The organism is Geobacillus sp. JS12, assembly GCF_001592395.1.
In the GTDB taxonomy this organism is placed as follows: domain Bacteria; phylum Bacillota; class Bacilli; order Bacillales; family Anoxybacillaceae; genus Geobacillus; species Geobacillus zalihae.
On sequence record NZ_CP014749.1, the window covers coordinates 1,036,068 to 1,150,021 of the forward strand.

The following is a 113,954-nucleotide window of genomic DNA, read 5'->3' on the forward strand; positions in this document are numbered from 1 at the left end:
TTGACATATCGAATGAAAGAGACGACGCTTGAGACGTTGCTGACACGTCTTCTTGAAAACGACATCCGTGAAGAGCTCGCCTATTTAATTGAGGAGACGCTGGAGACGAGCACGCGCTTTTTTGATGAGCTGAAAGCGTGCGCGAAAGACGTTCCGGGTTCGAACCGGAAAGAAATTTTGCCGTCGCCGCGTCTTGAACAGTGGGCGAAGCGGCTCCGCGGCCAAATGGTCGAAATCGGCAACGAGCTTGTGTTTGAAAGTGAGACGTATACGATCGATCATTACCAGCTGAACATTGTGGATGAATATTTGGATCAAATCCAGTATTCACTCGATTTGTTTTTGAAAAACGCCGACGCCATTACGTGGCTTGAGTCGTCGCGTCAAGAGGCGACGTTTGTCGTCATGCCGCGCACCGTTCAAGAAGTGTTGCGCGAAAAAGTGTTCGCGAAACGCATGCCGTTTATCTTTTCGTCAGCGACGCTATCGAGCGGAAAATCGTTTGCCTATATCGCCCAAAGCTTAGGCATTGATGACTATTTATCGTTCAGCGTGCCGTCGCCGTTTGATTACGACGAACAGATGACGATTTTTATGCCGACGTTCCGCGCGGATGAGACGCTGTTTGCCAAAAAATACGCATATGCGCTTGAAAAATTGCGCGAAACCGGAGGCCGGGCGCTCATCTTGTTCCCGACGCGTGAGGAGCTTCTTCAGTTTAAAGAGGCGGCAGCCGGCGAACCATTTTCGTTTTTGTTTGAAGGCGACCGCGAAATCAGCGATTTGGTCGCTGAATTTCAGCGCGAGGAAGAGACGGTGCTTTGTTCTGAACATTTATGGGAGGGGCTGGACATCCCGGGGCCGTCGCTTTCGAACGTCATGATTTGGTCGCTGCCGTATCCGCCGAATGATCCGGTGTTTCAGGCGAAGCGAAAAGCGTATCGCAACCCGTTTTGGGACGTCGATGTGCCGTATATGCTTCTTCGCCTTCGCCAAGGAGTCGGACGGCTCATCCGCACACGCGATGACCGCGGCATTGTTTCCATTTTCGTCACCGACAGGGAAGATGAACGGGTCATTGCGGCGATCAAAGACGTGTTGCCGACAGCGGTGAGGGAAGAATGATATTCTTCCCTTTTTCATTTTCCACAAAAATAGCATTTTCTCGCTGGCAAGCAGGAAAATGGCACCTTGTTATGGAAATGATGATACGGCCATGAAATACATAGGGGGACTGAGTATAGTGAAACCAATCGAAGCGCAGTTTTTGCAATACGTGAAAAAAATGACGGGCTACCGCGAAGCGATTGGCCTCATGTATTGGGATTTGCGGACTGGCGCCCCGAAAAAAGGGGTCGAGCAGCGATCAGAAGTGATCGGCATGCTGTCAGAAGAAGTGTTTCGCATGTCGACATCCGAGGAGATGGCAGCCTTTATCGCCAAGCTGTCGCCCAAAGCCGTCTATGAAGAGCTCGATGATGTGACAAAGAAAACGCTTGATGAATGCAAAAAAGAATACGAGCGCAATAAAAAAATTCCAGCGGATGAATACAAAGAGTTTGTCGTGCTTTGTTCCAAAGCGGAAAGCGTTTGGGAAGAAGCGAAAGCGGCTGCTGATTTCGCCCGGTTTCGCCCGTATTTGGAGCAAATCATCGAGTTTCAGCGCCGCTTTATCCGTTATTGGGGGTATGAAGGACACCCGTATAATACGCTGCTCGATCAATACGAGCCGGGCATGACCGTCGATTTGCTTGACGAACTGTTCAGCCGCCTGCGCGAACGCATCGTCCCGCTTGTGCACGCCATTTCCGCCGCGTCCGACAAGCCGGATGTGTCCTTTTTGTTCGCGCCGTTTCCAAAAGAAAAGCAGCGCGCTTTTCTGCTTGAGTTGCTTAAAGAGCTCGGCTATGATTTTGGCAAGGGGAGGCTTGATGAGACGGTCCATCCATTTGCGATCGGGCTCAACCCGAACGATGTGCGCATTACGACGCGCTACGACGAGCGCGACTTCCGCACCGCGGTGTTTGGCACGATCCATGAATGCGGCCATGCGCTGTATGAACAACACATTTCCGAGTCGCTTGTCGGCACTCCGCTTGCAAGCGGGGCGTCGATGGGCATTCATGAATCGCAGTCGCTCTTTTTTGAAAATATGATCGGACGCCACTATGCGTTTTGGAAGCGGCATTACCCGCGCCTTTTGCAATACGCGCCCACGCAGTTCGCCGACGTTTCGCTTGATGCGTTTTACCGGGCGATCAATGAAGCGAAGCCGTCGCTCATTCGTATTGAAGCGGACGAACTGACGTATCCGCTCCATATTATCATCCGCTATGAAATCGAAAAGCAGCTGTTTGCTGGGGAGCTGGAAGCGATCGACTTGCCGGATGTATGGAATGAGAAATATGAACAATACCTTGGCATCCGCCCGCACAACGATGCGGTCGGCGTGTTGCAGGACGTCCATTGGTCCGGCGGCAGCTTCGGCTATTTCCCATCGTATGCGCTTGGCTATATGTATGCGGCGCAATTCAAGCAAGCGATGGAAAAAGAGTTGGATGTAGCTGGGCTGCTTGAAGAGGGGAACATCGCACCGATCCGTGAATGGCTGACCGTTCATATCCACCAGTTTGGAAAAATGAAAAAGCCGCTCGAACTTGTGCGCGATGCGACGGGCGAAACGCTGAAAGCCGATTATCTTATTCAATATTTAGAAGAAAAATATAAGGCGCTTTATCGATTATAGAACAGGCGCGTCAGTGCAAACATCGTTCTTACGCTGTTCGTTTCGTTTTTCTGTCGACAAAGTCCTATTATGTCTCGGTTTTATGCACATAAAGAGGAAGGTGTCCCGATCGCTTGGGGACACCTTCTTGTTTCACCATAATTTGTATCCTTTCGACCCCGGCGGAGCGTTTTGAATGATGTCGATGATCGGCACCGTATAGGCGATCAAAATGAGCGCAACGACGAGGCCGATCCAAAGCTTCCAGTTTTCAAGCGCCAGTGCAGCCCGTTCATACGGAGCAGCTGCCTCGGCGACCGGAAACTCCGTTTCGCCTTTCGGGGCGAAAAAGGCCAAGTTGATCACGATGACGAGAATCAAAATAATGCCGATGAACAAGATGGTGCCGCCGACCGCTTGCGCGATTTGGTACGGAATCCATTCAAGCGCTTGCGGCGAATTGCCGTACGTTGAGAACGCCGAGCGCCGCGGTGCGCCGAGCAGACCGGCAAAATGCATCGAGCCGGACATGAACGTCATCCCAACCGCCCAAACGATCGTTTGAATGATGGCGAGCCGGTTCATCGCTTTCGTCATCACCCGGCCGGTCAAATGCGGAATGAGCCAGTATGACGCACCAAAAAATGTTAGGACGACAGTCGTTGCCACCGTTAAATGGAAGTGGCCGGTCACCCAAATCGTATTATGGACGACTTGGTTGAGTTGGTGCGAGGCGTTAATAATCCCGCCGGTGCCGGCCGGAATGAAAAACAGCATCCCGACAAACGGAGCGAAAAAGCGGGCGTCGCTCCACGGGAGTTTCCGCAGCCAGCCGAACAAGCCGGTCGCTCCCTGCGAGCGGCCGTACGATTCAAACGTCGCAAACATGGCGAACGCGGTCATGAGCGACGGAATGATGACCATGAACGTCAAGACGACTTGCACGTATTTCCAAAACGGCGAAATCCCCGGCTCAAGCAATTGGTGATGGAAGCCGACCGGAATCGAAAACAGCAAAAACAAGATAAACGCCAGCCGCGCGAGTGAATCGGAGAACATTTTGCCGCCGATCACTTTCGGAATGACGGCGTACCAAACCATATACGCCGGCAATAGCCAGAAGTAGACGAGCGGATGCCCGAAATACCAAAACAGCGTCCGGCTCAAGAGCACGTTCACCCGATCCGTGAGCCCAAGCGACCACGGAATGAGCTGGAAGACGACGGTGGCGGCGACGCCAAGCGAACAGACGAGCCATAGCACCATATTCGTCACTGACATGAACGCCAGCAGCGGGCTCACTTGACCGCGGTGCGTTTTCCGCCAGCGGGCATAATGAGCGAACATCGCAAAGCCGCTCACCCAGCTGCCGACGACGACAAGCGCCAAGCCGATGTAAAAGCCGGCATGCGCCTGAAGCGGCGCGTAAAACGTATATAAGACAGATGCCTTACCGGTTAAGATGAAAAACGCACTCATGGCTGTTCCGATTGTCATCAGCCAAAAACCGATCCAACCGGTCCGGCGCGAACCGTCTGAGAGCGCCCCGGTTGTACGGCTGACCGCGGCGAACTGAAAGCCGATAATGAAAAACGTCGTCAGCACGAGTCCAAGCAAGACGCCGTGCGTCGTCAAAATCGTGTAATAGCTGATCCCAGCCGGGAGCTCAAACTTGCCGGAACGGACTAATGTTTGCAATAGGCCGGCGAACCCCCGAGCGCGAGGGCGGTAAAGGCGACGAACAAATGGGCAAGCGCCAGTTTCGCATCGCGGCGATCGACTTTTTCCAACGGTTGTGCCATGTTACTCCACCACCTTAATGCGCGCCGTCATCATATGGTGGCCGGCGCCGCAATATTCGTTGCAAAGAATTGTATACTCGCCCGGTTTGTCAAACGTGGTTGTTAAGCTGTTCACATAACCGGGTTCGACCATCATGTTCACGTTCGTTCCCGGGATTTCAAATCCGTGGATGACGTCTTTCGAAGTGACGTTGATCGTCACTTTCGCTCCTTTTGGAATTTCGATCGCATTCGGTGTAAAAGAAAACGCGGCGACGACGATGTTCAACTCGTATTCCTTGTCTCCTTTTTTGACGAGCCCCGGATGATCAAACGGCGGGGTCGAATCGACTTTTTCTGGATCGATCGTTGTCAGGCAGCTCGGCGGCTGCTGTCCGGCGGCGAATGCACTTACGCCGACGACCGTCAAAAAAACGATCAAACAGCCGATGCCAAACGCAAGCCAAATTTTTTCATACTTATGGATGTGCATACCGATTCCCTCCTTTGCCGCTTACAGGCGGTGCAAAAATAAAAAGTAGACGCTGACCCAAGAAAAAATGACGAAAAAGCCGAGCAGAAACACAGAGGCCAGCGTGCCTTTGAGCGCCGGCTCTTTTTCCTTTTTCGTTTGCCGGGCCGCTGTGATCAGTTTTGCCATGCCGTATCCCTCCTCTTTGTTGGATTCATCCCCATAACAGCAATTCGGCAGGTGCGCCAAACGGCCAATTTCCCTGCTTTGACACTATCATAACTGTACAAAACTGGGGCAACAGTGACTTTTCTCACAAAAACGATGCTGGAAGTGTGAACAAATGGTGACGTTTGTGAAAAAATGATGAAGACGTCATTTTCTCTCGCGGCAGCAGAGCCCGCCAATGTTCTTTTTGCTGGCATGTAACTCACATTTCGCACCCTAACAAGGTCAAAACGAAGGATTTTTTATTTAGTTTTTCAGAATAACTTTTTGACCAACACAACGAGCGATGGCAATCCTTTTTTTACCATCGCTGGTCGTTCCGTATCACGTTACACGTAGATGCTCTCATCCATGCCCAATCCCTGCAGAATCCTTCGCTGGTCCGGGTTGAGGGGGCGATCGAGTGCGCGTTGGATGCGCCCGTCTGGCAGCTCCAGCAGGATGACGTTCACATATTGAAACAGCTGAAAAATCGCCTGTCCCGTTGGCCGTGTCAACTTGCGGCCTCCCGCACCCTTTAACGGACGTTCGGGTGTGATGAACTGGCGCACCCGGCGCTGAAAAACGCGGTAAATCGCTAGGGCCAACAGAAACAAATAGCCCAATACGGCGACCCGTTCCGGTTTTTTGACGTAAATCTCATCGGTGAAAAACGGATCTTTCAAAAACGCGAAGTTCATTTCCACCGAGATTTGCCCTTTATACAGCTTCAAGATCTCTTGGGCATCCATTTGTTGGCCCTTCCATTCCTTCGGAACGGTCGTGACGAGGACAAACCGGGACGCTTTCCGTCTTGCCTGTTCCCATGCCGGTTGGTCGAATTCGACGTTTAGGCGAAGGGTGTACAGCGTCTCCGTCTCGGGCTCCGCCCCTTTTTTCGGCCGTCCGCGCCGTTTTTTCGGACGCACGATCTCTTCGACCGCGGCCTCCACTCGATGAAACCGAGGGCGAAGGGACGCCTTGAGGGACGTCAAGGCTTGTTCGGCGTCTTCGCGGCAGGAGAAGGGGTGGCGCTCCCAACGGACTTGTTCCTCACAAAGAAGCTCCGCTTCTTTGACCCGCTCTTTTTCGAGCGTCTTTCCTTTGCGCTGGTCGAGGGCGCTCGATTCGACGACGATCAGCCGAACCGAGTGGCCTTCATAGGTCGAGGCCGTTTCCCATACCCGATACGTAGCGCCGTTTCTCTCCGCTAGGGTAAAGGGTTTGCTCCACGGGATGTGAGGCGAATCGGCCTCCGCGAGCGCCTGTTTCACGATCCGGAGCGATGAAGGGCCTCTGGTGATCAAAAAGGCACGGGCGGCTTTGGTCTGCGCCAAGGTGTCTTTTGTCATCGCGGCGGAATCGGCCACGTAAATCCACTCATCGTCGATCTTGGCTTGTTTAAACTGTTCGTGGATCCGCGACAGCACCTCAGGATTCCACGCCTTATCCGATCGATTGCCGTCGTGCACATCGCCGTAAAACGGGATGCCGTCCTCGTTGCCGACCAGTCCAAAGCCGATCTGTTTTTGCCAACGATGATGGCGGTTGTAGCCATGTGTGATCTGCAGAGCCTCCAACGAGGCCGATTCATAGGCTCCGTAAACCGTCTTGTCCGTCGTATCGGCATGAAAGACTCGGAGGGAAAGGCCTTCTTTGCGATAAATATGAATCAAGCAAGTGCTGATGACCTTGTGAATATCGGCCTCATACAAGCGATCGAGATGACGAGCCAAGGCATCGTCGTTCAACCAGGAAGGTTGGAGACCGGGACGGATGAGTTTCTCTAAATCGATCTCCTGAGCCCATCGTTCTAAGTGAACCAGGGCTTGCCGGCCGTCAAATAGATTGTAAAGGATGGCCTGAACGGCATCGCTGACTCGTGTTTGGCACTGTGGATCGACGGGGACAAGATGGTCAATCAAGCGGGGGATGTCCAGCTTTTTGACTAGAACACTTATTATATTCAAATAATCATTACGACAGATCCCTTTGACTTTCACATTCATGAGAGAAAAACTCCTTTACATTCCTTGTGTGTCAAGGATTCATTCGACATCGGAACAAAAAATCCTCCCGATTTTCGTCGGAAGGGTGCGAAATGTGAGATGTAAAGCGCCGGCGATTGAACAGGCAATGCGATGCAGCAAAGAGATTAAGCCTATCATAAAGACGCTGTTTGCCACCCGTTAAAGCAACAGCTTCTGTCAAGGCGAATATCGAAACAAACGAATGATTGAAAGTTTTTTTTGTTTAATGTTCGTGTTTTTTTAAAAACCCGCTTTTCAAACACGCCCCCTCATGGTATACTGCTAATAACTGAATCACACTGACTCACTCATATAATCGCAAGAATATGGCTTGCGAGTCTCTACCAGCCGACCGTAAATCGGCTGACTATGAGTGGCAATGTCAAGGGAAGGCGGCAATGGATGTTTTGCGCCTTTCTTTTGCCTTGGCTTAAAAGACATTGCCTGACTCATGGAATGAGTGAGGCCGGTGTTTTTTAAGCTTTTTTTATTGGGGGGAACCAAATATGCGTGAGTTGCTTGAGAAAATCGCCGCTGAAGGGGAGGTCGCGGCGGACGGGGTGCTGAAAGTCGACCGGTTTTTAAACCATCAAGTGGATCCTCAGCTGATGAAGCGGATTGGCGAGGCATTTGCTGTCCGGTTTCGTGACGAGCGGCCGACGAAAGTGTTGACGCTCGAGTCGTCCGGCATCAGCCCGGCGCTTATGGCCGCCTATGAACTCGGCATTCCGCTTGTCGTTGCCCGCAAGCGGCGGCCGTTGACGATGACCGGCGACGTGTACTGCACGGAAGTATACTCCTTTACAAAGCAAGAAGCGAATGAAATCATCGTTTCTCGCTCGCTGCTTGGCCGCGGCGACCGGGTGCTGATCATTGATGATTTTTTAGCCAACGGCCAAGCGGCGCTCGGAATGGTGGAGATCATCGAGCAAGCGGGGGCTGATATGGTCGGCATCGGCATTGTCATTGAAAAAGCGTTTCAAGACGGCGGCCGGCTGCTTCGTTCGCGCGGCTTCCGCGTTGTGTCGCTCGCCCGCATTGCATCGCTTGATGGTGGCGCCATTCAATTTGCTGACGAGGTGATGAGTCGATGAAGATGAAATGGTGGCAAGTCGGATCGCTCGGCATCCAACATGTATTGGCCATGTACGCCGGGGCGATCGTCGTTCCGCTCATCGTCGGCGGGGCGCTGCATTTAACGAGCGAGCAGCTGACGTATTTAGTGGCCATTGACTTATTGACGTGCGGCATTGCGACGTTTTTGCAAGCGTGGAAAAACAAGTGGTTTGGCATCGGCTTGCCGGTTATGCTTGGCTGCACATTTACGGCGGTCGGGCCGATGATCGCTATTGGGGGACAGTACGGGATGCCGGCGGTGTATGGGGCGATCCTCTGCGCCGGAGCGGTTGTGGTGCTCATCAGTCCGTATTTCGGCAAGTTGCGGACGTTGTTTCCGCCAGTTGTCACCGGTTCGGTTGTGACCGTCATTGGCTTGACGCTCATCCCGGCAGCGGTGAACAATATGGCCGGCGGACAAGGGGCGAAGGACTTTGGTGATCCGGCTAACTTGGCGTTGTCGTTTGGCGTGCTTGCGCTCATTATCGTGTTGTACCGTTGCTTCAAAGGGTTCATTCGCTCCATTGCCATTTTGCTCGGCATGGCAGCTGGCACGGCGGCAGCGGCCATGATGGGGAAAGTGGACTGGACAGCGGTCGCTGAGGCATCGTGGGTTCATTGGCCGCAGCCGTTTTACTTCGGCGCTCCGTCGTTTCATGGCCCCGCTGTTTTCACAATGGTGCTCGTCGCAATCGTCAGCCTTGTTGAATCGACCGGCGTCTACTTCGCTTTATCCGACATTTGCCGCCGCCGGCTGACGGATGAGGATTTGGCGGGCGGCTACCGCGCCGAGGGATTGGCTATCATCATCGGCGGGCTGTTGAACGCATTTCCGTACACGACGTACTCGCAGAACGTCGGCCTTGTCCAATTATCGGGCGTGAAAACGCGCAGCGTCATTTACGCCGCGGCGGCCTTCCTCGTCTTGCTTGGGTTCGTGCCGAAAATCGCCGCGGTGGCGACGATCATACCAGCACCGGTTTTAGGCGGGGCGATGCTCGCGATGTTCGGCATGGTCATTGCCTACGGTGTGAAAATGTTAGGCCAAGTTGACCTAACTGTGCAAGAGAACTTGCTGATCATCGCCTGTTCGGTCGGCGTGGGGCTTGGGGTGACGGCGGTGCCGAACTTGTTTGCCGAGCTGCCGACCGGCTTGCGCATTTTAACCGACAGCGGCATCGTCGCCGGCAGCATGACCGCCATCCTCTTAAACGCCGTCTTCCATCTAGGCAAAGCGAGAAAATCAGTTGCCCTGCCGCTGCAGGAACAAAAAATTTCATAATGGTGTTGATCGCTTTTATAGCCATCTTCGTTTTCCGGCCACTGCTCGGGAAATGGGGGTGGCTTTTTTATTGGCGTGTCGATTGACAGAGAAAATGATAGAAACTGGTGGAGGGATGATGGTATAATGGAAAGCGAATAGGAAAGGGGGTGAAACAATGGATGAATGGGTGGAGCGCCTTTTCGATGAGCTGCGGCAAATACGGAATCAGATGGCGACCAAACAGGATGTTGTACGGGTGAATGATCGCATCGATCGGCTTGAACAAACGGTGAGCGCGACGAAAGAGGATGTTGCGCGGTTAAACGGACGCGTCGGGCAACTCGAAGAGACCGTGGCAGCGACGAGAGAAGACGTCGCAGTGCTGGATGAGCGCATCGGGACCATCGAGCGGACAATGGCAACGAAAGAGGATGTCACAGCGCTGGATGGGCGCATCGGGCAGCTCGAAGAGACCGTGGCGGCCAACAGAGACGACATTGCGGCGCTCGACAGCCGGATTGGGCGCATGGAACAAACGATGGCGACGAAAGAGGACGTTGCCGAATTGCCGTTTATTCGGCAAGCTGTCGTGGAAACGTTAGAAACGCTCCATGAAATTTCGGCGATGAAACAAACCCTCACAGAAATGCAACAAAAAGTCAATGAAGTCATTGCCGGACAAGCGCGGCAAGAGCTCGTACTTCAATCCCTCGCTTTGCACTTGCTCGAGCATGAAAGTGAAATCCGCGCGCTAAAAGCGAGATAAATAACGAACCTCTCCTATTGTACATCCTCGCTGATGATCATGTTCCCTCCAAAACAGGCCGGTTTTGTCCGCGCCTGTTTTTTGATTGCAGCAACTTTTTTGGGCTGCGAAAACTAATATAGATGCAACGAAGAAGTTTAACATATCCTTGACGGAAAAGCGGTTGGCCTCTTTTCGGCTGTCGGAGGAAAGCCACAGGCTTCTCTGTCACGCCAAGGCGTGACAGAGGACCGAACAACCGCCTGCTTCACAGACCCATATATGGGTCTTTAAGCGGCGTTGTTCGGTCGCCCGACAGTCGATCAAATACTGGGTAAAAGTTGCAAATGGTAAAGCTTCAAATTGCATCTATATAGAGATCCATCCGCTGTTCCTGAAAAAACGGGTGTACAAACATATTTTCCATTGCATATAGTTTGGCTTGTTGCGCATCCTAATAGAATAAAGAGAAACAGACCGAGGTGTTTGTATGCCGGTTCTTTTATCCGTCGGCACAGCAAGGATGCCGTATACAGCCTCCCAAAACGAGGTGAAGCAGCATGTCGCCAGGCTGTTCGCCGGTCGAATGGCGCGTGCGGAGCGGCTGCTGCAGGCGTTTGACAACAGCGGCATTCATACGCGCACGTTTGTCCAACCGCTTGCCTGGTACAGCGCGCCGCGCGGTTTCGGTGAAAAAAATCGGGTGTACATCGACCGTGCCGTCCGCTACAGCCGAGAGGCGGTCAATGACTGTTTGCGCAAGGCTTCGTCCGGCCCTGTTTTGCATGAGGAGATCGATGCGCTGTTTTACATCTCAACGACAGGGCTGTCGACGCCGAGCATCGAGGCGCGGCTGATGAACATATTGCCGTTCTCCCCTCATGCCGTAAGAGTGCCGATTTGGGGGCTCGGTTGTGCGGGAGGGGCGGCTGGGCTCGCCCGGGCAACCGACTATTGCCGGGCGTTTCCGAATGCCAAGGCGCTTGTGATCGCCGTTGAGTTTTGCAGTTTGACGTTTCAACTCAATGATTGGTCCAAAAGCAATGTGATCGGTACGTCGCTTTTTTCCGACGGCGTGGCGTGCTTGCTTGTGGCCGGCGACGGAGCGGCGCCGACAGCTGGCGCGCCGCGTGTCATCGCCGCCCGCTCGGTGCTCATGCCCGGCTCGGAAGACGTGATGGGCTGGGATGTTCGTGACGAAGGTTTGTTTGTCATCTTTTCAAAAGACATTCCGGCGATTGTTCGCTCTTGGCTGCGCCCGCAAGTCGAGTCGTTTTTGCAGGAACATGGGTTAGGACTTGGGGATCTTCATTATTTCATCGCCCACCCGGGCGGGAGGAAAGTCATTGAAGCGTACGAGGAGGCGTTCGGATTCGGTCCGGAACAGACAAAAGCCGCTAGAGACGTGCTCGCCCGCTACGGCAACATGTCGTCGGCCACCGTGTATTTTGTGCTCGAACAGATGATGCGGCAGCCGCTTTCGCCCGGGCACGGCCTGCTTATCGCTCTCGGCCCGGGCTTTAGTGCGGAAATGGTGCTGCTTCAATGGGGGGGATGATCGTGCGGTTTTGGTTCGTGTTTTTGGCGGTTGCCGGCATGCGCGTCATTGAGCTTCGGCTTGCAAAACGGAACGAACAGTATGTGAAAGCGCTCGGGGCGTGGGAGTTCGGCGCTCGCCATTACCCGTTGATCGTATTGATGCATGTCGGTTTCTTTTTGTCGTTGGCTGTTGAGGCGCTTCGAAAAGGCGCGCGCCCGTCGCGCCGCTGGCCGCTTTTGTTTCCGCTTTTTCTTGTCGTGCAAGGGCTGCGCGTATGGACAATTGGGTCGCTTGGTCGTTTTTGGAATACGAAAATTTTGATCGTGCCAAACGGCCAAGTAGTGAAAAAAGGGCCGTACCGATGGCTTCGCCATCCGAACTATGTGGTTGTCGCCTTAGAGATCGCGCTGTTGCCGCTTTTGTTTCAAGCGCCGATCACCGCGCTTGTCTTTTCGCTTTTGAACGCATTTTTGCTGTCGATTCGCATCGCGGTTGAGGAAAGAGCGCTGGCGGCGCTCACCGACTACCGGGAGGCGTTTCGGGAGCGGCCGCGTTTTTTGCCCCGGTTAAGGGGGGAGGCTGCCATCCGCAAGATGCGGCAAGCTGAAAGCAGCGGACAAATGAAAAACAGCCCTTGAGCCGTCTATGATGGCATCTGTTCGCTGTTCGCCTGCGGGCGGCGGCAGGGAGTTGCCTCTTTCTCTATGTCATCCTGTCGGGTTACGGCGGGATTTTTCTTTTTTTCTATTGGGAAACGGGGCGAAATGCAGTAAAATGAATGTAAATGACATTGACGGAAACAAAGGGGTTTTGGTCATGGGGCATATTGCGATTGAGCGGCCGTCATTGCGGCTGTGGCTTTCGAAAATGATCGACATGCACGATCAGCTTCAGTCCGCGGATGACCAGGAGCATGCGGGCAAAGTGAAGCAGCTCATCGAAAAAGCGGCATCCGGTGAGCTCATTGTCGCATTTTGCGGCCATTTTTCCGCCGGCAAATCGAGTTTGATCAACGCGTTGCTCGGCGAGCCGATGCTGCCGTCCAGCCCGATTCCGACGAGCGCCAATCTCGTCAAAGTGAAAGCCGGTCCGGACTATGTGCGCGTCTTTTTCCACGGCGATGAGCCGGTCGAGTATGAACCGCCGTACGACCCGGACTTGATTCGCTCCCAATGCCGGGACGGGGAGACGATCGAATGGATTGAAATCAGCCGAACGACGGACGCCATCCCGCCGGGGTTGCGATCCTCGATACGCCGGGCATCGATTCGACCGATGACGCCCACCGGCTGGCGACGGAGTCAGCGCTTCATTTGGCGGATGTCGTCTTTTACGTCATGGATTATAACCATGTGCAGGCGGAATTAAACTTCCAATTTACAAAACAATTAACAGATGAAGGAAAGACCGTTTATTTGATCATCAACCAAATCGATAAACATCGCGACGACGAGCTGCCGTTCGCTGAATTTCGCGCCTCGGCCGCCGAGGCGTTCCGGCGTTGGGGGGTTGAGGCGGCCCGTTTGTTTTTCTTGTCGCTGAAAGGCCCGTCACATCCGCACAACGAATGGCATGAGCTTGTCGCTTGTTTGCGCCGGTTGTTTGCCGACAAGGAGGAATGGCTCGTCCGCGGCGCCGAGTCGGCGTTAAAACGGATCGCCGACGGCCATCTTGAGCATCTCCGCGCGCGGCACGAGCCGCTTGAGCAAAAAATTGAGGCGCGCCTCGAGGCGCTTGGCGGCGCCGATGACGAGGGGGCTGCCATCGCGGAGCTCGATCGCCTTGAGGCGGAGCTTGCCGATTGGCAAACAGCGCCGTCGCGGGCGGAGGAGGCGTTCCGTTCGGAGCTTGAGCGCGTGCTGCAAAACGCGTACGTGATGCCGTTTGAGACGAGGGAGCGGGCTGAGGCGTACTTGCAGGCGATGCAGCCGAATTTCAAAGTGGGCTTGTTGTTCGCGAAGACAAAAACGGAGCAAGAGCGCAAGCGGCGGCTTGAGGCGTTTTATGAAAGCGTCAAAGCGCAAGCGGCGGCGCAAATCGAATGGCACGTCCGCCAGCTCCTTGTTCAGTTTGGGAAAGAATGGCATGCTGATGACGCTTGGTTCAGCGAGTGCCAGCAATGGACGGCGGAGTGGGATGAGACGATGCTTGCCGGCCTCGTCAAACAAGGGGCGGAATCAAGCGGCGCCGCGCTATTAAATTATACGGATGAGGTGGCGGTGGCGCTGAAAAAACGCTACCGCGACTCGGCGCTCGCCTTGTTTGCCGAACTGAAGGAACAAATCGCCAAACGGGCGGCCGCCCAAACAGAAACATTGAACGGACAGCTTTCGGCGGCGCGCGAAAAAGTGGAGCTCGCCGCCCGCCTCGCCCGCCTCAGAGCCGAGCGGGACGAGCGCCGGCGTGCGTTCGAGCAGCTGATCGCTGCTCCATGCGAGTCTGCATCGCTTGATGAAAACCGTCTCGCCGCGTTGACGGCGCCGCCGGTCTTCCGGAAAGCGCGTCATGCCGAGGCGGCAAAACCGCAAGCAGCATCCAAGCCAGCGGAAACAAGCCGTCTTTCCGTCAAAGAGCAAGCGCTCGGTCAGGAAGCGGCCGGCCTCGGAGTGAGCGAAAGAGCGGACGAAGCTCGGACGCTTTCAAGCGGCGGAAAACAGCGGAGCGAAGAGGCGGCCGATCGGCTTGAGGAGGCGGCGGCTTGGCTTGAACGGTCCGAAATGCTTGGCCGCTTCGCTGGACCGTTGCGCGACAAGGCGCGTCGGCTTCGCGAGCGATCGTTTACCGTCGCCTTGTTTGGCGCCTTCAGCGCCGGCAAATCGTCGCTGGCGAACGCCTTGCTCGGCGCCCCGCTTCTGCCATCGTCGCCCAACCCGACAACCGCCGCCATCAGCAAAATCGCCCCGCCTGATCACAAGCATCCGCACGGCACGGCGGTGGTCAAGGTGAAAAGCGAACCGAAAATTTGGACGGATGTGCAATCGTCGCTTCGGCAGTGCGGCCATGAGGCGGATACATGGGATGAAGCGCTCCGCCTTTGCGCCCGCCTGGCCGAATCGGGAGCCGAACATCCGGCGCAAAAGCCGCATGTGGCTTTTTTGGCAGCTGCCGCGGCCGGCTATGAGCGGATGAACGGTCGATTCGGGGAGATCGTCTCCATCGGTTGGGAAGAACTCGAGACGTATGTCGCTGACGAAGCGGTGTCATGTTTCTTAGATGAGGTCGTGTTGTACGCCGACTGTCCGCTCACCCGCCAAGGGGTGACGCTTGTGGATACTCCGGGGGTGGATTCACTTAACGCCCGCCATACGGGAGTGGCGTTTCATTACATGAAGCATGCTGATGCGTTGTTGTTTGTGACGTATTATAACCATGCGTTCTCGAAAGCAGACCGCGAGTTTTTGCTTCAGCTTGGGCGCGTGAAAGACACGTTTGCGCTTGATAAAATGTTTTTCGTCATCAATGCGGCTGATTTGGCCCAGTCGAAAGAGGAGCTTGAGGCCGTCATTTCCTATATGAACGGAGAGCTGGCGCGCTTTGGCATCCGCTTTCCGCGCCTTTATGCGCTCTCAAGCCGCTTGGCGCTGGCGGAAAAAACGGGGGCCGAGCCCGGTCCGCGCGGCGTCTTGGCGGACTCCGGCTTGTCTGCCTTTGAAACCGACTTCTTCCGCTTCTTAACGGAAGAACTGGCGGAAGTCGCCGTCGAGAGCGCATATGCCGAGCTTGAGCGGGCGCGGCGGACGGCAGAGGAATTCGCGCGCGCCGCCGGGCAAAGCGAAGCGGAAAAAGCGGAGAAACGGCAGGCGCTTGAGGCGGTGAAAACGAAGATGCACGCCGTGCTTGTTGGCATTGATGATGCCTACGGCCGGCAGGCGCTTCGCCAGGAAGTCGACGAATTGCTCTATTACGTCAAGCAGCGCGTCTTTTTCCGCCTCAACGATGTGTTTAAGGAGGCGTTCAACCCGGCGGTGCTCCGCGACGACCAAGGCCCGGCGCGTCGGGCGCTTGAGCGTTGCCTCGACGAGTTGCTCGCATCGGTTGGCTTTGATTTGGCCCAAGAGTTGCGGGCGACGAGCTTGCGTGTTGAGTCGTTTTTGCACAAACAGCTGGCCGAGCAGTTCTCGCGCCTATTCCATGAGCTTCGTCGTTTCGATGATGCGCTCGCGCTCACGCCGCCTGAGCCGTTTGCCTTTTCGGCGCCGGAGTTTGCCAACGCCCTTGGGGATGTAGACCGGGTGCGGTTTACCAAGGCGCTTTCGCTGTATAAAAACGCCAAATCATTTTTTGAGCGCGACGAAAAGCGGCGGATGAAAGAGGAAATTGAGGCAGCGCTTGTCGAGCCGATCGACGCCTATTTGGCTGAGCAAAAAGAGCGGCTTGTGGCGACGTACGCAGAACAATACAAGGCTGCCGTCGCCGCACTTTCGGCCGCTCTCGCGGAACAAGTCGACAGCTATATGGAGGGCTTGCTTGCCGTGCTCTCCGCAACGGCGGATCATGAGGCGCTCGCCCGCATCGAAGCGGCGCTTCGCGGCCTTCTTTCGGGCCGCGGCGGGGAGGCGCGTTGATGAACCGGTTTCACGCTTGCGCTACATGCATCCACTACCGTATAGAAAAGCGAGCCGACGGGCTGTACACGTATTGCCGCCGGCTCGGCTATGCGACGAAACCGAACTATCGGTTCAACTGTTGGACGCCGAAACCGAACGTCCGGCGTTTGATGGAAAAAGAAGCAGGAAAGGACGAGGACCATTGAGCGAAGTGCATCACGCGATCACTGCCCATGTGCAAAAACAGCATACCATCTTGAAGCAATTTGCTATGCTCGACGCCGAGCGCGAGCGGCTCATCGACGAAGCGGTCGAGCGGTGCCGCCGCGGCGAGCCGTTTACGGTTGATGGGATCAATGAAGTGACGAAGCGGATGAACGAACTGGCCAAAAGCGGCCTCGTGCCGGCGCGCCGGTGCGTGACGCCGGAGATGGTGCGCGAGTACGTGAGCCGGCTTGAAGGGAAAGAGCGGTCGTGACGATGGCGAGCGCTGGCTGAGCGTGTCGGCGCCGCCGGCGTCCTGTTGATGATTGGCTGCTTTCCGTTCCGATCAAGAAACAACGTTTGGCGTCAGCAAAAACAAAAAGGGGGAGGACATATGGCGTCGCTTGTTTCCCATGAATGGCTCCTTCGCCATTTGCACGACGAAAACACGCGCATTCTTGATTGTCGGTTTTGGCTTGGCGATCCTGCGAAAGGAGCGGCCGTTTACCAGGAAGATCATATTCCCGGTGCCGTGTATATGGACTTGGAACGCGACTTGTCGGGCCCAGTCGGAGAGCACGGCGGCCGCCACCCGCTTCCGTCGGCCGAGCAAGCGGCGGACGTGTTTGGCCGGGTCGGCATCGATGAAACGGTGACCGTTGTCGCTTACGACGACCAAGACGGGGCGATGGCGGCGCGTTGCTGGTGGTTGCTTCGCTATTTCGGCCATGCCCACGCATACGTATTGGACGGCAATTATCGTGAATGGAAGAAGAAAGGGCATCCGGTGACGAACGTCGTCCCTGCTGTGGCGTCCCGCCCGTTTCGGCCGCGTCCGGATCGGTCATGGCTGGCGACGGTTGAGGATGTGCGCGCCGCCGTCCGCGATCGCTCGGCTGTGCTCATTGATTCGCGTGAATGGAAGCGATATGCCGGCCTGGAAGAACCGATCGACCGCCGAGCCGGCCGCATCCCAGGAGCGGTGCACCGGTTTTGGAAAGACGGAATGACGGAAGGCGGCTACTGGAAAAGCGCTGTCGAGCAGGCGGCTCGGTTTGCCGATTTTGACCGTGGGCAGCCGCTGATCGTTTACTGTGGTTCCGGCGTCACCGCCTGCCCGAACGTGTTGGCGCTCCACGAAGCTGGTTATCACAACGTTCGGCTGTACGTCGGCAGTTTCAGCGACTGGATTTCCTATCCGGACAACCCGATTGAAACGGGTGACCCGTCATCCGATGCTTAGTTTTCTCCGATTCGGGCTGAAACATCATTCGACGCCTCAGTGTTGTCGGATGGAACCGTTGTTTCCTTTTCGTTTTCTTTTTTCGGTCCGCATGAGGGTCGAAGCGTTGTTGATTTTCAACGATTTTCACCTAGTGTTTGTTTCGCTTTTCTTCCATTGTTTCGGCCGTCGGTTGAAGCCGCTGTATGCATAGTTTTTTGGCCGCCGGCGGATACTATAGGTGAACCGACGGAAGCAGAGGAGGAGACGCATGGGCCGGACAAAGCTTGGCAATGCCAATGCCCAACGAAACAACAACGCGAAGAAGAAAAACGGCTTTAACGAATGGAGGAGCGAATTCGCTTCGTACGCAGAAGTCGAAGCGGAGAAAATGAAAAACGATCATCAAAACATCCGATCATGATGAGGGCGCGCCCCTCTTTTTTTCGTTTTAAGCACGATGGTTGGCAAATGGCAAACGTATGTGCTATAATCGTGGACAGAGCGGCGGGAGGCGCCGGTAGGGAGGGGACAACGTGCGGAAATGGCTAGTCATTCTTTTGTTCTTGGCTGTCGCCGGCTATGGCCTTTGGAATGTGATGGCAGCTGACAAACCGAATGAAGCAAACGGAGCCGGTCCGGAAGTGGGTCAGACGGCTCCCGACTTGACCTTGCCGGCGCTTGGGGGCCAGTCGGTTAAGTTGTCGGCGCTGCGCGGCAAAGCGGTCGTCCTCAACTTTTGGACGTCGTGGTGCCCGCCGTGCAAAAAGGAAATGCCGGAGCTTGCCAAGTTTTACGAGCGGCATGGCCGCGAAGTTGCGCTCCTTGCCGTTCATTTGACGACGCAAGATACGTTGGACAACGCTGAGCGGTTTGCGAAAGCGAACAGGCTCATATTTCCAGTCGGCCTCGATGTGCGCGGCGAAGCGCTTCGTCAATATCGAATCCAAACGATTCCAACGACGTATATTATCGATCCAAACGGCGTCATTCGGCGAAAAATTGTCGGCCCGGTGACGGCGAAGCGGCTCGAGCAGGAAACAGCGCTTTTTCGTTGAGCAGATGGCTGCAGCGAAAGGCGCTTTCTTCGTGGTTCGTTATTTTTCAAAAAGTTGTCATAATTTTTATCTTTTTTGGGCATGAATAAGATTACAATAAAAGTGAGGGGAGGTTGAAGCGATGAGACGATCCCGCAAAATGACTCTCCAAGAACTGATCAGCGAGAACAAACGGCAATTGTTGAACGATCGGGAAGCGCTCGAAAAAATCGAGAAAAAGCTGGAAGAGCGGATGCTCAAAAAAGCAGAATGACCCATGCATAGCGGTTCTCCGGGCGGACAGACTAGATGGCGAGGAGGCGAAGACAATGAGCAATCCGAAAGGAAGCCGCAAGCATTTCGTGCCGAACCATATCGGCACACAGCCTCGCGCCGCAGGAGGAAACAAGGGCAAACAAATGCAAGACCAGTCCGGCCAGCACGCCCAAGTCATCCAAACGAAGGGCGAATAGCCGGAAACTCGCGCAAAGGAGGAAGCATTCATGCCGCGTCCGAAACCGGATGACCGCAGCGACAATGTGGAAAAGCTGCAAGAAATGGTGCAAAACACCATTGAGAACATAGAAAAAGCCGAAGAAACGATGCAGTTTGCGTCGCCGGAGGAGCAGGAGAAGATCCGGGCGAAAAACCGCCGCCGCGAAGAAGCGATCGCGGCCATGCGCGCGGAAATTAAAGACGAAGCCGCTGCACGGGAGCACGGCTACCAGTAAACGAAGCAGCCCTCATGCGGGGGCGGCTTCGTTTTTTTGTCTACCGCTTGAGCGAGCCGACGGGCGAATGGTAACATAGAAGAGGAGGCCCGGTAAAAAATGGAGGGAGAACGAACGTGAAAGTGGCAGAAAAACAAATTGAAGTGCGTTATGCGGAAACAGACCAAATGGGCGTCGTCTACCACGCGAACTATTTAGTTTGGATGGAAGTCGGGCGCACGGAATTGATCAAACAGCTTGGCTTTCATTATGCTGACATGGAGAAAGAAGGCATCATTTCGCCTGTTGTCGATTTGCAAGTGTCGTACAAAAAGCCGCTTCGTTATGGGGAAACCGCGACTGTCCGCACATGGATTGACGCCTATGACGGCATCCGCGTGACATACGGCTACGAGATTCTCGCCCCGGACGGCGAGGTGGCGGTGACCGGAAAGTCGCAGCACGTTTGCGTCAAGCGCGATACGTTTCGGCCGATCGTGATCCGCAAATATTTTCCTGACTGGCATGAAGCATATGAGCGGGCGAAGCGGTAAAGGGGAGCGGTGCGATGGCGTTTGGCATCCGCCGACATGAGCTCGCGGCATGGAAAGAGAAAGTGAAGCGCGGTGAAATCGCCTTTTTGACCCACTATTGGTACGACGAACGGTTTCCGCATTGCACGACAGTGACGAAAGTCGGCTGCGCCGATGTCGAAAAACTCGCCGCTTGGGGCCGGCAGTACGGGCTGAAGGAAGAGTGGATCGACCGGCGCGGTGAGTTTCCGCATTTCGATTTGCTCGGTGAGACGCAAACGCGCATTTTGCAGCAGGAAGGACGGCTGTTTGAACTGGAACGATTCACGAAACGGGGGAAGAAGGAATGATGATCGATTTGGCCGTTGTGAAGGAAATGTCGAAACATACGTTGATCGATACGCTCGGCATCGAAATTGTTGAGATTGGCGAAGGCCGCGTCGTCGCGACGATGCCGGTCGACTGGCGCACGCACCAGCCGGCTGGGCTGCTGCATGGCGGCGCCTCAGTCGCCTTAGCGGAGACGGTCGCCAGCATCGGCGCGTACGCGCTTGTGGACCCCAACACGGAAAACGTCGTTGGATTGGAAATCAACGCCAATCACGTCCGCGCCGTTCGCCGCGGGACGGTGACGGCGACAGGGACGGTGTTGCACCGCGGCCGGACGACGATGGTGTGGGATGTGCGCATTACGGACGAACAAGGGGAGCTCGTCTGCATCTCCCGCTGCACGATCGCCATTATTCGAAAAAGCTAGCGTCACGGCTAGCTTTTTTCGCTGGTTAATGGAGCAAAAACACCGGTTCGCCGCTTTTTTCGTCCAAATCAACCGTCAAATCGCGGCCGTCAAAATACCATTGGTCGCTGTCTTCGACAAAAAACGTCACGCCGTCAACCGTCGTCTGCGCCGCCGGCTTGTCGACCAGTTCGTCTTTGGCCATGCCAAGCGAAAACCCTTTTTGCACGGTGCTGCACCCGCCGTAGCGGGCAAAAAAGCGGATCGCATCGCCCGGCTTCAGCCCGAGCTCCCGCTTGTACCAATCAAACGCTTTTTTTGTAATCATGATGTTCATGGCTTCCCCTCCTCACTTGTTTATTATAAGTGAATGGACGGCGCCGGTAAAACGATTGTGTGAACATTAGCTGACAATTTTAGGATAAAGCGCTTTCCATAAAGTGGCGGTGTCCTTGTTTTCATCGGTTGGAGTAAAACGCTGGCTGGCGGCAAACAGTAAAAGCGAAGGGGGTGAGGGCGGTGGGCAAAAAGCGGACGTTTCCGCTCAGCTACGAATCCGACGGACTGATGGGGAAAAGCAATGAAAAGCATCCGCGCCGCTCGGACAGCCGGCAAACGGGCAAACAAGCGCCTGATTTTTTCAACACGACGCCATCGAGCGAATAAAAAAGCCGAATCGAGCGGGCGATGGTTGAACATCGCGCTGTTTTGTGAATAAAGTAGCCAGTAGGCTGCTTTTTTTATGGCACCTACTATACAAACGGGCCGATCCGCGCTATCATTACTTGAGGGACATCTTTTTCGAAAGGAGTGGCGTTTTCGTATATGAGTAGTTCAAGCCCGAACGAACCGGAACCGGAATATAGCGGGGAACGCGGCCTGTTCCTTTTCTTGCCGGCTGCTCATCATACGAAAACGAGCTCCGGACGGAAAGGAAGAGGCGCCGCCTTCCTCGCGTGAAAAGGAGGAAGGATGCCAGATGATGAAAATGTATTTGTCTGATGCGAGCGGCAAAATGCGCGAAATTGACCGGATCGAAAACGGCTGCTGGATCAATCTCGTCGCTCCGACCGAGGACGAAATTCGCTACATCGCCCACCATTTGGACATTCCGATCGATTCGATCAAAGACGCGTTGGATGACGAGGAGCGGTCGCGCGTCGAAAAGGAAGACAACCATGTGCTCATTATCGTCGACATTCCGATTGTCGCCCATGATGAAGTGGACGGCCCGATTTATGAGACGATTCCGATCGGCATGATCATTACGAACACGTGTTTTATTACGGTTTGCTTGCAGGAGAATCCGATTTTCGAAGAATTCTCCAAAAACAAAATCAAAAACTTTTACACGTTTATGAAGACGCGGTTTGCGTTGCAAATGCTGTACATGATTTCAACGTATTATTTGCGCTACTTGAAGCAAATCAATCGGCGGACGAGCGAAATCGAAAAAGAATTGCACCAATCGATGAAAAACAAGGAGCTGTTTTCGCTTCTCAGCATGGAAAAAAGCTTAGTGTATTTCATGACGTCGCTGAAGGCGAACAACATCGTCATGGAGCGGCTCATGCGCCTCAATTATTTGCGCATGTACGAAGATGACCAAGATTTGCTGCAGGACGTCATTATTGAAAACAAGCAGGCGATTGAAATGGCCGAAGTATACAGCAGCATTTTAAGCGGCATGATGGACGCGTTCGCTTCGGTCATCTCAAACAACTTAAACATTGTGATGAAGTTTTTGACGGCTATTACGATCGTCATTTCGCTGCCGACGATGGTGGCGAGTTTCTACGGCATGAACGTACCGATTCCGTACCAACACTCTCCGTACGCCTTTTTGATCGCGATGGCGCTCGCCGGTTCACTGTCAGCGGCGACGGCGTACATCTTTTGGAAAAAGCGATACTTTTGACGGCCACGCGCGTTTTGGATGGCCATGCGAACGGCTGCCCTGTCATTGGGGCAGCCGCTTTTGCTTTCGGACGGCCACACCGCCGGAGAGGATGAATTTCATCGCCTCTTCCGGCGAGATGTCGACGACTTCCACTTGCTCTTTCGGGACGAGCAGGGTGAACCCGGCGACTTGAAACGCCTGCGGGATATAGACGGCGACGTAGTCGGCGAGAGGATCGTGCCAAGCGCCGACATCTTCCATCGACATGAAGCCGAGGCATTTCCAGCCGCTTTCTGGCATTGTAACGAGCACAACTTGCGAAAACGATCGTTTTTCCCCGACGAAGGAAGCGATTGTATCTTTGGCGACGGAATAAATCGTTTTCATCAAGGGAATGCTTTCAAGCAACCGGTCGATCAGTCGAATGAGGCGGCCGCTTACGTATTGCGTCGACAGCCAACCGCAGACGGTAATCAGCGCGACAGTCGCCAATAGGCCTAGGCCGGGAATGTAGCGGCCATCCAAATACGGACGGACGTATTGGCCAAGCAGCCCATCCAAAACGGTGAACACTTTGTAGCACACATAGACGGCGAGTAAAATTGGCACGATCGTCAGCATGCCGTTTAGAAAATGTTTCACGAAAAAACGCATCCCTTTCCCTCCCCGCTATTCATTCTCTACCACCATACCAATTTTTTTGGCTTTATACAACTCTCTATTATATCGAACGTTTTTCGTTATATTCGGCAAGAAAGTTCGTGTTTTTCTTGACGAACTGCCAAATGTTCCGTATACTTTCGAATGGAACATGGGAAATGGGGGATGGATCATGAACAATCATTACGATGTGATCGTGGTCGGCGCCGGGCCGGCCGACATTTTCACTTGCTACGAACTGACGCTCAAACTCCCTGGAGCGAACGTGCTCTTAATCGATAAAGGGCACGATATCTATAAACGCAATTGTCCGATTTTGCAAAAAAATTGAAAAGTGTCCGCCGCCGGCCGGCAAAAAAGACTATGCCGGCTGCGTGCCGGCCTGTTCGATCACGAATGGATTCGGCGGAGCGGGGGCGTATTCGGACGGCAAATTGACGCATTCGGTGAGGAACCGAGGGCAGGCCCCTTCAAACGGGAGCCTGTTTTTTTGCTGTCTGCCTAGAGGGCTGGTGATTTAGCGCAAAATATGGCTGATTCCTGCTATCTTTCAATTCGAAAAACGCGGCCAATCGGCTTTCTTTTCTGATGAAATGCCATCGATTTGCAGGCCGTTCTCGTTTTTCACCATCCTTCTAGGGACGGATTAAAAAGTAAACTGAAATGAAAATATAGTTGACAAATATGCGGCTGGTCCGTTACGATAAATGTAATGATATGGAAAGGGGAGAGGAGAGATGGCAAACTGGCTGGTGTTGGCCGAGCAAGTGTTGGGAGGCCACGAGCTGACCGATGAGGAAGCATTGGCGATATTGGATTGTCCGGACGAGGAGTTGCTCCTTTTGCTGCAAGGGGCGTACCGGATTCGCTCCGCCTATTATGGAAACAAAGTGAAGCTGAACATGATCATCAACGCCAAATCCGGCCTCTGTCCGGAAAACTGCGGCTACTGTTCGCAGTCCGCCGTATCGACGGCGCCGGTGAAAACGTATAAAATGGTCGACAAAGAGACGTTGTTGCGCGGCGCGGAAGAAGCACACCGTTTGCGCATAGGGACGTACTGCATCGTCGCCAGCGGCCGCGGGCCGAGCGATAAAGAGATCGACACCGTTGTGTCTGCGGTCAAGGAAATTAAAGAGCGGTTCGGGCTGAAAGTGTGCGCCTGCCTTGGGATCTTAAAGCCGGAGCAGGCGGCGCGGCTGAAAGAGGCGGGAGTCGATCGCTACAATCATAACATTAACACGTCAAAACAGCACCATCCGAACATTACGACGTCCCATACATACGACGACCGGGTGCGGACGGTGGAAACGGTGAAAGAAGCTGGTCTTTCGCCTTGTTCCGGCGTCATCATCGGCATGAAAGAAACGAAGCAGGATGTCGTCGATATGGCACGCAGTTTGCGGGCGCTTGACGCCGATTCCATTCCAGTCAACTTTTTGCATGCGATCGACGGCACGCCGCTGGCTGGCACGAACGAATTAAACCCGCGTTACTGTTTGAAGGTGCTGGCCCTTTTTCGCTATATGAATCCAACCAAAGAAATCCGCATCGCCGGCGGGCGAGAAGTGAATTTGCGCTCACTTCAGCCGCTTGGCCTGTATGCCGCCAACTCGATTTTTGTCGGCGACTATTTGACGACCGCCGGGCAAGAAAAGTCAGCCGATTATCAAATGCTTGAGGATCTTGGGTTTGAAATCGAATTTGCCCCGGCTCCGCAAGCCGGAGTCGTATCATGAACGATGCCGCCGGAAGATGGCGGCTTTTTGTATGTGCGCTCACCGAGGACAAGACCTAGCGAAGCGGGAGGCATGGGAGGCGCCATGCGGTTTCAGATGGGACGCCACGATGGCGCATCGCAAGCCTTGGCGAGAAGCGGAGCGCATGATAAGACGGTGGACTTGGCCTGCCTATGCTCTGACGTGAAAAGCGGATTGAACCCCTATTGCGCCGTTTGACGCGCTTTTTTGGCATGAAAAGCCAACCCGACGCGTACGATGGGAATACAAGCGGCGAAAAAAGGCTTCACAAACAGCCAAAAGCTCATTATAATAGCAACAAAAGGAAAGGAAGAGGATGGGGGACATGGCAAAGTCATTCTACCGTTACTTGCTGCGCTTCCGCCATGGACACCAGGAAGATCCGGTCGTCCGGTTTGCGAACGGAGCGTATGAAGACCACAGCTTTCCAAAAGGGTCGACGGACTACGAAGAACTGAGCGGCTATTTGGAGCTTAACGGTGACTATTTGGAAAGTATGGTTGTGTTTGATGAGCTATGGGAGCAATTTTTGCATGAAGCATAACTAAGGGAGCGTTCCCATTTCATAAATTGGGAGCGCTTTCAAATAGCTTTTTTCCGCGCGGTTGCAGGTGTCCACCCTTCTTGGCATGCATATACTATACTAACCATTTGTTCCAAAAGGGGGAGAGGCCAATGAGCGCGCCGAAACGCCCGAAATTTTCCGTCGGCGACATCGTCGTCAATACATTGTACGGAACGGTCGGAACGATCACCGATATTCAGCAGATTGACGGTACGTTTTTATACGAAATCAACCATGGCCATAGCTTGTTTGCCGAGCAAGCGCTCATTTTATTGTCTGAGTTTGCGGGTGATTTATGGATCGCGGAAGAGATTGAAATTGAGCTGCCATTTTTTCTCGGCGAAATTGTCCGCGTCCGCGATTATGGCGGCCATTTGTTCAAAATTGTCGGGGTGCGGACAGAAATTTACCGCTACTACGGGGAAGGATGGGAAGAGACGATTTACGAATTGAAACGGCTGATGGATGGTTGGGAGATTGAAGTCCATTTGGAAGACATCATTCCGCTTGCCGACGGAGAGGAGACGTCTATTACGCTCGTGCAAGATATTGTCATCGCCGCGCCGGTGAAAGCGTCGCTTCTATTGCCGCCGGCCGACAACGGAGAGAAAGGGCCGTCGGTCGACGAGCTCCTTGACATGTACAACGATTATAAAGCGTTATATGAATGGTTCGGCGATGAACAGTACCAACGGATGATGGAAACAGTTGTAAAACGTTTGCGGACAATCGCCGATCACCAGGATAGAAATTGATAAAGAATAAAAAGAAAATAAGGAATGCCGGCGAAAATGACGATCGCGCCCAATCCATTGACAACTGTTTCCATCATTTTATCGATCGCAGTGAATTTGTCCATTTTGTCCGCCTCCGTGTTTTTTGTTTTGTTGGTACATATGTATGGGGGAGACTGAAAAAATAGTACAACATGATTTTTGACATAAAACGGAAGGCGGCGACATACAACATTACAAAGGGGCGAGATGCGGTGAAGGAAATTGAAGTGATTATCGATACGGAAGAAATCGCTGAGTTTTTTTACCAAGAACTCATCCGCCGCGGCTTTGTGCCAACGCAAGAGGAGCTTGAGGAGCTCGCGGATATTACGTTTGACTATTTGCTTGAAAAATGCATCATTGATGAAGAGATTGACATCGATGGGGAGTAGTCCTCGTCGTTTTATGATGAAGTTGATTTGGCCGCCGCGATGGCGGCTGTTTTCATCATGGCCAAATGCCGCTCGTAGCGGCTGGTCATGTCGCCCGAGGCCGGAAGCGGGAGCGTTTCAAGCGTCTGCATGATCGCCTCATCGGTGAACCAATCGCGATGATCGTGGAACGGGTGCGCAAGATCCGGCCAAGCTTCCTCAAGGCGGGGCTGTAAAAGCGGCGCCCATCAGGCGTTTCAGCGAACGATTGCGGCCAGAAGTCGGCGCGTGAGCCGCTGTGGGGGACGCAGCGGGCAAAGCGGCAGGCGCCGCGAAACAGCCGGGCGTCAAACAGCAGCAGACTGTACAGCGTTTTGCCTATATGGATGCGGTGGTGGACGTCGGCGAAATCGCGCACGGTCGTTCCGGCAAGCGCTACGCGGCGGCCTTTGGCATATGGGATGAGCACATCGTTGAATCCGAGCCATTGCTCGACAATAAACGGCCAGCTTGACAGCACGTGGGTGCGGAAAAACGGATGTTCGATGACGCGAAGCTGGATGTACTGCTGCTCGTTGATGATCAGAGCAACCGTAAGAAGCGCGGCATTCCCCGTTTCCCAAAAATGTTCCCACATCGGCTTCATAAACGAAGACACCGCTAGCGCCGGCAACAAATGAAACAGCGGCGTCTCCCTCCGTTTGCTTTCTTCGTACAGCAGAAGCTGCGGATAGGCATCATGAAAAATGAGGGCATTGGCGCGCTCCAAAAACAAAAAAAGGGGTGCAATGATTTGTTCCGGCAGCAAAAACGGAAGAAGGCCGCCGCGCAAATCAGTCATGTTCCAACCGCCGTTGCGCGAGACGAGATGGGCTAAAAACGCCCAATGAATTTCCCGATGGCGCTCAAAAAACGCTAAGTAGGCGGCGGTGCGCGTCACATTGTTGCGGTTATGTTCCGCCGTTTTCCGACGAATGGCGGCAACAATGCCCTTTTCTTCCGCGCTGAGCGGTCCGTCAGTCGGGACAGTTGTGCGGGCGGCCATCCGGCGAAGCAGGCCGTCATCGGCGAGGCGGACCGGATGGCGGTACAAAAAGGAGCGGTAGGCATACTGAAGCGGATGGCGCAGCCAAGCGAACGGGCGAGTCGGCATCAGGCTGTCTCTCCTTTGCATCATTTGTGGACTTTTGCCAGAAGACCGCGATCGTTTCGACAAAAGGAGTGCTCGTTTGCTGAAGGAATCGACACGCCAAATCACCAAATAAGTACAATACACGTTTTTCTCGGCTCCGAAGACGATTCGCGATCGAATTCGACATCAACCATAGTATGGGACGCGGAGGGCCGATTTATTGGGAGAAGGGAGAGGAAAACAATGGTTCGTTTATGGGGGAAACGGATGTGGATGACAAAACGTGCATATGAGGCGGTCGTTTTTCAAACACCGCGCTTTGGGGAAACGAAAGGCTACCGGCAAGTGTGCCGCATGACGGTGACGGCGGCCGGACATGATGAAGTGCTGGCGGTGTTGTATCGGATGTTGAATGTCGCCGATCTGATGCCGAAAAACTGTCAAGCTCGATTTATGCGGACTGGGGACGTTGTGCTGATCGATGAAGGGCGGAAAGGACAGACGTACTATCGCCTTTGTCCAGACGGATGGAAACAAGTGGAACGTCAGCTCATCTGTTGACGGAATATTCAAAAATATAGTCGCCAGCAAGAGCTAGAGATGATATAATATGAATAAAGCCCCCTTGTTTCGGGAACGGATAAGAAAGGAAAGGGGGCGGACTTGATGGAACATGACGAACGGCGGCGCGACATGCCGACGGTGGCCCCGGGCATCGACGACGATGAGGAGCTGAATGAAAGAGCGACAAAAGAGGAAATTGAACGCGGGGAATATACAAAAGTCGTCACGCTTGCTTGGGACGAATCCGAGCCGTCGGAACCGCGATAGAAACCCTTGTATCGCACAAGGGTTTCTGCGGTTTGTCACGATTCTGGATTGTCGTGATGGCCCGGACCGTTTTTCCGGCCGCCGGCGGCGGAATATTCTTTGGCATGCGCCTCATCTTCAGCAATCAATGCTTCTTTTGGAATATGGTTGTTCTTTTTCTGCCCGTTAATGCGGTTGCGGTGTTTTTTGCCCATCGTTTTCCCTCCTTGAACCGTCGTCGTCGTTAGTGTATGCGGTCTGACGGCGGTTCATCGACGGAAAATGTTTGCAGGCGGCATCATGCGGCGGGCGTAGGAGAAAAGAGGGAAGGGGGCGAAACGATGGCCGCACTGGCGCTGTCGCTGCTTGTGTGCGTCGTCTCGATTGCGGCATTGCTTTGGGTCAAAGGGCAAGTTGAGCGACTCTTGTTCCGCTGGAGAAGCGTGCCCCTTCTCCATGCGGTCAACGTCGTCATCATCGCTGCCATCGTTGCTGACATGTACTATCGGCTCAGCGGCATCGACGTGTACTTGCGCGATTTGGCCGATATCAACGGTTTTTGGTATGTCTTTGCCGGCGCGATGCAGCTCGTCTTTCCACTGTATTTGTTTTCCTGTTGGCTTGTCGCCAGGCGGCGCGAGCGCGAGAAAAAATATACGCGCAGCAAAGACAAAAAGGTGCTGTATATCAATGAGCGGTATTTGGCGCGCCGTCATCGCAGCGATTATCGCCGATCCAAAACATCGTAAGGGAGCGGCTCCCCCGCAAATGTCTCACCCACCTCCGCGAGTGCACAGGGGAGCTTTCAGCGATTTGCGTATGTGCCAAACGACAATGCACAAGGACCCTTTCCGCTTCCCTTCGTTTCGAAGGTGCCCGTTTGAACAACATGTGATTCGATCCGACGGCGATTGCCGGCCAACATTCATCTCCCACATGGACGGGTGCTCGTGCACCTTCACGTTTCGAAGTGGGAGACTTCTTTCGGAATGATGTTAGAATTTGGTCTTTTCCTTTTTCGATGTGGACGGCTGATTGTTTGATTTGGACGATGGATTGGTTTTGTTGGCGTATTCCACCGCTTGTTCGAGTTTCTTTTTCATCGGTCTTTTCCTCCTTTCTCCTCGGGCAGGCACACATAGTATGCCCGTTCGCCGCCTCGGCTACTCGAAGGAAGACTGCCATTTTCCGCAAACATATGATATGATAGACGAGGGCATGGCCCGACAACGATCGTTCAAACCAAAGGAGGAATCCCATTGAGCGTACATATCGGAGCGAAGGCAGGGGAGATCGCGGAGCGCATTTTGCTGCCGGGTGATCCGCTGCGCGCCAAATACATTGCCGAAACGTTTCTGGAAGGAGCGGTATGCTACAACGAAGTGCGCGGCATGCTCGGATTTACCGGGACGTATAAAGGGGAGCGCATTTCCGTGCAAGGGACCGGCATGGGCGTGCCGTCCATTTCGATTTATGTGAACGAACTGATCCAAAGCTACGGCGTAAAGACGCTCATCCGCGTCGGAACGTGCGGAGCGATTCAGCCGGATGTGCGCGTCCGCGACGTCATTTTGGCGATGAGCGCGTCGACCGATTCCAACATGAACCGGCTCATTTTCCGCGGCCGCGATTATGCGCCAACCGCCGATTTCCATCTGCTGCGGACGGCGTATGAAGTAGGGTGGAAAAAGGGCTGGCGCTAAAAGTCGGCAATGTGTTCACCGCCGACATGTTTTACAATGATGAACCGAATTGGGAAACGTGGGCGCGCTACGGTGTATTGGCTGTCGAGATGGAAACGGCGGCGCTCTATACGCTGGCGGCGAAATTCGGCTGCCGGGCGCTGTCGGTGCTGACGGTCAGCGACCATATTCTCACCGGAGAAGAAACGACGGCTGAGGAGCGGCAAATGACGTTTAACGAGATGATTGAAGTGGCGCTTGAAGCGGCGATCCGCAATGGCGCGTGATTGGGCTGCCGGGCGCTTGGGCCTGGGAAAACAGAAAAGGAGAAGGAACATGAACCAGCGATGGCAAGCGGCGATGTTGGTGTGCCTGCTGCTCGCCGGCTGCCAAAGAGGGGAGAGCGGCAGCAACGGTGCGGCCGGCCCGTCCGGCCAGCCGCCGGAAAGCGCAGTGCACCCAAGCGATCATCAACAACAGGGGAAAACAAGCGAGAGCCCCGTCGATCCCGATTTGCAGCTTGAGGCGAAATATTGGAACATCGTCAAGGTGCAAAACGGACAAAAAGTGATTCAAAACCCTGACAACATTTTGGTGCTCGTCAATAAAGAACAGTCGCTCCCGCCTGGCTATAAGCCGGCGGACTTGGTCGTGCCGCGCGTGCCGTTTTTGTGTGCTGACCCGAACGCGGAAAAGCGGCATATGCGGGCCGAAGCGGCCGCGGCGCTTGAGGAGATGTTTGCCGCCGCACGCCGCGATGGCATTGAGCTGGTGGCCGTGTCCGCTTATCGTTCATACGAGCGGCAGCAGGTGATTTTTGCTGAAGAAGTGCGGCAAAAGGGGAGGGAAAAAGCGGTTCAAGCGGTCGCTCATCCAGGTCAGAGCGAGCATCAGACAGGGCTGGCGGTCGATATCAGCAGCCGCTCGGCCGGCTGTCAGCTGACCGAATCGTTCGGGGCGACAAAAGAAGGGCAATGGGTAGCCGCCCATGCGCACGAGTACGGATTCATCATCCGCTACCCGAAAGGAAAGGAAGCGGTGACCGGCTACAAGTATGAGCCGTGGCATCTCCGCTATGTCGGGCGGAAGGCGGCCGCGGTGATCAAAAAGCGCGGCTTGACGCTTGAAGAATATTTCAAAGTAGTGAAAAAAGTGTGAAAACGGCGCCTCGTCGAGGACGCCGTTTTTCTTGCCAGCTATGGTTCGCAGCAAAAGACGCAATAGCCAAGACGGTCGCCGAATTGAGCTGTCAACTGTTGGTGCATCTGCCACATGCTCGCCATCTCCGGTGTCGGCGGAAGGGCGATGACGATGGGTGCCCCAAGGCTTGGCGCTTCGGCTGCAGCCGCGTAGGAAAACTGGCGGCAACCAAAGCCGCTTTGTTCGAGCACTTCTTTCCACTCCGCTGATGTCATGAGCTGACGGAAGCCGTAAAAGGCGGCGATTTGCTTTTGCTCGGCGGCGGTCAGCCGCTCATGACACGCTTCAATGCCGACGAATAGGCCATCGTTTTTGAGCACGCGGCGGATTTCGGCGAGCGCGTTTGGCAATGAAACGAAAGCAAGCACCGATTCAGAAAGCGCGAGGTCAAACGTCCCGGCGGGAAACGGGAGCGCTTCGACCGAGGCGCGATGCAAACGGACCGAGACCGCCTTGGCGGCAAAACGCTGTTTCGCCTTGGCGATCATCGTCGGGTGGATGTCGATGGCGGTGACGTTGGCCCCGTACTGTTCGGCGATATAAGCCGCCGTCTGTCCGGTGCCGCAGCCGACGTCAAGCACGGATGTTGAACGGTCGATCTTAAGTTTACGTAAGATTTGTTTTGTTAACTTAAAACCGCCTGGGTGAGCGCCATCGATCCCCATGTCCGCCAACCAGTCTAAATATGCAGACATCTGTTCCTCTCCTTTTTTTGTTTCGACTTGGTTTATCATACGCAAATGCGCTCGATTTTGCCTTTAGACAAAAAAATTTGCTTGTCCCTATTCTTATGAAAAAAGGAAATTTTCTTGCTGTAGACCCAACCGGCTTCAAGCTGGTACACTGATACGTGCAAGAATGAGATGGCTAGGTTGGTGAAGAAAGTGGATCGAAAACAAGGAGCCGAGGCGGGCGCACTGCTGAGCATTTTCGTCTATCTTCTCCTTTCGACCGGCAAGCTGTTGGCTGGGGCGGTGTTCGGCTCGGATGCGGTGGAAGCGGACGGTTGGAATAATTTGAGTGATATTATCGCTTCTTCGGCAGTCTATATCGGCATGAAAATCGCGAAAAAACCGCGTGATTGCAACCACCCGTACGGACATTCTCGGGCGGAGAACATCTCCTCGCTGTTGGCCGCTTTTTTGATGATGTCCATTGGCATTGACGTGATCACAAGCGGCGTCCGCTCGCTGTTCGGCAAGGAAAAGGCAGCGGCTCCTGACGTTTTAGCGGCTGTGGTTGCGCTCGCCTCGGCGGCCGTTATGATTGGCGTTTATGCCATCAATCGCCGGCTGGCGCGGCGGACGAACAGCATGGCGCTGGCGGCCGTGGCGAAAGACAATTTATCGGATGCGCTGGTGAGCATTGGCGCCGCCATTGGCATCGCCGGCGCGCGGCTTGGGTGGCCATGGCTTGATCCGCTGGCGGCGCTTGTGATCGGGGCGATGATTGCTAGGACGGCGTGGGAGGTGTTTATGGAGACGGCGCATACGCTCACCGACGGTTTTGATGAACAGCAGCTCGCCGTTTATAAAGACGAAATCGCGGCGGTGAGCGGCGTGCGCGATGTCGCTGACATTAAAGCGCGCATGTTAGGCAACGACATTGTGCTGGAAGTGACGATCCGCGTTGACTCGCATTTGACGGTGGCAAAAAGCCATGAAATCGCTGATGAAGTCGAGCGTTTGATGCGAAACCGGCATAACATTCGGGCGACGCACGTCCATGTGGAACCGGAAGCGGTGCGCTGACTGGCTTCGGGCGCATTGGCGGGCCGACGCGGCGAGGCGCCTATATAGATGCAATTTGAAGCTTTAACATTTGTAGCTTTTACCGAGCATTTGATCGACTGTCGGGCGACCGAACAACGCCGCTTTCAGACCCATGTATGGGTCTGTGAAGCGGGTGGTTGTTCGGTCTTCCGTCACGCCTTGGCGTGACGGAGGCAAGCCTGTGGCTTGCCTTCGACAGTCGAAAAATGGACAAGTGACTTTTCCATCAAGGATATGTTAAAGTTTTTCGTTGCATCTATATAGACAGCGAATGACTTGTCGGGATGTGACGCTTTGCAGCCGGGAGAAGTTGCTTGTCACCAACAGCGAGCGGATGCGGCCAAACCGTTGCCGCTGGCTTGTTTTTGGCGGCGGGAGGGGAGTAGTTTTGCGGCAAACAGCAAACAATACAACTAAAATCGTTTGCATGGAAAGGACGTCAGTCTGTGGTGATCGAGCATAACTTTCGTTTGACGGTTGACGGAACGTACAAACGCCATGCACCCGCGGGCAGCCAGTCGTGTTGGCTTCATTTCACCGCCGCCGCCAAGCCGGATTTGGAGCAGCTTCTTTCTTCGCTGTCCATTCACCCTCTCGCCCAACAGCGGCTGATGAATGGGACAGATATTCCCACGTTTGACGAATACGAAGGATGTTTCTTCTTATCGCTGTTTATCGTTCGTCCGTCTGGCCGGACAGTGAACGTTCGTTTGCTGGCCGGCAGCCAATATATGATCAGCTATATGGATGAAAACGATCCGCTTGTTGATCACGTGAAAGAACGTTTGTTGAACCATCGCGGTCAGGCGCTGTATCCTGGGTACGTGCTGTATCACTTTTTAGACTTGGCCGCCATCCGTTTTTTGCAAGTCATCGATCAGATCGCTGACCGCATTCAGACGCTTGAACAGCAAGTGTTTGCGACCCCGTTTGCCAACGAAATCGGGCGCGAGATTTATCGGATGAAAACACATCTTCATGAGCTGCGCCAAATCGCCGAGGCGCAGGAAGAAGCGATCAAAATGATCCGCCACGCTGATTTGCCGTATATCAACCAAGAGACGAATCCGTATATCGAGGAAGTGGCGTCGCGATTCTCGCGCGTGCCCGCCGCGCTCGACGCGTTTAAGGAATCATTGTCCGCCATTTTCGATTTGCAACTGTCGCTCAAATCCGATCATATGAACGTCATTATGAAGACATTGACATTGGTGAGCGTCATATTTTTGCCGATGACGTTTATTGCCGGCGTATATGGCATGAATTTTGCGTTTATGCCAGAGCTGAAATGGAGATACGGCTACCCGTTTGCCTTGTTGCTCATGGCAACTGTTGCGATGCTCATCGCCCTCTATTTTAAGCGAAAAGGCTGGTGGGGAGAGACAGGGACGAAAGAAAAATAGGCGTTTTTCTGGAAGGTCGGTGATGTAACGGAGAAAACGCTCCAGCAAGGAGCTTTCACCAATGGATCAACAACTCTTCCGTTCGTTCGCTGCCCCATCTTTTTAAAGAAAACGCGTTTTTCACCAATCTTCTAGAAGGCCGGTGAATTAATGGGGCATAGACTTCCCACATGTCGAATTTTGGAGGCCATTCTCCCCGCCGTTTGGCGCCAAAGGATGGGAAGACGAGCAGGACTTCCTGCTCCCAATTCCGGTTTTGCGCACGCCAAAGAGCCGGTCCCCCCTCGTTTTTTTCGAAACCGGCACAATCGCTTCAGATTTTGCACGACGGCGGTCAACAGCGCCTGTTCTTCCATGGCGCAAAGACCCCGGCTTCGGGCCCGGTCCAGCCCATGACATTCCTTCCCTTCGGCGAACACATGCTCACAACGCGTGCGAAGGGCTTGAATCGATCGATAACCGCCCTGTTGCTGAATGAGCCTCGCTTGGTTGCGAATCTGAATTTCTCGGACTTTCGCCTGGCGCTTTGCTTCCTGAGCGGGATCCTTCGCCCGGCGCTTCCAGGTTGGAATCTCCTCCATCTCCTTGCGGCGCAACGGCACGAGCGGTGTGATGCCTTGAACGAAGAGCGCTTCCAGATACTCGGTGGTGCCATACGCTTTGTCCGCAGACAAGGTCCGAATCGTAATCGACGGGTGGCGAAACGGAATCGAAGCCAGCTGCTCCAAACTCGTCTCCCGTTCCGCCGTTCCAGTGGCGAGGCTGGCCCGTCTGGATAAAATCACGCGCGACTGGACATCGATGACGTCGTGCACCAGATACCGAGGATACGCTTCCTGCCCTTTGCCTTTCTTGTACAACCGGGCATCCGGATCCGTCACGCTTCGATGGGTCCGGTTGGAAAACGTGGCTCCACGGAAGTTTCCCCGTTCTTCGGCATGGACGCGTTCCTCTGATTTTGGAGACGGAGAGGGTGGGTCGTCATCCGGATCCCGGGCCTCGGTCTGTTCATCTTCCCGGGCAGTGCGGGCCAGATAGTCTTCCAACGTCTCCACCGGAGCGAGCTTGACTTCCCGCAAGCTGTGGATCGAAGCATTCGCCCGCACTTGGGTGCCATCGGCCGCCGCATGCACATCCGGCGAGACCAGCCCCGCCGCGATGCATTGATCCACCACGTAGGTCATCAGCCGGTCAAAGATTCCATGTTGGCGCCAGCGTTTCCGCGTTTTGACGAGCGTCGTTCGATCCGGAAGCGTAGGATGATGAGGATCCGGATGAAGCACGGATTCAAAGTCGAGACCGCAAAACCACAAGTATCCGGCATGCATGGGGAGGATCTCATACAACTCCCGCTCGGAGTGATCAAACAAATACGAGAGCAGCATCAGGCGAAGCAGCCGTTCCGGATCCGCCGCCGGGCGACCCGTTTTTTCCGTGTACAGGGGAGCCACCCAATCGTGAATGACGGAAAAGTCAATCGCTTCGTTGATTTGGCGCAGGATATGATGTGGGGGAATCAGGTCCTCCATGTCGATGACTTGAAACAGCCGAGGCTGAGTCGAAGGGTTTTTGGGAGCTTTCATGATCCGCTCACGCTCCATTCCAACGATTTTTCTTCCTTTTTCGACATAAGCTCCCTAAATCCCTGCCTTAGAGTGTACTTTTTCACCGGCCTTCTAGAAGGCCGGTGAAAAACCGCTGTTTTCCTTGATCGATGGGTGAACGTGTGAAAATAGGGGCTGATGCTACAAGGATTTTCTACTTGAGAAGCGATTCCGGGAAGCTGTTGCCCTAGTAAATCACCGGCCTTCTAGAAATTTGGGCATTCGCCTAGCCGTTTGGGCGGGCGGGCGCATATGATGGCCCTGTGAACCGATGAAGGAGGTGCCCGCCGTGAGCGGTTTTGTCAACAGCGGTTATACGGTCGTCATCGTCCTGTTCATTTTACTGATTATTGTTGGCTGTGCCTGTGTCGCTTGATGAGCGAAAAAATAAGAAAGGGCGGCGGTCAAACGGGCCGCGAAGGGGGGGTGCTCATATTCAGCTGCGCCCCTTCTCCATTGGGCAACCGCGTCGAGCGATGCGGGTGAGTGTTTTGATGGATAAAGTGAAGCGGCGGCGGTATAATGGGACAGAAATGATCATGGAAAAGGAGAAGACGACGTGGGGCATTGGAGCGAAGAGAAGCAAGGCATCTTGTATACCGCTGCTTCGTACTTGCTGTGGGGAGTATTGCCGCTTTACTGGAAGCTGCTAGAGGCGCGCCCGGCGCTTGAGATTTTGGCGCACCGCATCGTTTGGTCGTTCGTGTTTATGGCCATCCTTTTGGCAGCGACTGGGCAGCCTGACGCCTTCCGCCGGGAGCTTCGGGCGATGCGCCGTCGGCCGGCTAAGGCATGGGGGATCGCCGCTGCTGCCGTGCTCATCAGCGCCAACTGGTTTGTCTACATATGGGCGGTGAATCATCATCATGTTGTTGAAACGAGCCTCGGCTATTATATCAACCCGCTTGTCAGTGTGGCGCTTGGGACGATCGTACTGCGCGAGCGGCTGAGCGTAGGGCAGTGGACCGCTGTTCTTCTGGCCGCCGCCGGCGTGGCGGCGATGACGGCGGAATATGGCGCGTTTCCGTGGGTCGCCATATCGCTCGCATTGACGTTCGGGTTTTACGGCTTAGTGAAAAAACTGGCCAGCGTTGACTCGTCCATTGGCTTGACGCTTGAAACAATGGCCGTCATGCCGCTTTCAGCCGTTTACTTATTATGGGGGTACAACGAAACGCCAGCCCTCGTCAAGACGGCCGAATGGTGGCAATGGGCGCTGTTGGCTGGAGCCGGGCCAGCGACGGCCGTGCCGCTTTTGTATTTCGCCAAGGGGGCGAAGCGTGTGTCGATGACAACACTTGGTTTTTTGCAATACATTTCGCCGACGATCAGCCTTCTCCTTGGCGTCTTTTTGTTCGGCGAGCCGTTTACGAAAGCGCATTTTTATGCGTTTAGCTGCATCTGGGCGGCGCTTATTTTGTTTTCTGCTGTTCAAATCAAGCAGGCGTCAGGGCGGAAAAAATGGAAGCGAAGCTCGCTCGAGGCGTAGCAGCGGTCCGAGGACGGGCCGCTTTTTTTCCATTTCTGCGGCAAATACCCATTTTTGCTGAAACATCTAACCATTTCCTCGGCTTCTGAATAGTCTACTAGTACAAAAACGAAGGAGGTGCTGGCAAATGGGTGCAGCTTACGGCGGCGGATTCGCGTTGATCGTCGTTCTGTTCATCTTGTTGATTATTGTCGGATGTGCATGTGTCGGTGGTTGGGTGTACTGATGCCTCTTACTTGCTAGCAAGGAGGTGACGAATATGCCATATGGCTTGTATGGCTGGGGCTGGGGCGGCTATGGCTTCGGCTACCCGGGTTATGGCGGCTACGGCTACGGCTTCGTGCTGATTGTCGTTTTGTTTATTTTGCTCATTATCGTCGGGGCAACATGGTGCTAGGCGGATGATGGGCATGCGGGGGGAGACGGCCGGGCAACGGCTGTTTCCCCGCTATTTTTTGAAAGAGGGAGGAAGATGGGAGGGAAGAGGAGAAATATAAGGAGAATGGTTCATCACCAAAAGATGTACTTGACTTTTAAAGACAAACATGATAGCAATGTTGCTCAAAGAGACGTGTGGTATAAAAAGGAAAAATGCTGTTTTGATTTTCTTTATCATAATCGTCTTTCTTTGTCAAGTACACTTTGTGGTGGAGAGCCAGGAGAATAAAAAAATGGAAGTAGCGTGGAGGGTAAGAAAATGAAACGCATTCCGAAAGATGTTGTCGCGACGTTTTCGATCGTCGCGTTTGACCCGGCGACCGGGGAGCTTGGCATCGCTGTTCAATCGAAATTTTTAGGCGTTGGTGCGGTTGTTCCGTGGGCGAAAGCGGGCGTCGGAGCGGTGGCGACGCAGTCGTACGCCAACACGTCATACGGACCGCGCGGCCTCGAATGGATGGCAAAAGGGAAATCGGCGCAAGAAGCGCTTGAGTTGCTCGTTGCCGATGACAGTGAGCGCGATTTGCGCCAAGTCGGCATCGTGGATGCGAAAGGACGGGCGGCGACGTTCACCGGGAAAAAATGTTACCCGTGGGCCGGGGGCATCACCGGGCCGAACTATGCGGCTCAAGGCAATATTTTAGCAGGCGAGGAAACGGTGCTGGCAATGGGAAGGGCGTTTGAGCAGACAAAAGGTCCGCTCGCCGAGCGATTGCTAAAGGCGCTTCAAGCTGGTCAGGCAGCGGGGGGCGACCGCCGCGGGCAACAGTCGGCCGCCTTGCTTGTCGTGAAAGAAGGAGGGGGATATGGCGGCTACAATGACCGCTATATCGATTTGCGCGTCGATGATCACCCGCGGCCGATCGAGGAGCTTATTCGCTTGTATCAGTTGCGCCAGCTTTACTTTGAGAAACCGCGTCCCGAAAAAGTGGCAGCGATTGAAGGAACGGTAAAGGAAGAGACGGCTGCCCATCTAGTCCGCCTCGGCTACTTGCCGAAAGAGCGCGCCGCGGACAGCGAGGCGCTTTACGAGGCGCTGACAGCGTATATACATACAGAAAACTTTGAGGAACGCGAGCTGGAAAAAGGGAAAATCGATCTTGACGTGCTCGCGTATATGAAACAGCAGCCGTCGCCGCAGGGGGAAAAATAAAAAAGGCCGCTGCATTGTAGGTCGGGCGGATGAATGGCGTTATGTGAAAAGCGAAGGTGTCCCAAAAGGAGCGGGACACCTTTTCCTATGACCGCATATATGCAAACAACGATTTATGCGGTGTTTCGGTTCAGGAGAAACAGCCCTTTCGGCCAGCCCTTGTTTGGACAGCGGCCGTTTAGGAGGCGAGCGGCGCACGCCCGCTGTCATGTCTGCGCCAAACGGCCCGCAGGCGAAAGCTGAGAAACAGAGCACCTGCTGCCAATCCGGCGATCAGGCCGATCCAATAGCCGAACGCTCCGGCGGCAGTCAAGAGAGCGAGGGCGCAGCCAAGCGGAAGGCCGACGCCCCAATAGGCGAGAAGAGCGGACCAAAAAACGGCGTTCACCTCTTTATAGCCCCGCAGCGCTCCTTGGATGGGAGCGGCGATGGCATCGGAAACTTGAAAGAAGATCGCATAGAGCAAAAACTTCTCCGTCAACGCCGCCACTGTCGGATCGTTTGTATACAGCCGGGCGACATGGCTGCGGAAGGCGAAAAGGAACAGTGCTGCTGCAGCGGCGACCGCCAAGGCGAGGGTGATGCCGATCAGGCAATATTGTTTGGCCGCTTCATAACGGTTGGCCCCGGCTTCAACGCCCACGGCGATCGTCAGCGCCATCGATAAGCTGAGCGGAATCATATACAACAGGGAAGCGAAGTTGAGGGCGCTTTGATGGGCAGCGACTGTTTCGGCGCCAAACCGGCCGACAAGCAGCGTCACCGCAGCGAAAATGCTCGTTTCAAAAAAGATGGCCGATCCGATCGGCACCCCGGTTTTCAGCAGCTCTTTCCATGCGGCCCATGACGGACGGTAAAAACGGGCGAGCACGCGATAGGGAGACAAACGGCGAAATTTCACAGCGGCAAAGGCAGCGGCTGCGAAGCAGTATGCGTACGTGATCGCTGTCGCATAGCCGGTGCCGATGCCGCCAAGGCGCGGAAACCCGCCATGCCCGTAAATCAACAGCCAGTTGAACAGCATATTGACCGGCAAGGCGGTGAGCGTAATCCACATCGTCACGTTCGTTTGCCCAAGCGCATCGATGAAATAGCGGAGCACAGAATAAAGAAACAGCGGGATGATCCCAAACGACAAGGCGCGCAAATAATGAAAGGCGATATGCCGAACGTTTTCGTCCAAAGACATTTGTTTCAAGATCAACGGCACAGAAGCGGCGCCGGCCATGACAATGGCAACAGCAAGCGCGACAGCCAAGTAGAGCGCCTGGGTGACGGCGCGGGCGATCGAGTCATGCCGTCCGGCGCCGAAATGGTGTGAGACGATCGGGGACAAGGCGAGCAAAATGCCGCCGACGCCGGTAAACACCGGCACCCATAAGCTGGAGCCGATCGCGACGCCGGCAAGATCTTCGGCGCTCGCGTGGCCGGACATGGCAACATCGACAAAGTTCATGGCATATTGGCCCGTTTGCGAAACAAAAATGGGAAGAAACAAGGCGAACAGGCGCCGCCATTTGCCGTTGAGCGGAGCGGGCGTAGTCATAATGGTTCCCCCTTTTTCATGATAAAACGACACATTGTTCTAAATCATCAACCTCATCGCTTCCGAAGCCGGGATGGCTTCCCTCTTCGGAAGCAATTTACAGCGAAAGAAACGGCGGTTGGCTGCAAAGCGGAAATTCGATCAAAAAACAAGTGCCGCGTGCATCGCTTTGCACTTTCATCGTTCCTTGGTGCAGCTCGACGATTTTTTTTGACAATGAAAGGCCAAGTCCGGTCCCTGTTTCTTTCGTCGAGAAAAACGGGTCGAAAATATGTTCGATGACTGATGACGAGATGCCGGGCCCATCGTCGCAGAAGCGAAGCTGGACGATATGGTTCACTTTCCGGCTGCTCACCGTGACATTCATCGTTTTCGCCACTTTTGCTTCCACGGCGTTGCGAAATAAGTTTAAAAACACTTGCAAAAGCTGGCTGCGGTCGCCGTTCATTTCGTAATCGTCCAGTTGTTCGTCGAGGTCAAAATGGACGTTCACACTGTGCAGCAACGCCTCGCTCTGCAGCAGAACGCCGACATCGTCGCGCAAAAAACGGTGCAGCCGGAACGTTTCCATCTTCACGTCCGCCGGCTTGGCGATGTTTAAAAAGTCGGTGATGATGCCGTTTGCCCGGTCAAGCTCAGGAATGAGCAGGCGTTCGACGAGCGAGGCGATCCGGTCTGGCAGCTCGGTTTTGAGCAGCTGCAAATAGCCGCGCACCGTCGTCAGCGGATTGCGGATTTCATGGGCGATGCCGGCGGCGATGCGGCCGGCGACGGCGAGCTTTTCCGTTTCTTTCATCATGTTGAGCGATTGAAACATGCTAATGACCCGTTTGACTGAACCGTCATCGTTGTAAATAAAGCGGGTGTTGACGATGCCGTAAAAACGGTCGAGCACTTCGTAATTGTAAAGCGGCTCGCCTTTTTCAAGCGATTCGAGCGTCGCGATCAGCTCATCAGGGAGCTTCAGCAGCTCGCGAATATGTTTGCCGATGATGGCGTCGCGATCCACGCCGGTGTCAACAGCCGCCTGCAAATTGCAAAGCGTGATGATCCCTTGAGCGTCGACAAAGACGATATGGTGTGGAACAAGATCGAGCAACGGCGTCAAAAAGGCTTCCACTTTTTCAAACGGTACGTCGTGATACAAGTCAATATCCCACTGCCATTTGGCTTCCTTTTCAAGGGACGGTGGAATGGTGCGAAGGTGCGGCCGGACGTCGCCGCGCTTTTTTTCGATGGCGATTCCACTTTCGTAATCGGCAAAGGTGAACGGAAACGGAAGCGTTTCGATGAGCCGCTCATAAGCGCGCAGCTTTCGTTCGAGCTCTTCGATTTGCGATTGTACGAGTCGATCGTTCATCTCTTCAAACTCCTTAGCTGCACATTTCGTTTTTCATTTTACAAAAACCGCCCTCCGTCGGCTATGGCGGACATCGCATCGATCCGACGGGAGGACGAAACGAATCGAAGCAACCGGGCGGTGCGGGCAGGAGCCGTCAATCGATGCCTGCCGTTTCCACGCGGGAAAGGAACTGGCTAAGCGCCTCAAGAGACGGAAAAGCAGCTTGCCCCTGCCGCTCGTTGCCGCCCCTTTGCCGCCAAACAGGGCGGCTTGTTCTTTCAGCCAGTTCCCTGCATGGAGCAAGGAAGACGGTGCTTTGGCGATCACGGCGCGCCAATCGGGTGTGGAGGCGAGCAGCGCGGTTTTGCCATAACGGTCGGCGATCAGACGGGCGATCATTTGCAGTTCTTTTGCCCCATATTGGTCGTAACGGCCAATCACTGCACGTCCTGATTCGGCGGCGGCCCGTTCGGCTTCGACGGCAAAGACGATTGCCTCGTATTGGCGCAGCCGTTTTTCCCATTCTTTTTTCTCTTGTTCCCATTTTGCGATCACGTCGAGCAGCTGATCGCGGCTTGTCCCGAACCGACCTGCTGCCGCCTGCACGACGCGGTGGGTTTGCTGGTAGTCGGCAAGCGCCCGGCCGCCGCAAAGAAAGGAAAGACGCGTCATGCCGCGATGGCGCTCTGCTTTCAGCAATTTGATCACGCCGATTTCGCCCGTGCGTTTCACATGGGTGCCGCAGCACGCCGACAAATCGATCCCTTTCATCTCGACAACACGGACAGAACCTTGGACATCGGGACGCTTGCGAAACGGCATCCGTTCTGCTTCTTCCGGCGTCACCCAATACGTCTCGACCGGGAGATTCGCGTAAATGAGTTCGTTGGCCCGGTTTTCCACTGCCAGCATGTCTGCTTCCGTCAGCGCACCCGCCGTGATGTCGATTGTGACGACCTCGCGCCCAAGGTGAAAACCGACTGTTTCGGCGCCGAGCTGTTCAACGAGTACAGCGGATAATACATGTTGGCCGCTATGCTGTTGTGTATGATCGCGGCGCCGTTTCCTATCAAGGACGCATGAAACGGCGCCCATTCCCGGGTGGGCAGGAAGGCGGTGATACACTTCCCCGTTTTCGTCAAACACATCGAGCACCGGCAAGCCGGCGATCGTGCCGGCGTCAGACGGTTGGCCACCGCCTTCCGGGTAAAACGCTGTTTCCGCCAAGGTGACAATGTATGTTTCGCCGTCTTGGCGGACGCTTGTCACCGTTGTCGTCCACACGTCAACATCCGGCGCCGTATAGTACAACTTTTTCGTCACAACCGTTTCATCCTTTCGTCTTCCGAATGCTTTTCTTTCATATTAGCAAATTCCCTCGCGTTTGCCTATCGCCGATCTTTTTGGCCGCTTTTTCCCGTTGGCAATTGGCCAAATCTATAGAACAATGTTCTAAATAAACAATATTCACAAAAGAAAAAGAACAGACCGTAGACAGCTCTTCCCCTAGAAACACTCTGATGTTTTGGGACAAGTCCAACGTTCAAACGGTTTGACAAAGGAAGCGGGTTGCAGCGATGTTTGTTGAACATGATTTTATGCAACAAAACTATATGCTAAAAATAATCCAAAACCAACTAAAGAAAAGCAACATTTGTCGGTGATGAAATGTTTTGTATATAATAAAGCGGGGTGAACAAGAACCGGTCGCCCGATCGGAAAGGGTGGTTTGATGATGTTGACGTTAACAGACATTGAACAAGCGCGAGCGAAAATGAAAGGCATCGTCCACCAAACGCCGCTTGAGCATTCGCAGACGTTCAGCCGGCTGTCCGGCAATGACGTGTATATGAAACTGGAAAATTTGCAAAAAACAGGTTCGTTTAAGGTAAGAGGCTCATTCAATAAAATTATGTCGCTCACGGAAGAAGAAAGGGCGCGAGGCGTCATCGCCGCCTCGGCCGGCAACCACGCCCAAGGGGTCGCCTACGCAAGCGGCATGCTCGGCATTCCTTGCACGATTGTCATGCCGAAAGGGGCGCCGCTCAGCAAAATTGAAGCGACGAAAAGCTACGGGGCGGAAGTCGTGCTGTACGGCGATGTGTTTGACGAGTCTTTGGAATATGCATTAGAGTTGCAACGTGAACGGGGGATGACATTTGTTCATCCGTTTGACGACTTGGCGGTGATGGCCGGCCAAGGGACGATCGGCTTAGAGCTGATCGAGCAGCTTCCCGATGTGGACGTCGTCCTTTGCCCGGTCGGCGGCGGCGGGTTGCTTGCTGGGGTGGCGTTTACGTTAAAACAGCTGAAGCCATCGGTGGAAGTGTACGGCGTTGAGTCATCGGCTTGCCCAGGCATGACGGCGGCCATACGCCATAAACAGCCCGTCTCCATTGCCGCATCGAATACGATCGCCGATGGGATTGCCGTGAAAAAGCCGGGCAATATTACGTACCAATACATTGAGCAATACGTCGATGGCGTTGTGTGCGTAGAAGAGGCGGAAATTTCACGGACGATGCTGTATGTGCTCGAGCGGAACAAGCTGTTGATCGAAGGGGCGGCCGCTTGTCCGTTGGCGGCATTGTTGTATCAAAAGCTGCCGTTTCGCGGCAAAAAAGTCGCCGCCATTTTAAGCGGCGGCAACGTCGATGTGACGCTCATTTCCCGCATCATCGAGCGGGGGCTCGTCGAAGCGGGCCGGTTTGTGACGTTTACAACGGTCATCTCCGACAAGCCGGGCCAGTTGAACAAACTGCTTCGCATTATCGCCGAGCTCGAGGCGAATGTCATGTCGATCCACCATCAGCGCATCGGCGCCAAAGTGCTGCCAGGTCAGGCGGAAATTCACTTTTCGCTCGAGACGAAAAACGAAGACCATATTCAGCAAATCTACCAAGTGTTGTTGAAAGAAGGCTATGATGTACAGTTTTACCGATGAGCGCGCGATGGGAAAACGGTTTGTGTTTCGCCACTGTCTGTTAAGCAAACAGTGGAAAAGCCGTCTTCGAAATCATGTTCACAGGGCTGCCAAATGAATACGAAACCATCATTTGCCCAACATAGCGGCTGTTCCTTATGACATGGGGGACAGCCGTTTTGTTTTGTCAATGCACGCGCGGCGCATCTTGCGGCCGCGTCGCGCCGAGGCCTTCGCGGGCCATTTTCGCTTTCAAGCTTTCCAGGACATACAAACCGAACATGCCAAGCAGCTCTTCATCGGTCATTTCGTCGATCAGCTTGAGCACATCGCGGCGGCTAAGTTCATCCAAAATCGACATCGCCACCGCTTCGGCATCTTCTTCATCCCCGGTCAGTCGGTCTTTGTAATAGTCGTACAGATCGTCAATAAACTTCATCGGCATCGTCGCCTCGCTTTTTTGAGAGCGGGCTTCCTCCTTTCTTTGCAGTTGGCCGATGCAGACTTAGGGGCATCGGCAGTCCTCTCGGTTTGACGCCACAAATGCCATTGGCAACAGGGATGATTCATAGTATAATGGAAAAAATATCATTCGAAAAGCGGGGGAATTCTATGATTCGCCGGTTAACGGCCGAAGACGATCAACAAGTATTTTCGTTTTTGCGGCAAGATCCGTCGTTCAATTTATTCATCATCGGCGATATTGAGTCGTTTGGCTATGACGCCGATTTCCAAGACGTTTGGGGGCAGTTTGACGATGCTGGCTCGCTGAAGGCGGTGCTGCTCCGTTATTACGATTCCTACATTCCGTATGCGCCCGGCGATTTTGATGCCGATGGCTTTGCTCGTCTCATCCGCGAGACAGCCCAATCATCGTCCATCCAGCTGTCTGGCAAGGCGGACATTGCCAGGCAGTTCGAAGAGCGGCTGCCGCTTGGGACGAAGCGAACGCTTTACTTCTGCGAGTGTCGGACGGATGAGTACACCCGCCAAGAAATGGGGGCGTTCGCCGTCAAAAAAGCCGAGTTGGCCGATGTCGACCGGATTCTTGAGTTGCGGCGCCGCATTCCCGAATTTGACACGAGGCCGGCGGCGCGAGACATGCTGGTGAAAGGGATGGAAACGAATTCAGCGAGAACGTACTACATTGAACAAGATGGCCGCATGGTGGCCGCGGCATCGACGTCGGCGGAAAACTCATTGTCGGCGATGATCGTCGGCGTCTGCACGGATCAAGAGCACCGGGGGAAAGGGTATGCGAGCGCGATCGTCGCCAAGCTCGTTTGTGACCTGCTCCACGAAGGGAAGATGCCATGCTTGTTTTACGACAACCCGTCCGCTGGCCGCATCTACCACCGCCTTGGTTTTCGCGATATCGGGCTATGGGCGATGTACGGCTAGAGACAAACTTGAAAAGAGGCAGAACGGCGCCCGCTTGTGCGCCTGACGGCGAAAAGGGCTTGCTTCCACAATGGAAGCAAGCCGGCGTTTATTGCCCGTCGGCGCCGTTCGGCGTGACGCGGCGAATGTGCTCCCCGCCGTGCTCCCGCATCGCTTTTGCCTTGTCGTTGACAAGCTGCTTTTGGTCCACGATGGAAGAAGGTGTTTGTTTTTTGTTCGCCATATGGAATCACCTCAATGGAGACGATTTCGCGCGCTGAATGAACATGTCCGCATCTTCGATCAGCCCGCAGACGCCGCATTGGACGCGGTAGCTCGGGCCGCGGTATGGGAGATGGAACGGTTCGAGCGCTTCGTTTGTGTATTCGTGCTCAATGTCGCCGGTGTGCGGATCGAGCTTGACCGCACGCGGGTGCTGCTCAATGAGATGAAACCGCGTCCGGTTCGTTTTGCAGTTTGGGCATAGCATCGGTTCCAATCGAAGCCACCTCCATCTTTATCATTTGAAAACATGGCGGCCATTATGTATCGGCAGGCCCTGTACGACCGTGTTGGGCATGAGAAGCAATGGTTGACAATCATGGTGCAGTTCGGGTATGGTAAAGGCAAAACAAAAAAATATTTCACTTTTTCAGAAAATAGTGTAATATAAATGGCAAAGGGGATTTTCTATGGCTGACAAACCGCTCAGAGACCGCATTATCGATACGGCGCTTCATTTGTTTGAGAAATACGGCTACCACGGCGTGACGGTCGACCGCATCGTTGCCGAAAGCGACACATCCAAAGGCGGTTTTTACCATAATTTTAAATCCAAAGATGAGCTTTTGTATCATATCCATGACGTCTTTATCACGTATGCGCTGACGAAAGCGCAGGAGGCGTATGAAAGCTGTTCGACACCGACCGAGCGCTTGTACGCCATCGTGCAGTCGTTTGTCAAAGTGTTTCATTTGTATAAACCACACATCACTGTGTTTTACCAGGAAAGCACGTACTTAAAGCCGGAATACGCTGAACCGATCAATGAAAAGCGCGAAGAGTTCAAGCAAATCATTTTTCGAGTCATTCGCGAGGGGATTGAAGCCGGGGAATTTCGTCCGGAGCTGTCGGTGGAGATTACTGGCATGTCCATTATCGGCATGGTCAACTGGACATACAAATGGTACAATCCGGATGGTCCGCTGTCCATTGAGGAGATCGCGGCGTATTTTGCCGATTTCATTTTGCATGCGGTGCTCCGCACACCAGAAAACCCAGCGGCGGCGCGGTTTTTGTTGCGGCCGGCCGCCGAATAAGTTGTTGATCGTATACAGACCAACTAGTCGGTTTTGGAAATGCTTCAAAAATCAAAACCGTTTACACTCGTTTCCTTACCGAAACCGACTAGTCGGTTCAAATGATAGAACATTTTCTATGGGGGAGAGGGAGAACATGGATTTTTCATTGACGAAAGAACAACAAATGATTAAAGAAATGGTTCGCGACTTTGCTGAGAAGGAAATTGCCCATACGCGGCGAAATGGGATGAAGAGGCGCATTTTCCGCTCGATGTCTTCCGCAAAATGGGCGAGTTGGGGTTGTTGGGCCTGCCGTTTCCGGAAAAGTACGGCGGCGCTGGGGGCGATACGATTTCGTACGCCATCGCCGTTGAGGAAATCGGCCGCGCCTGCGGCGGCACCGGGTTGAGCTATGCGGCCGCTGTGTCACTTGGGGCGAGTCCCATTTATTACTTTGGAACAGAGGAGCAGAAACAAAAATGGCTTGTGCCGATGGCGAAAGGCGAGACGCTTGGCGCTTTTGGGCTCACGGAGCCGAACGCCGGATCGGACGCCGGCGGCACGCGCACGACCGCGGTGCTCGATGGCGATGAATATGTCATCAACGGCGAAAAATGTTGGATCACAAACGCCCAATACGCGCGGCAAGTCATTGTCACAGCTGTGACGGGCAAAGATGCGCGCGGCAAAAACATCATCACCGCTCTCATCGTGCCAACGGACTCCCCAGGATTTACGATTCGTTCGAATTACGACAAAATGGGCGTGCGCGCGTCCAATACGTGCGAGCTTGTCTTTGAGAACGTCCGCGTGCCGAAAGAAAACGTCTTAGGCGACCCGCAAAAAGGGTTTAAACAGTTTTTGTACACGCTTGATGGCGGGCGCATCTCGATCGCCGCGCTGGCGGTCGGCATTGCGCAAGCGGCGTTTGAGAAAGCGCTTCAATACGCAAAAGAGCGCGTCCAGTTCGGTCAGTCGATTTCCAAGTTTCAAGCCATTCAATTTAAACTGGCTGATATGGCGATGGAAATTGAGCTTGCCCGCAATATGGTGTACAAGGCGGCGTGGTTGAAAGACAAAGGGAAACCGTTTACAAAAGAAGCATCGTTCGCCAAACTGTTCGCCTCGGAAATGGGGTTCCGCGTCTGCAACCAAGCGATTCAAATTCACGGCGGATACGGCTATATGAAAGAGTACGGCGTTGAGCGCCATTTGCGGGATATCAAGCTCATGGAAATCGGCGAAGGCACATCGGAAATTCAGCGTCTCGTCATCGCCCGCCAACTCGGATGCTAAAGGCGGAAATGTGTGCATATGTATGAAAATGAATTTGGACAAAGGGGAGGAGACGGTCGATGCTGACGGTGACGATCGGGAAGTTATTGGAGGAGCGCGCCAGGCAATACGCGGATCATGAAGCGGTTGTGTACGCCGACCGCGGCTTGCGTCTGACGTATCGGCAGTTTAACGACTATTGCCGGCTTGTCGCGCGCGGATTGATGCGGCTTGGCATCGAAAAAGGGGAGCATATCGCCATTTGGGCGACGAACGTTCCGGAATGGATCGCCTGCCAATTTGCGACCGGCAAAATGGGAGCCGTCCTCGTGACGGTCAATACGAACTACCGCGCGGCGGAGCTTGAGTATTTGCTTCGGCAGTCCGACTCGACAACACTGTTTTTGATCGAGCAATACCGCGATTCATCGTACATTGACATTTTGTACGATGTCGTGCCGGAGCTGCGCACGGCTGAGCCGGGGAAGCTCCAGTCGAAGCGGTTGCCGAAGTTGAAAAATGTCGTCTTGCTGGGCGAGAAGCGCTATCCAGGCATGTTCACCTGGAACGACATCTTGGCGATGGCGCATGACGTATCGGAAGAAGAACTCGATGAACGGATGGAGAGCCTCGACCCGCACGATGTGATCAACATGCAATACACGTCCGGGACGACTGGATTCCCGAAAGGGGTGATGTTGACGCATTACAACATCGTCAACAACGCCCACCAAGTCGCGCAATGCATGGGGCTTGGCGAAGGCGATCGATTGTGCATTCCGGTGCCGTTTTTCCATTGTTTCGGCTGCGTCATGAGCACGCTTGCATGCGTGACGGTCGGGGCGACGATGGTGCCTGTGCAGGAGTTTCATCCGAAGCGGGTGCTGGAGATGGTCGAGGCGGAGCGGTGCACGGCGCTTCACGGCGTGCCGACGATGTTCATCGCCGAGCTCAACGACCCGGATTTTGCCAAATACGATTTGTCATCGCTGCGCACGGGCATTATGGCTGGCTCCCCTTGCCCGGTCGAAGTGATGAAGGCGGTCATCGAGAAAATGGGGATGAAAGACATTACCATCGCCTACGGGCAGACCGAAGCGTCCCCAGTCATCACGCAAACGCGCACCGACGATCCGCTTGAGCTGCGTGTCGAAACGGTTGGCCGCGCCTTGCCGGGCGTCGAGGTGAAAATCGTCGAGCCGGGAACGAACAAGGAAGTGCCGCCCGGTGTGCAAGGGGAGCTGTGCACGCGCGGCTATCATGTCATGAAAGGATATTACAACAATTCGGAAGCGACGCGCGAAGCGATCGATGAAGACGGCTGGCTCCATACCGGCGACTTGGCGGTGATGGATGAAAACGGTTACTGCCGCATTACCGGCCGGCTGAAAGATATGATCATCCGCGGCGGCGAAAACATTTATCCGCGTGAAATCGAAGAGTTTTTATACAAACATCCGAAAATTTTGGACGTCCAAGTCGTTGGCGTGCCAGATGAAGTATACGGGGAAGAAGTGATGGCGTGGATCATCTTAAAAGACGGCGAAACGGCGACCGCTGAGGAAATTCGCGAGTTTTGCCGCGGCCACATTTCCCGTCATAAAATCCCGCGCTACATTGAGTTTACTGATTCGTACCCGATGACGGCGTCCGGGAAAATTCAAAAATTTAAACTGCGGGAAATGGCGAAACAGCGCCTCGGCTTAACAACGTAAGTCTAAACCGCCGCGCCGGGAGGACGAACCGTCCGGCGCCGGCACCTGTACTTTTAAGAAAGGGTGAAACGATGTTTTCGAAAGTGTTGATTGCCAACCGCGGCGAAATCGCCGTCCGCATCATCCGCACGTGCCGACGTCTCGGCATTCAAACGGTTGCCATTTATTCCGAAGCAGACGCCGATTCGCTCCACGTCTCGCTCGCGGATGAGGCGTATTTGATCGGCAAGCCGCGCGTCGCGGAAAGCTATTTAAATATTGAAAAAATCATAGAGGTTGCCAAAACGGCGAAAGCGGAGGCGATCCATCCCGGCTACGGGCTGTTGTCGGAAAATCCAGCGTTTGCCCGCCGCTGCGAGGAAGAAGGAATCGTCTTCATCGGTCCGAAGGCGGACGTCATCGCGGCGATGGGCAGCAAAATCGAAGCGCGGCGGACGATAGAACAAGCCGGCGTGCCGATCGTCCCGGGCGTCTCCTTTGCGCTTGATGGCGCTGATGAGGCGGCCAAAGCGGCGGCTTCGATTGGGTATCCAGTCATGCTGAAGGCGTCAGCCGGCGGCGGCGGCATCGGCATGCATATCGCCCGTGATGAAGCCGAGCTGCGCCAGGCGTTTGAAGGAAGCCAAAAACGGGCCGCTTCGTTTTTCGGCGACGGGACGATGTATATCGAAAAATATATCGATCGCCCGCGCCATATTGAAATTCAGCTGCTCGCTGATTCCTACGGCAACTGCGTCTACTTGTGGGAGCGCGAGTGTTCGATCCAGCGCCGCCATCAAAAGGTGGTCGAAGAGGCGCCGTCGCCGTTTTTGGATGAAGAGACGCGGCGGAAGATGGGGGAGGCGGCGGTGCGGGCTGCGCGTTACATCGGTTATGCAAATGCCGGTACCATTGAATTTCTCGTCGATGAACAGAAAAATTTTTATTTTCTTGAGATGAACACTCGGCTGCAAGTCGAGCACCCGGTGACAGAAGAAATCACCGGCATCGACATTGTCGAAGAGCAGCTGCGCATCGCCGCCGGCGAGCCGCTCCGCTATAAACAAGAAGAGATTCGCCGCGACGGTCACGCCATTGAAGTGCGCATTTATGCCGAAGATCCGAACACGTTTTACCCGTCGCCCGGCCGCATTACGGTGTTTTCCGCCCCACAAGGCGAATGGATTCGTCATGAAACGGCGGTTCAAAGCGGCATCACGGTCACGCCGTTTTATGATCCGATGATCGCGAAATTGATCGCCAAAGGGCCGGATCGGCAAACGGCGATTGAACGCTTGCTCGAAGCGCTTCGAGACTATCGCGTTGAAGGGATTAAAACGAACATTCCGCTGCTTGAGGCCGTGTTGTCCCATCCGGCGTTTCAAGCGGGGGATACGACGACCGATTTCCTTTCGAAGCATTGGAAGCCAGCAAAAGCAAAATGAAGCAGAAACGGAGGAAGACACGATGACCCAAGTAACGGCAACAATGGCTGGAAGTGTATGGAAATTGTTGGTGGCTGTCGGGGATCATGTAGAAGAAAGCCAAGATGTCATCATTTTAGAATCGATGAAAATGGAGATTCCGATTGCGGCTGAGGCGTCCGGCGTCGTGAAGCACATCCACGTGCAGGAAGGAGATTTCGTGAACGAAGGCGACGTGCTTGTCGAGATTGAATAAAGGGGGAGCAGAGCATGAGCCGATGGCCGGCGAAGGTGACGATCAAAGAAGTCGGCCCGCGCGACGGCCTGCAAAACGAAGCAGCGCCGATCGCGACCGCCGATAAAATCGCGTGGATCAACTTATTGTCCGAAACGGGGCTGTCGTACATTGAGGTGACTTCCTTCGTCCATCCGAAATGGATCCCGCAGCTCGCCGATGCCGCTGAGGTCGCAGCCGGCATCGGCCGAAAAGCCGGCGTCACGTATGCGGCGCTCGTGCCGAACGAAAGAGGGCTTGAGCGGGCGTTGGCCGCGGGGATTGACGAAGTCGGCGTCTTTATGTCAGCGAGCGAAACGCACAACCAAAAAAATATTAACAAAACGATCGCTGCCACATTTCCGGTGCTGGAAGCGGTCGTGCAAACGGCAAAACAAGCAGGCAAAACGGTGCGCGGCTACGTTTCCACCGTCTTTGGCTGCCCGTATGAAGGGGCAGTTGCCGTCGATCAAGTGCTGATGGTGGCGGATCGGTTGTTGGCGATGGGGGTTGACGAACTGTCGCTTGGCGATACGATCGGCGTCGCGACGCCCAAGCAAGTGGAGGACGTGCTTGCTGAGGTGCTTCGCCGCTTTCCGGCCGGACGGATTGCCATGCATTTCCATGATACAAGAGGAACGGCGCTTGCCAACATTTTGGTGTCGATGGAGATGGGCATTACGACGTTTGACAGCTCGCTTGGCGGCCTTGGCGGCTGTCCGTACGCTCCCGGAGCGTCGGGAAACGTCGCCACTGATGATTTAGTATATATGCTTCACGGCATGGGGATTGAAACCGGCATCGATGTCGAGCAGCTGACGAAAGCGGCTTTGTTTATCCGCGATAAAATCGGCCGCCCGCTTCCGAGCCGGTATTTGCAAACGATTGGCTGAAAGGAGAGAATGCGATGGGGACGTTCGTGCTGCATGAACGGCAGGAAAACGGCATTGTCATTGTGACATTAAACCGCCCGGAAGCAGCCAACGCGCTTTCTAGAGCGCTTTTGTTGGAGCTTGGTGCGCTTTTGCAAGAAATCAAATTTCAAAAAGACGTGCGCGTCGTCATTTTGACCGGGGCCGGAGACAAAGTGTTTTGCGCCGGAGCCGATTTGAAAGAGCGGGCAGGGATGAACGAAACCGAAGTCCGTCAGGCCGTCGCTTTAATCAGCAAAACGATCAACGAGGTCGAGAAAGTGCCGCAGCCGGTCATTGCCGCGTTAAACGGCTCGGCCTTTGGCGGTGGGTTGGAGCTTGCCTTGGCTTGCGACATCCGGTTTGCTGCCGACGATATCCAGCTTGGGTTGACGGAAACGTCGCTTGGCATTATTCCGGGAGCGGGGGGGACGCAGCGGCTGCCGCGCCTTGTCGGCATCGGAAAAGCGAAAGAATTGATCTTTGCCGCAAAGCGCATCACCGCCGAAGAGGCCGAGCGAATCGGCCTTGTCGAATACGCGGTGCCGCGCGCCGAGCTCATGGATCGGGCGCTTGAATTGGCGCGGCAAATCGCCGACAATGCCCCGATTGCCGTCCGCCAGGCGAAACGGGCGATCCAAAGCGTATTCAACGTTGATTTGGAGACGGGCCTCGCGATCGAGCAGCTCGCTTATGAGGCGACGATCCCAACGAAAGACCGGTTGGAAGGCTTGCAGGCGTTTAAAGAAAAGCGGAAGCCGGTGTACAAAGGGGAGTAAGCCTGCGCTTGGGCAGGATGAGGCTGTTTGGATAAGGAAAAAGCCGCACGGAGCGCTTGTTCTGCACCGACATTGGCACGACAGCCAAAAACGGCCCCAACCGTGCTCCCGGCCGAACACGCGGGATGGAACAGCAAGATCTATCAAAACAAGGAGGGGAAACAAAGAGATGAAGGAAACAGCCAATCAGCAAGACACGCTCGCAGCGGAGCTGGAGAAAAGAGCGGCTGAGATCAAGAAAGGCGGGGCGCCAAAATACCATGAAAAAAACGCAGCCCAAGGGAAGCTGTTTGTCCGTGACCGGCTGAACTTATTGCTGGATGACGGCTTGGAAGTGGAAGACGGATTGTTTGCCAACTGTTTGGCGGGCGATTTGCCGGCTGACGGGGTGGTGACCGGCATCGGCAAAATCCATGGCCGCACCGTCTGCGTGATGGCGAACGATTCGACGGTCAAAGCTGGCTCGTGGGGAGCGCGCACCGTCGAAAAAATCATCCGCATTCAAGAGACAGCGGAAAAACTGCGCTGCCCGATCATTTATTTGGTGGACTCGGCCGGCGCACGCATTACGGACCAACTCGAAATGTTTCCCGGCCGGCGCGGGGCAGGGCGCATTTTTTACAATGAGGTGAAGCTGTCCGGCAAAGTGCCGCAAGTGTGCCTGTTGTTTGGCCCGTCAGCAGCCGGCGGCGCTTATATTCCGGCGTTTTGCGACATCGTCATCATGGTCGAGGGCAACGCCTCGATGTACTTGGGCTCGCCGCGCATGGCGGAAATGGTGATTGGGGAAAAAGTGACGCTCGAAGAGATGGGCGGCGCCCGCATGCATTGCACCGTCTCCGGCTGCGGCGACGTGCTCGTGAAAACCGAAGAAGAAGCGATTGCCTATGCGCGTCGTTATTTATCGTATTTTCCATCCCACTATGGCGAAAAGCCGCCGGTGGCCGAAGCGAAACCGCCGAAGTCATTTGATAAGACGATTGAGGATATTTTGCCGGAAAACCAAAACGCACCGTTCAACATGTATGATTTGATTGAGCGGATCATTGACGAAGGATCGTTTTGCGAAATCAAAAAACTGTTTGCGCCGGAAATCATTACGGGACTGGCGCGCCTTAACGGCCAGCCGATCGGCATCATCGCCAACCAGCCGCGCGTCAAAGGCGGTGTCTTGTTCCACGATTCGGCTGATAAAGCGGCGAAATTCATCACGCTTTGCGACGCGTTCCATATCCCGCTTCTGTTTTTGGCCGACGTCCCTGGCTTTATGATCGGCACGAAGGTCGAGCGGGCCGGCATCATCCGCCATGGGGCGAAAATGATCGCCGCCATGTCGGAAGCCACCGTACCGAAGATCTCGGTCATCGTCCGCAAAGCGTACGGCGCCGGGTTGTATGCCATGGCCGGCCCGGCGTTTGAACCGGACTGCTGCCTCGCGCTTCCAAACGCGCAAATCGCCGTCATGGGGCCGGAGGCGGCCGTTAACGCCGTTTATGCGAACAAAATCGCCGAGCTGCCGCCGGAAGAGCGGCCGGCGTTTGTCGAACAAAAACGCGAGGAATACCGGCGCGACATCGATATCTACCGGCTCGCTTCTGAATTGGTCGTTGATGGCATCGTCGCGCCGAACGACTTGCGCCACGAACTCATCCGGCGGTTTGCCGCGTATATGTCCAAATATATGGTCTTTTCCGATCGGAAACACGGGGTGTATCCGGTTTGAAAAAACTGGATAAACGTCCCCTTGTCAAACGAAGAAAGATTGTGTATGATAATAATCACCAATCCGCTGCTGCGTTGTGCGTTGTAGAATGAAGTTTCAACCGATGGCAATCAAAAGGGAGTTCTACATTGAAGCGGGAATGTCATGCCCCTTATTCGTCTGCGGGGACGACAGGAACGCTTCTGCGAACACCCACCTGGTGGAGCGTGGTTGAGAAACTGCATTCAGCTGACGGCAACCGCGGCGCGGATTCATGAATGAGAAGCGGGCAAAAGAGTCCAATTGGATGCCAAACATCCAGTTGGACTCTTTTTGTTGCGTATGTTTTCGCCAAGACAATGAAACAATATAGTTGATTTTCCTCGTTTTCATGCTATAATCATATTTCGTGCAGAAATAATTCGCATTGAAACTATTCCAACAAGAAAGATGAAGCAAGGAGGGGGATGAATGGAAGGAATCAGCCGGGACATCATGTACGCCGTCTTCCGGACGCAAAAGGCGCTTTACCGCCTCATCCGCGAGGACGCGGCTCGCGTCGGAGTGACGGAGGTGCAGCTGATCGTCTTGTATACGCTGTTGAAAAAAGAACATATTCGCCTGAATGACTTGGCGGAAAAATTAAATTTAAGCAACAGCAACGTCAGCGGCACGGTCGATCGGCTCGTCGGCGCCGGCCTTGTTGTCCGCGAGCCGTCGAAGCAAGATCGGCGCGCGGTCATTTTGAGTTTGACGGAAAAAGGAAAAGAGACAGTGTCGGAAGCGTTTGGCGAGCAGTCGGTGCTGCGCCGGCGGCTTCGCCGCATTCAAGAACTCGTCTCTCCAGAGGAGATTGAACAGTTTTTGCATCTTCATGAAAAAATTAAAGCGATTTTACTCGGGGAGGAATAGACAGTGAACGTGAAACGATTGGTGGCGCTGAACATCATTGTGCTCATTTTGCTTGTCGGCGGCGGCTTTGCCGCTTACTACTATGTGAACGAAGCGACGAATTACATTAAAACAGACAACGCCCGCATCGACGGCCAGGTCATCTCGGTTGCGGCGCCGCTGTCCGGAAAACTGACATCCTGGCGGGGCGACACGGGAAAAACGTTCTCAGCCGGGGAAGAAATCGGTGAGGTGTTTGACGGCAAAACGACGGTGCCGGTGACGGTGCCTCATCGGATGACCATCGTGCAGCAAAACGCGGTCAAAGACTCGTTTGTCGCCGCGGGGACGCCGCTTGCCCGAGGGTTTGATTTGAACGATTTGTGGGTGACGGCGAACATTGAAGAGACCGATATTGAAGACGTAAAAGTGGGGCAAGACGTCGATATTTATGTCGATGCGTATCCGGACCGCAAATTCAGCGGCAAAGTCGAAAAGATTGGCAATGCGACAGCGAATACGTTCAGCCTGCTGCCGAGCTCCAATGCGACCGGCAACTACACGAAAGTGACCCAAGTGATTCCGGTCACGATTTCCATTGACAATTACAGCGGAGCCGGACTTGTGCCGGGCATGAACGTCACCGTCCGCATCCATAAGTAGGTGATGGGACATGACAACATTTGTCATTGGTTATATTGTGTTTGCCGTTTTGGTTTTGGCGGCGGTCAACATCGCGCTGCGCCGCCGCAAACCGGCTTCAGCTGCAGGGAAGGCGGTGGATGAAGCGACGGAAGCCAACGCTCAACCGTTAGCGGAAACGAAAGCAGAGCCAGCGGCAGAAACGGATGGGCGCCCGGCCGCTCCAGCCGGGCAAGGCGGCCTCGGGGATATCGGCAGCCGCGGAAAAGTTGTGGCGACGGTCATGCTGGGCGCGTTTGTCGCCATTTTGAATCAAACGTTGATCAACGTCGCCTTGCCGCATATGATGCAAGATTTCAACGTGGAAACGTCGACGATTCAATGGCTCGTGACAGGATATATGCTCGTCAACGGGGTGCTCATCCCGATCAGCCCGTTTTTAATCGCGAAGTTTCCAGCGAAACGGCTGTTTTTGTCTGGCATGTCGTTTTTCGCCATCGGCGCGTTTGTTTGCTCGATCGCTCCAACCTTTGCCGTCATGCTCGCAGGGCGGCTGACGCAGGCGGTCGGGGCCGGCATCATCATGCAGCTGATGATGGTCATTATGCTGTCGATTTTCCCGCCGGAACGCCGCGGAGTGGCCATGGGGACGGTCGGAATCGCCATGATGTTCGCGCCGGCGATCGGGCCGACGTTATCCGGATGGCTTGTCGAACATTATACATGGCGGCTGTTGTTTTACGTCGTTTTGCCGATCGCGATTGTAGACATTGTGCTTGCCTCCGCCTGGCTGAAACATACGCCGCGCAAGGGCAATCCGGTGCTGGACGTGCAAGGGGCGGTCTACTCCACGATCGGGTTTGGCGGCGTTCTGTATGGCTTCAGCGAAGCCGGCAGCAAAGGATGGGGCGAGACGGAAGTCGTTGTGTCGCTTATCATCGGCGTCTTGTTCTTGATCATGTTCACATGGCGTTCGCTCCGCTCGGAGCATCCGGTGCTCAATTTCCGTGTGTTCCGCTACCCAGTGTTTACGTTGGCGACCGTCATCGGATCGGTCATCAATATGGCGATGTTTGCAGCGATGGTGTTGCTGCCGGTGTATTTGCAAAACTTGCGCGGCTTTACGCCGCTTGATGCCGGTTTGCTGTTGCTGCCGGGAGCGATTGTGATGGCGATCATGTCGCCGATTTCGGGCTGGGTGTTTGACCGCATCGGCGCGCGGGCGCTGGCGATCGTCGGCTTGATCATCACCGCGGTCACGACGTGGGAATTCAGCAAGCTGACCATGGATACGCCGTACAGCCAGTTAATTTGGCTTTATATTTTCCGCATGTTCGGCATGTCGATGCTCGGAATGCCGATTATGACGGAAGGGTTGAACGCCTTGCCGCGCCATTTGTACAGCCACGGCACGGCGATGTCGAATACGATTCGTCAAGTGGCGGCTTCGCTCGGGACGGCGTTTTTGGTGACGATCATGTCCAACCGGGCGAAATTCCATGTGGAAATGTACCGAAATGAGATGACGGAAAACAATCCGTTTTTCATGAGCCTTGTCGGCCAACTGAAACAGGCCATCCCAAGCGATGAGGCGATCGCTCAGCTGTTGTATGGACTTGTGCAGCAACGGTCAACGGTCGAGGGGATCAACGATGCCTTTTTCGTCGCCACCGGCTTGACGGTATTGGCGTTAATGATGGCGTTTTTCTTAAAGGGAAAAAAGCATAAATCGCCATCAGCGTAAACAAAGGAAGCGGCGCAGAAGCCGCTTCTTTTTTTGTTTTATGCCATATGGACAACAATGTTCTTGCTCCCTTTTTGCACACATATACATCATAAAGACAAGCGGATGACAAAAGAGGGGGGAGCGCCATGGCGCATTTTGGCTCGAAAGGATGGCTTGTTGCCGAGTTGAAAAAGGCAGGCATCGCCCGCCATCCAGTCGGACGGAAAAAAATTGAGACATACAAAGCAGCCGAGCTATATGGGTTGTACCGAAAATATGTGGAGAAAACGCGCTAGGCCGGATGAAACATCCGGCTTCTTTTTTGGACAACCTAAAGGGGAAAGGAGGGAGGCGCGCCTGATGGTTGACAAGAGCGGGGACGCGCTGGAAGCGATGAAGAAAAAACGGTTTACGGTAGCGGAAGGGGAAACGATCGTCGCCTGTTTAGCGCGAATGAAACAGGAAGGCTACCGCCCCATCCGCCGCATCGAGCAGCCAATTTTCCGCGAAGTGGAAACGAACGGCGAAACGATGGTTGAGCCGTGCGGGCGCATCATCGAATTTGAGGGGGTGCGCGATGAGCCGTAGCAACAGGTCGTTAGCACGGTTGCCCGCCGCCGCCAACGATTTGAGGCGTCGGCCATAGCGGCAAATGGCGAATGGGACGTTGCAGCCGGTTGTCCGGGTCGCTACAATAAAGAAGGGGAAAAATATAAAGAGAAGGAGATGACGCCATGATTCATCACACATGGGCGACCCGGCCGACGATCAAAAAAGTAAAGTGCGTTCACACGAACGCGGAAAAGTACATGGTCAGCAATGTGTTGACGCCGGGCAAAGTATATGAAGTGAAAAGCGAAACGGACGAGTTTTATTTTGTCATCGACAACAGCGGAAAAGTCGGCGGGTTTTACAAAGATTATTTTGAGGAAGTCAAGTGATCGCGCCAATAGCCAAGAAAAAACGGATGTCCGAAACAGGGCATCCGTTTTTTCGATCAGCCGGCGGCGCTTTGTTCCGCCGTCGGCGGCCGCACCCGGCTTGCCGGCAGCGTGATCGTCAACGTCGTCCCTTTTTGTACGGCGCTTTCGATCGTCCACGTTCCTCCCATTTGTTCGATGATTTTAACGGCGACCATCGCACCAAGCCCAGTGCCTTTTTCTTTTGTGCTGAAGTATGGCTCGCCGAAGCGGCGCACTTGTTCTTTCGTCATGCCAACGCCGTTGTCGGAAATGGTGATGATGACTGATGCCACCCGGTTCTCGGCTGCAACATGGAGCGTGCCGCCGTTTGGCATCGCCTCAATGCTGTTTTTCAACAAGTTGAGAAAACACTGTTGGAAATATTGTACGTTTCCGATGACGACACCATGTTCGAGGGAAGAGGATACATGGATCGAATGCATATGCGCCATTGGCGTAATCATTTGCAGCACTTTCTGAAGCTCGACGGCGACATCAATCGGCTCGGTCTCTTTTGGCGCCGGTTTGGCAAACGTCAAATAGTCGCGGATGATGGCTTCCGCCCGCTCGAGCTCCTCTAAGGCGATGCGAATGTACCGCTCTTCGGTTTCGCGCGGCAGCCGACCAGTTTGCAGCAGCTGGATGAATCCTTTGACGACGGTGAGCGGGTTGCGGATTTCATGGGAAATGCTGGCCGCCATTTGGCTGACGATCTCCATTTTTTCCATCTTCATCAGCTCTGCCTGAGCGAGCTGCGCCTCATGAAGCGTCTCCATCAAATAGACAGCGAACATCATGACGAACGGCGGCAACAAAATGAAGTAGACAACATACGGTTTTGTTACCGGAAAATGGGCGATGAGAATGGCCACAAATGTCACCACCACCGCCAGCAAAAACGTCAGCCACAGCGCAGTCAGCAGCTTGCCGGACCGGGGCAGTTTCCGAAACAGCGGGGCGGCGGCGGCCGCTGCCGCGAACATAATGGCATAGACGACCACTGTAAGTGGCTGAAAACCGTACAATATGGTGCGCGCACCCATCAAGAAAACAAACAGCACCGCCCCAACTGCGCCGCCGCCATACAATGTTCCAAGCAAAAACGGAATTTGCCGGAAATCATGGACGCACAGCGGATCCATGTAAATCGGAAATTTCATGCACAAAACGGCTGCCAACGCCAAACAAACCCCAAGCAGCGCCCGGCCATAGAGCGGGCGCTGCCGGATCGCTCGACTATGGTCATAAATAAAGGAAAAGGCAAAGATCGTGACCAAAATATAAAATAAGTTGTTCAAGACGTGCTGGTTAATGTATAAACCGGCCATACGAAAAATCTCCTAACTGAATAGACATCATCACCTTTCATTATAGCGGAAAGAGATTGAAAGAAAAATATGCATTGGCTATGTCCGGTCTTTCAGCAGCCAAACCGCCAAGGCGCCAAGGAGCGGCAGCGAGCGTAAACGAAGCCGCCGTCGAGCGCAAAATCGGAAAGAGCGCCGGGATGACCGCCTGCATCGCATCGTTCCAAAAGTGGCCGAGGCTGATGCGAACAAAATCGGGTAGACGGTCATTCTTGCGGCGCTCGTTCGCTCTGTATGGGTGTTCATTGTTCTCCGCCGTTCAAATATCTAATATTCCTAATTATACTTGATCTTATTGTATTTTCAATCACCGGCCCGGTAATTCAACTTTTCTTTTCCGGATGCCCCGATCGCGAGCTTGACGTTCACGGACAGCGTGTTGTTGCCGAGCGGGATGAGGCCATTGGACTGATGTTGTTTCCAAATATCCGGACGCTGGCGATACAGTTGCTCCGCTAGATTCAATATATCGATCTGTTGCTCTTTCCCAAGTTTATATAAGCGGTGGATTTCTTGTTTCACCGTTTGTTCCGCCAGTTTGGTCAGTTGTTTTCGTGAGAGCGGTTCACGCAGTTCGATGATGGCGCCTTGCGCCTGCACTTGGACAGTAAACGCAGGCTCTCCACTCTTCACTTTGATCGACCATTTCGTTTTCGGGTCCCGGACGACAAGAGAGGCGACCGTTTTCCCTTTTTGTTTGACATAAATCGGGGTGCGGCGAATGTCGTGTTCGAGCCAGCGAAGTCCCTCTAGATCGGAACGGCGGACACATTGCTGCAGGCTGTAATGGTGGACAAAACACACGCCGGAAACAGCGAGCATCGGTTTCGGCTTTTTATTTTCGATCCAGCGCCGGCGGTCGAGCGTTAAATACGGAAGCCTTGCCGTATCGGCTTTTTCATCCATATCGACAATCAGCCGGCTGAGCCGGATCGGGCGGATGAACGAACTTTGTTGAAAGATTTCTTCCGGGTTGGACAACAGCGAATAATAGGAGGAAGCGTTTAACAGCGGCGTCGCTTCAAACAGCTCGGAAAGCGGCTCATCGGTGGCGTACACCCATGCTGTATGGCGAATTTCGTTGTAACGGTTCAGCACATCGATCACATCGGTCACGATGCCTTTTTGCAAGGCCCGTTTGGTAAAGACAATGCTTTTTACATGGCCCCATGACACCCTTTGTTGAATGGAAGGGTAGATTTTGTCGGTCGCGATATTAAACGTTTCGCCAGCGGCTTTGCCGATGGAAACGGCCGCTTTCTCTTTGCCGCCTCCGGCCTCGACTTTGGCGAGGGCGGTGAAACCAACCAGCTGGACGTAGGCGATCACTTGGCCATCTTTATAATCCACCCCAATGGCATGAATATACACAATATGATCGATGTTGCGCGTATCCCAACAGCCGCTGAGCAAGATGACGGAAGCGATGATGGGAAAGAGCCGCTTCCTCATTTTTGTTCCCTCTCTTTCGCAATGAGATCGTTGGGACGCACAATGCGGTCGCGCGTGCGGAACTGCTTCCATGTGCTCGGGATAAATACTTTCCCGATATCTTTGGACGGCGGCGCCAGCGGCGTGAGATACGGAACGCCGCAGGTGCGCAAGTTGACCGCATAAGTCAAGATGAAAAACAGCGACAGAATGAAGCCAAACAGGCCAAGAACGGTGGAGGCCGTCAGGACAATAAAGCGCAGCAAGGTGACACTGCCCGCCATGTTTTGATTGACGAGCGTGAATGTCGAGATGACGGAAATGGCGGCAATGACGAGTGTGGCCGGGGCGGCGAGTCCGGCGTTGATCGCCGCCTGGCCGATGATTAAGCCGCCGACAACCGACAGCGTCTGCCCGATGGCGATTGGCAGCCGCATCCCGGCTTCCTTAAACACCTCAAACAAAATCATCATCACAAACATCTCGAGCGGCACCGGAAGCGGCACTCCTTGGCGCGACAAAATGAGCGTCGCCAGCAAGGTGAACGGAAGCTGGTCCGGATGGAACGAAGTCAAGGCGACCCAGGCGCCCGGCAAATAAATGGCGACCGAAGTGCCGACGAGCCGGAGCAGGCGCTGAAATACGACAAACAAGAAAAACGTGTTGTTGTCTTCCGACGTGTTCAGCAAAAAGGTTAAATTGCCCGGTCCGATCAAGGCGGTCGGCGCCCCGTCGACCAAGATGATAAAACGGCCGTTGAGGAGCGAATTGACGGCAAAATCGGGCCGCCCGGTATAACCGAACATCGGGAACAAAGAAAACCGGGTGTCGGACAACCACTCTTCAATTTGGTTGGTGCTTGTCACCGAGTCGATGTACAAACTGAGCAGACGGCTTCTCACCTCATCGATGATGGCCGTGTTGGCAATATCATCGACATAGAGGAGCCCCACTTTTGTCTGGCTGCGCGTGCCGATGACAAACGGTTCATAGACGAGCCGGTGCGAGCGCAGCCGCTTGCGGATGAGCGCGACGTTTTTGCTGATTTCTTCAATAAATCCATCTTTGGGTCCGCGGATCGATACTTCCGTGTTCGGCTCTTCCGGGTCGCGGTTTGGCGGGCTGGCGAGCGGCATCGTGTACAAGACATCGGCTTCATGGAAATAAATGAGCAAATCGCCGCTAAACAGCCTGAAGTTGAGATCATCGATCCGCACTTCTTTTCCCATATACTCAAGCGCCGCCGGTTTGCGGGCCTCGATGTCAGCAGCCGTAAAGCACGGATGCTGTTCGCACAGTTCACGGAACATCGGATAGACGGCTTTTTGCAGCATTTGTGCATCGCACAATTCCTCGCAATAGATAAACAACAAGTGCACGACAGCCGTCGAGCCGTCAGGCAAAGAGGATGGAATCGCGGCTTCCGTCATGATGACGTCAGGGCATTTGGCGTACATCGTGCGCAACGCCTCTTCGGAGATGATGACGGTCTCGAGACCTGTGTAATCGTCTTTCAACCGCTTGCCTTCGGCGGCGCGCATCGGTCGTTTCATCCTGCCATCCCTCTTTTCTTTTTGCGATATGCCAACAAAGCGAAACCACTTAACACAACGGACAGCGCAAGACTAAACAGCAGCGATGCCGGCAGCACCCCATGTTTGACAACATGCAAAAACTGTTCATCGCTGATTGGTGCGAGCGCCGCCAATGTGATCGCCAAGTAAAGAACAATGAGCACCCAGCGCCGGGTTTGCGGGTGGCGGATCGGGTACAGCTCCACAATGAGCGCCGTCGACAAGGAGATGCGGATAAAGGCTCCTGATATCCATTGGTAGATCGACATAAAGTCGACATGTTCAATGTACGTCCCTAAGCTGACCATCCGCCATTGCTCAAACGCCGGATAGCGGAGGCGCGTCGCCTGCTCGGGGCCAAATTCGGTGATGGCGCCAATCGTCGGCCCGATGCTCAACCCGGCGGTGAAGACGGCGATCGCGGCAAGCGCCTTCCATGAAAACGGGCGGGGCAAGCGATGGGAAAGAAACAAAAGAATGATCACTTCCGCATATCCGGCCCCTGCGTACATCATGCCGCGCCACACAGGCCCCATGCCGTGCTCAAGCATCGGTTTGAGCAGCGAATAATCTTTATGCGGTGTGGTCGAGAGCATCACGAAAAAGCCAAACACAATCACGAACGGGCAAATAATCATCGCTGTGTTGGCAATGGAATCGATGCCTCGATACGTATTATAAAAACAAGCCATCACAATAAAGAGAATGAGCGCCCACCTCGGCGTCGCCGTCAAATAAGAGGTGGTGGTGAACGTGACCGTATCGTTTAACGTGACAAAACTATGAAGAAGCAAAAAAGCGCTGCTGACACCGGCCACCGCATAAGCAGCCGCGCTCGAAAACCGGCTTTTCAGCCAGTCAAACAGCCGCTTGCCGTTCAGCTGCTTGGCGATGAAATAAAGAAGCGGCAGCCAAACGAGCAAACCTGCCAACGCTCCCAAGGCGGCGATCCACGCATCGCGGTGGGCGGCCTCAAGCATAAAGGGGATGATGATGACATGATTCATCAGCCCGACCGACAGCATGACCATAAATAACAGTTGCAGAGCGCTAAGCGGCTGTCCGTTCATCATGAATCCCTTTCTTTCCATGCAATCTCTAGAAGGCTGGTGATTTAGTGAAAAATCGCGGAAAACGGAATCTCTTCTCAAATTGAGAAGTCCTGTAAAATCAACGCTTCTCTTTCAGCCGAAAGCAACGGGTTCGGCGAAATCGGTCGTTTTTCACCAGCCCTCTAGAACGATAGTGTTTCCAGTCTAGGGGAATTTATCCGCGCAAACGGCAAAACAACAGCGAAACTTCTCAGGCGGCAGGGGCACAATACAGGGAAGAAAGGGCGAACATCAACGGCATGCAAGGGGGAAGCAGCATGAAGTGGCTTCATTTGACGATCGAATTGGTTGTCGGCTTTATTTTGTTGTTTGCTGTCGTAAAAATCGCCGGCAAAAAGCTCATCAGCCAACTAAGCCCGTTTACGTTTATCTCGGCCATCGTGCTTGGCGAGCTGCTTGGCAATGCCCTGTATGACGACCATATCCATCTTTGGTATATCATCTACTCCATCACCCTTTGGGGAGCGATGCTGATGACGGTGGAATATGCGAGCCAAAAATGGCTTTCCTTCCGTTTATGGAGCGAGGGGAAGCCGACGGCGCTCATTCGGAACGGGGTCATTGATTACGAAGCCTTGAAAAAAAGCCGCTTGACGCTCAATCAGCTGCAAAGCTTGCTCCGCAAACATGAAACCTTTTCGATCCGCGAAGTGGCGTTTTGTTTTTTGGAGGCGGACGGGGAAATCAGCGTCCTCAAAAAAGCCCATTATCAAAAAACGACGCGTGAAGATTTCCAGCTGCCGCCCCACCCGGTGTATGTCCCGGTGACGCTGATCCGCGATGGCCAGCTGTTGGCAGACGAATTAGCGGAGCTTGGGAAAACGGAGCAATGGCTGGCCGCCAAACTGCAAAAACAAGGAATTGCCTCGACAAAAGACGTGTTGATCGCCGAATGGCTCGAAGGAGATGGGCTGTTTGTTCAGACATATCAGCCCGCCGAGCGGCAACGGCTAACGCGGCGGCAAACGGCGCCGGAATGAGATGCAGAAAGAATCCGGGAATGGATTCTTTCTTTATTTTGGAAAAAACTCTTGCCTTTCTTCTGTTTTATGTGTAATATTGGTTATAGTACGGTTGTGACAATGAGAGGAGGAGGGGAGATGTTTGAGCTCGATTTGCGAAGCCGTCAGCCGATTTACGAGCAGCTGATTGACAAAATGAAAGAAATGATCGTTCGCGAACTATGGCAGCCGCACGATCAGCTGCCATCGGTCAGGACGATGGCGAAACAGCTGATGGTCAACCCAAACACGATTCAAAAAGCGTACCGCGAACTGGAGCGCGACGGCTGGATTTATTCGATTCCGGGGAAAGGCAGTTTCGTCGCCCCGCGTTCAAAAGAACCAAACATCGAGGCGATCGCCGCGGTCCGTGAGCAGTTTGTCCGCCTTGTCAAGGAAGCGCGGTTTTTAGGGGTGACAAATGAGCAGTTATGGCAATGGATTCGAGAAGGGGAAGAAAGAGGGGAGAATCGTGATTCAACTTGTGGACGTGACGAAAACGTTTGATCGGTTTGCCGCCGTCAAGGGCGCGAACATGATGGTGCCAAAAGGAGCGATTTACGGGCTGCTCGGCCCGAACGGCGCCGGAAAAACGACGCTGCTCAAGATGATGGCCGGCATTCTCCGCCAAGATCGCGGAACGATTGCAGTGGACGGGGAGGATGTGTGGGAAAATGTCCGCATCAAGCAACGCCTTTTGTTTATGCCGGACTTTGTCTACTTTTTTCCGCACGCGACGATTCGCCAAATGGCGGATTTTTACGAGCAACTGTACCCGTCGTTCAGCCGCGGGCGGTTTATGGAATTGCAGTCCGTCTTTGCGCTTGATCCGAACAAAAAGATTCAGCAGTTTTCCAAAGGCATGCAGCGCCAAGCGGCGTTTTGGCTCGCCTTTTCCGTCCAGCCGGATGTGCTCATTATGGATGAGCCGCTTGATGGGCTCGATGCCTTCGTCCGCCGTCATGTGAAGCAGCTGCTCATAGAAGAAGTGGCCGAACGGGAGATGACGGTCGTCATTTCGTCGCACAATTTGCGCGAGCTCGAAGATTTATGCGACATCGTCGGATTGATGGCGCAAGGGACCGTACGGATGGAGCGCGATTTAAACGAGCTGCGCGCCGGGATGCATAAAATTCAAGTCGCGTTTCGCGGCGGATTTCCGAGCGAGTTGGCCGAACGGCTTGACATCGTGCATCGCGAGGAGCGCGGCAGCATCGTTCTTCTTGTCGTCCGCGGCGAGAAACGATCCATCGAAGAGACGGTGAGTTCGTTTGCTCCGCTCATTCTGGACGTCTTGCCGCTGTCGCTTGAGGAAATTTTCGTGTATGAAATGGGGGTGCCGCTCATGTCCGCGAAACGGTTGTCGGCTAACCGCGCGATGTGGACGCAAAACGTGCGCCAAATCGGCTGGATTGCGATCATCCATCTGCTGTTATGGCTGGCGGCGATCGTATTGCCGATTGGGCTTTCGTACTCGCAATATGATCCAAAAGTCGGAAATGTGCCGCAATGGAAGAACGTATACGATATATCCAACGGGTTCGAGACGCTGATTGCTTGGCTTGTCCCGATCTTGGCGGCGGCCGGAGTGGTTCGCTATATGCATGAGAAACGGTCGGCTGATTTCATCCATAGCTTGCCCATCCGCCGCACCGAACTGCTTGTTGGGCAAGTGCTATTTGGCTGGATGCTTTTGATTGTGCCGCTTGCCGTGACCGCGTTGGCCGCCATTGGCTGCCTGTATGGGCTTGATCTCCCGTGGCCGATTGGGGCGGCGGATGTGGGACGATGGCTTGGCGAGACGCTTGTCGTAGAGACGATGATTTTTGCGCTAGGTGTCATGGTCGGCGTGCTCGTCGGCCAATCGATCGTTCATATTGTGTTAACGAATATTGCTCTCTTTTTTCCGACAGGCATCATGGTGCTGCTGTTTAGCAACTTGCCGTTATGGTTGTATGGATTTCCGGATGGGTACTATTTATCGGGAAATCTGATGGATTGGGCGCTGCCGATTCGTTATGCGATGCTGACGGATCAAGCGATGAGTGCGGGAGAAATCGGGATGTTGTTGCTGTTGTCGCTTCTATTTTTCAGTTTGTCCATTTGGCTGTACGAGCGGCGGCCGACGGAAGCGGCCGGACAGGCGCTCGCCTTTTCAGTGCTTCGCCCACTGTTTGTGTATGGAGTGGCGTTTTGCATGTGCCTGACTGGCGGGTTCTACTTTGGACAAGTCCAACGGCAGTGGGGATGGATCATCTTTGGGTATGTTGCGTTTTCGCTTATCGGGTATGCCGTTGCGCAAATGGTCGTGATGAAAACATGGCGTGTTTTTCATAAATGGAAAGGGTATATCGCCTTTGCCGCTGTGATGTCGGTCTTATTTTTGACTGTGCGCCTTGATCCGGTTGGATATGTGAGACATGTTCCGAATTTGTCCGATATTGAGAAAGTCTATTTCGGCCAGTCGGTGATGAATTGGCAAAATCCTAACTTGATGGAAAGAGAGTTTGAAGCATTCGATCAGTTTTTGCGCACGAAGGACAACATCAAAGCTGTCAGGGCGCTTCATGAGCAGCTCGTGCGCGATCAGCCGCTCCCGTCACGTTTTGGCAACGTCCGGCCGATTGTGATCGGGTATGTGCTCAAAGACGGCACGCGCCTCCTCCGCCGCTACGAAGTGCCGATTGAACCGTACATGCTGTATTTTCAGCGCATCATGGGGTCAAACGAATATAAGCAGCAATATTATTTGCTCCTTCGCCCGAGCGGCTATGCGCCGATCCGTCAGGTGACGATCCGAAATGTGGAAACTGGGCGGGCAGAGGTTGTGCTTGCCGAGCCGAAGGAGATCGAGTCGTTTCTCGAGGCGTTGAAACAAGACTTATGGCAGAAGCCGGTTGAAAGTTTGTTGGGCGGACAAGTATGGAACGGGGAGATCGAGTTTTTGCAAAGCGATGGGGATCAGTTCAGCCTTCCGATCGACCAATACAGCTCCCATGTACGGAAATGGTTGGAAGATCGGCATGTATGGGAGAAAATCCAAAAATAAACGGACGCAACGGGCAGACGGCGAGCTGCCCGTTTTCGTTTAAGAGGACACCTTTTTCCGCCGCCAAAGCCATGCGGCGAGCAGATCGAGCATCCACAAAAGAAGGAACAAAAATAAAATGAACAGCTCCGGCGTCTCCATGACGCGGAACGGATTGAGGATGTTATGAAGCGATTGAGGCAGCGTCATCCCCATTAACAGATCCATTCCGACGGCGGTTGTGACCAGAAGCAAGAGAAAGGTGAAAGAGGCAAAAATAATTTTCAACGTAAGACACCTGCCGCTTTTGAGGTTAGTGTTTGCCAATAAGAAGGAAACGATACGCTGTCGTATACACTTTTGGCCGCTTGTCTATAATGGATGATGTGGAACGATGTGGAGTGAGGAGGAAAGGGGCATGCTGTTTCAATGGGGGATGCGCCGGCAGCAAGGACGAATGGACGACAGCGTGCAGCAGGAAGGGCCGGACCATAGCGGCGAGGCGTCGGATGTCCCGCAAGAGCCGCTTTCTGCTGAACTGGCCGTCAATATTGACATCATTCGCCAAAAGACTGGAGAGAGCAACGATGTCATCATCCGCCGTTTTGCGTTGGGTCAGGAATGGCAAATAAAGGCGGCGATCATTTTTATCGACGGACTTGTTGATGAGAAAAACGTGTACGATTTTGTGCTGACGCCGCTGCTTCAAGCGTCGTTTCCGCTGGCACTTGAGGAAAAAGAGCGGTTTCAATGGATCGAGAAAAAGCTTACCGCGGTCGGGGGCGTGAAACATATTTCGGACTGGGGGAAGCTCTTTTTTGAGCTGTTTTCTGGAGCAACGGTCATACTCATCGACAGGGTGCCGTTTGCCGTAAGTGCAAGCACCAAAGGCGGCCAATATCGTGCAGTAGAGGAGCCGCAGACGCAAATCGCCATACGCGGTCCGCGCGAGGGGTTTACAGAGTCGTTGCGCACGAACACCGCGATGATCCGCCGTCGTATTAGGAATCCGAATCTTTGGCTTGAGACGATGCAAATCGGCACGGTGACGCAGACGGATGTTGCGATCATGTACATTAAGGGGATTGTCAATGATGAAATTGTGAAGGAAGTTAGGGAGCGCTTGCGCCGCATTGACATTGATAGCGTGCTTGAGTCTGGTTATATCGAGCAGTTGATCGAAGACCAGACGTTCACGACTTTCCCGACAACCTATCATACAGAACGGCCGGATATTGTCGCCGCCAATTTGCTTGAGGGGCGGGTAGCTGTGTTCGTCGAAGGAACACCGTTTGTTTTATTGGCGCCGGCGGTGTTCATTCAATTTTTTCAAGCGGTGGAAGATTATTATGCTCGCTTTGACATCGCCACCGCTCTTCGCTTTTTGCGCGTGTTGATTTTCTTTATTTCTCTTATTGCTCCGGCCATTTATATCGCAGCGACAACGTTTCACCAGGAAATGATCCCGACCCAGCTCGTCATCGCTATAGCCGCCCAGCGTGAGGCGGTGCCGTTTCCGGGATTCGTCGAAGCGCTCGTCATGGAAGTGACGTTTGAAATTTTGCGCGAAGCCGGCGTCCGCCTGCCGCGCGCCGTCGGCCAGGCGGTGTCGATCGTCGGCGCCTTGGTCATCGGCCAGGCGGCGGTCGAAGCAGGATTTGTATCGTCGGCGATGGTCATCGTCGTTTCCATTACCGCCATTGCCAGTTTTGCGACTCCATCGTTTGCCATTGCCATCTCCGCGCGGCTCATCCGCTTTGGGTTGATGTTTTTAGCGGCGATGTTTGGCTTTTATGGCATTATGATGGGGATTTTGGTGATGATTCTTCACTTGTGCAGCTTGCGCTCATTCGGCGTGCCATACATGTCGCCGCTCGCCCCGTTTACCCCATCGAACATGGGCGATACGTTGTTCCGCGCCCCAACGTGGATGTTCCGCGAGCGGCCGCGCCTCATCAACCAGAAAAACATCGTCCGACAGTCGGGCGAGCAAAAGCCGGAGCCGCCGGCGCCGTCGCGCCAAGAGAAAGGGGATGGGGCATGAAGAGGGGGATCGCCATCTTTGTTCTTCTTGTCGTCTGCACCGGGATGCTGGCTGGGTGTTGGAGCAAAAAAGAATTGACCGATTTGGCATTTATCGTGGCGATCGGCTTGGATAAGACAAAAGAAGGGAAATATTTGGTGACGTTTCAGGTTGTCAATCCTGGCAACGTCGCCGGCGCAACGCAGCGCGGCGGCGGGGCGGCGGGCGTGCCGATGTCGATTTATACTTCAACCGGCGATACGTTGATTGAAGCGAGCCGAAAAGCATCGGAAAAGCTGTCGCGCCTTCCTTATTATTCCCACACCAATTTAATTGTTATTGGTGAAAAAGTGGCGCGAGAAGGATTGAGAGGAGTGCTCGATGCTGTTGAACGAGGCAACCAGCTTCGGACGACAGCCCGCTTGGTCATTGCACGCGGATATTCGGCGAAAGATGTGTTGACGGTGTTGACGCCGATTGACAAGATCACTGCCAATCAAATTATTAAAACGCTTGAGATTTCTGCGATGAACTGGGGAGAAAATGTGAAGGCTGATATTTGGGGAGTGATTCATTGCTTGACTGTCTCAGGACGAAATTTAGTAATCAGTGGGGTTACAATTGAAGGAAATGTGAAGCGCGGAAAGCGGCAAACAAATGTTCAATCATCCGTGCCGGATGCCCGCATTAAATTGGAAGGACTCGCATTATTTAAAAATGACCGTCTCGTTGATTGGGTGGACGGCCCGCCGTCAAGAGGTGTGCTTTGGCTGCTTGATTGTATTCGACAAACTAATCTGACCGTTTCATGGAAAGGAAAGAAAGAAGCAATCAATTACCAGGTTGTGCGAGCAAAAACGGATGTCAAGGCGAAGGTAAAAGACGGTCGGCCGGTGATTTCCGTTCATATTCAGGCTGAAGGGACGTGATTGAAACTCGCGTACCCATTGATTTAAGTAATGCCAGCATGTTGTTCCAGCTGGAGAAAGAAATCAAGAAAAATCTAAAACAAGAAGTGGAAGAAGCGATCCAAACAGCCCAACGCGACAAAACGGATGTTTTCGGATTTGGCGAGGCTGTTCATCGCGCTGCTCCATATCTGTGGAAAAAAATTGGAAGTAAATGGCATGATCGTTATTTTCCTGAGCTTGACGTCATTGTAACCACTGATATGTATATTCGCCGCACAGGATTGCGCAATAAACCGTATGCGCCGAGAGGATAAATCGTTGTTATGGGAAAGAGGGGGCGCAAAAGATAAAGGCGGTGAAATTCAGTTGGAACGCACAAAAATCAATGCACGCCAAATGTTCGTTTTAATTGTATTGTTCGAACACGGCAGCGCCATCGTGATTCCGCTCGGTGTGAGCGCTAGGCAAGATGTATGGATCGCCATTTTGCTTGGGCTCGTGTTTGGGGTGCTTTTATTTTCGGTGTATAGCTGCTTGTTTCGTTTTTATCCGGATAAGCCCCTGATCGTTTATATGCAGGACATTCTGGGGGCGCCTCTTGGAAAATTTTTAGGAACTATCTATGCAACATATTTTTTGTATATCGCCGCCCGTGTGCTGCGCGATTTTGGCGAGCTGTTGCTCACGTTTGCCTACCCGGAAACGCCGTTGTTTGTCTTAAACGCCATTATGGCGTTGGTTGTCATGTACGGCGCCTATAAAGGGTTGGAAGTGTTGGCGCGCACCGGCGAGCTGTTTTTGACGCTGCTTTATGTGTTGGCGCTGTCGGGGTTTGTGCTCGTGCTTGTTTCCGGGATCGTCGATATGTCTCAGCTGCAACCGGTATTGGAAGAAGGATGGAACCGAGTGTGGAAAACAGTGTCCACGGAAACGTTGTATGTGCCGTTTGGTGAGATGATCGTGTTTACGATGTTGTTTCCATATATGAACAACCCCGCGAAAGTAAGCCGGGTGGCCATCGCTGGCATGGTGCTCACTGGGGTGAACTTGGCGATCATTGCGGCGATCAATGTGGCCGTTCTCGGCCCGGATGTTGCGTCTCGTTCGTCGTTCCCGTTGCTTGATACGATTCGCCGCATACAAGTCGCCCACTTTTTTGAGCGACTTGATGTGTTGTTTATGATAGCGCTCATTATAGGCGGTTTTTTTAAAATCTCCATCTTTTTTTATGCTGGGGTCGTCGGGGCGGCCCACCTGTTTGGCATCTCGAGATACCAGCGGATTGTTTATCCGCTCGGGCTGCTTGTGCTGCTTTTGTCTGTCGCCATCGCCAGCAACTATGCAGAGCACATTTACGAGGGATTGAAGATCGTCACCTTTTACTTGCACATCCCGCTGCAAATCATCATTCCGGTGCTCTTGCTTGTGATTGCGGCGATTCGCCGGCGGTTTGGGTCATCAACAAAATAAGAAAAACGGACTAGAAGATTTATGCGGCAGCAAGCAGGAAAAACCGCAAAAAAACACGAATACAACAATAACCTGTTCCTGTGAGGAACAATGGGGCGAAAAGTGGTGCTGAACATGCAACCCGAAGGCGGGGTGGAAACAACCCGGCGCCGACGCGCGTTTTTGTTTCGGGAAGCCGGTGTCAGCTGAAAGCGATTGATTTTGATTATAACGAAAAAGGGTTGAACGATGGTGAAGGCGAATGTACAGGCGATCGATCAGCTAGATGCGGAACAGTTGGGCAGCGGCATGGTGATTACCGACCGTCAACTTTCGATTGTTGCGGTCAGCGAGCCGACGCCAAGATGGCTCGGATTTGCCAAAAACGAATTAGTCGGGCGGCCGGTCGGCGTTCTGTTTTCAGCCGAATGGTCGGCCGCGTTGTTGGACGGCATCGCCGAGGCGGTAAAAAAGGACGGATGTTGGCAAGGAGAAGCGCGCCATATGGCGAAAAGCGGGAAAATCTATACGAGCTGGATGAACGTCTATAGGTTATCAGGCAGCGAGGGAGAATGGCTCGTTTGGCATTTTGTTGAACAAACCGCTATGCCTCCAGCTGATCGACCGACGCCGTCTGAGTTGCTCGGTGTCATTTACGATTCCGCCCCGTTTGCGGTTGTTCCGGTGGCGGCGGACGGAACCGTGCAAGATTGGGGCTTAGTGCAGAGCGGCTGTTTGGGCGCCGAAAAGAAGAGGCGGTCGGCCGCCCGATATGGTCGCTCTTTCGTTGCGGCAGCCAAACATGGCTTCCGTTTCCTCCCAAAGAGCAGCGATGCGGCGAAGGGATGGTGCAGCGCCGGGACGGCACGTCCGCCAATGTCGCCTATACGGTCATTCCCGTGCTTCAGGCGGGCGGATATATCGTCCTTGTCGAAGACGAGACGAAGCAAAAGCAAAAAGAGGCTGAGCGGCGGCGCCAAGTCGAGCTGGCCAAAAAAATTCAGCACAATTTGCTGACGCCGCTCATTCAAAACGAGGCGGTGACGATGGATGCCGTCTATATTCCATCCGATGATTTGTCAGGCGATATTTACGCTTGCTATCAAATCGACCTGTACCGCTACGGGGTGATCGTCATCGACGTGATGGGCCACGGCATTTCGTCGGCCTTGGTGAGCATGTTGCTCCGCTCGCTTTTGCGCGGGTTGATCGTGCGCGTCATTGACCCGGTCTCGGTGGCGAGCGAGCTGGAAAAGCATGTGCAAACGTTGTTTCCTGATGAGGCCAACAACATCCGCCACCTGTTTTCCATGATTTATTTAGTGATTGACACGAAAGAGCGAAAAATTGAATATACCAACGCCGGCCATCCGGCTGGGCTGCTCGTGTTTGACGATGGAAGCGTCCATGAGTTGGACAAAGGCGGTTTGGCGATCGGCAGCCCGTTTTCCTTGCCGTTTGAAAAAGGGGTGATTCATTACGACAAGCGGGCCCGCCTCCTTTTGTATACAGACGGCATTTTAGAGGAGATCGATCCGTCGATTTTGCAAAGCATTGAAAAAATTCGCTCATGCACGCAAATGTGCCGCCATTTGCCGGATAAACGCTTCCTTGAACGTTTAATCAGCCAAGGTCCGCCGCTCGTCAGCCCTTCCGACGACATTTGCTTATTGTCCATCACGGTTCATGGATAGGCGGGACGCTTTGTGGTGTGTGAATGGATCGTGCGCTGCCGGGCGGACGAGGAAGCGGTTTTGGTTTGCCATCTCCTTGCAGAGCAGGCTGCTTCGTTGTTTGCGGTCCGTGATGCGGAATTGTTTGTGTTGGCGGTGCATGAAGCGGTCGTCAATGCCGTTAAAGCTGTTCAACGGGCGGGGATGGAGGCGGGGACGATTTCGCTCTCCTTTTTCGTCACAAGCGCTGATGTGGCCGTGGCGGTTGAGGATGAGGGCGGCGGCGTTCCGGCGGACGTGATCGAGCAGCTCGATCACATGACGCTCTCTGATGTATTGCTCGCCGAATCGGGACGAGGGCTCTTGCTCATCCGTGAAATTATGGATGACGTCACGTGGGTTGAGCGGAAGGGCGGCCGTCGGATGCTTGTCATGAAAATGAGTCGGAATGCAACATAACTGGCTTTGGTGCCATGATGCACCCATGTGATCGGAACGAATGCGGGTGGTGGCCGAGGGCAGGGCATGGCTGGTCACGATAGGGGGATACAATGAAACAGCATCGGTTGTCGTTTGAATTGGAAATGGTTGTAGAACGCGCATACGAATGCATCAAGCTAACTGGACGGCTCGCCTATGATACGCAGCTCGCGGCGGAACAAAAGCTGGCGACGGCGGTGGCTGCTGTCAAGCGCTGCCTTGTCGTTGTCGACGTGAGCGGCCTTCGATTTTTGGACAGTACTGGATTAGCGCTCCTTGTCCGCTTTTTTAAGCAAATCGTCAGCGAAAGCCGCGCCATGGCCATCGTCGTCCGGGATAACGCCGCTATCGAAAAGATTTTGCTGATGGCCAAGCTCGACCGGCTGTTGCCGATCGTTGGCGATGAACAACAGCTGTTGTCCCTTGCACCGCCAAGCTCTTTCGACCATATGAGCCAGGAGGCGCTTCATTCGGCATGGCGTCAGCGTTCGTCGTAGACATGGCTCTCATGCCGAATCAACGGGAAGATTTCACATTTCGCTGGCCCAAAAGCGTGTCGTCTATTTTTCCGACTGCTGAAGGCAAGCCACAGGCTTGCCTTCGTCGCGCCAAGGTATGACGGAAGACGGAATAACCCCCTGCTTCCCAGACCCATGCATGGGTCTGGAAGCGGTGTTGTTCAGTCCCCGCCAGTCAGGCGTCTCGATCGAAACGACTGAACAGACCAGTTGTTCCCCTATTGCCGCCGATGGCCCCGAGCGATGAGACATTTGTTCGGGGGTTTTTGTTCCTTTGGGCCGGGAGCATCTCCGCTTCTGCCCATGCATTCTCATTGTCAAATAAATATTTCGGGTTTAGAATAAAATTATACACAACGATGAACGGCGGCTGGGCCCCGCGGTTGGAATGGAGAGGAGAGTGGCGCAGACATGGGGCGGGTGCTGATCTATTTGCGGCCATACTGGAAGTGGATGGCGTTAGCTTGGTTGTTTATGTTGACCGAGCTCATCATCGAGCTTTGGCAGCCGCTGTTGATGGGGAAAATCATCGACGATGGTGTCATGAAACAGGATGTTGCGGCCATTTTCACGTGGGGAGCAGTGATGCTCGGGGCGTCGCTGTTGGCGTTTGCCTCAGGCATCGCCAACTCATTTGCCGCTGCCTACGTCGGTCAAGAGTACGGATTTGCGCTGCGGACGGCGCTGTTTGCCAAAATCCAATCGTTTTCGCTTGCGCGCATCGAGCAGTTGTCGCCGGCCTCGCTCGTCACCCGGATGACGAACGATGTGACCCAAGTGCAAAACATGTTGTTTATGAGTTTGCGCATCGCCTTGCGTGCACCGCTTCTCGTCGTTTTCGGCGTCGCGATGGCGTTTGTCGTTCATGCGCGCCTGGCGCTCGTTTTGGCGGTGGCCGTTCCTCTGTCCGCCGCTTTTTTATTGTGGGTTGTACAAAAGGCGGCGGCGTCCTTTTCCGCCGTCCAACGAGCGCTTGACCGCGTCAACGGCGTGATGCGCGAAAATTTGGCCGGCATGCGCCTCATCAAAGCGTGGATGAGAAAAGAATACGAAGAAGAGCGATTTGCGGCGGCGAACGATGCGCTCATGGAGCGGACCATGAGCGTGCTTCGCCTCGTGGAGACGATCACGCCGGTGTTGTTGATGGTGATGAACACCGCCATCGTCGCCGTTCTCCTTTTTGGCCGCCACCATATCGAGGCCGGGACGGCGAGCGCTGGGCAAGTCGTCGCCATCGTCAACTACGCGACGCGGGCGACGGCGGCGTTGTCGATGTTTACATTTATTACGATGGCGTTTTCACGGGCGCGCGCCTCGGCCGCCCGCCTCGCTGAACTGTTTGAGGTGCCGGAAGAGCGAAGCGGGGAGCACAGAGCCGATGGACCGATCGTCCAGGGCGGGGAAATTCGCTTTGAGCACGTTTCGTTCCGCTATCCAGACAGCGAACTTGACGCACTTTCTGACGTATCGTTTGTCATCCGCGCCCAAGAAACGGCGGCGATTTTAGGGGCGACCGGCTCCGGCAAATCGACGCTTCTTCAGCTCATCCCCGGCTGTATGAACCAAGAGCCGGGCGAGTGTTGATCGACGGCATCGACGTGCGCGAGTTTTCCGCCGAACAGCTGCGGACGGCGGTGCGCTTTGTCCCGCAGGAAGTGCTGCTGTTTTCAGGAACGGTCGCGGACAATCTCCGCTTTGCCAACATCACTGCGTCGATGGAAGAACTTGTGCAGGCGGCTCGCGATGCGCAAATTCATGAAACCATCACTCGGTTTCCGGATGGATACGACGCACGGATCGGTCAAAAGGGCGTCAATTTATCAGGCGGGCAAAAGCAGCGGCTGTCGATCGCCCGCGCTTTGGTTGGGCAACCGCGCATTTTGCTTTTGGATGACAGCACAAGCGCGCTCGATGCAGAGACGGAAGCAAAGCTGCTCGCAGCGTTGCGGCGGTATGCGTGCACGACGGTGATGGTGACGCAAAAGGTGAGCACAGCGATGGCGGCGGATACCATTTTGCTTTTGGAAGACGGCCGCCTGATCGCGCAAGGAAGCCATGAACAACTGCTGGCGACAAGCGAACTGTATCGACGCATCGTCGCCACGCAGGAAGGAAAGAAGGGATCGGTGGATGTCACTACGGCATAGCCCGCACGGAGCGCGTGTTGGCGCAAGTGCGCAACGGGCGAAAAACAGCGTCGGCACTTTGCGGCGGCTTTGGGCATTTATCGCTCCGCAAAAGCGAAAGCTGTTTGCAGCCATGGCCATGGTGATGGCCAGCTCGGCGCTGGCGCTTGCTGGGCCGTATGTCGTCGGCCGGGCGGTCGATGGGTACATTGTGGAGCGGAAGACGGACGGGTTTATGGCGACGCTCGTTTTGCTTCTTGCCATTTATATGGCCCTTGGCGCGGCGACGTTTTGGCAAAACTACTGGATGATCGATGTCGGCCAGCGGACGGTGCGCGGGATTCGCGAGCGGTTGTTTCGCCATTTTCATGAGCTGCCGATTTCGTTTTTTGACCGCCGCCAGCAAGGGGAGCTGATGAGCCGGATTACAAACGACATCGACAATATGAGCCAGACATTTAACAGCACCGTTGTCCAGGTCGTCTCGAGCACGTTGACGTTGATGGGCGCTATGGTGGTTATGCTTTCACAAAGCGTTGTGTTGACGATCGTAACGCTTGTTGTCGTGCCGCTGATGTATGTGGGCATGCGCTGGATTACAAACCGGACGCGGGTGCGTTTCCGTGAGCAGCAACGGGCGCTCGGTGAGATGAACGGCTTTATCGAAGAGGTCATTTCCGGACAGAAAGTCGTGAAGCTGTTTTCCCAAGAAGAGTGGATGGAGTCTGAATTGGCGCGCAAAAACGCCGAGCTGAAACAAGCCGGGTTTTGGGCGCAAACGTATTCCGGCTTCATCCCGAAGCTGATGAACTTTTTAAACAACGTAAGCTTCGCTCTCATCGCTGGCGTCGGCGGATGGCTGGCGGCCAAAGGAGCGATATCGGTCGGGACGATCGTCGTGTTTGTCGAATACGCCCGCCAGTTTACCCGCCCGCTCAACGATTTGGCCAACCAATGGAACACGTTGCTGTCGGCGTTGGCTGGCGCTGAACGGGTGTTGGAAATTTTGGATTTGCCGAAAGAAGAGAAAGACGAGCGGGAAGCGGTGGCTTTGGACCGTCTTGATGGACGCATTGAGTTTCGTCAAGTCGTCTTTTCTTACGACAAACAGCGCCCGGCGCTCGACGGCGTCACCTTTTCCATCGCCCCGGGGGAGACGGTCGCGCTTGTCGGTCCGACTGGAGCCGGCAAAACGACCGTATTGCAGCTGTTGACCCGCTTTTACGATCCGGATGAAGGCGTGATTTTGATCGACGGGCGCGACAGCCGGACGATCAAGCGAGCGAGTTTGCGCCGGCATATGGCATTTGTGCTTCAGGATACGTTTTTGTTCGCCGGAACGATCCGCGACAACATTCGTTACGGCCGGCTTGAGGCGACCGATGAAGAAGTCGAGGAGGCGGCGCGCCAGGCGAACGCCCACTCGTTTATTATGAAGCTGCCGAACGGCTATGACACCGTGCTGTCCCCCGGAGGCGGCGGAATCAGCCAAGGGCAGCGGCAGCTGTTGGCCATCGCTCGGGCGATGATCGCCGACCCGGCCATTTTGATTTTGGACGAAGCGACGAGCAACATCGATACGGTGACCGAAGTGCGCATTCAAGAAGCGCTCGCCCGGCTCATGAACGGGCGGACATGTTTTGTCATCGCCCATCGGTTGAACACGATTCAACATGCCGACCGCATCGTTGTGCTCAACGAAGGCAACGTGATCGAACAAGGAACGCATGAAGAGCTGTTGGAAGCAAAAGGATTTTACTTCCAATTGTATCAGCGCTATTGGTTGCGCAGTGTGCAGCAGGTATAACTGTATGGTGTTCACGTTTGCGGAGGATTTCAGATGAATGCGTGATCTCCTCCATACGAACTCAAGTGCTCAGGAAAGGAAGAGTGGATGAAAAAAACAATTAAACAAAAATATAAAGATATTTTGTTAGTCATTTCCGCCGCTTTGTGCTTTACGGCCGGGGCCGAGCGGTGAGGCGCTTTTGAAACGCTTCGCGCCAGCTTGCGGATAAGGCCGGATGGCTGGCGATTTGCTTCATGGCGGTGGTGTTGTCGCGCTCATGATAGTAAATGTAATTGATATACGCGATGGACAGCGCCCCTGCGCCCCGTTCGACGAGAACGAGCGGCGCGCCCGGCTCGACGACGCCTTCTTGCAAGACGCGGAAATAAAACCCGCTTTTTCCTGTCTGGCAGACGGCTTTCGGCAAATTGGGCAGCTGATGTTTGAACGCCAATTTGGAGCATGGCTGGCGCGGCTGCGACACTTGCACGAGCGCTGTGCCGGCGGCATACATGTCGCCAAGACATACATCTTCTTCCGTCAAACCGAGAAGCGTCCAGTTTTCGCCAAACGCCCCCGCCGTAAATGGGCGGCCGTATCGCTCTTCCCAATAGACGAAATGCTCGGACGGATAGGCGCAAATCGCTTTATCTTCTCCTCCGTGATGGACGAGGTCAGCTTGTCCATCTCCAACCAAGTTGAGCTTGCCGACAGCGACCGGCCCGGCGACCGGCGTTTTGTCAATGCCGGTCACTAGCCGCTCGCCATTTACCTCTATTGTTTTCGGCTTTCCGACATTAATCGAAACAATTTGCATTGGTTCACCCCCATACCGCCTCGGCGATGAGCCGGAAGCTTGCGAGTTTATCCTCAAAGTCGTATGTAATCGTCACGAGCATGATTTCCTCTGTTTCATACGCTTCACTCAGCCGGTACAGCTCGTCTTTGACGCGCGCCGGGCTGCCGACGATCATCCGCCGCCGGTTGTCTTCCACCCGTTTGCGCTCATACGGGCTGTATGGATACGCAGCCGCTTTTTCCGGGCTTGGCGTGCCGCTGACCGCCATCCCTTGCTCGATCATAAGAAGCGACAGATCAAGGCTGCCGGCGATCCAGTCCGCTTTTTCATCCGTTTCGGCGCAAATCGCAAACACTGCGACCATTCCGCGCGGCTCGGCCAAATACGGCGATGGAACAAACCGGTCGCGGTACAGCCGCATATAATGTTCGCCGCCTTCCCCGTTGATAAACTGGGCGAACACGTACGGTAGCCCTTTGTCGGCTGCCAGCTTCGCCGTTTCCGAACTGGAGCCGAGCAGCCATAGTTCCGGCGGGGACTGCACGATCGGCGTCGCCTTGACGCCATACAGCGGGTGAACCGGCGGCAAGGCGTCATACAAATAGCCGAGCAAGTCGTCAATTTGCTCCGGATAGCGGTCGACGGACCGTCGTCTGTCGCCTTGCAGCGCGATCGTCGCTCGCGGCATCCCCCGGGCGCCCGCCCGACGCCGAGGTCGACGCGGCCGGGGGCTAGACCCGCCAACACGCGGAAATTTTCCGCCACTTTATAGGCGCTGTAGTGCGGCAGCATCACTCCGCCTGAACCGATGCGAATGCGCGACGTTTTCGCCCCGATGTGTCCAAGCAGCACTTCTGGAGACGAGCCGGCTAGGCTGTTCGTATCGTGGTGTTCCGACACCCAAAAACGCTTGTAGCCGAGCTCTTCGACAAACTGGGCGAGCCGGACTGTGTTTTGAAGGGCTTCCTCCGCGGTCATGCCTTCGGCGATTGGCGATTGGTCAAGAACGCTGAGTTTCAGCGGCATGATGATTTCTCCCTCTCTCTCGAAATGTTGATGGATCAAGGATTTCTTTTCCTTGCGGTTGAACGCTCTCCCACCTACGCTAACGCGTAGAAGTGGGGGTCTTCTCGGCGCGAGATGGTCAAAATGGTTAGTTCTTATTATGGGATGTTTCGTTTCTTGTTGTCCATTGATTTGCTTCGGCCTCTAACCGCTGGCAACAAAAAATGTCCGCCGTTTCAACCGGCGGATGGCGGCAGACGCCGAAAGACAATGGAAGTCTTCTACAAATGGATCAAGTCTTTTGGTTCAGCGGCTTGGCGGTCGATTTTTTGGCTGCGCCCCCGCCCGGGAAAGAACGAGGAAAACAGTTGTTTGACGCTGTCAACGATAAAGGAGCATCGTTCATACAGCGCTTCTTTTAAGCTGTCGAGCTGGCGGGTCACTTTGTATTGCGCCGCCTCTTGCGCTTCAAGCCGCTCGATGACCGTCTGATGGAAGACATGTTGCAGTTCCAGTTGTTCCAAAACTTTTTGATGCAGCTTTTCTTGCCCTTCGAGGCGGGCGGCCATTCCTTCGGCGAGCTGTTCACGTTCAGCCGTCCGCTGCTCGAGCCGGCGCATCGTGTCGCTTTGCACGGTGAGTGCTTCGATGACGGCCTGCTGCGCCGCTTCTTCTTTGGCCAGCTGCTCTTCCCACCGCAATTGTCGCCTTTCCTCCCGCTCCTGCTGGGCGATGACCGACTGCTCGAGGCGTTCGAGCGTTCCGGCCAAGGCGGCTTGCCCCGCCTGTGCTCCCATAAGCAGCCGCTCGATGCGGGCGAGCGCTTCCGCCCACTGCCCGCTTTGCGCTTCCTGTTGCTTTTGCCCGGTTTCGGCCGCTTGCTGAAGCGAGGCAACCATGGCGGCCATTTCTTCGTAATAATGGGTTTGTGCTACTTGTCCAGCGGTCACCGTTTGTCCGAGCTCGGACAGCGCCTCGGCAAGCCGTCCGCTTTGCCGCGCCCAGCCGGCCGCAAGCGACTGTTCGAGGCGGGCGAACATGTCTGCCATTTGTTCGCGTTGTTCCGCTTGGTGCTTTTTCCCTTCTTCGATGGCGTCCTCAAGCTGGGCGAGTCGTTCCGCCAACTGATCGAACTGTTGTTTTTGCTGTTCGAGCATTTGTTGCGCGGCGGTGCGGCGATAATAAAACATCGGGTGGGATGCGGGCGGTGCGGCAGCTGGCCCGTACACGCGCGGGGTCATGTGTTTATTCATATAAATCACCGCGCAAAAGCCTCCTTTCCGTTCGTCTATGTGGCATCATATGCCGAGCTGTGCGGTTCGGTTTGGGCGGTTTATTTGTGGCGTTCCGCTCTCTTTTGGTATAATAAAAAGAAAAAAAGTGGAAGAAAGGGTGTTACGTATGCCAGCTGTCGAATCGAATATGTTTCCGCTTGGCAAACAAGCGCCCCCGTTTGCCCTCACGAATGTCATCGATGGCAACGTCGTTCGTCTTGAGGATGTGAAATCGGACGTAGCGACTGTCATTATGTTCATTTGCAATCACTGCCCGTTTGTCAAGCATGTACAGCACGAGCTTGTTCGCCTCGCGAACGATTATATGCCCAAAGGGGTGTCGTTTGTCGCCATCAACTCCAACGATGCGGAACAGTATCCAGAAGATTCACCCGAAAACATGAAAAAGGTGGCGGAAGAACTCGGCTATCCGTTTCCGTATTTGTACGATGAGACGCAAGAGGTGGCGAAAGCATACGACGCCGCCTGCACCCCGGATTTTTATATTTTCGACCGTGAGCTGAAATGTGTTTACCGCGGCCAGCTTGATGACTCGCGTCCGAACAACGGCATCCCGGTCACCGGGGAGTCGATCCGCACCGCGCTGGATGCTTTGTTGGAGGGCCGGCCGGTCCCAGAAAAGCAAAAGCCGAGCATCGGCTGCAGCATTAAATGGAAACAAGCACTGTAACAATTTGCTTGACTTTTCATTGTGAAGCGGGTATGATGGAGAAAGCATCATTCGTTCGTTGCGGAATCGCCATCGCCGTGCCGTTGGCTTGCGAGTGCAGCCGGCACGGCGTTTTTGTGGCCGCGATCTACTGAACAAATTCACACTGGCGCCGCCTCGGAGCGGCAAGGATGGATGAGAGGAAGGGCTTCCATTGTTTTTGTTTCCTTTCCTTGAGTTTTCATAATCTATGTTATGTAAACAAAAGGAGAAAAGTGAGATGGCGGAAAGACGATATCGAGTGTTTGTGTATGGAACGTTGCTGACCGGCGAGGACAACCATTGTGTTGCAGCTCCTTATGTTCGCGCCGTATGCCCAGGGAAGGTGAACGGCCGTTTGTACAGCGTCGGCCCGTACCCTGCGCTTGTGCTCGGAGAAGAAGGGGAAGTGGAAGGGGAATGGTTGACGGTGACGGAGGAAGGGCTCAAAGCGATGGATGAGCTTGAAGACTACGCCGAAGGACGGGACGATAACGAATATGAGCGGATATGGGTCCGCGACGCCCATCAGCCGATCGAAGGGTACGTCTACGTTTACTTGCCGGAAAAAGCCGCCGGCCTGCCGATCATTTCGTCCGGCTCGTGGCGTCGGCGTGAGGAGAAAACGTAACATCAATAGTGGATAGAAAAAGTCGGCCGAGGAGACGATTATCTCCTCGGCTGGTTTTTTTTTGTATAAATATTCGTCTCATTTGAAACCGTTTACAAAAAATCATTATAAAAATACAGAAAAATTGATAAAAAAGTGTTGCCAAACGGCTTCTCTTTTTCTATAATAAAAGCATGTTAGAAAAATAAACGCACGAATGTGAGGTAATGTAACATGTCAAAACCGTTCGTTTCCTCTACACAAACGGAGTTGTTGGAACAAATCAAAGAGAAGATCAAAGAAAAAAACGTTGAGCTTCTTCATTTGCAGTTTGTCGACATTGAAGGGATCTTAAAGCACGTGACCGTGACGGCTGAACAGCTTGATGATGTTGTCGAAGGGAAAATCATGTTTGATGGTTCGTCGATCAAAGGCTTCTCGCCGATCAACCGTTCCGACTTGTATCTTCTGCCGGATTTGAATACGTTTGCTGTTTTGCCGTGGACGGTCGAGGAAGGCTATGCGGAAGCGCGCTTTCTCTGCTCGGTGACCAATCCGGACGGCACGCTGTTTGAAGGCGACCCGCGCAACGTGTTGAAAAAAACGGTGGAGCGGGCGGCGGAAAAAGGATATACGATCTCGGTCGGTCCGGAGCTGGAGTTTTTCCTGTTCAAAGCCGATGAAAACGGCAATCCGACGCTTGAGCTCCATGATGGCGGCGGTTATTTCGAACCGTCTCCGAAAGACTTGGGCGAACGCGTTCGCCTTGAAATTTACCGCGCCTTAAAAGCGATGGGCTTTACGATTGAAGCGTCGCACCATGAAGTGGCGGAAGGCCAGCATGAGATCAACTTCAAATATGCCGATGCGCTCGGTGCGGCTGACAATGCGACGACGTACAAATGGGTTGTCAAAACGATCGCCAGCAAGTTCGGTCTTCATGCGACGTTTATGCCAAAACCGGTGTTTGGCATCAACGGTTCAGGGATGCATGTCAACATTTCCCTCTTCAAAGATGGGGAAAATGCGTTCTTTGATCCGAACGATGCGAACCAGTTGTCAGAAACAGCGTACCAATTCATCGCGGGCTTGCTGAAAAATGTGAAGCACTTTGCGGCGGTTACGAATCCGCTTGTCAACTCGTACAAACGGCTTGTGCCAGGGTATGAAGCGCCTTGCTACATCGCTTGGTCCGCTTCGAACCGTTCGGCGCTCATCCGCATTCCGGCCAAACGCGGTGTTGCGACGCGCGTTGAGCTCCGTTGCCCGGATCCGTCGGCCAATCCGTATTTGGCGTATGCCATCATCGCTGCCGCTGGCCTTGACGGTGTCGAAAAAGGGTTAACCGCTCCGGCGCCGATTGATGAAGACATCTTCCATATGTCGGAAGAACGCCGTGCGGAGCTTGGCATTGACAACTTGCCGGAAAACTTGGGCGAGGCCATCGCAGCGCTAGAAAGCGGAGACATCGGCCGCGCGACGCTTGGTGAGCATGTGTTCAACGAATACGTCGCGATGAAAAAAGACGAATGGAACAGCTACCGCACGGCGGTCCACGCTTGGGAAGTCGAGCGGTATCAAGGGAAGTTCTGATCGAAAGCCAGCATCCAAAAGGTGTCCCGTCGCCATATTCGGGGCGCCTTTTTTCTGCAGGCAGCTGTTTGTCTTGATGGACGGCCGTGCGGCGCCTTCCGTCCGTCGGCCGCCAAGCCGTTGGTGTTCGCAACGTCATCTTGCGAGCGGGGACTAAAATAAATGATAGCATTTTTTATTTTTTTAAAATTCATAGTTGACATCTATGAATAATGAGATTTAAATTATAAGTAACGCGCTCAACCATTGCAAACGGAGGGAAACCAATGAAAAAACTGATCGTTTTTGTGTTTGTAGGATTTATCGCCCAGCTGATTGACGGCTCGCTTGGGATGGCGTATGGCGTCACGTCGTCGACGCTGCTGTTGACGTTCGGCATCGCTCCGGCCGTCGCCTCGGCGTCCGTTCATTTGGCGGAAGTGGTGACGACGGCGGCATCTGGCGCTTCCCATTGGAAGTTCGGCAACGTCGACCGCCGCATGGCCTTTAGGCTCATCATTCCCGGGTCGGTCGGCGCGTTTGTCGGAGCATGCTTTTTAAGCAACTTGCCGGGAGATTTGATTAAACCATATGTATCCTTGTTTTTGTTGGCGCTTGGCTTTTACATTATTTATCGATTTTTAGTGTTGAACGGCCGCGCGCCGTCGACGCCCGGAAAACAGTGGTCCAATAAGCAGCTCGTCCCTCTCGGATTGGTGGCTGGCTTCCTTGATGCGACCGGCGGTGGAGGATGGGGGCCGATTGCGACGCCGGTGCTGTTGGCCAATAAAAGCATGGAAGCGCGCAAGGTGGTCGGCACCGTCGATACATCCGAATTTGCCGTCGCGCTGTCGGCGACGCTAGGATTCGTCATTTCGCTTGGTTGGGAGCAAGTGAACTGGTACTGGGTGCTGACGCTCATGGCGGGTGGGGTCGTTGCTGCGCCGATCGCGGCTTGGCTTGTGCGCAAACTGCCGTCCCATTTGCTTGGAGTGTTGGTCGGCGGGTTGATTATTTTGACGAACGTCCGCACGCTCCTGCACGCTTGGGAGGCGCCTGCGCCGGTGTATCCGACCGTTTATGGCCTCATCGTCATCGGCTGGGCGGCGGCGGTATGGCTGGCGATCAGAAATGGACGGAAAGGAAAGGCGACTAGCAGGGAGTTGGCGTCGTAAGCATTGGGCGCGCTTGGCAAACGGCGGTGTCTTTCTGTTGGCGGCAGCGTTGGATGCGATCGGGTTGAGCATCAGGGAGCTTGTTCGTGCTGCGGAGGGCAACGGTCGACAGCGCCTGCCCTCAAAAATAGCGCGCGGAGCAGTTGTTGCCCCGTTGACGACAATTGAAACGAGAAGGCGGCTCTTGCCCTCTGGGCAGGGGCTTCTTTTTTATCAGCCCCTGTAGCGGGAAGCCGGTTTCTATGTTAAAATATTCTGCATCATCAACCAAAGGGGGAGAGGGAACATGGCACAGCCGCTTGATCTCGGCCGCCGCATTTCACTCATCGATTTGTATGATTTGCGCATGCCGCAGCGCACCGGTACATACGTGCTTCACGAAGAGAACTTGGCGATCGTGGAAACAGGGCCAAGCCCGTCGGTGCCGCATTTGCTTGCTGGGTTGAAAGCGCTTCATATTGACCCGGGCGAGATCCGCTATATTATCGTTACCCATATTCATTTGGATCATGCGGGCGGCGTGGGGCTGCTTCTTCAGCATTGCCCGAATGCGATGGTTGTCGTCCATCCGAAAGGGAAGCGGCATTTGGCTGATCCATCGCGCCTCATCGCTGGAGCGAAGGCGGTGTACGGCGCGCAGTTTGAGTCGCTCTTTGATCCGATTCTTCCGGTGCCAGAAGAGCGATTGATCGTGAAAGAGGACGGGGAAACGTTGGAGTTGAGTGCGGAGCGGACGCTTGTGTTTTATGATACGCCGGGGCATGCGAACCATCATGTTTCCATTTATGATTCGTACAGCCGCGGCGTGTTCACCGGCGATACGATCAGCGTTTTTTATCCGCAGCTGCAAGAAGCGGGGCTTACGTTTTGCCTGCCTTCAACATCTCCGAACCAATTTGACCCTGAAGCGATGGAGCGGTCGGCTGAGCGGCTCGAGAAGTTGAATCCGTCGCGCATCTATTTTGGTCATTTTGGCATGCTCGATGATCCGCAGGAAGCGTTCCGTCAGCTTCGCGTTTGGCTTCCAAAGTTTGTCGCGGCCGGGAAGGAAGCGGTCGAACGAAATCCGGAAGCATCGCCCGCAGAGCAGGCGAAAATCGCTGCACAACGGTTGCGGCGCGATGTAGAGGCTTTTTTGAACGAATATGGCGTCACGTCTTCGTCGCCGGTGTACACGGCAATCGAGCTGGATTTGCAGGTGTGTGCGATGGGGTTGATCGATTACTGGCATAAGCGGCGGTGATAGGAGTGAATGAACGGTGTCCTGAGCATAAAAGGGACACCTTTTTGTTTGTCAATACGTATAACGATGATGATGAATTCGTCTGCTTGGTTTCGTGCCATGAGGCCGGTTTTTCTCCTTCCAAACGGTGCGTTTTGTGGTTTGGGAACAAGACAGGCGTTGGTTGGCGGCGAAGCACACGGCTTCAGGCACGCCGTTTCGTGAACGGGAGATGGATATGGTAGAGTGGGAGTGCAGGATCCCAATCTTCGTTCGCAACCACGACGCCATAAGGAGGTGGGGACGTGAAGCAAGAGAAACCGGTTCTGTATCGCATTGGTATTGGCCTCATCATCGCCTCGTTCGTTGTTTGGGTGGCGGTGCCCATCGCGCCGTTTCTGCCGTTTTCAGCCGCTGTCAAGGCAACGATTGTCGCCGCGGTCATTGTGGCGGCGGAAGTCATGTTTTGGCTTGGGGTGCTGTTAGCTGGAAAAGAAGCAGCGATGAAGCTGAAAGCGTATTGGAATCCGAAACATTGGCGAATAAAACGGCGGTTGTCGGATCAAACCAATGATGGCGAACAATGCCAAGACGGATCGCGAGAGATGACAACGATGAAGAAATGAGGTGGTTGCATGCGACGGAGCACAGTTGCGCTTCTCATAGCCGTTGCCGCCCTGTCCGGAGTGCTTTGGCTTGGCGGCCTGGCATTGGCGGTGCAAGACCAGTTTTTTTCGGCCGCCAAGCCGCCGACGAAAGAACAACGGCCGCCGACGGCTGAAACAAGGCAACATGACGAGAAAATGGATATTGTTGCTCTTGGCGATTCGTTGACGAGAGGAACGGGCGATGAAAGCGGAAAAGGGTATGTCGGCTATATGGTCGATGAGCTTCGCCGGCAAACGGACAAACCGATCCGTGTGACGAACTTGGCCATCCGCGGCCTTCGCTCTGACGGACTGCTTCGCCAGCTTGGCCAGCCTGAGATTCAGCGGCAAGTCGCCATGGCGGATTTGATTGTGATGACTATCGGCGGCAACGACTTGTTTCAAGGCGGGGAAGCGTTGAAACTGGATCGAAAGCAGCTGAATGAGGCGAAACGGCGATATGTAGCCAACCTAGACCGTATTTTCGCCGCGCTGCGCCGCTTCAACAGCGAAGCGGTCATTTTTGCGATCGGTTTGTACAACCCGTTTGGCGATTTAGACGATGCCAAACGGACGTCGGCGGTTGTGCGCGATTGGAATTTTGCATCAGCGGAAGTGGCGGCCCGCTATCCGAACATCGTCGCGGTGCCGACGTTTGATTTGTTTGCCCTCCATGTCAACGACTATTTGTACAGCGATCATTTTCATCCAAACGCGGCAGGCTACAAGCGGATTGGAGAGCGCGTCGCCTCGCTCATCACGTTGACGGAGGAGGGTGAGCAATGACCAAACAGGTGACGTTAGCGGTCAAAGAGCTGCGGAAAACGATTCGCGGCAAGGAAATTATTAAAGGCATTTCGTTTGAGTTGCATGAGGGGGAAGTATTCGGTTTTTTAGGGCCGAACGGCGCGGGAAAAACGACGACGATCCGCATGCTCGTCGGGCTCATTCGGCCGACGTCGGGGACGGTAGCGATTTGCGGGTATGATCTTCACCGCCAGTTTACCGACGCGATCCGCCAGATCGGCTGCATCGTCGAAAACCCAGAAATGTATCCGTATTTAACAGGCTGGGAAAACCTTGAACATTTCGCCCGCATGATGCCGGGAATTGGTGCAGATCGGATCATGGAAGTGGCGAAGCTCGTCGGCCTTGAACAGCGCATCCATGACCGAGTGGGTACGTATTCGCTCGGCATGCGGCAGCGGCTCGGCATCGCTCAGGCGCTGCTTGGAAAGCCGAAGGTGCTCATTTTGGACGAGCCGACCAACGGCCTTGACCCGGCCGGCATTCGCGAAATGCGCGCCTTCATCCGCTTTTTGGCGGAAACGGAAGGGTTGAGCGTCCTTGTTTCATCGCATTTGTTAAGTGAAATTCAATTAATGTGCGACCGCGTCGCCATTATGGCGAAAGGACGGCTCTTGGCCGTGGACACGGTTGAGCGGCTGTTAAACCAACAGGCGCGTGTCGTCTGGAAAGCCGCTCCAACGGATCGGGCGCGGGCGCTGTTAGCGGCGGAAACCGAGGTGTTGCGCGCCGATGAAGAGACGATCGTCACGCCATATGAGCCGTCGAGACTAGCCGCTTGGAACGCCAAGCTTGTCCAAGCCGGCGTCTCGGTTTCGAAAATTGAACCGCGGCTGCCGACGCTCGAAGACTTGTTTATCGAGCTGACAGGGGGCGAAACGATTGAGTAAGCTCGTGTATAATGAAATGTTGAAAATCGTCCGCAAAAAGCGGCTATGGGTGATCGCCGCCATCATTGCGGTGCTCGTCGCCTTGTTTACATACGCCCAATACCGCGAGACGGAAGAGCTGAGAAAACGGCTTGGCACGACCGACTGGCGGACGCAGCTGCAGCAGCAAATCGTCGACTTGCAAAACCGCTTGCAGTCGCCGAGCATGTCTGAGGAATGGCGGAAATACTTGCAAATCCGCCTCAAGCAGCAGCAGTACTACTTAGAGCACGACATCAACCCGTCCGCTCCAGGGGCGCCGACGTTTATGCGGACGTTTATCGAAAACGCCATCGACTTGTTTTTGCCGCTTTTAGTGATGGTGGTGGCGGCTGATTTAGTGTCGTCCGAGGCAAGCGCTGGAACGATCAAGCTGCTTCTCGTTCGGCCGGTGAAGCGGTGGAAAATTTTGTTGAGCAAATATATCGCGTTGCTCCTGTCGGTGTCGCTCATTATGCTGATGGCGGCGGTGCTGTCGTATGCCATCTCCGGACTCGTGTTTGGATATGGCGGCTTCCGTCTGCCGCTGTTGACCGGATTTGTCCAGCAAGGAGAGGATCTCAATACAGCGAATGTCCACATGATTCCGCAATGGAAATACATTTTGATCGAGCTCGGGCTGGCCGCGTTTGTGAGCGTTGTCGTCGGCACACTGACGTTTATGTTTTCCGTGCTTTTGCGGAGCACAGCGGCCGTAATGGGCATTATGCTGGCAGCGTTAATTTCCGGTGCCATTTTGTCGAACATGGTGTCATCATGGCATTCGGCAAAATATTTGTTTATGGTCAATTTGCGGCTGACGGATTACATCAAAGGAGCGGCTCCGCCGATTGAGGGGATGACGCTTGGCTTTTCGATGGCCGTGCTGGCTGTCTGGGGGCTTGCAGGGCTTCTTGTCGCTTTTTTTGTCTTTATGCGGCGAGATGTCTATTGAAAACGGCAGAGCGGCGAAAACCCGAGGGGTGTTCCCTCGGGTTTTTCAGTGAAAGGGGATGAAATGCCTATCTATTCGGCTGCTTGTCGTGAACGCCGGCGAGTCCAAGCGCGTGATGGCCCCGCAGCAACTGCTCCACGGCCGGCCATTGCTGTTCATCGCAACGGATGAGAAGCACGATATCAGCGCCTGTGCGGCTTTGACGGTGCGTAGATTTTCGGTTTACCCACCATTTGAGCAAAATGCCGATTCCGATGCCTGAAACCGCCCCGATAATCCCCCAAATGATCGGACCCCATGCCAACACATAGCCGTAAATCGCCCCTAGCAGCATCAAGCACGTTCCTAAAATCGTCGCCAAGTCAAGGAAGCTGAACCCGTTGGCGTGATGGAGCGTATCAAGCAGGCGCGGCGGTTCGGCAGAGCGGTTGAGCGGGACTGCAAAAATCTGATGTTCAGCAATCCCTTTTTCTTGAAGCGCTGAAATTGCCAGTTCAACGAATAGGCGGCTCTCGAAAGTGGCAATGACAATCATGAAACGCCTCCCATCAAATCGGCCATGCGAACCGTTTCGGCTGAAAGCGGCGCCGCAAATAGTGGGCTAGTTCTTTTTCAAACAACTTGTTGTATTCGACCGCTGATACGTAAGCATCGTAAAAGATGAACGAATAAATCGATGGCAGATAAAGCGCCCACTGCATATCGATGATCTTCGTTGCACAATCGAATCGGCCGGTCAGCGTGTACGTAATCGCTTCGGGCAAGTGGGCGAAATACGATACCAAAATGGTAAAGGTGAAGATAAACAGGCCGGTGATCACTTTATGGACATACAAATGGCCAAGGCCCGGGGCGAGCACCGACCAGACCAGCGCCAGCCAAGGCTCGCGCTTGTCCAAATAATTAATATCCCATATTCCCATTCGGATGGAAGAGATCGGCGCATCTTCGCGGTCGGCGAGCAAATACAGCTTGTTCATGTCGACGGAGCCGCGGTAGCTGTCCCAAATGCTGTACATGTAGATGGCCACATAAAACATGAGCCATCGTTCGTCAAGAACGGCTTTTGCCTTTTCAAAATCGCCAAGCAGCGAGTATAATATACCTGTATTGATATGGGCTTTTGTGTTGATAAACAGCTCCCAGAGAATTAACATAAAGGCCGTGGCGTAGCGTTGCTGCATCAAATTGCCGAAACCCGGAAACGAAAAGGAAAAAAAGGCGACGACAAGCGGATGACGCAAATGGAAATGGGTGGTTGTCAATTGCGACAAATGCGCCCGTTTGCGCCGCGCCGGCGGAATGAGTTTCACAAAGCACCCCTTTCCTTTACACGGTTGCTGTGTTTTTAGTATAGGAAAAAAGGAGCGGCAGCTATGCAGGTCGTTTCAGAAAAAAGATCAATTTTCATCCGTTATGGCGAAAAAAGATAAAAAAACTATTGACTTTCCTTTGAGGTTCATATAGAATATGAATTGTCGCAAGGTAAACCAGCCTATGTCGGGAAGTAGCTCAGCTTGGTAGAGCACACGGTTCGGGTCCGTGAGGTCGCAGGTTCAAATCCTGTCTTCCCGATCATTAATTTGGGGCCTTAGCTCAGCTGGGAGAGCGCCTGCCCCGCACGCAGGAGGTCATCGGTTCGAATCCGATAGGCTCCATTTTCATACGGAGGAATACCCAAGTCTGGCTGAAGGGGGCGGTTTCGAAAACCGCTAGGGGTGTCACAGCCCGCGGGGGTTCGAATCCCTCTTCCTCCATTTCTAATATCCGATCTTGTCAAATGGTAAATCATGAAACCCTTGATACGACTGCGTTGGCAGTCGTTTTTCATTTTTTGGGAATCCTTTTGACTTTTCTTCAAATCCTTTAACATGTTCAGCGTCTTATCATCAATCGTAATCGTTCGTTTCGAATCGAAAACACCGTCTCGATGGCATCTTTTTTTGAATTTATGTATATACTATGTATATACGAAATGAAAGGAGAGAGGTATAATGGAATTAAACAAACAGAAAGGAGTGTCAATCATGACAATAACCGTTCAAAAATGGGGAAACAGCCTTGCGGTTCGTATCCCAAGCGTGATTGCTGAACGTTTAGCGCTTCATCAAGGATCAGAAGTGGAGATGATCGTTGAGAACCAAGCGATCAAGTTGATCCCGAAAAAGAAGAAGCCGACATTGGAGGAACTTTTGGCTAAAATCACGCCGGAAAATCGCCATGCTGAAATTGATTTTGGAACAGAAGGGAATGAATTGTTCTGATGCAAGCGCCGGATCGTGGGGATCTTGTTTACGTCAATTTCAATCCACAAGCAGGGCATGAGCAGGCAGGAAAAAGGCCCGGCATCGTTCTATCACCAAAGCGGTTCAATCAATTGACAGGGTTTGCGGTGCTTTGCCCGATCACCCGGCAACAAAAAGGATATCCATTTGAAGTGGAATTACCATCAGGCTTGGCCGTTGAAGGCGTGATTTTAACCGATCAGGTCAAAAGTTTAGATTGGCGCGCCCGACAGCTTCAAATAGTAGGACGGGCGCCCAATGAAGTTGTTTCGGATTGCTTGGATCTGATTCATACTTTTCTTTCGTGAAAGGCCATTTATGTTGGCCTTTTGTTCACTTTTAGCATACTTTTTGCGTACATTTTTGCCCTTCACGCTCCTTGAGGCGGGAGACTTCCTTCGGATATTTTGTGAAAAAGGCAGAATTGAGCAACGAAAAGAAGGCGGATCGTCCCGCTTTTTTGCATGGATTGACACACTGGAGATTATTTTGCACAAATTTTGCACGTGATGAACGAGCATGTCCATTCATCCTTGAAATATCAATCGTTTTATGGTGGGATTGGAATCCCTCTTCCAACGTCCACCTGCCGAGTGCCGGCAGGTTTTTTGTTTTTTGCGAGCGGTATGGCCGCCATTTTTCAGGCGGATGGCTTGCCTGTTTTTCGTTGAATCCGGTACGATGAAGGGGGGGAGCGGTTTGCCGATTGAGCTGCACTCCTTCCGGCAACGGCCGGGATTGCGCAACATAAGGGAGGAGAGGTTATGGCGATTCAACGCCGCATTCGTCGCGTGAAAACCGTGCAAATGACGACCAACAGCCCGATTCATCAGAGCGGTTCGGTGCTTGAGCCCGGGAACTGGCAAGAGTATGATCCGTTTTTGTTGCTGATGGAAGACATTTTTGAGCGAGGAACGTTTGACGTCCATCCGCACCGCGGCATTGAGACGGTCACGTATGTGATCAGCGGCGAGCTTGAACATTTCGACAGCAAAGCCGGCCACAGCACGCTCGGCCCCGGGGATGTGCAATGGATGACGGCCGGCCGCGGCGTCGTCCATAAGGAAGATCCGGCGCCCGGTTCAACGGTGCACAGCTTGCAACTTTGGGTCAACTTGCCGAGCACGCATAAAATGACCGAGCCGCGCTACCAAAACTTGCGCGCCGAAGAGATGCCGGTGCGAAAAGAGGAAGGAGCGGTGATCCGCGTCTTTTCCGGGTCATCCAAAGGGGTGCAAGCCCCGACGAAGAACATCGTTCCTGTCACGATGGTGGAAATGATTGTCGAACCGGGAACAACGGTCGTGCAAGATTTGCCGGGGCATTACAACGGCTTTTTGTACATTTTAGAAGGGAGCGGCACGTTCGGAGCTGACCATACGGAAGGAAAGGCCGGGCAAGCGCTGTTTTTCAGCCGCCACAACCGCGGCGAGGAAACGGAGCTAAACGCGACCGCCCGCGAAAAACTCCGCCTTCTTCTTTACGCCGGTGAGCCGGTGAACGAACCGGTCGTCGCCTACGGGCCGTTCGTCATGAACACTCCGGAACAAATCCGCGAAGCGATTCGCGATTACCAGGAAGGGCGGTTTGGGCGATAACGGAAGGGAAAGAGCCGATTCGTTGTATGGCTCTTTCTTTTTTGTTATCATGTTCACAAAAAGAAGCCGTTGGGCTGTTCAAGGAGGACATAGTCGTCAACTACCCCCACTTCGCGAACGCTTGAAGTGGGGGCTTGCAACTCCCCAGAAGTGCAAACGGACTTCGTCCTCCTTCCTTGACTTGGGGTTGCATCAGGGGGCAGGTTGACGACTGCCCAACGACGCAGGTCATGCCTGCATCGTTGCCGATTCTCTCGGTGTGTCTGTTGGCAGTACTTGACTTCCACACACAACAGACGGACCTACGCTCGATGTTTGACGGTTGCAACGTTTCCTGCAACCAACTCCATCCATCGAGCAGCAGCTATTGGAGTGCCTTTATTGAACGGTTTTCTCCACGCCTTTATTCTATCATACACAAAAGAAAGGGGGAACGCGCATTCCTCTCCCACTTACTCCCTTTGGTCGTTGAAGTGGGAGTCTCCTGCGCGAAATAGGATGAACCAAGTCATCGAAACGATTCTCCAGCACCGTTCGATCCGCCGTTTTGAAGACCAGCCGCTCACGGACGAACAAATCCGCACGATCGTTGAATGCGCCCAAGCGGCGTCGACATCAAGCTACGTTCAAGCGTACTCCATCATCGGCGTGAAAGATCCGGAGAAAAAACGGAAGCTCGCCGAGCTGGCGGGAAATCAATCCTATGTCGAGCATAACGGCCATTTCTTTGTCTTTTGCGCTGATTTTCACCGCCATGAGCTCATTGGCGAGCTAGAAGGAAAAGACGTGCTTCCATCGCTTGAGAGCACGGAAAAGTTTATGGTTGCGCTGATTGACACGGCGCTTGCGGCGCAAAATGCCGCCATTGCCGCGGAGTCGATGGGGCTTGGCATTTGCTATATCGGCGGGCTGCGCAACAACTTGCCGGAAGTATGTGCGCTGCTAAATGTGCCGAAGCGGGTCATTCCGCTGTTTGGGCTTGCCGTCGGCTATCCTGCACAAACGCCGGATCAAAAGCCGCGGTTGCCGTTTGAACACGTTTATCACGAGGACGAATACGACCAAGACCGGGCGCGATTCATCGCGCAGCTGCAGCGCTACAATGAAACCGTTTCTACCTATTATGAACAACGGACAAACGGCCGCCGCCGCGACACATGGACCGGGCAGATGGCTGATACGCTCAGCCGCCAAGTCCGGATGTACATGAAAGAGTTTGTGGAAGGGAAAGGGTTCAATTTACGGTAGCCTCGCTGCAGGCGGGAGCCCCCAGCTCCCATTCCCGAAGTCCAAGAGGTTCGTAAGAAAGGAGAGAACGAGAGTGGGCAAAATCCGGCAACTGGCGCAATGGATCAAAGAGGCGAATACGGTCGCCGTCCTGACCGGGGCCGGGATGAGCACGGAGTCCGGCATTCCTGATTTTCGCAGCGAAAACGGCCTTTACGCCCAAGAGGACCATGTCGAATATTATTTGTCAGAGCATTATTACAAAAAAGATCCGGTTGATTTTTGGCGTCGATTCAAGCGGATGTTTTCATTAAAAATGATGGGCGGCTTTGCTCCGAATGATGGGCATCGGTTTCTCCGTTGGCTTGAGGAGATGGGCAAGACGGTGACGATTTTGACGCAAAATATTGACGGGCTGCATACAAAAGCAGGGAGCACGAATGTCATTGAGCTGCACGGCACGCTGCAGACGGCGACATGCCCGTCATGCGGCAACAAGTATGATCTGTCGTTTATCAACCACCACGAGGTGCCGCGCTGCGAAAAGTGCCAGACGATTGTCAAACCGGATGTCGTCTTGTTTGGCGGGCTTGTTCCTCGTATCGAAGAAGCGTTCGCTAGAGCGGCGGAGAGCGACTTGCTTCTGGCCATGGGGACAAGTTTGGAAGTGGCGCCCGTGAATCAAATCCCGTTTTATGTTGCCGCCGAATCGCCGGCAACAAGGAAAGTATTGATCAACAAAACAGCGACAAGAATGGACGGAATATTTGACCTTGTCATTTATGGCGGAATCGGAGAAACGGTCGCCAACGTGCGCAAGCAACTACAGGCGGAATAGATCGATAGATTCCATGCCAACGGGAGAACACATATGGCGTTTTCCCGTTGGACAAAAAATCAAAAAAGGTATTGTACTTTTCAGAACATTCGAATATAATAAAGATAACATACCAACCGGTTGGTATTTTGATGAGTGGAGCCGAGCATAAAGGCGTAACAGAAAACGGAGGGGACCATCATGTATTTGCGCTTAACGGACGAGCAGCGCATGGTGCAAAAAGCGATCCGCAAGTTTGTCGAAAAAGAATTGATGCCGCTCGAGAATGACGTATTGCGCAATGAGCGCGAAGGGAAGCCTGGGCTCCCGCCCGAAAAATTAAAAGAGCTGCAGCTCAAAGCGAAGGAAGCGGGGTTTTGGGGATCAACACGCCGGAGGAATACGGCGGCGCGAATTTGGGCCATGTCATGCAGGCGATTGTGTTGATGGAAGTGTCGAAAACGCTTGTTCCGTTCCAGTTTGGCGGATCGGCGGACAACATTTTGTATTACGCGAATGAAGAGCAAAAGAAAAAATATTTGATCCCGACGATCAACGGCGAGAAAAAATCGTGCTTTGCCATGACCGAGCCGGGAGCAGGATCAGATACGCGCAACATTAAAATGACGGCGGTGAAAGACGGCGACGAGTGGGTGTTAAACGGGGAGAAGACATTCATTACCGGCGGCAATGAAGCCGATTTCGTCATGGTCATCGCCATCACCGACAAAGAGCGTCACCAAGCTTCGAACGGGCGTGAAGGGGTGACGTGTTTTATCGTCGACCGCGAGATGGGCTGGCGTTCGGAACCGATACATACGATGGGACCTTCCACTCCAGCCAGCTTAATTTTCGAAAACGTGCGCGTGCCGGAAGAAAACATTTTAGGCGAGCTGCATCACGGCTATAAGCTTGGGCTTGAGTGGATCGGCTACGCCCGCTGGGTCGTCGGCGCCCGTGCGGTCGGAGCGGCCGAGCGGCTTTTGCAAATGGCCATTGACTATGCGAAGGAGCGCGTCACATTCGGCAAACCGATCGCCGAGCGGCAGGCGATCCAATGGATGATTGCCGATTCGGCGGTAGAAATCGAAGCGGCGAAATGGCTTGTGTTAAACGCGGCGTTTACGCTTGACCAAGGGGAGGACAACCGCCATTTAGCCTCGATGGCGAAACTGTTTGGCGCGAACATGGGCAACCGCGTCGTCGACCGCGTCATGCAAATCCACGGCGGCATGGGCTACACGAAAGAAATGCCGATCGAGCGCTGGTATCGTGAAGCGAGATTGTGGCGCATTTACGACGGCACGGATGAAATTCAGCGCCTCATTATCGCTCGCAACTTGATTAAAGGGCATGTCAAACTTGGTCAGTTCATCTGAAAAATGAAAGCGTTATCGAAAGGGAGGAGAACACGATGAGCCAACGGTTTGCAGGAAGAGTGGCGTTTGTGACCGGAGGAAGCCGCGGCATTGGCAAGGCGATTGTCACCCGCTTCGCGGAAGAAGGGGCGAAAGTGGCGTTCATCGATTTAAACGCAGAAGCCCTTGAAGCGACGGCTGCCGAGCTGCGGGAGAAAGGGTATGAGGTGTACGCCAAAGTGGCGAGCGTCACCGACCGCGAACAAGTGGAAACGACGATGCAAGAGGTCGTCGACCGGTTCGGCTCGCTTGATATTCTTGTCAACAACGCCGGCGTCATCCGCGACAACTTGCTCTTTAAAATGACGGACGACGACTGGCAAACGGTCATGGACGTTCATTTGAAAGGGGCGTTTTATTGCGCCCGCGCTGCGCAAAAATATATGGTCGAAAAAGGGTATGGGCGCATCATCAACATTTCGTCGACATCCGCGCTCGGCAACCGCGGCCAGGCGAACTATTCGGCGGCGAAAGCCGGCATTCAAGGCTTTACGAAAACGCTGGCGATCGAGCTTGGCAAGTTCGGCATTACGACAAACGCCGTCGCGCCGGGATTCATTGAAACCGATATGACGAAAGCGACGGCCGAGCGGCTTGGCATTTCGTTTGAGCAGCTCATCCAAGCGAGCGTCGCCAACATCCCGGTCGGGCGCAGCGGCCGTCCGGAAGACATCGCTCATGCGGTCGCGTTTTTCGCCGACGAACGGTCGTCGTTTGTCAACGGCCAAGTGCTGTACGTTGCCGGCGGCCCGAAATGTTGAAGGGGGACGGGGCATGTACCAGCATGACATCGGAAAACGGTCGGCGAAAGTGAAAAACACTGTTGAGCGCGGAGCGGTGAAAAAGTTTGCGGAGGCGATCGGCGATCCAAACCCGATTTATTGGGACGAAGAGACGGGGAAACGGTCGCGCTACGGGCGCAACATTGCGCCGCCGACGTTTCCGCGCGTGTTTGACTACGGCGTCATTGAAGGGCTGAAGCTGCCAGCCAAAGGGCTCATCCATGGCGAACAGCACTTCCATTATGAGCGCCCGCTGTTTGTCGGCGAAGAGCTGTACTGCTATGCGGAAGTGAAAGATTACTTCGAAAAGCAAAGCAGCATGGGCCTGCTCAGTTTTTTGGTCATCGCCAACAACGGCGAGGACGCTGACGGAAATCTCATTTTCACTTCCACCTCGACGATCATTATCAACGAGGCGGTTAGAAAGGCGATGAGCGTATGACGAGCATCCGCAAATGGCAAGTCGGAGAGTCGCTTCCCGAAGTAACGCTCGCACCGGTGTCCCGGCTCGATTTAATCAAATACGCCGGCGCATCAGGCGACTACAACCCGATTCATACGATCGATGAAGAGGCGAAAAAAGCCGGCCTGCCGGGCATTATCGCCCACGGCATGTGGACGATGGGCAACCTCGCGAAGCTGTTTACGCCATACTACGAAGAAGGGTTTGTCCAAGACTATTTCGTCCGCTTCCAGTCGATGGTGTTTTTAAACGATGTCATCACCTTAAAAGCAACGGTGAAGGAAAAAGACAAGAAAGCGATCCGCTTTGCCGTCGCCGCCGTCAACCAGCATGGAAAAGAAGTCATTAAGGGCCAAGCCGTGTTTTCTCTGTATGAATGAAGCAAGGCAGCGAGCCCGGTAACATCGAGAACGCCCAGTTGCCGGGTTTCGTACTACAAAGGGGATGAGGAGGAGTCAGGATGAGACGAGATGCCGTCATTGTGTCGGCCGTACGAACAGCCATCGCCCGCCAAGGAGGCGCTTTGGCGACGATGCCGGCGCATATTTACGGCGCGGAAGTGATCAAAGAAGCGATGCGGCGGGCGAATATCGGCCCGGAGCATGTCGATGATGTCATTATGGGCAACGTCCTAAGCGGCGGCGGCAACATCGCCCGACTGACGGCGCTGCAAACCGGCTTATCTCTAGAGTTGACAGGTTTGACCGTTGACCGCCAATGCGGTTCGGGCATTAACGCCGTCAATTTAGCGGCGCAAGCCATTTGGGCCGGCGACGGAGACGTGTATATCGCCGGCGGCGTGGAAAGCATGAGCCGCGCGCCGTATTTGATGGACCGCCCGGAAAAACCGTACAGCTCGACGCCGCCAAGCTTCCGCAAATCGCAGCTATCGCCGAAAGAAATCGGCGATCCGCCGATGGGGATTACGGCGGAAAACTTGGCGAAAAAGTATGGCATCAGCCGTGAAGAACAAGACGCATTCGCCTTGCGCAGCCAGCAGCGCATGGCGCGCGCCATGCAGGAAGGGCGGTTTGACGAACAAATCGTGCCGATCACCGTCCCGGTGAAAAAAGGCGAGCCGTTCGTCTTCGATACGGATGAACATCCGCGCCCGAATACGACGATGGAAGCGCTGTCGAAGCTGCCGCCGGCGTTTTTGGAAGGGGAACGGTGACGGCCGGAAACAGCTCAGGGCTGAACGATGCCGCTTCTGCGCTCGTCATCATGTCGCGGGAAAAAGCAGAGGAGCTTGGCGTAAAGCCGCTTGCCGTCATCCGCGCCCATGCGGTTGCCGGGGTCGACCCGAACATCATGGGCATCGGCCCGGTGCCGGCGACAAGAAAAGTGCTCGAAAAAGTCGGGCTTACGCTCGATGATATGGACATCATCGAAATCAATGAAGCTTTCGCCGCCCAGGTGATCGCCTGCGACCGCGAGCTCGAGATGGACCCGGAAAAAGTGAATGTCAACGGCGGCGCCATTGCCCACGGCCATCCGCTCGGCGCGACGGGGGCGATTTTGATCACAAAAGCGGTGTATGAACTGAAGCGCCGCGGAGGGAAATACGCGCTCATTACCGCGTGCATCGGCGGCGGCCAAGGCATTGCGACGATTATTGAACGAGAATGAGGCAACGGAGACTATAGGGAATGAAAGACAAGCTAAGAGAAGCCGCCATTGAGTTGTTCGAACGGAAAGGGTTCAAAGAAACGTCGGTGCAGGAAATCGTCGAAGCGGTTGGGGCAACGAAGGGGCCTTTTACTACTATTACAAAAGCAAAGAGGAGTTGCTATGTGATATTTGTGTTTCCTATCTGGACGATTTGCTTCGGCAGCAAGCCTGCATTGTCCAAGAGCCCGAGAAAAGCTGCACGGAAAAACTGCGGGCGATCGTCTATATGGTCATCTGCAATATCCGCACACGGAAGAAAAGCGCCCGCATTTTCTTCCGCGAAATGCGGCATTTGGCTGATGACCATTTGGCGGAAATCCGCGCCAAGCGGCGGTTGTTTCGCAAGCGGTATGAACAGCTGGTTCGAGAAGGGATCGCTCGCGGGGAATTCAAGCCATCGCTTCATGCAGAAATGATTACGTTTGGCCTGCTTGGCATCACCAACTGGAGCTATTATTGGTTCCGGCCTGACGAAGGCATCTCTGAAGAAGAACTGACGGATATTTTCGTTGATTTCATTTTGCACGGCATAAAGGCGCCAAGAGCTGGAGAAAGCGGTCGAAATGAGGCGGAGCCAGGCAATTCGGGCGGTCAGACCAAATGAAAGATCGGCCGCTTTGATGGTCTGGCCAAACGGCACACAAAAAGGGGGATCGGGATGGAGCTATTCATCCAGCAGCTGTTAAACGGGCTGACAGTTGGAAGCGTTTACAGCCTTGTCGCGTTAGGTTTGACGCTTGTTTACGGCATTTTGCACATTCCAAACTTTGCCCACGGCGCGTTATATATGATGGGTGGTTATGTCACGCTCACTGCGATGACGAAAGCCGGGCTGCCGTACGGGTTGGCCGTTGTCGTGTCGATGGCCGCGGTCGGGATGCTCGGTGTATTGATGGAACGGCTTGTGTTTTATCCGCTTCGCGACGCACCGCCGCTCCATGACAAAATTGCGGCGATTGGCATTTTGTTGTTTTTGGAGGCATTCGCCCAGTTCGTCTGGGGGCGGACTACCAGACGATGCCGACCCCATACGGCGACGTTGTCAGCATTTTCGGCTTGACCTTGACGGTTCAACGCATCCTCATCATCGCATCCGCTGTCATCATCATGATCTTGCTTTACCTCTTCTTGAAAAAGACGTTCATCGGGGCTTCCATCATCGCGATGGCGCAAAACCGCGAAGGGGCGAATTTGGTCGGCATTAACACGAATAAAGTCGCCATGCTGACGTTTTTCCTTTCCGGCAGTTTGGCAGCGCTCGCCGCGTCGCTCGCTTCGCCGATCAACCTCGTGTTTCCCGGCATGGGCCATCTTGTCATCTTGAAAGCGTTTGTCATCATCATTCTCGGCGGCATGGGAAGCATTCCAGGCGCCATTGTCGGCGGCTATATTTTGGGATTCAGCGAAAGCTTGGGAGCGACGTATGTGTCGAACGACTACAAAGACATTATCGCTTTTGCCATCCTCGTCATCATTTTAACGGTCAAACCGAACGGACTGTTTGCCAAGGAGGGACATTGATGGCTGTATTCGCCAACCGGCGCTTATGGATCGCCGTTCTTGCGGCGCTGGCGCTTGCCTTTCCGTTGCTTGTCACCAACAGCTATTACTTGCACATGATGACGATCTCCTTCATTTGGATGATCGCTGTTTACGGGCTGAATTTATTTGCTGGCTATACTGGTTATTTGTCGCTTGCCCACGCCGGGTTTTTTGCGATTGGCGCGTATGCGCTTGGCATTTTGACGGTGAAAGCGGGCGTGCCGTTTTGGCTGGCTTTCGTGCTTGCTTGTTTGTCCACCACGTTGCTTGGGGCCGTCATCGGGCTTGTTGCGCTGCGGACGAAAGAGCACTTTTTCGCCATTTATACGCTTTGTGTGGGCTATATTATCTATTTGATCATTGACAAATGGGACAGTTTAACCGGCGGAGTGCGCGGGTTTATCGGCATCCCGGCGCCGGCTGACATCGGTCCGCTCTCGTTTCAAACGCCCGTCGCCCAATATTATTTGGTGTTATGCTTCTTGGTTGCAGTCATCTTCACCATGTACCGCCTTGTCTATTCGTTGACCGGACGGACGTACATCGCCATTCGCAACAGTGAGGAGCTCGCGTTGACGCTTGGCATCTCGACGATGAAAAACAAACTCGCCTCGTTTGTTCTCTCGGTCTTTTTTACATCGCTTGCCGGAGCGCTGTACGCATCGTTCATCCGCTTTCTTGGCCCGGACATTGCGTACGTCAGCGTCATGTTCGACTTTTTAACGTATTTGCTTGTCGGTGGGATTGGCACGCTCGCCGGCCCGGTCGTCGGGACGTTGCTCGTTACGTTTCTGTCCCAACAATTGCAGTTTTTGCAAGATTACCGGATGTTGATTTTCGGTCCGGTGCTGACGTTGCTCATCATCTTTTACCCACACGGCATTGCCGGGTGGGTCATCCGTTTGAAAGCAAAGCGTGAAGAAGCGCGCCGTCTCGATCCAGAAGCGAACCGAGTTGCTGCGGAACTGGCCGTCTCGAGCCAAGGACGAGGCGAGCGGCACGCAGAGGAGGGATCATGATGCTTTTGCACGTTGAACGGTTGACGAAGCGGTTTGGCGGGCTTCTGGCGGTCAACGATGTCACCTTTTCCGTCGAGCAAGGGAAGATCAACGCCATCATCGGTCCAAACGGAGCCGGCAAATCGACGTTTTTCAATTTAATCAGCGGCTTGTACCGGCCGACGTCAGGGACGATTACGTTCAAAGGGCGCGATATTACCCGCCTGCCGGCAAACGAACGGGCGAAGCTCGGCATCGCCCGCACGTTTCAAACGACTCACTTGTTTGAACAGGCGACGGTGATCGACAACGTCATCATCGGCCATCGTCTCCGCACGTCATCCAACTTATTTGATGCCATTTTGCGCACGAAACGGCACCGCCGCGAGGAACAGGCATGCAAAGAAAAAGCGATGGAAGTGCTCGACTTTGTCGGTCTAACCCATGTGGCGGATCGGATGGTGGCCAACTTGTCGCAGAAGCAGAAAAAGCGGGTGGCGTTCGCGCTTGCCTTGGCGACCGATCCGGAGCTCGTGCTGCTTGATGAACCGGCAGCCGGCATCAACCCGGATGAAACGGAAGGGCTTGAGGAGTTGATCGTCAAAATGGTAGAAGGCGGCCTGACCGTTTGCCTGATTGAGCACAAAATGTCGATGATCATGAAAATTGCCGACCGCATCATGGTGTTAAACTACGGAGAAAAAATCGCGGAAGGAACGCCCGAGGAAGTGCGAAACAACGAGGCGGTCATTCAAGCGTATTTAGGAGGGAGCGCCATTGCTTGAAGTTGCGAACGTATCCGTCCGCTACGGGAGTTTTACGGCCATTCGCGATGTGACGTTTTCCGTCAAGCGAGGGAGATCGCCGTTTTGCTTGGCGCCAACGGGGCCGGGAAAAGCACATTGTTTCGCACGATCAGTGGACTGCACAAACCAGTGCGGGGGAAATCCGCCTCGATGGCGAGCGCATTGATTCGCTGCCTCCTGACCGCATCGTCGGGCGTGGCGTCGTGCAATGCGCGGAAGGGCGCAAACTGTTTCCGCGCATGAGTGTATACGAAAACTTGCTGATGGGCGCTTACGTCCATCGGAAGGACAAAGAAGGCATCCGCCGCTCGATTGAACATGTATACGAACTGTTTCCGATTTTGCGCGACAAGCAAAACGCGCCAGCCGGGTCGTTAAGCGGCGGCCAGCAGCAAATGCTCGCCATCGGACGCGCCTTAATGTCACGTCCTGCGGTGCTCTTGCTTGATGAACCGTCGGTTGGACTCGCTCCGCTCATTGTCGAGCAGATGTTTGCGACGATTAAGCAAATCAATGAGGGAGGAACAACGATTTTGTTGGCGGAACAAAACGCTCATGCGGCGCTGTCGATCGCCCATCGAGGCTATGTGTTTGAAAATGGAACGATCGTTGCCTCAGGGACGGCGGACGAGCTGCTCGCCAACGACGATGTCCGCAAGGCGTACATTGGTGCATGATAGGCCTCATCCTTGTCCATCAGCGAAAGCAAGGAGAGGAGATGGCACCGAAAGGGGGTGAATAACGGGTGTGTCAAACATTATCTAAATATTCACAATAATAAATCATCAATAGGGGGGGGTAGAATGAAAAAAAGAAAATGGTCCATCGCCGCTATGATCGCGGCCATCATGATGTTTATGCTTGCGGCGTGCAACAATTCGCCAAGCAGCAATAACGCCAACGGCGGAAACAATAGCGGAGGAGGCAGCGGTGAAACGGGCACGGTCAACATCGGCTACAGCGGCCCGCTGAGCGGCCCGGCCGCCTATTATGGCCAACGGACGTTAAACGGCTTGAAAATGGCGGCCGAGGAAATCAACAACAGCGGCGGTTTTGAGGTCAAAGGAAAGAAATACAAAATCAACCTTGTTCCGTTGGATGACAAATATTTGCCAAACGAAACGGCAGCGAACGCCAAACGCCTTGTGCAAGAGCATCATACGCCGATCATTTTCACGCCGCACAGCGGTGGCGTCATGGCGCTGCAAGTGTTCAACCAAACGGACAATTTCATCATCGCGGCGTATACGAGCGAACCGAAAATTACACAAACGGGCAATAAGCTGACCGTGCGCATTCCGCCGCGCTATGACGGCTACATCCCGACTTTTACCGATTATGCCATGAAGCGTTTCGGCAAGAAACTGGCCGCCTTGCCGACGGCGACGCAATACGGGAAAGACTGGACGGAAAAACTGTTGCCCTACTGGGAAAAGCAAGGCGGAAAAGTTGTCTACAAATCGTCGATTGATTTTACAAAAGACACCGACTTCTTTACGATCGTGACGAACGCCCTGAAAGAAAAACCAGATGTGCTGTTTATCGGGGGCGCTTCGGAGCCGACGGCAAAAGTGGCGAAACAAGCGCGTGAACTTGGCTTTAAAGGCGGCTTTATCATTATGGATCAGGCGAAACTCGATGAGATGAAACGGGTGACCGGCTCTTATGACATGCTTGAAGGTTCGATCGGCGTCATGCCGCTTGTCGAGTCGGATCAACCCGCGGTTCCAGAGTTTGTGAAAAACTATCGGGCAAAGTTCAATGAAGATCCAGGATCGGAAGCCGCTTACAACTATTTGGCGCTTTACGCTTTCGTCGAGGCGATGAAAGCCGCAGGCACCGTCGATGACCCGCAAGCCATCCGCGAACATATGAACGATGGTTTGAAAAACATTCCGGCAGAAAAGAAAGTGTATAACGTCCCAAGCATCGGCGACGATGGCGGATTTGAATCGGAAATCGTCGTGGCTGCGGTGGAAAATGGAAAAATTGTGCCGATTGAGTTAATTGACAAATAATCCGTCCGCCATGCAAGGCCGGCGAATGAAGAAGCCCTTTCATCAGCACGTTTGTCACGCATAGCGTCTCGAAGGAAACAACACCCTCGAAAGGCTGTCGGAAAAAGTCATCGCTCAACTTTTTCCAGACAGCCTTTTCCATTTTCGCATTATGACGTTTTTTGATTCGCTATAGACACTGTGGGGACGCCCCTTAGGGTGTCTTTTACCGGGCAGACACGTTCAACGTGTTCAATCAAAGCTTGGACGTTTTTTGGATCGGAAGGAGAGTCGATATCAATATGGTAACGAATTTCTAAGAATCCAGGCCGAACGTCCGCTTTCTCCATAAAGCCATCGGGATCTAAATCTCCTTCTACGTGTACTTGAACTCCTTTCAGTTCGACCCCGTGATGGCTGGCAAACAGAGAAATCAGTACATTGATGCAACCGCCTAGTGCGGCTAGGACCAACTCTACGGGATTCGGCCCCTGATCGGTGCCTCCCAAGGCTGGGGGTTCGTCAATGATGACTTGTTTGCCGTTAATGTCAGCCACCGAGCGTACTCCTTCGCCAGACCATTTGACATCAGAGGAAAAGGTAAGCTTAGGCATAAAAAACCTCCTGATAAATAGGAATAATAGATAAATTAAGAATAATCCATAAATCCCTATTTGACAAGTAAGAATTTAACGAAAACGGAGGTGACGGACAGAAGAATGGATGCGGTAATGATAGGATTGCCGCCTGGAAGCACTGTTTCGGGTTGATCAATTCTTATTGTGTACTTCTTATCATAAAAAACTATGTTCTAAATAATCAAATAAAACAAATAGAAAAATTTTCAATAATGCGATAAAATAAAACTGCTCTGCCACATGATGAATCTAATCACAGGAGGGGAGAGACCGACCATGCGGGAAATAGCCCTCGGCCTTGCCGCCTCGTTCTTTTTTGCCGTTACGTTCATCCTATTTCGCGCAGGAGACTCCCACTTCAACGACCAAAGGGAGTAAGTGGGAGAGGAATGCGCGTTCCCCCTTTCTTTTGTGTATGATCGAATAAAGGCGTGGAGAAAACCGTTCAATAAAGGCACTCCAATAGCTGTTGCTCGATGTATGGAGTTGGTTGCAGGAAACGTTGCAACCGCAAAACATCGAGCGTAGGTCCGTCTGTTGTGTGTGGAAGCTAAGTACTGCCAACAGACACACCGAGAGAATCGGTAACGATGCAGGCATGACCTGCGTCGTTGGGCAGTTGTCAACCTGCCCCTGATGCAACCCCAAGTCAAGGAAGGAGGACAAAGTCCGCTCGCACTTCTGGGGAGTTGCAAGCCCCCACTTCAAGCGTTCGCGAAGTAGGGGTAGTTGACATTGAACCGGTCTATGGAGCTAGCTGGCGGAAGTTGGACGTGGAGCTCGTCACTTCGTTTTTTCTTTATGGTTCCGTTGCTGTTTGCCATTCTTCTGGCACGCCGCAATCTCAGTCCGGTTTGACGCGACATGAAGAGCCATCCATGGACATGGGTCGTCTGGGGGACGGTCGGTTTCGGTCTGTTTTACGCGCCGCTCACGTACGCCGCTGCGTACGGCCCAGGATGGCTTGTAGCCGGCACATGGCAGTGCACGATCGTCGCCGGCGTCCTGCTTAGCCCGCTGTTTACAGAACAAATTGAAACGCAAAACGAAACTGTGTCCGTGCGCCGCCCGATTGAAAAACAGGCGCTCTTCATTTCATTTTTTATTTTGCTCGGCGTCGCGCTCGTTCAGTTCCAGCAAGCAGGCCATCTCACGTGGAAAGAAATCGCGTTGGGGATCTTTCCTGTGCTCATCGCCGCCTTTGCTTACCCGCTGGGCAACCGAAAAATGATCGAGCATTGTGCCGGACGGCTTGACGCGTTTCAACGCGTATTCGGGATGACGATCGCCAGCTTGCCGTTTTGGTTTGTGGTGGCGCTGATTGGATGGGCGACAGCCGGGGTTCCTTCGGCTGGGCAAACGGCGCAGTCGCTCATTGTCGCTATCAGCTCGGGCGTTATCGCGACGACGCTTTTTTTCATCGCCACGGACCGGGCGAAAGGAAATGAGCGAAAGCTCGCTGCTGTGGAAGCGACGCAATCCGGGGAAGTGATTTTTGCCGTTATCGGTGAAGTGTGGTTATTATCGGCTCCGTTTCCGAACGGCTGGGCGTTTGTCGGTTTGGCGGTCATTGTGGCGGGGATTTGCTGGCATAGTTTTGAGTCTGTGAGAATGGCGAAACGGCCGGTTTCGGCTGTTTCGAAGGCCCAGCCTTCGTATCGGGTGGAGGGAGAGCGGTGAAAACGAGCATCTACGCGCTGCTGGCCTGCCATGCGGCTGTGATTTATCTCTGGATTAGCGACTGGGACGTGCTTATGACGCCCGTGGGTCTTGTCGTATGGGGCGGAGGGGTTGCTGTCAGCCTCACCATCCTTCACTTTCGCCCCCGTATTCATCCCAAGCTGCGGTCTATGCTAACAACGATGACGGCGGCGTCGATGCTTGCCGCCGTCTGTTCATTGATCATCGAATGGGCGGTGCGCTCGATGCCGTAGGAACAATTGGTCAGTCGTTGCGGCCGTCAGCGGCCCGGAAGGCTTCTGGAGCGATCCGGCGGCCGACGGCATACATGATCGGCGCACCGATGGCCATGACGACCAACTCGCTGATGGCCGTCGTCAGCCATGTGAGCCAAAACGGAAAGCCGAGCGCCAGTTTCAATTCGAAGGCGATAATGGCCATAGTCACAGTAAATGACAGCGTATTGACGGTCATGCGCGCCCAAACGTTTCGGACATACCGCATAGAGACGATCGTGATGAGCAGCGCCAACACCGACTGGCCGACGCCAAATACGAGGTCATACGCGACGATCGGCGAGAAAAACCAGTTGGCGAAAAAGACGCCAAGCACAATGCCGATGGCGTATGTTTTGCGGAACACGACCAAGTGATTCAATATTTCTGACACGCGAAACTGAATATTCGTAAAGCCAAACGGCTGAATGAGCGCCGTCACCGCGATATACACGGCGGCGATCAAGCCATTTGCCGCTATGATCCGAATGTTCATAACGTCCTCTCCTCGCATTGATGATAATATGATTGTAGCACGACAAACGAATGAACGAAAGGAAGTGAATCTCGTTGACCTTGACGGATCAACAAGCAACAAGCCGGCGGCGATCGGTTTGGGAAGTCGGAAAAACAGCGCTTCTCCTCGGTTTAACGTCATTTGGTGGTCCGGTCGCTCATCTCGGCTATTTTTACGAAGAGTACGTCAAACGAAAAAAATGGATTGACGAGAAAACGTATGCCGATTTGGTCGCTTTATGCCAATTCCTCCCTGGTCCAGCGAGCAGCCAAGTCGGCATCGGCATCGGATTTATGCGCGCCGGCGTTTGGGGGCGTTGGCAGCTTGGCTTGGTTTTACGCTGCCGTCAGCGGTCGCCCTCAGCCTGGTTGCTGTTTGGCTGCAACACCATTCTTGGGGTGACGCCGGCTGGATGCACGGCTTGCTGTTGGCGGCCGTGGCGGTCGTGGCACAAGCCGTATGGGAGATGGCGCGCAAATTCGCCTCTAGCCGCCTCGAGGCAACGGTCGCCATCATAGCGGCGGCCGCCGTGCTTCTTGCGCCGGGCGCGTGGAGCCAAGTCGCCGTCATCGCCGCAGCAGGAGGCATTGGCGCTTTTGGATTGCGAAGAAAAAACGTCTCTCTTTCCACATCTGCAGCAGGCATTCCGCCTTTTATTCGCCGTTCCACTGGTGCAACGCTGCTTTTGCTGTTTGCTGTGCTGCTTGTCGCGCTGCCGCTTGTTCGCGCTTGGGTTTCTTCACCGCTTTGGGCGCTGTTTGACAGCTTTTACCGCGCCGGGGCGCTCGTGTTTGGCGGCGGGCATGTCGTGCTGCCGCTTTTGGAAGCGGAAGTGGTGCCGCAAGGATGGATCACCGCCAGCCAGTTTTTAGCCGGCTACAGCGCCGCCCAGGCTGTTCCCGGACCGCTCTTTACCTTTGCCGCCTATATTGGGATGGCCAGCTTTGGCTGGAAAGGGGCGCTCGTTGCCACCATCGCCATTTTCCTTCCCTCGTTTTTGCTTGTGCTCGGCGCGTTTCCGTTTTGGCACTGGCTTCGCCATCAGCCGCGCTTCCAAGCGGCGCTTGTCAGCATGAACGCCGCTGTCGTCGGGATTTTGCTCGCGGCGCTGTACGATCCGATTTGGACGAAAGCGGTGAAGGGACCGGCCGATTTGGCGCTTTCCCTTGGGGCTTTTCTTCTTGTTGTGTGGAAGTGGCCAGCATGGGCGTTCGTCCTTGTTTCGTTCGTCGGCGGATGGCTGCGCGCTTGGCTCGGCTGATCGCCCGAAGCACCATGATGGCGGCTTTTCATGATCGTCCGAAAATGGACAACGACGTGTTTGGCTTTGCCGTTGCAATAGCCGGCAGATGCAAATAGATGGCTTGATCAAATGGTTTTCGTTTGCGTGAAAGCGATACCGAGGCGGCAGAAACAAAAGAGCGCCGGCATGGCATAGGGCTGTGCGCTGAAAGGAAAGCTTGCCGCCTGATCCGCAGGCGTATATAGGCAAAAGGAGGGGGAGCCGATGAAGTGGGTATGGATGCTGCTCGCTCTAACGGCCGGGATGGCTGTCTCCGTACAGGCAGGAGTGAACGGCGGCCTCGGCAAGCGGATTGGTGTGTTGGAAGGGGCGTTCGTGTCGTTTTTAATCGGAACGATCGTCTTATTTTTAGTGCAATTGTTTTTTCGGAAAAGGAGAATTGCTGGCCATGTTTTCTGTGCCGAAATGGCAGCTGACGGGCGGCATTCTCGGCGCTTTTTATGTGTTTGTCATGGTGCTGATCGTTCCGAAAGTCGGCGTCGCCAACTCTCTGGCAGCCGTGATCGCCGGCCAGCTCGTCATGAGCTCGATCATTGATCACTTCGGGTTATTCGGGGGACAGCGCATTCCGTTTGACATGACGCGCCTCGTTGCTATAGCCTGTTTGTTTTTGGCGCTTTGGCTTTTTTTCCGCAAATGAACAACAGGACTGGCCAAGTTGGTTTAGTTTTCCGTGATCCGCTCATACTAACAACAGCATGATCGACTTGAAAGGAAGCGGATCAAAGTGAAACAGGCATGGCGCATTTATATGAGCGATTTGAAACATCTCACGACCAACTGGGCCGCATCCATATTGGCTCTCGGTCTGATCGTTCTTCCATCGCTTTACGCTTGGATCAATGTAGAGGCTTCGATTGACCCTTATGCCCATACAGAGGATTTACCGGTCGGCGTCGTGAACGAAGACCGAGGGGCGGAGTTGACCGGTCACCGGTTTCACGCCGGCGATGAGATCGTCAAGACCTTAAAAAACAACCACCAGTTGGGATGGCGATTTGTCACGCGGAAAAAAGGAATGGAAGGCGTTCGGAGGGGAGACTACTTTGCGACGATCGTCATTCCGGCTGATTTCTCGGCTAAATTAGCCACTGTAGTGCAGAAACGTCCGAAAAGGGCGGTTATTTACACTATTATGAAAACGACAAACGGAACGCCATCGCTCCCAAAATCACGGAGCGCGGAGCAAGTACATTGTCAGCGCGAGTCAGCGATGAGTTTGTGAGGGTGGTCAATACCGCATTGTTTTCCTTGTTCCACCAAGCGGGAGTGACGCTCGAACAGCAGCTTCCCACCATTCGCCGCGTTGAAGCGTTTGTGTTTCGTTTGGAAAACGAATTGCCAACGATTCAACGACAATTGAAAGCCCTAGATCGCGATGTGGGAGAGGCAAGATCACTAGTTCGTACAGGCCGC

Annotated in this window: 110 protein-coding genes, 3 tRNA genes, 1 other RNA gene, 19 pseudogenes and 1 riboswitch (2 of these 134 cut by a window edge); of the genes and pseudogenes, 102 read left to right on the forward strand and 31 right to left on the reverse strand. The window is 54.0% G+C overall.

Features of this window, described 5'->3' with window-relative positions:
* Positions 1–1,125, forward strand: partial view of an ATP-dependent DNA helicase gene (locus A0V43_RS05090; protein ID WP_063192543.1) — the 3' portion only. The gene continues 813 nt to the left of window position 1, outside the view; only the last 1,125 of its 1,938 coding nucleotides appear in the window; the start codon falls outside the window, past its left edge; it ends in the stop codon at positions 1,123–1,125.
* Between the two features lie 118 nt (positions 1,126–1,243).
* Complete coding sequence (locus tag A0V43_RS05095; protein WP_269465483.1) at positions 1,244–2,746, forward strand: carboxypeptidase M32; 1,503 nt, start codon at positions 1,244–1,246, stop codon at positions 2,744–2,746.
* Positions 2,747–2,878: 132 nt separating this feature from the next.
* Here A0V43_RS05095 and A0V43_RS05100 read toward each other — a convergent pair.
* From A0V43_RS05100 to A0V43_RS05115, 5 genes and pseudogenes are all read right to left on the reverse strand, one after another.
* Positions 2,879–4,527 (reverse strand): annotated as a pseudogene (locus tag A0V43_RS05100) (b(o/a)3-type cytochrome-c oxidase subunit 1).
* A 1-nt stretch (position 4,528) separates the two neighbouring features.
* A complete protein-coding gene (locus A0V43_RS05105; RefSeq protein WP_011231043.1) occupies positions 4,529–4,999 on the reverse strand; it encodes a cytochrome c oxidase subunit II in 471 nt (156 codons plus the stop codon).
* Between the two features lie 21 nt (positions 5,000–5,020).
* Positions 5,021–5,167: a cytochrome c oxidase subunit 2A gene (locus A0V43_RS05110; protein ID WP_013145460.1), complete on the reverse strand. Its 147-nt coding sequence runs from the start codon at positions 5,165–5,167 to the stop codon at positions 5,021–5,023.
* Complete coding sequence (locus A0V43_RS18685) at positions 5,155–5,412, reverse strand: hypothetical protein (RefSeq protein ID WP_128577980.1); 258 nt, start codon at positions 5,410–5,412, stop codon at positions 5,155–5,157. The genes A0V43_RS05110 and A0V43_RS18685 overlap by 13 nt, the downstream gene beginning before the upstream one ends.
* A 123-nt stretch (positions 5,413–5,535) precedes the next feature.
* Positions 5,536–7,194, reverse strand: coding sequence for an IS1634 family transposase (locus tag A0V43_RS05115; RefSeq protein ID WP_063192544.1), 1,659 nt, complete (start codon positions 7,192–7,194; stop codon positions 5,536–5,538).
* A gap of 309 nt (positions 7,195–7,503) precedes the next feature.
* Positions 7,504–7,605, forward strand: a riboswitch (purine riboswitch).
* A 116-nt stretch (positions 7,606–7,721) separates the two neighbouring features.
* Here A0V43_RS05115 and A0V43_RS05120 point away from each other — a divergent pair.
* The 17 genes and pseudogenes from A0V43_RS05120 to A0V43_RS05190 all read left to right on the forward strand — a co-directional run bounded on the left by A0V43_RS05120 (position 7,722) and on the right by A0V43_RS05190 (position 20,890).
* Positions 7,722–8,309, forward strand: a complete 588-nt coding sequence (locus A0V43_RS05120; protein ID WP_063192545.1) for a xanthine phosphoribosyltransferase — start codon at positions 7,722–7,724, stop codon at positions 8,307–8,309.
* Positions 8,306–9,613, forward strand: a complete 1,308-nt coding sequence (locus tag A0V43_RS05125; protein WP_063192546.1) for a nucleobase:cation symporter-2 family protein — start codon at positions 8,306–8,308, stop codon at positions 9,611–9,613. The genes A0V43_RS05120 and A0V43_RS05125 overlap by 4 nt, the downstream gene beginning before the upstream one ends.
* A 157-nt stretch (positions 9,614–9,770) precedes the next feature.
* Positions 9,771–10,361, forward strand: coding sequence for a coiled-coil domain-containing protein (locus A0V43_RS05130; RefSeq protein ID WP_063192547.1), 591 nt, complete (start codon positions 9,771–9,773; stop codon positions 10,359–10,361).
* Positions 10,362–10,830: 469 nt separating this feature from the next.
* The gene (locus A0V43_RS05135) at positions 10,831–11,898 is read left to right on the forward strand and encodes a type III polyketide synthase (protein WP_063192548.1); all 1,068 of its coding nucleotides are present in this window, start codon (positions 10,831–10,833) and stop codon (positions 11,896–11,898) included.
* Positions 11,895–12,518 carry an isoprenylcysteine carboxyl methyltransferase family protein gene (locus A0V43_RS05140; RefSeq protein ID WP_063193811.1) on the forward strand — a complete coding sequence of 208 codons (624 nt, stop codon included), beginning with the start codon at positions 11,895–11,897 and terminating at the stop codon, positions 12,516–12,518. The genes A0V43_RS05135 and A0V43_RS05140 overlap by 4 nt, the downstream gene beginning before the upstream one ends.
* A gap of 178 nt (positions 12,519–12,696) precedes the next feature.
* Positions 12,697–16,445 (forward strand): annotated as a pseudogene (locus A0V43_RS05145) (dynamin family protein).
* On the forward strand, positions 16,445–16,633 hold the full coding sequence (locus tag A0V43_RS05150; protein WP_013145453.1) for a hypothetical protein: 189 nt from the start codon (positions 16,445–16,447) through the stop codon (positions 16,631–16,633). The pseudogene A0V43_RS05145 and the gene A0V43_RS05150 overlap by 1 nt, the downstream one beginning before the upstream one ends.
* Positions 16,630–16,905 (forward strand): YpbS family protein, encoded by a 276-nt coding sequence (locus A0V43_RS05155; RefSeq protein WP_015374729.1) that lies wholly within the window; start codon positions 16,630–16,632, stop codon positions 16,903–16,905. The genes A0V43_RS05150 and A0V43_RS05155 overlap by 4 nt, the downstream gene beginning before the upstream one ends.
* A gap of 120 nt (positions 16,906–17,025) precedes the next feature.
* A complete protein-coding gene (locus A0V43_RS05160; protein WP_015374730.1) occupies positions 17,026–17,874 on the forward strand; it encodes a sulfurtransferase in 849 nt (282 codons plus the stop codon).
* 250 nt (positions 17,875–18,124) lie between these two features.
* Positions 18,125–18,277 carry a hypothetical protein gene (locus tag A0V43_RS19705; protein WP_164834608.1) on the forward strand — a complete coding sequence of 51 codons (153 nt, stop codon included), beginning with the start codon at positions 18,125–18,127 and terminating at the stop codon, positions 18,275–18,277.
* Between the two features lie 112 nt (positions 18,278–18,389).
* Entirely contained in the window at positions 18,390–18,911 is a 522-nt protein-coding gene (locus A0V43_RS05165; protein ID WP_063192549.1) for a TlpA family protein disulfide reductase, read from the forward strand.
* A 121-nt stretch (positions 18,912–19,032) separates the two neighbouring features.
* Positions 19,033–19,164, forward strand: coding sequence for an FbpB family small basic protein (locus tag A0V43_RS18695; RefSeq protein WP_011231055.1), 132 nt, complete (start codon positions 19,033–19,035; stop codon positions 19,162–19,164).
* A gap of 55 nt (positions 19,165–19,219) precedes the next feature.
* Complete coding sequence (locus A0V43_RS05170) at positions 19,220–19,363, forward strand: acid-soluble spore protein N (RefSeq protein WP_011231056.1); 144 nt, start codon at positions 19,220–19,222, stop codon at positions 19,361–19,363.
* Positions 19,364–19,393: 30 nt separating this feature from the next.
* Entirely contained in the window at positions 19,394–19,621 is a 228-nt protein-coding gene (tlp, locus tag A0V43_RS05175) for a small acid-soluble spore protein Tlp (RefSeq protein ID WP_013145449.1), read from the forward strand.
* Between the two features lie 116 nt (positions 19,622–19,737).
* Positions 19,738–20,154: an acyl-CoA thioesterase gene (locus A0V43_RS05180; protein ID WP_013145448.1), complete on the forward strand. Its 417-nt coding sequence runs from the start codon at positions 19,738–19,740 to the stop codon at positions 20,152–20,154.
* A 14-nt stretch (positions 20,155–20,168) separates the two neighbouring features.
* Positions 20,169–20,483, forward strand: a complete 315-nt coding sequence (locus A0V43_RS05185) for a hypothetical protein (protein WP_011231059.1) — start codon at positions 20,169–20,171, stop codon at positions 20,481–20,483.
* Complete coding sequence (locus A0V43_RS05190; protein ID WP_015374733.1) at positions 20,483–20,890, forward strand: PaaI family thioesterase; 408 nt, start codon at positions 20,483–20,485, stop codon at positions 20,888–20,890. Before A0V43_RS05185 ends, A0V43_RS05190 begins: the two co-directional genes overlap by 1 nt.
* Before the next feature lie 25 nt (positions 20,891–20,915).
* On the opposite strand, the gene A0V43_RS05195 is transcribed toward A0V43_RS05190, so the two are convergent.
* A complete protein-coding gene (locus A0V43_RS05195; protein WP_015374734.1) occupies positions 20,916–21,206 on the reverse strand; it encodes a HesB/YadR/YfhF family protein in 291 nt (96 codons plus the stop codon).
* 182 nt (positions 21,207–21,388) lie between these two features.
* Between A0V43_RS05195 and A0V43_RS19710 the strand changes: the two genes are divergently transcribed.
* Both A0V43_RS19710 and A0V43_RS05200 read left to right on the forward strand, forming a co-directional pair.
* Positions 21,389–21,535 carry a hypothetical protein gene (locus A0V43_RS19710; protein ID WP_013145445.1) on the forward strand — a complete coding sequence of 49 codons (147 nt, stop codon included), beginning with the start codon at positions 21,389–21,391 and terminating at the stop codon, positions 21,533–21,535.
* Between the two features lie 313 nt (positions 21,536–21,848).
* Positions 21,849–22,787: a magnesium transporter CorA family protein gene (locus A0V43_RS05200; protein ID WP_033009211.1), complete on the forward strand. Its 939-nt coding sequence runs from the start codon at positions 21,849–21,851 to the stop codon at positions 22,785–22,787.
* Between the two features lie 42 nt (positions 22,788–22,829).
* Here the strand turns inward: A0V43_RS05200 and A0V43_RS05205 are convergent, their stop codons facing one another.
* On the reverse strand, positions 22,830–23,423 hold the full coding sequence (locus tag A0V43_RS05205; RefSeq protein ID WP_063192550.1) for a DUF502 domain-containing protein: 594 nt from the start codon (positions 23,421–23,423) through the stop codon (positions 22,830–22,832).
* Positions 23,424–23,601: 178 nt separating this feature from the next.
* Between A0V43_RS05205 and A0V43_RS18700 the strand changes: the two are divergent.
* From A0V43_RS18700 to A0V43_RS05220, 4 genes and pseudogenes are all read left to right on the forward strand, one after another.
* A pseudogene (locus A0V43_RS18700) lies at positions 23,602–23,863 on the forward strand (FAD-dependent oxidoreductase); the annotation flags it as partial.
* A 303-nt stretch (positions 23,864–24,166) separates the two neighbouring features.
* Complete coding sequence (gene bioB, locus A0V43_RS05210) at positions 24,167–25,168, forward strand: biotin synthase BioB (RefSeq protein ID WP_063192551.1); 1,002 nt, start codon at positions 24,167–24,169, stop codon at positions 25,166–25,168.
* A gap of 346 nt (positions 25,169–25,514) precedes the next feature.
* Positions 25,515–25,733, forward strand: coding sequence for a YozE family protein (locus tag A0V43_RS05215; protein WP_011231067.1), 219 nt, complete (start codon positions 25,515–25,517; stop codon positions 25,731–25,733).
* Between the two features lie 131 nt (positions 25,734–25,864).
* Positions 25,865–26,509 (forward strand): hypothetical protein, encoded by a 645-nt coding sequence (locus A0V43_RS05220; protein ID WP_013145442.1) that lies wholly within the window; start codon positions 25,865–25,867, stop codon positions 26,507–26,509.
* Here A0V43_RS05220 and A0V43_RS20780 read toward each other — a convergent pair.
* A complete protein-coding gene (locus A0V43_RS20780) occupies positions 26,491–26,613 on the reverse strand; it encodes a hypothetical protein (RefSeq protein WP_013145441.1) in 123 nt (40 codons plus the stop codon). The genes A0V43_RS05220 and A0V43_RS20780 overlap by 19 nt on opposite strands.
* A gap of 129 nt (positions 26,614–26,742) precedes the next feature.
* On the opposite strand from A0V43_RS20780, the gene A0V43_RS05225 reads away from it, so the two are divergent.
* A complete protein-coding gene (locus A0V43_RS05225) occupies positions 26,743–26,922 on the forward strand; it encodes a YozD family protein (RefSeq protein WP_011231069.1) in 180 nt (59 codons plus the stop codon).
* Between the two features lie 11 nt (positions 26,923–26,933).
* Here the strand turns inward: A0V43_RS05225 and A0V43_RS05230 are convergent.
* Positions 26,934–28,054 (reverse strand): annotated as a pseudogene (locus A0V43_RS05230) (DUF2515 domain-containing protein).
* A 222-nt stretch (positions 28,055–28,276) separates the two neighbouring features.
* On the opposite strand from A0V43_RS05230, the gene A0V43_RS05235 reads away from it, so the two are divergent.
* On the forward strand, positions 28,277–28,594 hold the full coding sequence (locus A0V43_RS05235; RefSeq protein WP_015374738.1) for a YodL-like protein: 318 nt from the start codon (positions 28,277–28,279) through the stop codon (positions 28,592–28,594).
* Between the two features lie 105 nt (positions 28,595–28,699).
* On the forward strand, positions 28,700–28,864 hold the full coding sequence (locus A0V43_RS19715) for a hypothetical protein (protein ID WP_011231072.1): 165 nt from the start codon (positions 28,700–28,702) through the stop codon (positions 28,862–28,864).
* 35 nt (positions 28,865–28,899) lie between these two features.
* On the opposite strand, the gene A0V43_RS19720 is transcribed toward A0V43_RS19715, so the two are convergent.
* Entirely contained in the window at positions 28,900–29,058 is a 159-nt protein-coding gene (locus A0V43_RS19720; RefSeq protein WP_008879283.1) for a hypothetical protein, read from the reverse strand.
* 126 nt (positions 29,059–29,184) lie between these two features.
* Between A0V43_RS19720 and A0V43_RS05240 the strand changes: the two genes are divergently transcribed.
* From A0V43_RS05240 to A0V43_RS05250, 3 genes and pseudogenes are all read left to right on the forward strand, one after another.
* On the forward strand, positions 29,185–29,592 hold the full coding sequence (locus A0V43_RS05240; RefSeq protein ID WP_063192552.1) for a hypothetical protein: 408 nt from the start codon (positions 29,185–29,187) through the stop codon (positions 29,590–29,592).
* A gap of 510 nt (positions 29,593–30,102) precedes the next feature.
* A pseudogene (gene deoD, locus A0V43_RS05245) lies at positions 30,103–30,812 on the forward strand (purine-nucleoside phosphorylase).
* A gap of 49 nt (positions 30,813–30,861) precedes the next feature.
* Positions 30,862–31,683: a M15 family metallopeptidase gene (locus A0V43_RS05250; protein ID WP_063192553.1), complete on the forward strand. Its 822-nt coding sequence runs from the start codon at positions 30,862–30,864 to the stop codon at positions 31,681–31,683.
* Positions 31,684–31,721: 38 nt separating this feature from the next.
* Here A0V43_RS05250 and A0V43_RS05255 read toward each other — a convergent pair whose 3' ends face one another.
* On the reverse strand, positions 31,722–32,420 hold the full coding sequence (locus A0V43_RS05255) for a class I SAM-dependent methyltransferase (RefSeq protein WP_063192554.1): 699 nt from the start codon (positions 32,418–32,420) through the stop codon (positions 31,722–31,724).
* Positions 32,421–32,588: 168 nt separating this feature from the next.
* On the opposite strand from A0V43_RS05255, the gene A0V43_RS05260 reads away from it, so the two are divergent.
* Together A0V43_RS05260 and corA are read left to right on the forward strand one after the other, a co-directional pair.
* The gene (locus tag A0V43_RS05260; protein WP_063192555.1) at positions 32,589–33,476 is read left to right on the forward strand and encodes a cation diffusion facilitator family transporter; all 888 of its coding nucleotides are present in this window, start codon (positions 32,589–32,591) and stop codon (positions 33,474–33,476) included.
* Between the two features lie 467 nt (positions 33,477–33,943).
* A complete protein-coding gene (gene corA / locus A0V43_RS05265; RefSeq protein ID WP_063192556.1) occupies positions 33,944–34,900 on the forward strand; it encodes a magnesium/cobalt transporter CorA in 957 nt (318 codons plus the stop codon).
* A gap of 131 nt (positions 34,901–35,031) precedes the next feature.
* On the opposite strand, the gene A0V43_RS05270 is transcribed toward corA, so the two are convergent.
* Entirely contained in the window at positions 35,032–36,501 is a 1,470-nt protein-coding gene (locus A0V43_RS05270) for a transposase (RefSeq protein ID WP_128577981.1), read from the reverse strand.
* 274 nt (positions 36,502–36,775) lie between these two features.
* On the opposite strand from A0V43_RS05270, the gene A0V43_RS18705 reads away from it, so the two are divergent.
* From A0V43_RS18705 to A0V43_RS05280, 5 genes are all read left to right on the forward strand, one after another.
* Positions 36,776–36,880 carry a YjcZ family sporulation protein gene (locus A0V43_RS18705; protein ID WP_013145431.1) on the forward strand — a complete coding sequence of 35 codons (105 nt, stop codon included), beginning with the start codon at positions 36,776–36,778 and terminating at the stop codon, positions 36,878–36,880.
* Between the two features lie 183 nt (positions 36,881–37,063).
* Positions 37,064–37,993 (forward strand): EamA family transporter RarD, encoded by a 930-nt coding sequence (rarD, locus tag A0V43_RS05275; protein ID WP_063192557.1) that lies wholly within the window; start codon positions 37,064–37,066, stop codon positions 37,991–37,993.
* Positions 37,994–38,120: 127 nt separating this feature from the next.
* Complete coding sequence (locus tag A0V43_RS18710) at positions 38,121–38,219, forward strand: YjcZ family sporulation protein (protein ID WP_013145429.1); 99 nt, start codon at positions 38,121–38,123, stop codon at positions 38,217–38,219.
* Between the two features lie 33 nt (positions 38,220–38,252).
* Positions 38,253–38,390, forward strand: a complete 138-nt coding sequence (locus A0V43_RS18715) for a YjcZ family sporulation protein (RefSeq protein ID WP_081133290.1) — start codon at positions 38,253–38,255, stop codon at positions 38,388–38,390.
* Positions 38,391–38,690: 300 nt separating this feature from the next.
* On the forward strand, positions 38,691–39,584 hold the full coding sequence (locus A0V43_RS05280) for a DUF1028 domain-containing protein (RefSeq protein WP_063192558.1): 894 nt from the start codon (positions 38,691–38,693) through the stop codon (positions 39,582–39,584).
* Positions 39,585–39,762: 178 nt separating this feature from the next.
* Here the strand turns inward: A0V43_RS05280 and A0V43_RS05285 are convergent, their stop codons facing one another.
* The 3 genes from A0V43_RS05285 to A0V43_RS05295 form a co-directional block, all read right to left on the reverse strand.
* Entirely contained in the window at positions 39,763–41,130 is a 1,368-nt protein-coding gene (locus tag A0V43_RS05285) for an MATE family efflux transporter (protein ID WP_063192559.1), read from the reverse strand.
* Between the two features lie 97 nt (positions 41,131–41,227).
* Positions 41,228–42,490, reverse strand: a complete 1,263-nt coding sequence (locus tag A0V43_RS05290) for a two-component system sensor histidine kinase NtrB (protein ID WP_063192560.1) — start codon at positions 42,488–42,490, stop codon at positions 41,228–41,230.
* A gap of 33 nt (positions 42,491–42,523) precedes the next feature.
* Entirely contained in the window at positions 42,524–43,795 is a 1,272-nt protein-coding gene (locus A0V43_RS05295; protein WP_236930937.1) for an alanyl-tRNA editing protein, read from the reverse strand.
* 412 nt (positions 43,796–44,207) lie between these two features.
* Between A0V43_RS05295 and ilvA the strand changes: the two genes are divergently transcribed.
* Positions 44,208–45,416 carry a threonine ammonia-lyase gene (ilvA, locus tag A0V43_RS05300; RefSeq protein ID WP_063193813.1) on the forward strand — a complete coding sequence of 403 codons (1,209 nt, stop codon included), beginning with the start codon at positions 44,208–44,210 and terminating at the stop codon, positions 45,414–45,416.
* 166 nt (positions 45,417–45,582) lie between these two features.
* Here the strand turns inward: ilvA and A0V43_RS05305 are convergent, their stop codons facing one another.
* Complete coding sequence (locus tag A0V43_RS05305) at positions 45,583–45,840, reverse strand: DUF6154 family protein (protein ID WP_063192561.1); 258 nt, start codon at positions 45,838–45,840, stop codon at positions 45,583–45,585.
* 167 nt (positions 45,841–46,007) lie between these two features.
* On the opposite strand from A0V43_RS05305, the gene A0V43_RS05310 reads away from it, so the two are divergent.
* Positions 46,008–46,796, forward strand: coding sequence for a GNAT family N-acetyltransferase (locus A0V43_RS05310; RefSeq protein WP_063192562.1), 789 nt, complete (start codon positions 46,008–46,010; stop codon positions 46,794–46,796).
* Between the two features lie 88 nt (positions 46,797–46,884).
* Here the strand turns inward: A0V43_RS05310 and A0V43_RS20785 are convergent, their stop codons facing one another.
* Both A0V43_RS20785 and A0V43_RS05315 read right to left on the reverse strand, forming a co-directional pair.
* Entirely contained in the window at positions 46,885–47,019 is a 135-nt protein-coding gene (locus tag A0V43_RS20785) for a hypothetical protein (protein ID WP_013523686.1), read from the reverse strand.
* 6 nt (positions 47,020–47,025) lie between these two features.
* Positions 47,026–47,274: a hypothetical protein gene (locus A0V43_RS05315; RefSeq protein WP_013145420.1), complete on the reverse strand. Its 249-nt coding sequence runs from the start codon at positions 47,272–47,274 to the stop codon at positions 47,026–47,028.
* Between the two features lie 193 nt (positions 47,275–47,467).
* Here A0V43_RS05315 and A0V43_RS05320 point away from each other — a divergent pair, with 193 nt between their 5' ends.
* The 15 genes and pseudogenes from A0V43_RS05320 (at position 47,468) to A0V43_RS05385 (ending at position 60,335) form a co-directional block, all read left to right on the forward strand.
* Positions 47,468–48,094: a TetR/AcrR family transcriptional regulator gene (locus A0V43_RS05320; protein WP_063192563.1), complete on the forward strand. Its 627-nt coding sequence runs from the start codon at positions 47,468–47,470 to the stop codon at positions 48,092–48,094.
* Between the two features lie 136 nt (positions 48,095–48,230).
* Positions 48,231–49,372, forward strand: a pseudogene (locus tag A0V43_RS05325) (acyl-CoA dehydrogenase).
* A 59-nt stretch (positions 49,373–49,431) separates the two neighbouring features.
* Positions 49,432–51,066 carry an AMP-binding protein gene (locus A0V43_RS05330; protein ID WP_063192564.1) on the forward strand — a complete coding sequence of 545 codons (1,635 nt, stop codon included), beginning with the start codon at positions 49,432–49,434 and terminating at the stop codon, positions 51,064–51,066.
* Positions 51,067–51,137: 71 nt separating this feature from the next.
* On the forward strand, positions 51,138–52,490 hold the full coding sequence (gene accC, locus A0V43_RS05335) for an acetyl-CoA carboxylase biotin carboxylase subunit (RefSeq protein ID WP_063192565.1): 1,353 nt from the start codon (positions 51,138–51,140) through the stop codon (positions 52,488–52,490).
* Positions 52,491–52,512: 22 nt separating this feature from the next.
* Entirely contained in the window at positions 52,513–52,725 is a 213-nt protein-coding gene (locus tag A0V43_RS05340; RefSeq protein ID WP_063192566.1) for an acetyl-CoA carboxylase biotin carboxyl carrier protein subunit, read from the forward strand.
* 14 nt (positions 52,726–52,739) lie between these two features.
* Entirely contained in the window at positions 52,740–53,636 is an 897-nt protein-coding gene (locus A0V43_RS05345) for a hydroxymethylglutaryl-CoA lyase (protein ID WP_063192567.1), read from the forward strand.
* A gap of 14 nt (positions 53,637–53,650) precedes the next feature.
* Complete coding sequence (locus A0V43_RS05350) at positions 53,651–54,433, forward strand: enoyl-CoA hydratase (RefSeq protein WP_063192568.1); 783 nt, start codon at positions 53,651–53,653, stop codon at positions 54,431–54,433.
* Positions 54,434–54,602: 169 nt separating this feature from the next.
* On the forward strand, positions 54,603–56,156 hold the full coding sequence (locus A0V43_RS05355; protein WP_063192569.1) for an acyl-CoA carboxylase subunit beta: 1,554 nt from the start codon (positions 54,603–54,605) through the stop codon (positions 56,154–56,156).
* Between the two features lie 62 nt (positions 56,157–56,218).
* Positions 56,219–56,407: non-coding RNA, 6S RNA (ssrS, locus tag A0V43_RS05360), on the forward strand.
* A 199-nt stretch (positions 56,408–56,606) separates the two neighbouring features.
* A complete protein-coding gene (locus tag A0V43_RS05365) occupies positions 56,607–57,047 on the forward strand; it encodes a MarR family winged helix-turn-helix transcriptional regulator (RefSeq protein WP_033025304.1) in 441 nt (146 codons plus the stop codon).
* 3 nt (positions 57,048–57,050) lie between these two features.
* Positions 57,051–57,689, forward strand: coding sequence for an HlyD family secretion protein (locus A0V43_RS05370; protein WP_033012202.1), 639 nt, complete (start codon positions 57,051–57,053; stop codon positions 57,687–57,689).
* Between the two features lie 10 nt (positions 57,690–57,699).
* Positions 57,700–59,412, forward strand: coding sequence for a DHA2 family efflux MFS transporter permease subunit (locus A0V43_RS05375; RefSeq protein ID WP_063192570.1), 1,713 nt, complete (start codon positions 57,700–57,702; stop codon positions 59,410–59,412).
* A gap of 128 nt (positions 59,413–59,540) precedes the next feature.
* Positions 59,541–59,690: a DUF2639 domain-containing protein gene (locus tag A0V43_RS18720; protein WP_128577982.1), complete on the forward strand. Its 150-nt coding sequence runs from the start codon at positions 59,541–59,543 to the stop codon at positions 59,688–59,690.
* A 64-nt stretch (positions 59,691–59,754) separates the two neighbouring features.
* Positions 59,755–59,982 carry an NETI motif-containing protein gene (locus A0V43_RS05380; RefSeq protein WP_063192571.1) on the forward strand — a complete coding sequence of 76 codons (228 nt, stop codon included), beginning with the start codon at positions 59,755–59,757 and terminating at the stop codon, positions 59,980–59,982.
* A gap of 146 nt (positions 59,983–60,128) precedes the next feature.
* The gene (locus A0V43_RS05385; protein WP_011231108.1) at positions 60,129–60,335 is read left to right on the forward strand and encodes a DUF6501 family protein; all 207 of its coding nucleotides are present in this window, start codon (positions 60,129–60,131) and stop codon (positions 60,333–60,335) included.
* 56 nt (positions 60,336–60,391) lie between these two features.
* Here the strand turns inward: A0V43_RS05385 and A0V43_RS05390 are convergent, their stop codons facing one another.
* From A0V43_RS05390 to A0V43_RS05410, 4 genes are all read right to left on the reverse strand, one after another.
* Positions 60,392–61,684, reverse strand: a complete 1,293-nt coding sequence (locus tag A0V43_RS05390; protein WP_063192572.1) for a sensor histidine kinase — start codon at positions 61,682–61,684, stop codon at positions 60,392–60,394.
* 342 nt (positions 61,685–62,026) lie between these two features.
* Positions 62,027–63,175 (reverse strand): Ger(x)C family spore germination protein, encoded by a 1,149-nt coding sequence (locus A0V43_RS05400; RefSeq protein WP_063192573.1) that lies wholly within the window; start codon positions 63,173–63,175, stop codon positions 62,027–62,029.
* On the reverse strand, positions 63,172–64,707 hold the full coding sequence (locus tag A0V43_RS05405; RefSeq protein ID WP_063192574.1) for a spore germination protein: 1,536 nt from the start codon (positions 64,705–64,707) through the stop codon (positions 63,172–63,174). The genes A0V43_RS05400 and A0V43_RS05405 overlap by 4 nt, the downstream gene beginning before the upstream one ends.
* On the reverse strand, positions 64,704–65,798 hold the full coding sequence (locus tag A0V43_RS05410) for a GerAB/ArcD/ProY family transporter (protein WP_063192575.1): 1,095 nt from the start codon (positions 65,796–65,798) through the stop codon (positions 64,704–64,706). The genes A0V43_RS05405 and A0V43_RS05410 overlap by 4 nt, the downstream gene beginning before the upstream one ends.
* A 299-nt stretch (positions 65,799–66,097) precedes the next feature.
* Between A0V43_RS05410 and A0V43_RS05415 the strand changes: the two genes are divergently transcribed.
* The 4 genes and pseudogenes from A0V43_RS05415 (at position 66,098) to A0V43_RS05430 (ending at position 69,890) form a co-directional block, all read left to right on the forward strand.
* Positions 66,098–66,820, forward strand: a complete 723-nt coding sequence (locus A0V43_RS05415) for a DUF421 domain-containing protein (RefSeq protein WP_063192576.1) — start codon at positions 66,098–66,100, stop codon at positions 66,818–66,820.
* A gap of 120 nt (positions 66,821–66,940) precedes the next feature.
* Positions 66,941–67,348 carry a GntR family transcriptional regulator gene (locus A0V43_RS05420; protein ID WP_063192577.1) on the forward strand — a complete coding sequence of 136 codons (408 nt, stop codon included), beginning with the start codon at positions 66,941–66,943 and terminating at the stop codon, positions 67,346–67,348.
* A pseudogene (locus tag A0V43_RS05425) lies at positions 67,314–68,212 on the forward strand (ABC transporter ATP-binding protein). The gene A0V43_RS05420 and the pseudogene A0V43_RS05425 overlap by 35 nt, the downstream one beginning before the upstream one ends.
* A complete protein-coding gene (locus A0V43_RS05430) occupies positions 68,187–69,890 on the forward strand; it encodes an ABC transporter permease (protein ID WP_063193814.1) in 1,704 nt (567 codons plus the stop codon). Before A0V43_RS05425 ends, A0V43_RS05430 begins: the two are co-directional and overlap by 26 nt.
* A gap of 39 nt (positions 69,891–69,929) precedes the next feature.
* Here the strand turns inward: A0V43_RS05430 and A0V43_RS19725 are convergent, their stop codons facing one another.
* Positions 69,930–70,157: a YczF family membrane protein gene (locus A0V43_RS19725; protein ID WP_063192578.1), complete on the reverse strand. Its 228-nt coding sequence runs from the start codon at positions 70,155–70,157 to the stop codon at positions 69,930–69,932.
* Between the two features lie 130 nt (positions 70,158–70,287).
* Between A0V43_RS19725 and A0V43_RS05440 the strand changes: the two genes are divergently transcribed.
* The 8 genes and pseudogenes from A0V43_RS05440 to A0V43_RS05475 all read left to right on the forward strand — a co-directional run bounded on the left by A0V43_RS05440 (position 70,288) and on the right by A0V43_RS05475 (position 80,856).
* The gene (locus A0V43_RS05440) at positions 70,288–71,913 is read left to right on the forward strand and encodes a spore germination protein (protein ID WP_063192579.1); all 1,626 of its coding nucleotides are present in this window, start codon (positions 70,288–70,290) and stop codon (positions 71,911–71,913) included.
* Positions 71,910–73,117 (forward strand): annotated as a pseudogene (locus tag A0V43_RS05445) (Ger(x)C family spore germination protein). Before A0V43_RS05440 ends, A0V43_RS05445 begins: the two are co-directional and overlap by 4 nt.
* Before the next feature lie 52 nt (positions 73,118–73,169).
* The gene (locus A0V43_RS05450) at positions 73,170–74,273 is read left to right on the forward strand and encodes a GerAB/ArcD/ProY family transporter (RefSeq protein WP_063193815.1); all 1,104 of its coding nucleotides are present in this window, start codon (positions 73,170–73,172) and stop codon (positions 74,271–74,273) included.
* 228 nt (positions 74,274–74,501) lie between these two features.
* Positions 74,502–75,946 (forward strand): annotated as a pseudogene (locus A0V43_RS20880) (SpoIIE family protein phosphatase).
* A gap of 12 nt (positions 75,947–75,958) precedes the next feature.
* On the forward strand, positions 75,959–76,384 hold the full coding sequence (locus tag A0V43_RS05460; RefSeq protein WP_020754855.1) for an ATP-binding protein: 426 nt from the start codon (positions 75,959–75,961) through the stop codon (positions 76,382–76,384).
* Positions 76,385–76,476: 92 nt separating this feature from the next.
* On the forward strand, positions 76,477–76,902 hold the full coding sequence (locus A0V43_RS05465; protein ID WP_063192580.1) for an STAS domain-containing protein: 426 nt from the start codon (positions 76,477–76,479) through the stop codon (positions 76,900–76,902).
* Between the two features lie 432 nt (positions 76,903–77,334).
* Positions 77,335–79,070, forward strand: a pseudogene (locus A0V43_RS05470) (ABC transporter ATP-binding protein).
* Positions 79,054–80,856: an ABC transporter ATP-binding protein gene (locus A0V43_RS05475; RefSeq protein WP_063192581.1), complete on the forward strand. Its 1,803-nt coding sequence runs from the start codon at positions 79,054–79,056 to the stop codon at positions 80,854–80,856. The pseudogene A0V43_RS05470 and the gene A0V43_RS05475 overlap by 17 nt, the downstream one beginning before the upstream one ends.
* A gap of 151 nt (positions 80,857–81,007) precedes the next feature.
* Here the strand turns inward: A0V43_RS05475 and A0V43_RS05480 are convergent, their stop codons facing one another.
* The 3 genes and pseudogenes from A0V43_RS05480 to A0V43_RS05490 form a co-directional block, all read right to left on the reverse strand.
* The gene (locus A0V43_RS05480) at positions 81,008–81,655 is read right to left on the reverse strand and encodes an MOSC domain-containing protein (protein ID WP_063192582.1); all 648 of its coding nucleotides are present in this window, start codon (positions 81,653–81,655) and stop codon (positions 81,008–81,010) included.
* Between the two features lie 76 nt (positions 81,656–81,731).
* Positions 81,732–82,663 (reverse strand): annotated as a pseudogene (locus tag A0V43_RS05485) (LLM class flavin-dependent oxidoreductase); the annotation flags it as partial.
* A gap of 260 nt (positions 82,664–82,923) precedes the next feature.
* Positions 82,924–83,904: a coiled-coil domain-containing protein gene (locus tag A0V43_RS05490; RefSeq protein ID WP_063192583.1), complete on the reverse strand. Its 981-nt coding sequence runs from the start codon at positions 83,902–83,904 to the stop codon at positions 82,924–82,926.
* 139 nt (positions 83,905–84,043) lie between these two features.
* On the opposite strand from A0V43_RS05490, the gene A0V43_RS05495 reads away from it, so the two are divergent.
* The 9 genes from A0V43_RS05495 to A0V43_RS05535 all read left to right on the forward strand — a co-directional run bounded on the left by A0V43_RS05495 (position 84,044) and on the right by A0V43_RS05535 (position 92,521).
* Complete coding sequence (locus A0V43_RS05495; RefSeq protein WP_063192584.1) at positions 84,044–84,607, forward strand: thioredoxin family protein; 564 nt, start codon at positions 84,044–84,046, stop codon at positions 84,605–84,607.
* Positions 84,608–84,866: 259 nt separating this feature from the next.
* A complete protein-coding gene (locus A0V43_RS05500; RefSeq protein ID WP_063192585.1) occupies positions 84,867–85,256 on the forward strand; it encodes a gamma-glutamylcyclotransferase family protein in 390 nt (129 codons plus the stop codon).
* 213 nt (positions 85,257–85,469) lie between these two features.
* A complete protein-coding gene (glnA, locus tag A0V43_RS05505; RefSeq protein WP_063192586.1) occupies positions 85,470–86,828 on the forward strand; it encodes a type I glutamate--ammonia ligase in 1,359 nt (452 codons plus the stop codon).
* A 266-nt stretch (positions 86,829–87,094) separates the two neighbouring features.
* The gene (locus A0V43_RS05510) at positions 87,095–87,982 is read left to right on the forward strand and encodes a sulfite exporter TauE/SafE family protein (RefSeq protein WP_020753911.1); all 888 of its coding nucleotides are present in this window, start codon (positions 87,095–87,097) and stop codon (positions 87,980–87,982) included.
* Between the two features lie 286 nt (positions 87,983–88,268).
* Positions 88,269–89,225 carry an MBL fold metallo-hydrolase gene (locus tag A0V43_RS05515; RefSeq protein WP_063192587.1) on the forward strand — a complete coding sequence of 319 codons (957 nt, stop codon included), beginning with the start codon at positions 88,269–88,271 and terminating at the stop codon, positions 89,223–89,225.
* Positions 89,226–89,530: 305 nt separating this feature from the next.
* Positions 89,531–89,830: a transporter suffix domain-containing protein gene (locus tag A0V43_RS05520; RefSeq protein ID WP_063193816.1), complete on the forward strand. Its 300-nt coding sequence runs from the start codon at positions 89,531–89,533 to the stop codon at positions 89,828–89,830.
* A gap of 9 nt (positions 89,831–89,839) precedes the next feature.
* Positions 89,840–90,637, forward strand: a complete 798-nt coding sequence (locus A0V43_RS05525) for an SGNH/GDSL hydrolase family protein (protein ID WP_013145381.1) — start codon at positions 89,840–89,842, stop codon at positions 90,635–90,637.
* On the forward strand, positions 90,634–91,548 hold the full coding sequence (locus A0V43_RS05530; protein WP_020753915.1) for an ABC transporter ATP-binding protein: 915 nt from the start codon (positions 90,634–90,636) through the stop codon (positions 91,546–91,548). The genes A0V43_RS05525 and A0V43_RS05530 overlap by 4 nt, the downstream gene beginning before the upstream one ends.
* Positions 91,541–92,521 carry an ABC transporter permease gene (locus A0V43_RS05535; RefSeq protein WP_063192588.1) on the forward strand — a complete coding sequence of 327 codons (981 nt, stop codon included), beginning with the start codon at positions 91,541–91,543 and terminating at the stop codon, positions 92,519–92,521. The genes A0V43_RS05530 and A0V43_RS05535 overlap by 8 nt, the downstream gene beginning before the upstream one ends.
* Positions 92,522–92,588: 67 nt before the next feature.
* Here the strand turns inward: A0V43_RS05535 and A0V43_RS05540 are convergent, their stop codons facing one another.
* Together A0V43_RS05540 and A0V43_RS05545 are read right to left on the reverse strand one after the other, a co-directional pair.
* Complete coding sequence (locus A0V43_RS05540; protein WP_063192589.1) at positions 92,589–93,056, reverse strand: hypothetical protein; 468 nt, start codon at positions 93,054–93,056, stop codon at positions 92,589–92,591.
* A gap of 13 nt (positions 93,057–93,069) precedes the next feature.
* A complete protein-coding gene (locus A0V43_RS05545) occupies positions 93,070–93,834 on the reverse strand; it encodes a hypothetical protein (protein ID WP_011231140.1) in 765 nt (254 codons plus the stop codon).
* Positions 93,835–94,022: 188 nt separating this feature from the next.
* On the opposite strand from A0V43_RS05545, the gene A0V43_RS05550 reads away from it, so the two are divergent.
* From A0V43_RS05550 to A0V43_RS05570, 5 genes are all read left to right on the forward strand, one after another.
* Positions 94,023–94,096, forward strand: a tRNA-Pro gene (locus A0V43_RS05550).
* A gap of 10 nt (positions 94,097–94,106) precedes the next feature.
* Positions 94,107–94,179: transfer RNA gene (locus A0V43_RS05555), tRNA-Ala, on the forward strand.
* A 9-nt stretch (positions 94,180–94,188) separates the two neighbouring features.
* Positions 94,189–94,278, forward strand: a tRNA-Ser gene (locus A0V43_RS05560).
* Between the two features lie 237 nt (positions 94,279–94,515).
* Entirely contained in the window at positions 94,516–94,785 is a 270-nt protein-coding gene (locus A0V43_RS05565; RefSeq protein WP_011231142.1) for an AbrB/MazE/SpoVT family DNA-binding domain-containing protein, read from the forward strand.
* Complete coding sequence (locus tag A0V43_RS05570; RefSeq protein ID WP_011231143.1) at positions 94,785–95,114, forward strand: type II toxin-antitoxin system PemK/MazF family toxin; 330 nt, start codon at positions 94,785–94,787, stop codon at positions 95,112–95,114. The genes A0V43_RS05565 and A0V43_RS05570 overlap by 1 nt, the downstream gene beginning before the upstream one ends.
* A gap of 31 nt (positions 95,115–95,145) precedes the next feature.
* Here A0V43_RS05570 and A0V43_RS20275 read toward each other — a convergent pair whose 3' ends face one another.
* Positions 95,146–95,523 carry a hypothetical protein gene (locus tag A0V43_RS20275; protein WP_236930941.1) on the reverse strand — a complete coding sequence of 126 codons (378 nt, stop codon included), beginning with the start codon at positions 95,521–95,523 and terminating at the stop codon, positions 95,146–95,148.
* Positions 95,524–95,570: 47 nt separating this feature from the next.
* Here A0V43_RS20275 and A0V43_RS05575 point away from each other — a divergent pair, with 47 nt between their 5' ends.
* From A0V43_RS05575 to A0V43_RS05640, 15 genes and pseudogenes are all read left to right on the forward strand, one after another.
* Positions 95,571–96,404: a pirin family protein gene (locus tag A0V43_RS05575; protein WP_015374778.1), complete on the forward strand. Its 834-nt coding sequence runs from the start codon at positions 95,571–95,573 to the stop codon at positions 96,402–96,404.
* 498 nt (positions 96,405–96,902) lie between these two features.
* Positions 96,903–97,652: an oxygen-insensitive NADPH nitroreductase gene (nfsA, locus tag A0V43_RS05580; protein WP_063192590.1), complete on the forward strand. Its 750-nt coding sequence runs from the start codon at positions 96,903–96,905 to the stop codon at positions 97,650–97,652.
* 73 nt (positions 97,653–97,725) lie between these two features.
* On the forward strand, positions 97,726–98,469 hold the full coding sequence (locus tag A0V43_RS05585; RefSeq protein ID WP_063192591.1) for an NAD-dependent protein deacylase: 744 nt from the start codon (positions 97,726–97,728) through the stop codon (positions 98,467–98,469).
* Positions 98,470–98,721: 252 nt separating this feature from the next.
* Positions 98,722–99,245 (forward strand): annotated as a pseudogene (locus A0V43_RS20280) (acyl-CoA dehydrogenase family protein); the annotation flags it as partial.
* Between the two features lie 24 nt (positions 99,246–99,269).
* Entirely contained in the window at positions 99,270–99,827 is a 558-nt protein-coding gene (locus A0V43_RS20285) for an acyl-CoA dehydrogenase family protein (RefSeq protein WP_236931018.1), read from the forward strand.
* Positions 99,828–99,862: 35 nt separating this feature from the next.
* The gene (locus A0V43_RS05595) at positions 99,863–100,627 is read left to right on the forward strand and encodes a beta-ketoacyl-ACP reductase (RefSeq protein WP_063192592.1); all 765 of its coding nucleotides are present in this window, start codon (positions 99,863–99,865) and stop codon (positions 100,625–100,627) included.
* A 13-nt stretch (positions 100,628–100,640) separates the two neighbouring features.
* Entirely contained in the window at positions 100,641–101,090 is a 450-nt protein-coding gene (locus tag A0V43_RS05600; RefSeq protein WP_063192593.1) for a MaoC family dehydratase N-terminal domain-containing protein, read from the forward strand.
* On the forward strand, positions 101,087–101,491 hold the full coding sequence (locus A0V43_RS05605; protein WP_063192594.1) for a MaoC family dehydratase: 405 nt from the start codon (positions 101,087–101,089) through the stop codon (positions 101,489–101,491). The genes A0V43_RS05600 and A0V43_RS05605 overlap by 4 nt, the downstream gene beginning before the upstream one ends.
* 80 nt (positions 101,492–101,571) lie before the next feature.
* Positions 101,572–102,740 (forward strand): annotated as a pseudogene (locus tag A0V43_RS05610) (thiolase family protein).
* Positions 102,741–102,760: 20 nt separating this feature from the next.
* Positions 102,761–103,386: pseudogene (locus A0V43_RS05615) on the forward strand (TetR/AcrR family transcriptional regulator).
* A gap of 54 nt (positions 103,387–103,440) precedes the next feature.
* Positions 103,441–104,303: pseudogene (locus A0V43_RS05620) on the forward strand (branched-chain amino acid ABC transporter permease).
* On the forward strand, positions 104,303–105,343 hold the full coding sequence (locus tag A0V43_RS05625) for a branched-chain amino acid ABC transporter permease (RefSeq protein WP_063192595.1): 1,041 nt from the start codon (positions 104,303–104,305) through the stop codon (positions 105,341–105,343). The pseudogene A0V43_RS05620 and the gene A0V43_RS05625 overlap by 1 nt, the downstream one beginning before the upstream one ends.
* Positions 105,343–106,107 carry an ABC transporter ATP-binding protein gene (locus tag A0V43_RS05630; protein WP_063192596.1) on the forward strand — a complete coding sequence of 255 codons (765 nt, stop codon included), beginning with the start codon at positions 105,343–105,345 and terminating at the stop codon, positions 106,105–106,107. The genes A0V43_RS05625 and A0V43_RS05630 overlap by 1 nt, the downstream gene beginning before the upstream one ends.
* Positions 106,100–106,805: pseudogene (locus tag A0V43_RS05635) on the forward strand (ABC transporter ATP-binding protein). Before A0V43_RS05630 ends, A0V43_RS05635 begins: the two are co-directional and overlap by 8 nt.
* Before the next feature lie 126 nt (positions 106,806–106,931).
* A complete protein-coding gene (locus tag A0V43_RS05640) occupies positions 106,932–108,146 on the forward strand; it encodes an ABC transporter substrate-binding protein (RefSeq protein ID WP_063192597.1) in 1,215 nt (404 codons plus the stop codon).
* Positions 108,147–108,295: 149 nt separating this feature from the next.
* Here A0V43_RS05640 and A0V43_RS05645 read toward each other — a convergent pair whose 3' ends face one another.
* The gene (locus A0V43_RS05645; RefSeq protein ID WP_011231160.1) at positions 108,296–108,739 is read right to left on the reverse strand and encodes an OsmC family protein; all 444 of its coding nucleotides are present in this window, start codon (positions 108,737–108,739) and stop codon (positions 108,296–108,298) included.
* Positions 108,740–109,492: 753 nt separating this feature from the next.
* Here A0V43_RS05645 and A0V43_RS05650 point away from each other — a divergent pair.
* Positions 109,493–110,443: pseudogene (locus A0V43_RS05650) on the forward strand (DMT family transporter).
* Complete coding sequence (locus A0V43_RS05655; RefSeq protein WP_013145362.1) at positions 110,440–110,697, forward strand: hypothetical protein; 258 nt, start codon at positions 110,440–110,442, stop codon at positions 110,695–110,697. Before A0V43_RS05650 ends, A0V43_RS05655 begins: the two are co-directional and overlap by 4 nt.
* Before the next feature lie 10 nt (positions 110,698–110,707).
* Here A0V43_RS05655 and A0V43_RS05660 read toward each other — a convergent pair whose 3' ends face one another.
* On the reverse strand, positions 110,708–111,214 hold the full coding sequence (locus A0V43_RS05660) for a QueT transporter family protein (RefSeq protein WP_013145361.1): 507 nt from the start codon (positions 111,212–111,214) through the stop codon (positions 110,708–110,710).
* Between the two features lie 74 nt (positions 111,215–111,288).
* Between A0V43_RS05660 and chrA the strand changes: the two are divergent.
* The 4 genes and pseudogenes from chrA to A0V43_RS05675 all read left to right on the forward strand — a co-directional run.
* Positions 111,289–112,496: pseudogene (chrA, locus tag A0V43_RS05665) on the forward strand (chromate efflux transporter).
* Between the two features lie 246 nt (positions 112,497–112,742).
* A pseudogene (locus tag A0V43_RS05670) lies at positions 112,743–113,178 on the forward strand (DMT family transporter).
* 87 nt (positions 113,179–113,265) lie between these two features.
* Entirely contained in the window at positions 113,266–113,763 is a 498-nt protein-coding gene (locus tag A0V43_RS20290; RefSeq protein WP_236930943.1) for a YhgE/Pip domain-containing protein, read from the forward strand.
* Positions 113,733–113,954, forward strand: the 5' end (the start) of a protein-coding gene (locus A0V43_RS05675) for a YhgE/Pip family protein (protein WP_236930945.1). The gene runs 1,431 nt beyond the window's last position; only the first 222 of its 1,653 coding nucleotides appear in the window; its start codon is at positions 113,733–113,735; its stop codon lies beyond the right edge, outside the window. Before A0V43_RS20290 ends, A0V43_RS05675 begins: the two co-directional genes overlap by 31 nt.

Coding starts and splice junctions, on each gene's coding strand:
- A0V43_RS05105 (WP_011231043.1), bottom strand. CDS start 4,999: ATGCACATCCATAAGTATGAAAAAATTTGGCTTGCGTTTGGCATCGGC.
- A0V43_RS05110 (WP_013145460.1), bottom strand. CDS start 5,167: ATGGCAAAACTGATCACAGCGGCCCGGCAAACGAAAAAGGAAAAAGAG.
- A0V43_RS05115 (WP_063192544.1), bottom strand. CDS start 7,194: ATGAATGTGAAAGTCAAAGGGATCTGTCGTAATGATTATTTGAATATA.
- A0V43_RS05120 (WP_063192545.1), top strand. CDS start 7,722: ATGCGTGAGTTGCTTGAGAAAATCGCCGCTGAAGGGGAGGTCGCGGCG.
- A0V43_RS05125 (WP_063192546.1), top strand. CDS start 8,306: ATGAAGATGAAATGGTGGCAAGTCGGATCGCTCGGCATCCAACATGTA.
- A0V43_RS05130 (WP_063192547.1), top strand. CDS start 9,771: ATGGATGAATGGGTGGAGCGCCTTTTCGATGAGCTGCGGCAAATACGG.
- A0V43_RS05135 (WP_063192548.1), top strand. CDS start 10,831: ATGCCGGTTCTTTTATCCGTCGGCACAGCAAGGATGCCGTATACAGCC.
- A0V43_RS05140 (WP_063193811.1), top strand. CDS start 11,895: ATGATCGTGCGGTTTTGGTTCGTGTTTTTGGCGGTTGCCGGCATGCGC.
- A0V43_RS05150 (WP_013145453.1), top strand. CDS start 16,445: ATGAACCGGTTTCACGCTTGCGCTACATGCATCCACTACCGTATAGAA.
- A0V43_RS05160 (WP_015374730.1), top strand. CDS start 17,026: ATGGCGTCGCTTGTTTCCCATGAATGGCTCCTTCGCCATTTGCACGAC.
- A0V43_RS19705 (WP_164834608.1), top strand. CDS start 18,125: ATGGGCCGGACAAAGCTTGGCAATGCCAATGCCCAACGAAACAACAAC.
- A0V43_RS18695 (WP_011231055.1), top strand. CDS start 19,033: ATGAGACGATCCCGCAAAATGACTCTCCAAGAACTGATCAGCGAGAAC.
- A0V43_RS05170 (WP_011231056.1), top strand. CDS start 19,220: ATGAGCAATCCGAAAGGAAGCCGCAAGCATTTCGTGCCGAACCATATC.
- tlp (WP_013145449.1), top strand. CDS start 19,394: ATGCCGCGTCCGAAACCGGATGACCGCAGCGACAATGTGGAAAAGCTG.
- A0V43_RS05185 (WP_011231059.1), top strand. CDS start 20,169: ATGGCGTTTGGCATCCGCCGACATGAGCTCGCGGCATGGAAAGAGAAA.
- A0V43_RS05190 (WP_015374733.1), top strand. CDS start 20,483: ATGATCGATTTGGCCGTTGTGAAGGAAATGTCGAAACATACGTTGATC.
- A0V43_RS05195 (WP_015374734.1), bottom strand. CDS start 21,206: ATGAACATCATGATTACAAAAAAAGCGTTTGATTGGTACAAGCGGGAG.
- A0V43_RS05200 (WP_033009211.1), top strand. CDS start 21,849: ATGATGAAAATGTATTTGTCTGATGCGAGCGGCAAAATGCGCGAAATT.
- A0V43_RS05205 (WP_063192550.1), bottom strand. CDS start 23,423: ATGCGTTTTTTCGTGAAACATTTTCTAAACGGCATGCTGACGATCGTG.
- bioB (WP_063192551.1), top strand. CDS start 24,167: ATGGCAAACTGGCTGGTGTTGGCCGAGCAAGTGTTGGGAGGCCACGAG.
- A0V43_RS05215 (WP_011231067.1), top strand. CDS start 25,515: ATGGCAAAGTCATTCTACCGTTACTTGCTGCGCTTCCGCCATGGACAC.
- A0V43_RS05220 (WP_013145442.1), top strand. CDS start 25,865: ATGAGCGCGCCGAAACGCCCGAAATTTTCCGTCGGCGACATCGTCGTC.
- A0V43_RS20780 (WP_013145441.1), bottom strand. CDS start 26,613: ATGGACAAATTCACTGCGATCGATAAAATGATGGAAACAGTTGTCAAT.
- A0V43_RS05235 (WP_015374738.1), top strand. CDS start 28,277: ATGGTTCGTTTATGGGGGAAACGGATGTGGATGACAAAACGTGCATAT.
- A0V43_RS19715 (WP_011231072.1), top strand. CDS start 28,700: ATGGAACATGACGAACGGCGGCGCGACATGCCGACGGTGGCCCCGGGC.
- A0V43_RS19720 (WP_008879283.1), bottom strand. CDS start 29,058: ATGGGCAAAAAACACCGCAACCGCATTAACGGGCAGAAAAAGAACAAC.
- A0V43_RS05240 (WP_063192552.1), top strand. CDS start 29,185: ATGGCCGCACTGGCGCTGTCGCTGCTTGTGTGCGTCGTCTCGATTGCG.
- A0V43_RS05250 (WP_063192553.1), top strand. CDS start 30,862: ATGAACCAGCGATGGCAAGCGGCGATGTTGGTGTGCCTGCTGCTCGCC.
- A0V43_RS05255 (WP_063192554.1), bottom strand. CDS start 32,420: ATGTCTGCATATTTAGACTGGTTGGCGGACATGGGGATCGATGGCGCT.
- A0V43_RS05260 (WP_063192555.1), top strand. CDS start 32,589: ATGGCTAGGTTGGTGAAGAAAGTGGATCGAAAACAAGGAGCCGAGGCG.
- A0V43_RS05270 (WP_128577981.1), bottom strand. CDS start 36,501: ATGGAGCGTGAGCGGATCATGAAAGCTCCCAAAAACCCTTCGACTCAG.
- A0V43_RS18705 (WP_013145431.1), top strand. CDS start 36,776: ATGAAGGAGGTGCCCGCCGTGAGCGGTTTTGTCAACAGCGGTTATACG.
- A0V43_RS18710 (WP_013145429.1), top strand. CDS start 38,121: ATGGGTGCAGCTTACGGCGGCGGATTCGCGTTGATCGTCGTTCTGTTC.
- A0V43_RS18715 (WP_081133290.1), top strand. CDS start 38,253: ATGCCATATGGCTTGTATGGCTGGGGCTGGGGCGGCTATGGCTTCGGC.
- A0V43_RS05280 (WP_063192558.1), top strand. CDS start 38,691: ATGAAACGCATTCCGAAAGATGTTGTCGCGACGTTTTCGATCGTCGCG.
- A0V43_RS05285 (WP_063192559.1), bottom strand. CDS start 41,130: ATGACTACGCCCGCTCCGCTCAACGGCAAATGGCGGCGCCTGTTCGCC.
- A0V43_RS05290 (WP_063192560.1), bottom strand. CDS start 42,490: ATGAACGATCGACTCGTACAATCGCAAATCGAAGAGCTCGAACGAAAG.
- ilvA (WP_063193813.1), top strand. CDS start 44,208: ATGTTGACGTTAACAGACATTGAACAAGCGCGAGCGAAAATGAAAGGC.
- A0V43_RS05305 (WP_063192561.1), bottom strand. CDS start 45,840: ATGCCGATGAAGTTTATTGACGATCTGTACGACTATTACAAAGACCGA.
- A0V43_RS05310 (WP_063192562.1), top strand. CDS start 46,008: ATGATTCGCCGGTTAACGGCCGAAGACGATCAACAAGTATTTTCGTTT.
- A0V43_RS20785 (WP_013523686.1), bottom strand. CDS start 47,019: ATGGCGAACAAAAAACAAACACCTTCTTCCATCGTGGACCAAAAGCAG.
- A0V43_RS05320 (WP_063192563.1), top strand. CDS start 47,468: ATGGCTGACAAACCGCTCAGAGACCGCATTATCGATACGGCGCTTCAT.
- A0V43_RS05330 (WP_063192564.1), top strand. CDS start 49,432: ATGCTGACGGTGACGATCGGGAAGTTATTGGAGGAGCGCGCCAGGCAA.
- accC (WP_063192565.1), top strand. CDS start 51,138: ATGTTTTCGAAAGTGTTGATTGCCAACCGCGGCGAAATCGCCGTCCGC.
- A0V43_RS05340 (WP_063192566.1), top strand. CDS start 52,513: ATGACCCAAGTAACGGCAACAATGGCTGGAAGTGTATGGAAATTGTTG.
- A0V43_RS05345 (WP_063192567.1), top strand. CDS start 52,740: ATGAGCCGATGGCCGGCGAAGGTGACGATCAAAGAAGTCGGCCCGCGC.
- A0V43_RS05350 (WP_063192568.1), top strand. CDS start 53,651: ATGGGGACGTTCGTGCTGCATGAACGGCAGGAAAACGGCATTGTCATT.
- A0V43_RS05355 (WP_063192569.1), top strand. CDS start 54,603: ATGAAGGAAACAGCCAATCAGCAAGACACGCTCGCAGCGGAGCTGGAG.
- A0V43_RS05365 (WP_033025304.1), top strand. CDS start 56,607: ATGGAAGGAATCAGCCGGGACATCATGTACGCCGTCTTCCGGACGCAA.
- A0V43_RS05375 (WP_063192570.1), top strand. CDS start 57,700: ATGACAACATTTGTCATTGGTTATATTGTGTTTGCCGTTTTGGTTTTG.
- A0V43_RS18720 (WP_128577982.1), top strand. CDS start 59,541: ATGGCGCATTTTGGCTCGAAAGGATGGCTTGTTGCCGAGTTGAAAAAG.
- A0V43_RS05380 (WP_063192571.1), top strand. CDS start 59,755: ATGGTTGACAAGAGCGGGGACGCGCTGGAAGCGATGAAGAAAAAACGG.
- A0V43_RS05385 (WP_011231108.1), top strand. CDS start 60,129: ATGATTCATCACACATGGGCGACCCGGCCGACGATCAAAAAAGTAAAG.
- A0V43_RS05390 (WP_063192572.1), bottom strand. CDS start 61,684: ATGGCCGGTTTATACATTAACCAGCACGTCTTGAACAACTTATTTTAT.
- A0V43_RS05400 (WP_063192573.1), bottom strand. CDS start 63,175: ATGAGGAAGCGGCTCTTTCCCATCATCGCTTCCGTCATCTTGCTCAGC.
- A0V43_RS05405 (WP_063192574.1), bottom strand. CDS start 64,707: ATGAAACGACCGATGCGCGCCGCCGAAGGCAAGCGGTTGAAAGACGAT.
- A0V43_RS05410 (WP_063192575.1), bottom strand. CDS start 65,798: ATGAACGGACAGCCGCTTAGCGCTCTGCAACTGTTATTTATGGTCATG.
- A0V43_RS05415 (WP_063192576.1), top strand. CDS start 66,098: ATGAAGTGGCTTCATTTGACGATCGAATTGGTTGTCGGCTTTATTTTG.
- A0V43_RS05420 (WP_063192577.1), top strand. CDS start 66,941: ATGTTTGAGCTCGATTTGCGAAGCCGTCAGCCGATTTACGAGCAGCTG.
- A0V43_RS05430 (WP_063193814.1), top strand. CDS start 68,187: ATGTCCGCGAAACGGTTGTCGGCTAACCGCGCGATGTGGACGCAAAAC.
- A0V43_RS05440 (WP_063192579.1), top strand. CDS start 70,288: ATGCTGTTTCAATGGGGGATGCGCCGGCAGCAAGGACGAATGGACGAC.
- A0V43_RS05465 (WP_063192580.1), top strand. CDS start 76,477: ATGAAACAGCATCGGTTGTCGTTTGAATTGGAAATGGTTGTAGAACGC.
- A0V43_RS05475 (WP_063192581.1), top strand. CDS start 79,054: ATGTCACTACGGCATAGCCCGCACGGAGCGCGTGTTGGCGCAAGTGCG.
- A0V43_RS05480 (WP_063192582.1), bottom strand. CDS start 81,655: ATGCAAATTGTTTCGATTAATGTCGGAAAGCCGAAAACAATAGAGGTA.
- A0V43_RS05495 (WP_063192584.1), top strand. CDS start 84,044: ATGCCAGCTGTCGAATCGAATATGTTTCCGCTTGGCAAACAAGCGCCC.
- A0V43_RS05500 (WP_063192585.1), top strand. CDS start 84,867: ATGGCGGAAAGACGATATCGAGTGTTTGTGTATGGAACGTTGCTGACC.
- glnA (WP_063192586.1), top strand. CDS start 85,470: ATGTCAAAACCGTTCGTTTCCTCTACACAAACGGAGTTGTTGGAACAA.
- A0V43_RS05510 (WP_020753911.1), top strand. CDS start 87,095: ATGAAAAAACTGATCGTTTTTGTGTTTGTAGGATTTATCGCCCAGCTG.
- A0V43_RS05515 (WP_063192587.1), top strand. CDS start 88,269: ATGGCACAGCCGCTTGATCTCGGCCGCCGCATTTCACTCATCGATTTG.
- A0V43_RS05525 (WP_013145381.1), top strand. CDS start 89,840: ATGCGACGGAGCACAGTTGCGCTTCTCATAGCCGTTGCCGCCCTGTCC.
- A0V43_RS05530 (WP_020753915.1), top strand. CDS start 90,634: ATGACCAAACAGGTGACGTTAGCGGTCAAAGAGCTGCGGAAAACGATT.
- A0V43_RS05540 (WP_063192589.1), bottom strand. CDS start 93,056: ATGATTGTCATTGCCACTTTCGAGAGCCGCCTATTCGTTGAACTGGCA.
- A0V43_RS05565 (WP_011231142.1), top strand. CDS start 94,516: ATGGAATTAAACAAACAGAAAGGAGTGTCAATCATGACAATAACCGTT.
- A0V43_RS05570 (WP_011231143.1), top strand. CDS start 94,785: ATGCAAGCGCCGGATCGTGGGGATCTTGTTTACGTCAATTTCAATCCA.
- A0V43_RS05575 (WP_015374778.1), top strand. CDS start 95,571: ATGGCGATTCAACGCCGCATTCGTCGCGTGAAAACCGTGCAAATGACG.
- nfsA (WP_063192590.1), top strand. CDS start 96,903: ATGAACCAAGTCATCGAAACGATTCTCCAGCACCGTTCGATCCGCCGT.
- A0V43_RS20285 (WP_236931018.1), top strand. CDS start 99,270: ATGGGACCTTCCACTCCAGCCAGCTTAATTTTCGAAAACGTGCGCGTG.
- A0V43_RS05595 (WP_063192592.1), top strand. CDS start 99,863: ATGAGCCAACGGTTTGCAGGAAGAGTGGCGTTTGTGACCGGAGGAAGC.
- A0V43_RS05600 (WP_063192593.1), top strand. CDS start 100,641: ATGTACCAGCATGACATCGGAAAACGGTCGGCGAAAGTGAAAAACACT.
- A0V43_RS05605 (WP_063192594.1), top strand. CDS start 101,087: ATGACGAGCATCCGCAAATGGCAAGTCGGAGAGTCGCTTCCCGAAGTA.
- A0V43_RS05625 (WP_063192595.1), top strand. CDS start 104,303: ATGGCTGTATTCGCCAACCGGCGCTTATGGATCGCCGTTCTTGCGGCG.
- A0V43_RS05630 (WP_063192596.1), top strand. CDS start 105,343: ATGCTTTTGCACGTTGAACGGTTGACGAAGCGGTTTGGCGGGCTTCTG.
- A0V43_RS05640 (WP_063192597.1), top strand. CDS start 106,932: ATGAAAAAAAGAAAATGGTCCATCGCCGCTATGATCGCGGCCATCATG.
- A0V43_RS05645 (WP_011231160.1), bottom strand. CDS start 108,739: ATGCCTAAGCTTACCTTTTCCTCTGATGTCAAATGGTCTGGCGAAGGA.
- A0V43_RS05660 (WP_013145361.1), bottom strand. CDS start 111,214: ATGAACATTCGGATCATAGCGGCAAATGGCTTGATCGCCGCCGTGTAT.